We start from the raw sequence: 115,343 nt of genomic DNA, 5'->3' as shown, positions 1-115,343 counted from the left end.
TTGTTTTACCAGAAGATTCTGGTCCGTAAATTTCAATAATTCTTCCTTTCGGATATCCATTTACACCTAATGCAATGTCTACACCTAAAGATCCTGATGAAATGGTTTCTACTTCTTCTACTGCAGAATCTCCCATTTTCATTACAGTTCCTTTACCGTAAGTCTTGTCTAATTTGTCTAATGTTAATTGTAAGGCTTTTAATTTTGCTTCTTTTTCCGTGCTCATAATAATAAATTTTCCGTAAAAATACAGAATTTTTTAATCGGAACAAACATTGTTAATATGTTTTGTGATTTTCTAAAAAATTATAACTTTGCAGCAGAATTCTTCCAATTAGAGTTCCCTTATTTATTTCTGTATCAGACGTGATGAATTCCGTCTTTAACCTTAAAATGTTTATAGCATGCAACTGTATAACACCTTAAGCGCAGAAGAAAGAGCCAAGTTAATTGATCAAGCTGGTCAAAGATTAACGCTTTCTTTTTATGCGTATGCCAAAATTGAAAATCCAACACAATTTAGAAACGACTTATTTCTGAAGTGGAATAAATTAGATGCCTTAGGCCGAATTTATGTCGCTACCGAAGGAATTAATGCGCAAATGTCTGTGCCTGCAGAAAATATTGATGCTTTCAGAGAAACGTTAGAAAAGTACGATTTCATGAAAGGTATTCGTTTGAATATTGCTGTGGAACACGACGATCATTCTTTCTTAAAATTAACCATAAAAGTTAGAAATAAAATTGTTGCTGATGGTTTGAATGATGAAACTTTTGATGTAACGAATAAAGGTGTACATTTAAATGCTAGAGAATTTAATGCTATTTTAGATGATCCAAATACGATTGTAGTGGATTTTAGAAATCATTATGAAAGTGAAGTGGGACATTTTACAGGTGCGATTACACCTGATGTAGAAACGTTTCGTGAAAGTTTGCCGATTATCAATGAGCAATTAAAAGATTTCAAAGAAGATAAAAATTTAGTCATGTATTGCACGGGCGGAATTCGTTGTGAAAAAGCTTCAGCGTATTACAAACATCAAGGTTTTAAAAACGTTTTTCAATTAGAAGGTGGAATTATCAATTATGCCAAACAAATTAAAGAAGAAGGTTTAGAAAGTAAATTCATTGGTAAGAATTTCGTTTTTGATCATCGTTTGGGTGAAAGAATTACAGACGATATTATTTCGCAATGTCACCAATGTGGCGAACCTTGTGATACGCATGTAAACTGTGCGAATGAAGCCTGTCATTTGTTATTTATTCAGTGCGATTCTTGTGCGGAAAAAATGGAAAGTTGTTGTTCTACCACTTGTGTAGAAACGATTTATTTGCCTTTAGAAGAACAAGAAAAACTAAGAAAAGGGGTTAAAAACGGAAATATGATTTTTCAAAAAGGAAAATCACCAGATTTAAAATTCAAACAAAATTCAGAAAGAAATATTTTTGAAGAATTAGCTCAAAAACCGGTAAAAGTTTCAGCGGTTACGCAAATCAGAAAAAGAAAAATTGCCACAGAAAGAAAGTTATACATCGGGAAAGGGCAACATTATTTTTCTAAAGCGCAAGTTGGACAATTTCTAATCGAAAAAGAAGAATTAAAAACAGGCGACACGATTTATATCATCGGACCAACAACAGGAAATCAAAAAATTGAAGTAGGAACGATGTTCGTAAATGGAACAGAAAATACGGTTGCAAAATCGGGTGATAAAGTCACGTTTGTCGTACCATTTAAAATAAGAGAATCGGATAAAATTTATAAAATATAAATCGAAATTCATAAGAAAACCAAACCTGTTGCGTTAATTATGCAGCAGGTTTTTTTTAGTTTTGAATCTTAAATTCTAAACCTACATTACGGATACTTTCGATAGTAATTCGGTTGTCGTCAGAAAAATATTTTCTAATTCGACTTATAAAAACATCCATACTTCTTCCTGAAAAAAAATCGTCATTTCCCCAAACACTTTGTAAAATATCATTACGTTTGATGAGTTGATTTTTGTTTTTCAAAAAAAATAAAATTAAAGCAACTTCTTTTTCTGTAAGTCTTTGAGTATGATTATTTAATTTTAATTCCAATCTATTTGGTTCAAAAATATAATTACCAATCATAATTTCATTCACCGAGATGGTAACTTGATTTTTTTGCGCTCCTCTTTTTAAAATATTGTTTAGTCGCAATACCAATTCATCGGCTTCAAATGGTTTTACGATATAATCGTCGGCACCTAATTGTAATCCTTTTAATTTGTCTTCTTTTAGTTTTCTAGCAGTAAGAAATATAAATGGTGTTTCGGGATTGCTATTAATTATTTTTTCGGCTAGTGTAAATCCGTCCATTTTTGGCATCATAACATCAAAAACACAAATATCAAAAGTTTCTTTTTGAAATAGGGAAAAGGCTTCTTCTCCGTCTTTTGCCCAAGTAATTTGATAATTATATAGTTCAAGATATTGTTTGAGAACATCGGCAAAATCTAAATCGTCTTCGGCAAGTAGTACTTTTTTCATATGTTTAAACAGATGGAAGACTAATATTAAAAACAGCTCCTTTACCTAAATCACTAATTACGGCAACGGTTCCTTTATGTGCTTTTATGATCTGATTTACATAATATAAACCCAAACCTAAGCCTTTTGTGTTGTGAAGATTTCCTTCTTCTACCCGATAGAATTTATCGAAAAGTAGAGAATGGTTGCTTTTAGAAATTCCAATTCCATCATCTTGAATACTAATATTGAATTGATTGTTACTTAATGAAGTTCGAATAATAATAGAATCGCATCCATATTTAACGGCATTTTCTAATACATTTTGAATGGCAGTGGTAAGATGAAATTTATCAAGAAATAAGAATGTTTCTATGGTACAAAATTCAGTTGTAATTGAAATGGATGGATTAGAAATTTTGAAATCATTACTAATTGAATTTAAAAACACTTCAGAATTAATCTTTTCTTTTTGTAATTCTATTTCGTTATCTTCAAGAGAATTGTTTAAAACTTGATCGATTAATTTTTGCAAGCGGTTGTTTTGGCGAGAAATTGTTGCTACTAAATTATTAAAATTATTTTCGTTTTCTCGAATGTCTTTTCTTTCTAATATTTTGGTAGAAATGGCTAAAGTGGCTAAAGGTGTTTTTAACTCGTGTGTAATATTATTGATAAAATCGGTTTTAACATCGCTTACTTTTTTTTGCTTTATTAATGCTTTAAGAGCAATAACAAAAAGGGTAATTAGGGTTAAAATTGAGAGAATTGAAAAGCAGAACAACACGGCCATCCTTTTTAGAATAATAGCTTCCCAATTGGTTATCGATACATATAAAGCGTCTTCGGTAAGTAATTTAAAATCTGAACTCATGGCTTTTCCACTTGTTGTGCCAACATAATTTCGTACCAAAAAAGCATTGTCTAAAGATTCTAAATCACCATATAATTTATTTCCTATTATAGGCTTTTCCGCAAAAATGGTATCTGCTATTTTAGTGTTATTATAAAGCACAAACTTGTTGAGAACAATGGCAAAATCTAGTTTTAAATCGGGAATTTCTTTTTCAAATTTAAGTTGTAATTTATGAGTTAATTCCTTTTTGAATTTATTTTGAAGGATAGAATTCTTAATTCTGTTTCGGGTTTTAGGATCAATAATATAATTCGTAGCTAATTCCCGATATAACAAGTCTTTCTTGTTGAAAATGGTGGAATCGATATCACTATAATCGTTTGTAATGTCAGCAATTTTGGTTTTTACTTCTCCTCTTAATTGGGCTACTTTGTAATCATAAGTAGTTTTAACCAAATAATATTGCATGACTGAAAGCACAATAAGTACTACAACAGAAAACTGAATTAATAAGTTGATCTTCTTCTTCATGGCTTCAAAAATAAGTGATTTTATAGAATAAATAAGACATTAACTCAGCATTAACCTAGCATTAACTTTCATATTCAAATTTTGAAAACATATTTGCACAGATAAAATAAAAGATAATGAAAAATGTACTAAAAGTAATGTTTAGTTTGCTACTTCCAAGTTTTGCATTGGCACAAAATGAAATAGAACAAGATACAATTTCTAAAAAAATAGAAGAAATAGTCATAAAAAATGATAAAAAAATCATCACCAATAAAAATGGAAATTTAAAAATTGATGTAGCCAATTTAATCTTAAAATCGGTTCCTAATGCTATTGATTTACTATCAAAATTACCCAACGTAATTATTGGTACGAATAAAGAAACTATTAGTGTTGTTGGAAAAGGAAATCCATTACTTTATATAGACAATCAAAAAGTGAGTATAAACGATTTAAACACTTTGTCTGTAGATGAAATTAAGAGTATCGAAATTATAAATAATCCATCAGCTAAATATGAAGCAGAAGGTAGAGTTGTGATTTTAATTACAAGGAAATTAAGTAAAAAAGAAGGATTTAAAATCGATATTACAGAAACAACTTCAATCAAAAAAAGATTTAATAATTATTTAGGAATTAATGCAAGTATCAAAAAAAAGAAATTAGAAATCAAAGGTAATTTTAATTACAATCAGTTAAATATTTGGGAAAGGCATGATATAAAATATGAGATTCCAGAGGCAAATATTATTTCAAATTATGATGTTGAAGCTTATACTAAAAGACCTCAGTTTATTTTTGGAAGTGGATTGTTTTACAAAATAAATGAAGATGATTATTTTTCTATCAGTGGAAATGCAAGAATTCAGAAAGATGTTTTTGGTATAAATACAAAAACTTTCAACAAACAAGATAATATAGAAAACACTATTTTAACACAAAGTAACAACGATAACAATCGAGTGTATTCGAATTCCTTTGCAAATTATTCTAAGAAAATAAAATCAATAAATGCCCAATGGTTTTCAGGTTTTCAGTTTTCTAATTTCAATCAAGAAACGGTTACTTTAGTTAAAAACAGATATGATAATAATGAGTTTGAACGAACACAAAATAGAAATCAGAAATTTGATGTTTCAGTTATTTCAGGCAGAACAGATTTAGAAAAAACATTTAAAAATGAAATGAAATTAGAAGTTGGTGGACTATTTCTTTCTGCTGATGCCAAAACAGATTTAGATGTTTTAAGTTTTAATAATATGGCTTCAACACTATCGAAATATAATTTTAAAGAACAAAACATTTCAGGTTACGCTCAAGTTTCTGGTAAAGTCAAAAAACTTCAATACTCGGCAGGTTTTAGAATTGAAAACACCAATATTATTGGAAAATATACAAACGAAAGTTTGCCTTTAATTAAAAAAGAGTACACTAATTTTTTCCCAAAAGCACAACTTGATATTCCTATGGATAGTTCGAAAACGATTACTATAAATTATTCGAAAAGTATAACTAGACCTAATTATTCAGCTACAAATCAAGGAGCTACTTATATCAATCCTTATTTTATTTATGGAAGTAATATCAATTTGGATCCAACTATTAAAGATGAAGTTGCCACTAATTTTCAATACAAGGATAAATCAATCCGTTTGAGTTATTACAAAAATTCAAATCCAGTTTATGGAGATTTTGTGTATGATAATTCTCTAAATATTTTAACTTTTAGTCAGAAGAATTTTGATAAAGAAAGTGGTTTTGTGATAGATTTTACGATTCCTTTTACTTATAAATTTTGGACAGTAAATAACAGTTTGAGTTTTATATTAAATAAAATTGAAGACCATTTAGCCATACAAAACAAATCTAAACCTTATCTGTATTACTATACAAATCATTTGTTTAAATTACCTAAAGAGTATACAGTTTCTACCACGGTTTGGGGATTAACAACACAATATGAAGGTGTTTACGAAAGAAGACAACCCGAATTTATTATGGATTTAGCCATTTCTAAAACATTTTTTAAAAAATGGGATTGTACTTTTGGTTTCAATGATATTTTTAAAAATTTCGTTTACAAAGAAAATTTCACCATAAATAACATTAGCTCGAAGTCAAATTATTTATCAGATACACATGAAATTTCTTTTGGAATTAGATATTCTTTTGGAAGAATAAAAAACTCAGAATTTAGTGAAAAAAACATAAATGAAGATGAGAATAGAATCCGTTAATTATGAATCAACTTCATCAATTTCATTTTTGTCATGAGCTAATTCCTTTTCATTTATTTAAGTAACGGATATCTAAAATACTATTATAAATTATTCCAATATTGACCCAATTCCACAAGAAAACCAAACCTGTTGCGTTAGTATTATGCAACAGGTTTTTTCGTTTGTAAAAACTTCAAAAAGCAAAATTATAAATTAAGGTAAAAAATGCTATCTTTACGCTCAAAACAAACTTTGAAATCGCAACTCAAAAAGTCTTGTTGTAAACAAGTTCAAATAAAAGAATGCGATACCAAATGACATTTGAAAAAGAATAAATCAACATTTGAAAAGTAGTTCCACATAAGGGACGATCAATATATATAATTATGGCATGTACAAGTTGTTCAACTTCCGATGGTGGTGCACCAAAGGGGTGTAAAAATAATGGGACTTGCGGCACCGATAGCTGCAACAAATTAACGGTTTTCGATTGGTTGGCAAATATGACTTTGCCTGGCGGACAAGCGCCTTTCGATTGTGTTGAAGTAAGATTTAAAAACGGAAGAAAAGAATTTTTTAGAAATACCGAAAAACTAACTTTAAGCATTGGCGATGTAGTAGCAACTGAAGCTTCTTCGGGTCACGATGTAGGTTTGGTTTCTTTAACAGGTGAATTAGTTCGTGTTCAAATGAACAAAAAACACGTTAAAGACAACGCGGAAGTTCCTAAAATTTACAGAAAAGCAACACAAAAAGACATCGATATTTGGCATGGCGTAAGAAATAAAGAAGACGCTATTCAGGTTCGAGCTCGTGAAATTGCGATTGCAATAAAATTAGAAATGAAAATTTCTGATATCGAATTTCAAGGTGATGGTTCAAAAGCAACTTTCTATTACACAGCAAATGATCGTGTCGATTTTCGTCAATTGATTAAAGAATATGCGGGTGAATTTAAAATCCGTGTTGAAATGAAACAAGTTGGTTTCCGTCAGGAAGCTGCACGTTTAGGTGGAATTGGTTCTTGCGGACGCGAATTATGTTGTTCTTCTTGGTTAACCGATTTCAGAAGTGTGAATACTTCAGCAGCGCGTTACCAACAATTATCCCTAAATCCTCAAAAATTAGCCGGACAATGTGGGAAACTAAAATGTTGTTTAAATTACGAATTAGATACGTATTTAGACGCACTTAAAGGTTTACCAGATATGGACACTAAATTGCTTACAGATAAAGGAGATGCCTATTGCCAAAAAATAGATATTTTCAAAAATCTAATGTGGTTTTCATATGCGAACGCGCCAGCTCATTGGCACACTATCAAAGCAGATAAAGCTAAAGAAATTGTAGCTTTAAACAAACAAGGGAAAAAAATCGCACAATTAGAAGATTATGTAGAAGAAGTTTCTACTGTCAATATTGAGAAAAAATTCGAGAATGTAGTTGGTCAAGATAGTTTAACACGATTTGATCAACCTAAGAAAAAATCGAACAATAATAATAAAAGAAAAAAGAAACCGTTTAAGAAAAATGAACAATAATTTTTTTAAAATACTACCTTTTGCCTTGCTTTTTACCGTAATTTCTTGCGATAAAAAGCAAGTTTTCGACGAATACAAAGAATTTGATGGCACTTGGAAGAAAAACAAAAAAGCCACTTTCACTTTCGAACAAAAAGACACGACTGCAGTGTACAATTTGTTTTTAAATGTGAGAAATAATAACGAGTATCCGTATGAAAATTTATTTTTAATTGTGTCTTTAAACCAACCCGATGGAAAGGTTTTAGTAGATACTTTAGAGTATAAAATGGCACATCCAGACGGAACTTTAATGGGAACTGGTTTTTCAGATATTAAAGAAAGCAAACTGTGGTATAAAGAAAATTACAGTTTTGAAAAAGCCGGAAAATATACGTTAGAAGTGGAACACGCTGTAAGACAAACTGGAAAAGTACAAGGCGTACAAGATTTAGTTGGAATTACAGATTTAGGATTAAGAATTGAAAAAAGAAAATAAATAGAAGAATATGGCAACTACTAGCACCCAAGTCAATTATTCAGATTACGTAAGAAAATTTTGGAAATTATTCTGCTACACTTTTGGTGGGGTTTTATTATTTTTTCTTTTAGCGTCGTGGGGATTTTTCGGAAAAATGCCTTCGTTTGACGAATTAGAAAATCCAGATACGAATATCGCCACAGAAATTATTTCTTCTGACGGCGTTACTTTAGGAAAATTTTATAAAGAAAACAGAACACCGGTAAAATTTCAAGAATTACCAAAACATTTAGTGGATGCCTTAGTCGCTACTGAAGATGAGCGTTTTTACGAACATTCTGGAGTAGATGCAAAAGGAACTTTGAGAGCGATTTCAAGTTTAGGAAGAAGTGGTGGAGCAAGTACGATTACACAACAATTAGCCAAAAACTTATTTCACGGCGAAGGTTCAAAATTTTTACCTTTTCGTATCATTCAAAAATGTAAAGAATGGATTATTGCTACGAAACTAGAAAGACAATATACCAAACAAGAAATCATAGCCTTATATTTAAACAAAGTAGATTTTGTAAATAGTGCAGTTGGAATTCGTTCGGCTTCAAAAATTTATATGGGTAAAGAACCTAAAGACTTAACTATAGAAGAAAGTGCTCTTTTTGTCGGAATGTTGAAAAACCCAGCATTATTCAATCCAACAAAAGAAAAAAGAAAAGAGAAAGTTTTTAACAGAAGAAATACGGTTTTAGACCAAATGGTGAAAAACAAGTATTTATCGGAAGGAAAAGCAGAACAACTTAAAAAACTTCCATTAAAAATTAATTTCAAACCAGAAAGTCACGCTGAAGGAACAGCTACTTATTTCAGAGAATACTTACGTGAAAGTTTAAAGCCTATCATCAAAGCTATTGAAGAAGAAAAAGGGGAAGAAATTGATTTGTACACGGCTGGTTTAAAAATTTATACGACTGTCGATTCTCGTATGCAACAATATGCAGAAGAAGCAGTTGAAGAACATTTATCTAATTTACAACCAGAATTTAACCGCAGACAAAAAGACAATCCAACCGCTCCGTTTTTAGATATTACTCCTGAAGAAACTCAGAAAATCATGAACTCAGCGATGAAAAATTCAGAGAGATGGCGTATTATGAGCATCAACGGAAAATCAGATGCGGAAATTAAACAATCTTTTGAAGTTCCTGCCAAAATGAAAATCTTCACTTGGAAAGGGGAAAGAGATACTATCATGAAACCTAAAGATTCTATCCTTTATTACAAGCATTTTTTACAAACTGGAATGATGGCTATGGAGCCACAAACAGGTCATGTGAAAGCTTGGGTGGGCGGAATTAATTACAAATATTTCCAATACGATCACGTAGGTCAAGGTGCGCGTCAAGTAGGTTCAACTTTTAAACCATTTGTATACGCAACAGCCATTGACAGATTAGGAAAATCGCCTTGTGATATGATAATGGATGCACCATTTACTATTTTAAAAGGAGATAATAATGACAAAGATTGGTCACCAAACAATTCGGATGGAAAATTCCGTGGATTGGTTTCTATGAAAAAAGCATTAGCGAATTCTATCAACACGGTTTCAGCTCGTTTAATTGACGAAGTAGGCGCGCCTGCAGTTGTGGAAATGGCCAAAAATTTAGGAGTTTCTTCAGATATTCCGAATCGTCCAGCGATTGCATTAGGAGCTGTAGAAATTACCGTGGAAGAAATGGTTGCCGCTTTTAGTACTTTCGCAAATGAAGGCGTGTATATCAAACCACAATTAATTACGAAAATTGAAGATAAAAACGGAGTAGTAATTTACCAAGGTGTAGAAGAATCTCACGATGTCGTAAATAAAGATGTAGCGTATTCTATTATTAAATTAATGGAAGGTGTTACCGAATCAGGTACAGGTTCTCGTTTACGTTGGGCAGCTTCGGCTCCGTCCAACTTCTTAACAGGTGTTCCTTATAATATTAAAGGACCAGTTGCCGGAAAAACAGGAACTTCTCAAAACAATTCAGATGGATGGTTTATTGGAATGGTTCCAAATTTAGCCGCTGGAGTTTGGGTAGGAAATGAAGACCGTTCTGCGCATTTTGAAAGTACGAATATGGGACAAGGCGCTACAACAGCCTTACCAATTTACGGGATTTTTATGCGAAAATGTTTAGCAGATCCAACGCTAAATATTTCACAACAACCATTTAAAAGACCTGCTAACATGTCTATTAAAGTAGATTGTGGACCAGAACCTAAAGCAGTTGTAGATTCTACTGCAGTAGATTCTTTAGCAGTTCCAGTTGATGCACAACCAGATACAGAAGATATAGACGGACTATAATTTATATTATGATTTCAAGAAAAGTAAACAACGTACAAGAAGCGCTTGAAGGAATTCAAGACGGACAAACTATTATGCTAGGAGGTTTCGGACTTTGTGGTATTCCAGAAAATAGTATTGCAGCATTAGTGCAAAAAAATGTAACTGATTTAACTTGTATTTCAAACAATGCAGGTGTAGATGATTTTGGTTTAGGATTACTATTGCAAAAACGTCAAATTAAGAAAATGATTTCTTCTTATGTAGGTGAAAATGCCGAATTCGAACGTCAAATGCTTTCAGGAGAATTAGATGTAGAACTTACACCTCAAGGAACTTTAGCAGAAAAATGTCGTGCCGCTCAAGCCGGAATTCCTGCGTTTTTTACACCAGCTGGTTTCGGAACGGAAGTCGCAGAAGGTAAAGAAACCCGTGAATTTAACGGAAAAATGCATGTAATGGAATTGGCATATAAAGCTGATTTTTCAATCGTAAAAGCATGGAAAGGTGATGAAGCAGGAAATTTGATTTTCAAAGGAACCGCTCGTAATTTTAATGCTTGTATGGCAGGTGCTGCAAAAATCACCATTGCTGAGGTAGAAGAATTAGTACCAGCTGGAACTTTAAATCCAAATGAAATTCACATTCCTGGAATTATGGTCAACCGTATTTTCCAAGGTGAGAAATTCGAAAAAAGAATTGAGCAACGTACAGTAAGACAAAAATAATTAGCCAATTGGTTAATGTGCCTATGAGGCAATATTTAGTTAGTCAATTATTGGCACATTGAATATTGAAAAATTGAAAATTAGAATCGGCACATTGAAAATTGAAAATCGACACATTTAAAAAATGGCATTAGATAAAAATCAAATCGCAAAAAGAATCGCACAAGAAGTAAATGATGGTTACTATGTAAATTTAGGAATCGGAATCCCAACTTTAGTTGCGAATTATGTTCGTACCGATATTTCAGTAGAATTTCAATCAGAAAACGGTGTTTTAGGAATGGGACCTTTTCCTTTTGAAGGAGAAGAAGATGCTGATATCATCAACGCAGGAAAACAAACGATTACCACTTTACCAGGAGCTAGTTTCTTCGATTCAGCTTTTAGTTTCGGAATGATTCGTGCACAAAAAGTAGATTTAACTATTTTAGGTGCGATGGAAGTTTCTGAAAATGGAGATATTGCCAACTGGAAAATTCCAGGAAAAATGGTAAAAGGAATGGGTGGAGCCATGGATTTAGTAGCTTCTGCAGAAAATATTATCGTAGCTATGATGCATGTGAATAAAGCGGGAGAATCTAAAATTCTTAAAAAATGTACCCTTCCATTAACTGGTGTAGGTTGTGTGAAAAAAGTAGTTACAGAGTTAGCGGTTTTAGAAATCACACCAAACGGTTTCAAATTATTAGAACGCGCACCAGGTGTTTCAGTGGAAGATATTATCAAAGCAACAGAAGCAGATTTAATCATTGAAGGTGAAATTCCAGAAATGAGTATCGAATAAGATATTTTTAATTTTATTATTTAAAAGCGACTTTTTTAGTCGCTTTTTTATTTATTTAAAATTAAGGAAAATTCAACAAAAACACAAAAACACTAATAATTCAATAAAAATTTATAAAAAAATTTGTTTTTATAATAATAGTAAATAGTTTTGATTCAACATTCAGCTACTACTGAATTGACTAACTAACCAAAAAACATTAATTATGAAACAAAATTTTAGAAATGTAGGCTTGGCCACATTAACATTGTTTTCGTTTGTTGCTTTTGCCCAAGAGACAGACAAACATGTAAAACAAAAAGAAGTAAACAGTAATGGAATTCCTAGTCTAATTACATTTAATGAGAATTCGAATTTTAAAAGTTCTAATTCTACTCAAATTTTCAAAGATCAATTAGGCCTTAAAGCACATCAATCTCTAAATTCTATTTCAACTGAAATTGACGATTTAGGATATAATCATGAGAAATTTCAATTATTTCACAAAGGTGTTAAAGTAGAATTCGCCACGTATTCTATTCATTCTAAACAAGGAAAAGTCACTTCAATGAGTGGAGAATTTTACAACATTCCGGATGTTTCAAATGCACCACAAATTTCTGCTCAAGATGCTTTTATCATGGCAAAAAATTACACTGGCGCTAAAAGTTACATGTGGGAAAATACTGTTGAAGCAGAAAGTATTAAATACCAAATGCCTGTTGGTGAATTGGTTTTTTTACCAATAATCGATGCTGAAGTCAAAAAACAAGATTTTGATAATGTAAAACTGGCTTATAAGTTTGATATTTATGCCACTAATCCAGTTAGTAGAGGTGATTTGTATATTGATGCTAATACAGGTGAAATTTTATTTTATAACGCAACTATTAAACATTTAGGAGAACACGCGCATGGTGCAAAAACTACAAAAACAGCATTTACTAAGAACATAGAAAAACCTCAAAGCTTTGACTTGTTTAAAAACACGTCTCTAGTTGTTGCCGCAAATGCAGCAACTCGTTATAGTGGAACACAACAAATTCAAACATTATTAAGCGGGTCATCCTATATCTTATCTGATAATACAAGAGGTGGAGGTGCACAAACTTACAATATGAAAAAAGGAACTAATTATTCTACTGCGGTAAATTTTACTGATGTTGATAATAATTGGACAGCTGCAGAATTTAATAATACCAATAAAGATAATGCGGCTTTAGACGCACATTGGGGTGCAGAAATGACGTATGATTATTTTAGTGTTAAACATACTAGAAATAGTTATAACAATGCAGGTGCAAAAATTAACAGTTATGTTCATTATAGCTCAAATTATAATAATGCCTATTGGGATGGTTCAAGAATGACTTATGGAGATGGAAGCGGAACAGGTGGTTTTAACGCATTAACATCTTTAGATGTCGCAGCACATGAAATCGGACATGCTGTTTGTTCTAACACAGCAAATTTAGCCTATCAGAAAGAATCAGGTGCGATGAACGAAGGTTTTTCAGATATCTGGGCAGCTTGTGTGGAATATTTCGCAGCTCCAACCAAACAACCTTGGTTAATTGGTGAAGATATTGAAATGAGATCTGGACATGCAGCACTTCGTTCTATGAGTAATCCAAATGCAGAAGGGCAGCCTGATACTTATGGCGGAACGTATTGGATAAATCCTAATTGTACTCCAACTCAAACCAATGATTATTGTGGTGTACATACTAATTCTGGTGTTATGAACCACTGGTTTTATATTTTATCAATTGGAAAATCGGGTACAAATGATATCGGAAACGCATTTAACGTAACAGGAATTACTATTGATAAAGCGGCAAAAATTGCCTATCGTACAGAAGTTAATTATTTATCTGCTAATTCAACTTTCGCAAATGCTAGAACAGGTTCTATTCAATCTGCAATAGATTTATATGGAGCTGGAACTCCAGAAGTAATTGCAACAACAAACGCATGGTATGCTGTTGGAGTCGGAGCGGCTTATGCAGGTTCAACAGATACTACAGCGCCGTCAACACCAGCAAGTTTAGCAGCATCAGGAACAACAGCATCTTCTACAAATTTAACTTGGACAGCTTCTACAGATAATGTGGCAGTTACAGGTTATAATGTATACAGAGGAACTACTTTATTAGCAACTGTTACAACTACAAATTATGTAGCTTCAGGATTAACGGCTTCTACAGCTTATACTTTTTCTGTAAAAGCAAAAGATGCGGCGAATAATTTATCTGCTTCAAGTAATGTAGTGAATGTAACTACTTTAGCTGGTAGTGCAGTTACTTATTGTGCTTCAACAAGTAGTAGTACAGCAGATGAAAAAATTGCTAGAGTTGTTTTAGGTACAATTAATAATCCTTCAACAGGTACTGCAGGATATGAAAATTTCACAGCTTTATCTACGAATTTAACTAGAGGAACAGCTAATACCATTACAATTACTCCATCGTGGACATCTACTGTTTATAGTGAAGGATATGCCGTATGGATTGATTACAACAAAAACGGATTATTTACAGATGCTGGAGAATTAGTATATTCAAAAGCAACTTCTACAGCAACTACAGCTTCAGGTTCTTTCACAGTTCCAACTACTGCTACTGTTGGATCAACAAGAATGAGAGTTTCAATGAAATATAACGGAATTCCAACTTCATGTGAAACTTTATCTTACGGACAAGTAGAAGATTATTCAGTAAATATTTTAGCTACTGCTACGATTTCAACTCTTGCAGAAAACAATTCTAATGATGCATTAACTATAGTGTCTTTATATCCAAATCCAACAAGAGATATATTAAACATTGAAACAAATAGTGCAACTAAATTAAACTATACAGTTATCAACTATTTAGGACAAGTTGTAAAATCTGGAAGTATTGAAAATAACTCCTTAAATGTTTCTAATTTAAATGCTGGAGTTTATATTTTACAAATAAATGACGGTCAAAAATCGATTACTAAAAAATTCATTAAAGAATAATTTTAAATAAATATTAAATTAAAACGTCTCGAATTTCGGGGCGTTTTTTTATTCCATTAAGTTAAAGTAATTTTGCAAAAAAGATAAGCAATGAGTTTTCCAAAAGTAATTTTAAAAAAAGGTAAAGAAAAATCTATTCAACGTCGTCATCCTTGGGTTTTTAGTGGTGCGGTTTATGCCGTGACACAAGAATTGAATGATGGGGAAATGGTAGATGTAGTCGATTCAGATCACAACCATTTAGGAACAGGATATTTCAGTGATAAAGGAAGTATCGTGGTTCGAATTTTAACCTTCGGAACGGAAGTTTTTTCAGAAACTTTTTGGAAAGACAAATTGCAATCGGCTTGGTATTTACGTACGCAATTATTAGATTTTGAAGTTACGAATGCTTTCCGTGTGATTCATGGAGAAGGAGATGGAATTTCAGGATTAATCATCGATTATTACGATAAAAACTGGGTGATTCAAGCCCATTCAACTGGTGTTTTTCTTCAAATGAAAGAAATTGCTGAAGCGATTCAATCAAATTTCTCAAACCATTGCGATACGATTTATTGCAAAAGTGCCGGAACACTTCCAAATACAGGAACTGATTATTTCTTATTCGGAACTAAAGCCGATACAGTTGCAAGAGAAAACAATATTCTATTTTCAGTAAACTGGGTAGAAGGTCAAAAAACAGGTTTCTTTTTAGACCAACGCGAAAACAGAAAATTATTAGGTGAATTTTCAAAAGGTAAAAAAGTATTAAATACGTTTTGTTACACCGGTGGTTTTTCTATTTATGCGATGAACGCAGGAGCAGAATTAGTAACTTCGGTAGACATTTCTCAAAAAGCTGTTGATTTAGCCGCAAGCAATATGGAATTAAATTTTCCAAAAGCAAATCATACAGCCGTAGCCGATGATGTGTTTAATTTCATGAGAGAACACACGCAACATTACGATGTAATCGTTTTAGACCCACCAGCTTTCGCGAAAAGCATCAAAAGTAAACATACAGCAACTCAAGCGTACAAACGTTTAAATATAGCAGGTTTAAAAGCTTTAGCGCCAAACGGAATTTTATTCACGTTCTCTTGTTCGCAAGTTATCGATGATGTATTATTTTACAACACAGTTGCCGCAGCAGCCATCGAATCAGGAAGAAACATTAGAGTGTTACACAAATTAGGACAAGGTCCAGATCATCCAACCAACATTTACCATCCAGAAGGACATTACTTAAAAGGATTGGTGTTGTTTGTGGAATAAAGTTTCAGTCGCAGTCTCAGTATACAAAAAAGCCCAAAAATAATTTTTGGGCTTTTTTGTATTTATTTTTTAAAACTGAAAACTGAGACTGAAAACTTTTTTAAAGATTCGCAAAGAAATCATTTCCTTTATCATCTGTAATAATAAACGCTGGGAAATCTTTCACTGTAATTTTACGAACGGCTTCCATACCTAATTCTTCAAAATCTACTACTTCTACAGATAAGATATTTTCTTTTGCTAAAATCGCTGCAGGTCCACCAATCGAACCTAAATAAAAGCCACCATATTTATGGCAAGCGTTCATTACGTCTTTGCTTCTGTTTCCTTTGGCTAACATAATCATACTTCCACCAGCCGCTTGGAATTCATCTACATAAACGTCCATTCTTCCTGCTGTTGTTGGTCCGAAACTTCCTGAAGGCATGCCGTCCGGTGTTTTAGCTGGACCCGCATAATAAACCGGATGATTTTTGAAATACTCTGGCATTGGTTGTCCAGCGTCTAATAATTCTTTAATTTTTGCGTGAGCGATATCTCTTGCCACAATCAATGTTCCGTTTAATTTCAAACGTGTTTTGATTGGGTATTTCGATAATTCTGCTAAAATTTCTGCCATTGGTTTGTTTAAATCCACATCAACAGCTGGTTCTAAATGTGGAGCTGTTGCAGGTAAAAACTGACCAGGATTCGTTTCTAATTGCTCTAAGAAAATTCCATCTTTATTGATTTTTCCTTTGATATTTCTATCCGCCGAACAAGAAACTCCCATTCCAACCGGACAAGAAGCGGCGTGACGTGGTAAACGAATCACTCGAACATCATGTGTTAAATATTTTCCACCAAATTGTGCTCCAATTTGACTTTCTTGACAAATTTGTTGTACTCTTTTTTCCCATTCTAAATCGCGAAAAGCTTGACCCGACATGTTTCCAGAAGTTGGTAAATTGTCGTAATATCCCGCTGATGCTTTTTTCACAGTCGCTAAATTCGCTTCCGCAGAAGTTCCACCGATTACTAAAGCTAAATGGTAAGGCGGACAAGCAGCAGTTCCTAAATCCATAATACGCTCACGAACAAATTCTTCTAAAGACTTGTCGTTTAATAACGATTTTGTTTTTTGATATAAGAAGGTTTTGTTAGCTGAACCACCACCTTTTGTTAAAAATAAGAATTCATACGAATTTCCTTTTTTAGCGTAAATATCAATTTGAGCTGGTAAGTTTGAACCTGAATTTTTTTCTTCAAACATCGAAATTGGAACAATTTGCGAATATCTAAGATTTTTATTTTGGTAGGTATTGAAAATTCCTTTCGATAACCATTCCCCATCTTCCACACCTGTGTAAACGTTTTCACCTTTTTTGGCAACTACAATTGCAGTTCCAGTATCTTGGCAAGAAGGTAATTGGCCTTCTACTGCTACAGCAGCATTTTGTAATAAATTATACGCTACAAAACGGTCGTTGTCAGTAGCTTCTGGGTCTTCAATAATATTTCGTAATTTTTGTAAATGTGCCGAACGTAACATGAAAGAAACATCGTCCATAGCTTCTTGCGCTAATAATTCTAAACCTTTTGGATCAACGACTAAGATTTCTCTGTCGCCTAATTGTTCCACTTTTACAAAATCTGAAGTTAATTTTTTGTAGGTTGTATCGTCTTTTAAAATTGGATACGGTTCTTGATATATAAAGTCCATTTGTATGTGTTTTGAAATGTAAAGTTATGAAATATTATTTTTCTAACCTGCAAGGTTTTCAAAACCTTGTAGGTTTTTTTATTCTAGCTTTTGTTTTTCTGATAAAACTTCATTTTTAAAATCGTGACAATAAATAAAGTTATCGATGTCTTCAAATAAACGAATAACTTCATTTCTTAATAAATTAGTTGCTTTATTAGAAAGAATTGTTAGGTAGGAAGAAAAAGTAAAACTTTTATAATCCATATCTAAGTGGTGTTTTGGATTTAAATGAATGTACTGAATGACATTTTTTAAATATTCTTCATTTTCAATTTGAATTCTTTTGAAATGTTTTTCAAACAAACTTCCAGTTCTATTTTGTTGTTTATTGAAAGATTTTGCATAAGCATTAAATAAATTTGATAATGCTTGTGTTACTTCTGTTTCATTATTAATTCGAATTACAAAATGAAAATGATTATCCATTAAACAGTATGCAAATGTTTCAACTTTGTTTTCTAGATATTTCAAATAAAGTTTCAAAAAATATCTTTTATTTTCATCGGAAGTAAAAATAGGTTCTCCATTAATTCCTCTATTGTAAATATGATAAATTTTGTCTTTTTCTAAAATTTCAAGTTTCATTTGGCGTATATTTTTAACCTGCAAGGTTTTTGAAACCTTGTAGGTTTGGTTTGTTTAACATATTTTGTATTATTTGAAATACCTACAAGGTTTTGGAAACCTTGCAGGAAAAGAAACACTATTTCACAAAAAACCAACTCGCCACCAAAATAGCAGAAATTACACAAATTAAATCTACTAAAAGCATCATTCCTAAAGTGTAGCGCGTGTTTTTGATGTTTATACTTCCAAAATAAACGGCAATTACGTAAAATGTTGTTTCAGCACTACATTGGAAAATACAACTTAATCTTCCTGTTAACGAATCTACGCCAAAAGTTTTCATCGAATCAATCATAAAGCCACGGGAACCGCCTGAACTAAAAGGTCGTAACATGGCGACTGGTAAGGAATTCGTAATGTCTTTTGAAACTCCAATGTTTGAAAAAGCGAAGGATAGTCCGTTACTTATAATTTCGAACAAACCGCTATTTCTAAAAAATGAAATGGCTACTAACATTCCCATTACATAAGGGAAAATTTTCACACCTGTAGTCACACCATTTTTCGCACCTTCTACGAAAGTATCGAAAATGGTAGTTTCTTTTTCGATGAATTTTTTTTCGTGAATGAATGAAAATATTAAAGTAAAACCTATGATTCCAATTAACATTAAACCGGATAAATTTCCTGTAAAATAATTTTTACCAATTATATCTAAACCATTGATATACCACATTAAACCTGCTATTGCACCTACAATAATTCCAATGGCTCCTAATAATGTAAAACTTTTGAAGTTTAGTTTTTGTCTAATTCCGACCAATAAAAACGCGGCAATTGTTCCGATGAAAGATGTGATAATACAAGGTAACATCACATCTGCTGGATTGGCCGCATGTTCTGCTGCACGATATCCAATAATTGAAGTTGGAATTAAAGTTAAACCAGCAGCGTGCAAACACATAAACATAATTTGTGCATCGCTGGCTTTGTCTTTATCAGGATTTAATTCTTGTAGACTTTGCATGGCTTTTAATCCGAAAGGCGTGGCGGCCGAATCTAATCCAAGAAAATTGGCTGCAAAATTTAAAGTCATATAGGAAATCGATTCATGATTTTTTGGAATCGAAGGAAAAACTTTTTCAAAAACAGGACTTAGTTTTTTGGCTAATTTTTCCGAAGCTCCAGAAATAATTAGCAATTCCATTAAGCCACAGAAAAAAGCTAAATAGGCAATTAAAGGTAAAATGATTTCGAACAAACTGAATTTACATGTGGGCAATAAACCATCTGATTTTTGTTTGCCACTAAATATTTTTACGGTTTGACTTTTATATACGTAAGTGGTATCGGCATTTAAAGTGTCTCGATTTATAGTAAACGTTTTTTCGTCAGATTTTTGAATACTATCTTGAATAAACTCTGGAATTTCTTTTAAGTATTTTTCAGAAATTAAAATCGGATCATCTTTTTTACCGTTTAAAACAAAATCTACAGAATAACTATTTCCAGCAAATAATCCAATAATTACAAATGCAATTGACGAAATAAAAATCGCTAACCAAAACCTACTTAATACCATCCTTTTTTTTTGTAAATGTAAGATTTTATAAGATAAAAAAAAACCGCCTTGAAATTAATCAAAACGGTCTCTAAATTTTTTATTTAAATTAAAGTACAGGCTGTAAAACTCTATCGATAAGATGGATTATTCCGTTTGATGTATGAATATTTACGGTTTTAATGTTTGATGCGGGTACTGTAAGAGCTGGGTTTTCAAATAATTTCACTGAATTTTTTTCAATTCTAAAAGTTTGAAAAATAGTAGTTGAAGTTCCTAAATTTACTCTTGTTGTCACTGTAGCATCAGTTGTTGCTGCAGTTGGTAAAAATGATGTTGCAGATGATGCTCCGTTATTAATGTTACCAGTAGAAGTACCAATAATCGCAGTTTGAGTAAAAGAGCCAGCGGTAGCTAAATGATAACGCAATATTTTTGTAATATCAGCGGCAGATTTACCATTTAAATAACCACCTGTAGCAAGTGCAGTTGTAAAAGCTGCATTGGTTGGTGCAAATATTTGTGTATTACTCGCAGGTGTTGTTAATTGAGCTAACACAGCAGCTTGTGCAGGATCCGTAACAACAGTTAATAATGTTGATAAATTTGGATTTGCAATTACTGTACTAACAAGTGTAGGTAATTTCATAACAGACTCTACATAATGAATAACTCCGTTACTTGCATTAATATCACCTTTAGTTACTTTTGTTCCTCCGTTTGTTGTTCCTCCGTTAATTACTATTCCACTTGTTTTAGTTACATATGCACTTAATCCAATAGATGTAGAAAGTAAATATGGAGAATATGTTTTGATATATCCGCCATCAGGTAAATCTGAGGCTAAAGTTCCAGTTACTACAAAATGATTCATTAATACTCTTTTTAGTTCCGCTAATTGTGCAGCAGATAATGTTGTAAAATCTGTAGCTTCAACCAATGTTCCAGCAGGAATCAATGTTGATGAATAAGTTGAAAATGAGGCGTTGTTTGGCGCAAATAATGTGTATGAACCTGGATTTGTTGTTAAAGCAAATAATTGAGTTGCTTTTAATGCTTTTACCAAAACAGTATAGTCATTTGTTGAGTTTTTTTCTAAAGTTTCTGCAATTGTTGGATATTTTTCAATTACGTTTTCTGTATCATTTTCGCAAGAGAATGATAATAAAGCTACAGTAACTACTGCAATGGCTTTTGATATTTTATTTATTAGTTTCATATCTAAATAGTTTATTTTATAATATTATTTTCCGAAAGTATATCTTAATGTAAATTGTGCTTGCCAAACATCAAAAGCAGATGAGTTGTTAGAGAAAGTATCTTTTGTTAAAAATCTTTTTCCTGTATCGTCTGTTTGTACCGACATTTGTAAACCTGGAGTGTAGTTGTTTGCAGCACTTGGTGCTTCTCTAACAGAAAGAATTTGTGAATTTGTTACTCTTTTTGAAACTCCCCAATCGTTATTTAATAAGTTGGTAAAGTTTAAGATATCTGCTCTAAATTGAAAAGATTGTTTTTTACCTTTAATTTTCAAGAAGAAATCTTGAGTAACCGAAAGATCTAAACGGTGTAACATTGGTAACTCGTTAGCGTTTCTGTCAACATATTGACCTCTTTTTCCTTTTAAATAAGAATCTTGTTCAATATATTTATTAAAAGCTTCAGCTTGTTGTGCTGCTGTATATAAAACTTGATTTACTCCACCAACGTTTTGTGTAATATCTACGAATCTAAGTTCTGACACATTATTTGGGACGTATAATAAATCGTTACCATTTACACGGTCACCATTAATATCACTTCCATACGTGTACGTAAATGAACCAGCTTGCTCTCCAATATATCCAATATTAAATGATGTTGATCCACCATATTTTTTACCGTAATTTAATTTATAACCTAATAAACCAACAATTCTGTGAGGTGTGTTGTTGTTAGAGTTAGATACATCTAAATTATTGTTTCCTAAAACAGATCTTGCACCTGTCCAAGAACCTGAAGCAATTGAACCTGCAGATAATAAATCTTGTGCGTTAGAATAGGTGTAAGCTACAGAACCCCAAAATCCTTTTTTGTATGGATATTCTAATTTAAATGTTGTAGAATAAAAATATCCTTTATTTGAATTCGATAAAACAATAGCATTTGAAACATTATTGTTTACTCTTGCTCCAGCATCAGTTCCAGAATAGAATGGTCTGGTATCACCACCATTGCTTATGTTTCCAACTGGATCAGCTAAGTTGGCATTATAATAAAAAACTTCGTTAATATTTTTACTATAGATAGCTTCAACAGACCCAATAAAACCAAATGGTAATTTTTGATCTATTGCAATATTTGTTTTCCAAGATTGTGGAAATTTAAAATCATTATCTGTAAAAGCTAAATCAAATGTTGAAGGCAATTGTGGTGTGCTTGGTGTAAAATATTGTCCAGGATTAGCTGTAAAACCATACCCTCCATTTACTAAATCTGCACCACTTACGTCAATAAACCCTGTTAAAACTCCATTATTTCCAATAGCGTTAGATAAGAAAACCAATGGTGGTCTTCCAGTGAAAATTCCCGTTCCACCTCTTACTACAGTTTTTGCGTTTTTATTTACATCTAAATTGAATCCTAATCTTGGTTCAAATAAATATTGAGTATCTGGCATTTTACCAGTATTAAGTTTCTCACCATTTGCAAATGTCATGGCAGTTACTGCTGTGTTTTCTATAGCCGTGTTTTCAAAACTAACTGCTGTAGCTCGAAGACCATAGGTTAATTTTAAGCTGGTTGAAACTTTGTATTCATCTTGAGCATAAACATCAATTTTATTAGATTTTAAAACTTGCATTGGTTCTGCACCACCTGGCAAAGCAGAATATCTGAATTGAAATCTTGATGGTAAATATGTAGATGATGGCGCTCCACCATTAGCAACAGTTTCTGCAACTGCATTATTAAAAGTAGTAAGATCGTCAAAAATATACACTCCATTTGATGCTGGGAAGAAGTTATTGTTAGAAACAAATCTTTCATAATTGGCACCAAATAATAAAGTGTGTTTACCGAAGTTTCCAGTAATATTATTGGTAAAGTGAAGGGTTGAGTAATCTAATAAATTTGATGGTGTAAACGGATCTAAACCAGCAGAAATATAGTTATTTGCACCTTTTTTAATATCAATAGTTGGGAAAAGTCCACCACCTTGTAAATCTCTGTTTTCAAGTTGTTTGTCGAATCCTGCAATAAAATTGTTTGACCATTTTTCAGAAATTTTCCAATCCCATTCTAAAACAGCTGATCTTGTATTATCTTGAATTACATATCCACTATTTTTGTATGACATAGAAAAAACATTCGTTCTTCTGTTACCAAAACCGGCAGAGTTTGAATTTGAAATTAATTCATCTGATCCTGAATCATGATGCACATAACGAGCTGTTAATTTATGATTATCATTAATATTCCAGTCAATTCTTGCTAAAAACTTTTTTGATTCTCTTACTGCATCAAAATTTTCAAAAGGTCCAGTTTCGTAGCCAAATGAGTTTTTTAATAAATTAGATAAATTTACCAAATCTGTATAAGCCGTTTCAGATACTTGTGCACCTCCAATTGGTGAACCTGAAGAAGTCCAAGTTGTTGCTGGACTCGTGTTGTCAATGGTTTCAAAGTTTCCAAAGAAAAACAATTTATCTTTAATAATAGGTGCTCCAATACGTGCTCCCCAAATTTTTTCTTGAAATTGAGAAGGTGTAATTTTCACATTTCCAGCTCTTTCTCCTAAAAATTCTTTTTTATTATTTCTGAAAGAATGATAAACAGAACTTTCAATTTCATTAGTTCCACTTCTAGTTACTGCATTAATTCCAGAACCTGTAAAACCAGATTGTCTTACGTCAAAAGGAGCAATATTTACTTGAAGTTGTTCAATTGCATCTAAAGAAATGGCTGTAGAACCTGTTCTTCCTCCTGCTTGAGTATCAGATCCTAATCCAAATCCGTTATTAAAAACAGAACCATCAATTGTAAAATTGTTTAAACGAGAATCTTGACCACCAAAAGTTCCATTACTACCAGCATTGGCATTATATTTTGTAATACTGTTTATACTTCTTGAGCCAATAATTGGAACACTGTTTATTTCTCTTGTAGAAAACTGTTGACCCGCACCAGTTTTACCTTTATTGTAGGCGTCTTTAGCATTAACGGTTACAATTTTTACTTCTTCAATTGCATTAATAGCACTTTGTAATTGTAAATTAATTACAATTGAATTCCCTAAAGGAGCAAAAACTTCTTCAATGATATACGGATTATAACCCGTATAGTTTACTTTAATAGTGTAAGGACCACCAGGTCTTACAGAATTTGCTGAGTAATTTCCCTTTTCGTCTGTCGTCGAGAAGTATTTTGTTCCAGTAGGAACGTGTTTAATTTCTACTACAGCAGCTGGAAGCGCTTCTCCTGATGTTGATTTTACAGTACCAGCTATTGCTGATTTTGTTACCTGTGAAAATCCGACACCAGAAAGTAATAGAAAAAACCAAAAAACACACTTTTTCATTTTGTTTATTTATAAATTTTCGACAAAATTAGAAAACAAAGAAGCGGCTTAGGTTAAGAGAATGTTAACAAAAATTTATCTTAAATTAATTTACCCAGTAATGAATTTGCTAATTAGCTGACTAGTTGAACTATCGTGATTTTTGACTGTACCACTTTCAATTTCGCTTAAAATAGAGTTGGCTAATTGTTTTCCTAACTCAACTCCCCATTGATCATAACTATAAATGTTCCAAATAATTCCTTGTACAAAAATTTTGTGTTCGTACATGGCAATTAATTTCCCTAAACTTTCTGGAGTTAATTGGTTTATTAAAATAGTGTTTGATGGTTTGTTTCCTGTGAAAACTTTAAACGGAATTAATTTTGAAATTTCTGCTTCGGTTTTTCCTTGTGCTTCAAATTCTGCAAGAACTTCCTCTTTAGATTTCCCTTTTAATAAAGCTTCAGTTTGTGCAAAAAAGTTCGACATTAATTTATTATGATGGTCTTTTTCTCCGTGAAGTGGTTGAATAAACCCAATAAAATCTGTCGGAATTAATTTTGTTCCTTGATGAATTAATTGAAAAAAAGCGTGTTGCGAATTGCTTCCTGGCTCGCCCCAAACAATTGTTCCGGTTTGATAATTTACTGGAAATCCATTTCGTGCAATAGATTTTCCGTTGCTTTCCATATTACTTTGTTGTAAATAGGGTGCTAATTTTTGTAAATATTGTGTGTATGGAATTAAGGCTTCTGTTTCAGCTCCAAAAAAGTTATTGTGCCAAATGCTCAATAAAGCCAATACAACTGGAATATTATTTTCAAAAGATGTGGTTTTAAAATGCGTGTCCATTTTATTTGCACCTTTTAATAATTGATTGAAATTATCGTAACCAACTGCTAAACTAATCGTTAAACCAACGGCGCTCCATAATGAAAAGCGTCCGCCAACCCAATCCCACATTGGAAAAATGTTTTCAGGCGCAATTCCGAAATTTGTTACGTTTTGTAAGTTACTTGAAACAGCCACAAAATGCTTAGATATGTCTTTTTCCGAAGCATTTTGCAAAAACCATTTTTTAATTGTTTCCGAATTGGTTATCGTTTCTTGAGTAGTAAATGTTTTAGAAACAATGACAAATAAAGTGGTTTCTGGATTTATTTTTTTTAAAATTTCTTGAATGTGATCACCATCAACATTAGAAATAAAATGTGTGTTTAACTTATTTTTATAAAATTGAAGTGCCTCCACAACCATTGCCGGACCTAAATCTGAACCGCCAATTCCGATATTTACTACATCTGTAAAATGTTTTCCAGAATAGCCTTTCGCTTCTCCAGAAATTATAGAATTTGTAAAGTCTTTTATTTTGTTTTTTGTAGCAAAAATTTCAGGAATTACGTTTTCGCCTTCAAATAGAATGGTGTCATTTTCGTTGGCACGTAAAGCGGTGTGAAGCACAGCTCTGTCTTCTGTTTCATTAATTTTTTCGCCTGAAAAATATTTTGAAATGGCTTCTTGTAAACCTACTTCATTTGCTAATTCAATTAGTAAACTTAAGGTTTCTTTGGTCCAATTGTTTTTAGAAAAATCTACATAAAAATCGTTCCATTCAATATGGAATGTCGCAGCTCTTTTGGCATCATTTTCAAACAAATCATTTATCGATTGAAACTCAATTTCAGAAAAATGTGTTCTTAATTTTTGCCAAGCATCAGTTTCAGTTGGATTTATCGTATTAAGGCTCATTTTTTACTCTTTAAAAGTTTTTGTGGTGATGTCTTCCAATTCTTTTTTAAGCGGTGCAATTGTAGCCAAATATTTTTCTTTTTGTTTTTTTGTCATGGGTTCCGAAGTAGGTAATTTCAATCGTAATGGATCAACTTGAACTCCATTTTTCCAGAAACGATAACACACGTGCGGACCAGTTGCTAAACCCGTACTTCCCACTTTTCCAATCACTTGACCTTGTGTTACAGATTGTCCTCTGCGAACCAAAATTTTAGACATGTGCAGGTATTGTGTGGCGTATTTTCCGTTGTGTTTTACTTTTACGAAATTTCCATTTCCAGAAGTGTAACCAGTAGCTTCTACAACACCTGAAGCGGTTGTTTTTATTGGCGTTCCATGTGGTGCTGCATAATCAGTTCCGTTGTGGGCTTTCCATGTAAATTGTACCGGGTGAAATCTTCGAGTAGTAAATTTTGAAGTTAATTTAAAGAATGACAAAGGTGCTTTTAAAAACATACTTTTCGCACCTGATGCTTTTTCATCAAAATATTCTGGTTTTTTTTGTTTTTCGTTGATTTTGTATGGAAAAGCGTAGATCTTTTTCCCTTTGTATTCAAAATAGGAAGCTTCCACTTCATCTACACCTAAATATTCACCATTTTCGAAATATTTTTCTTTGATAGTAACGGCAAATTTATCACCTTTTTTAAGTTTGAAAAAGTCAATGGAGTATTTGTAAATTTGTGCTAATTCATTTGCTAAAGAAGCACTAACTCCATTTCTTGAAAGTGTTTCAGATAAGGAACCGTCTAATTCTGCAGCAATAGTTCTTCTTTTAATTACAGTTGGACGTGTTTTAATTTGTACATGAATTGAATCTCTTAAATCAACAACTAAATAACTCGTTTTATCCTGAACATAAACTAAAGCTTTTATGTTTTTTTTATTTTTTTTGTCTGATAAAGTAATGAAAGGTTTACCTGCACGAATGTTTTTTATATTGAAAGAATCTTTAATTTTCTCTGTAATATCAAAGGTTTTTAAACTATCTGGTAACGTATACGCTTCTAAAATAGTGCTAAAAGTATCTCCAGATTGCAAAGTGTCTTCTACCACCGAAAAGTCATTAAAAGTAAACCCATATTTTTTAATTATAGGTTCTTTTTTGACGGTTTTTTCTGCAATTTTTTTGGCGTTTTCTTTATCTTGACAAGAAAACGTTAGTAGTAGTATAAGTGCGTATAGTAAATATTTCAAACTGTTTTTTTTTGGTATTATTCTCCCCAATTTTTTAATTCTTCTTCACTCCAAAGTTCTGGAAAGAAAATTCTTCTTTGGTATTTTGGCAGCATGTATTTTTTCCAATCACTTCCACCAGTTGCTTCATGATTTCCAGGAACACTTTCTATATATTTTTTAGCGGCATTGAAATGACCCATCACCCAAGTGATATTCACTGTTTTGTCGTAATGACGCATGGCAGCAATTAGTTCTGGATTTTTTTGATCGTTTTCAGGTAATTGTTTGAATTTTTTCCAAAGATTCTTGTCACTATAATCTTCCATAAAGCACAAAAATTCTTTTTTGTATTTGCGTTCAAATTCTGTTAACAAATATGATTTTTCACCAGTATAATAATCTTTTCCAGCAGCTTGCCAATACATATGTTCCAAAGTATTTGGATAAGATGCAGCAGTGTCAAATCCAGCTCTGTATCGGATATCAATTAGGTTGATTAAATCTGTTGAAGCGAATTCAATCATTCTATATTGGGCACTTTGAAAGCCACTCGCTGGCGTTAACGTGTTTCTAAATTTTAAATATTGTTCCGGCTCCATTCCGTCTTTCATAATATCAAAAGAAGTAGTAAGCATATCAAAATATCTGCTGATTCTACCTAGTCTTTCTGTGAAAAATTCGGTACTTGGAGCCTCATTATAACAAACTTGCTGCATTTCCCAAAGAATCATTTTGAACAATAATTCATTGACTTGATGGTACATAATAAATACCATTTCGTCTGGTAAAGTGGTGCGTTGAATTTGCAAGTTTAAAAGCGCATCGGTTTGTATGTAATCCCAATAAGTTATTGGTTTAGCCCAAAGCAATCCTTCTAAATGAGTTTCTGTATTTTGATTTATTTTATCAAACTTTTCGTTTAATTGTTCGATTTTTTCTTTAATAGTATCTTGCAAAACAGTTAATTTTTAAAATTTATGGGATGTTTTAATCCTTTATATTGATCGATGTCGGCTTTGATAGATCCAACGGCCAAACTCGCTTTTACTCTGATTGGAATTTTGTTGCTATCGTCTGAAATCCAAACAGTTAAACTTTCTTCTTCCTTAAATACACGACCTGCTTGTACTAAAGGTTTAAAGATCATGCAGTTTATTTTTCCAAATTTAGAGTTTATATTTTCTCTACCAACAAATTTAAGCTTAAATTTTGTAGTTTCATCATCAAAAAACATATCAATTGTGATTGATTCCCCCACATTTAATTTGTCAATTTTAGGATGATTTCTTAAATAATAAAATGATGAAACAATATCTTGTACATTTTCGGGTACACTAAATGTTTTTTCCGTTTTGTTTTTGTAGTCTTTTACTAGAACAGTATTGTTGTTTTGATTGAAGTAACCTTGTTGGTTTTTGGTATAACCACCTTCGTTGATATTTCTAATAAAAACATAAGGTTTGTTTGTTTCTTTGTTAAAGTAGCTTTCGTAGTTGTCTACCACTTTAAACATCATTTTAGTCATACCACTTGTGTAACCTTTGCCTACAACATGGTGCATTTTTTTACCGTTAAGTTCTGCGTCTTTAACTTCTAAAGTAGCATAACCAGCATTGATAAGTCCGTAATGTATTCTTAGTTTAACAAATTCTCCAACAGTATAAGAATCAACTTGAGCAGTATCAAACGAGTTTGATAGTATAAACACAGTAAAAAGTAAAATTATCTTTTTCATTTTATAAGTTTTTCTTAGAAGAATACAATTATTGTTCCAAAGTTACAAAAAACAAAAAACCCAGTCAAAAGATATGACTGAGTTTTTATGTTTTAACCAACCAAAAAACTATAAATTATGAAAACTTATATACAATATGAGTCTACTACCTCTCAATTGCCCTGCAAAGATATGTTAAGGTTTTGTGTTTTATTTAAAGAAAAATCAACTTTAACACTTTTAACAGAATAATATGTAAGAAAAGCGGTTAAAATTTAACAAAACAAAAAAATAATAACTTTTTATTGAGTATTTGACAATGCAGATATTTAACTAATTGTTTAAAAATGATGAAATTTATCAGTTTTTTTACTAATTCTTCCTAAAACGCTTTGAAATAAAAGTGTTTTATAAAAAAAGCAGCTTTTTACAGCTGCTTTAGTTTTTTATAGTGTTCCTCTTTTGGCTTGTTCTCTTTCAATTGACTCAAAAAGCGCTTTGAAATTTCCTGCTCCAAAACCTTTTGCACCCATTCTTTGAATAACTTCGAAGAAAAGAGTTGGTCTGTCTTCAATTGGTTTGGTGAAAATTTGTAACAAATACCCTTCTTCATCCGCATCAATCATGATTCCTAATTTCTGAAGTTCATTAATATCTTCTTTAAATTTAGACATATGATCTTTTAATCTTTCAGGAATAGCATCATAATACGCTTGTGGTGGCGTACTTAAAAATTCAATTCCACGAGAACGCATATCCGCAACAGTTGTAATAATATCGTCAGTTGCAACTGCAATGTGTTGTACACCTTCGCCTTCATAGAAATCTAAATATTCTTCAATTTGAGAACGTTTTTTTCCATTAGCTGGTTCGTTGATAGGGAATTTAATTCTTCCGTTTCCGTTACTCATTACTTTAGACATTAAAGCCGAATATTCCGTAGTAATTTGTTTGTCGTCAAAAGAAAGGAAATTCACAAATCCCATCACGTCTTCAAACCATTTTACAGCTTCATCCATTCTGTTCCATCCTGTATTTCCAACCATATGGTCAATGAATTTTAAACCAACAGGTTCTGGATTGTAATCCGATTTCCATTCACTGTATCCAGGTAAAAAGATTCCGTTATAATTTTTACGTTCTACAAATACAAAAACCGTTTCTCCGTAAGCACCATAGATACCTGCGCGAACTACTTCACCGTTTTCATCACTTTCAACAACTGGTTCAAAATAAGATTTTGCGCCACGTTTTGTAGTTTCTTCATAAGATTTACGAGCGTCTTCTACCCAAAGTGCAATCACTTTAACACCATCTCCATGTTTTTTTACATGTTCTCCAATTGGTGAGTTGCTGTTTAAAGCGGTTGTTAATACCAAACGAATTTTATCTTGTTTTAATACATAAGATGCTCTGTCTTTTACGCCTGTTTCTAATCCAGCATAAGCCAATGATTGAAAACCGAAAGCTGTTTTGTAAAAATGAGCCGCTTGTTTTGCATTTCCAACGTAAAATTCTACGTAGTCTGTTCCTAATAAAGGCAAGAAATCTTGCGCGCCTTCAAATATTTTTTCTAAGCCGTATTCGACTGATTTTAATTCGTTACTCATAATATATATTTTAATGGTAATATGAAAATTACCTAAAGTTGTGATTGTTTAATTATTCTACCCAAGATTTATAGTACTGACCATCGTCTAATCCCATCGCTTCTTCCGTTATCATTAATGGGCGGAACGTGTCAACCATAACGGCTAATTCTAGTGTTTCGGTATGACCAATACTTCTTTCCATGGCTCCTGGTGCTGGTCCGTGTGGAATTCCTTTTGGATGTAAAGTAATGTGACCTTGTTCGATGTTATTTCTACTCATAAAATCACCATCTACATAATACAACACTTCATCAGAATCGATATTACTGTGATTGTATGGCGCAGGAATTGATTTTGGATGATAATCATACAATCTCGGTACGAATGAACATATTACAAAAGTAGACGTTTCAAAAGTTTGATGAATTGGTGGTGGTAAATGAACTCGACCTGTTATTGGTTCGAAATTATGAATTGAAAATCCATATGGGAAATTGTATCCGTCCCAACCGATAACATCAAATGGGTGCGTAGCGTAAACCACTTCATGCATCATTCCTTCTTTTTTGATTTTGATTAAAAAATCACCTTTCTCGTCATAGGTTTCTATTTCGGTTGGTAATTTGAAATCTCTTTCGCAAAATGGAGAATGTTCTAAATGTTGACCTGATTCGTTTTTATATCTTTTTGGCGTATAAAATGGCGCATAAGATTCTACATAAAACAAACGATTTTCTTCAGTATTGAAATCGATTTGATAAATCATTCCACGAGGAATAATAAGATAATCGCCATATTCGAAATCAATATTTCCCATCATTGTTCTGAGTTTCCCAGAACCTTTATGGATAAATATCATTTCGTCTGCATCGGCGTTTTTATAAAAATAAGTACGTAATGATTTTTTTGGTGCGGCTAATCCGATAATACAATCTTTATTGACTAACATGTCTTTACGACTTTCTAAAAAATCGTCAGCTGGTTTTAATTCAAAACCTTTTAGTAATAAAGATTTGATGTTTTTACCGATTGCAATTTTTGGTTCAACAGAGTAAGATTTGGTAATTTCTTTAACTTGTGTTGGTCTGTGAACATGATACAATAATGAAGAATGTCCATTGAATCCTTCTGTACCAAAAAGTTGTTCGTAATATAATCCACCATCAGGTTTTTCAAACTGTACGTGGCGTTTTTGAGGGAAATCTCCTAATTTATGATATATTGGCATTTTCTTTTTTGTTTAAAAGTTGATACTGTTTATGATTTTTAAAGATTAAAATCATAAATTTTAAAAAAAAGAAGCATACTCATTCAGGATTTCTCTTGATGAGGAATTTTAAATAGGCTAATAATCCGTCCCAATTTTTCATATTTATAAAAACTTATTTTTTAGCGGTCAAAAAAGGAATCGCTATTTTAAGTGTTTTGCAATCGCAAAGTTATATAGATGAGCGATTTCATTACACAAATATCGGAAAAATATATTATAAAAAAAAACGACTTCAATTTGAAGTCGTTTTAAATATTATTCTTGTTTATTATTCTTGTTTATTATTCAGTTTCGAATTTCGTTTACCGTATAAGAAATATATTAAAATTCCAATGGATAACCATCCTAAAGATAGTAATTGTGCATCTTTACTTAAGTTAATCATTAGGTATGTATTAATTAAAATACCACAAACGGCAATTACTGGTAAAGCAGGAACTTTAAAAGTACGCTCTAAACCTGGTTGTTTTACTCTTAAAATCCAAACCGCAATACAAACCATAGTAAAAGCAAATAATGTACCAAAACTTGTCATTTCTGCTAATTTACTAATTGGAGTGAAAGCAGCAACTATTGCAATAAAACCTCCTAAAATCATTAAATTGTTTTTTGGAGTTCCAGATATTGGGTTGATTTTAGAGAAAACAGAAGGAATTAATCCGTCTTTAGACATTCCTAAGAAAATTCTAGATTGTCCCATAATCATTACCATTAATACAGAAATTAAACCAACTGTAGCGGCAATTGTGATAATATAACCTGCCCAAGCTTGTCCAGCAATATCAAAAGCATAAGCTACTGGAGCTTTAATAGCTTCAGGATATTTTCCTAGTGGATTGAAGTCTTGGTAACTGATCATACCAGTTAATACTAAAGAAACTAAAATATAAAGTACTGTACAAACTAATAAAGAAGCAATGATTGCAAAAGGAACATCTTTTTTAGGATTGATCGCTTCACCAGCTTGAGTTGATACCGCATCAAAACCAACATAAGCAAAGAAAATTGCAGCAGCTCCTGAAACTACACCACCAACACCATAAGCTTGGTGAGGTTTGTCATCTACCATAATTGTTTGAACATCAGGAATAAATGGTGTCCAATTGTCTACATTAATAAAAAATGCACCTGCAATAATTACAAAAATAACTGCAGAGACTTTTAAAATAACGATGAAGTTATTTGCACTAGCAGCTTTTTCGGTACCTTTTATAAGAAGAGATATTACTAAAAGAACAATAAGAAATGCAGGTAAGTTCATTGAAAACCCTTCACCGGTATAACTTGCTGGGTCAGCTGTTAGCCATTCGGGGAGTTTTATGCCAAACATTTTGAGCATTTTATTAAAATATCCAGACCAAGAAACGGCAACCGTCATCGAACCCATCGCGTATTCTAAGATTAATCCCCAACCAATAATCCAAGCAAAAACTTCACCAATTGTTCCGTAAGCATACGCATACGCAGAACCTTCTACAGGTAAAATTGAAGCAAATTCAGAATAACATAAAGCAGCAAATACACAAGCGATACCTGCAATTACAAATGAAAGCGCTAATGCTGGACCAGCGTGATTATATGCTCCAGTTCCGGTAAGTACAAAAATACCTCCACCAATAATGGCTCCAATTCCAATTGCTGTTAAGCTCCATTTCCCTAGAACTCGCTTTAATTCACTTTTTTTCATATCCGCTTCAAAAGCAGATACTGGTTTAACTCTCCAAATAGACATAAAGTAATAATTTTTTGTTGTGCCAAATATATGATATTTTCACTTAATTAACCAAATCAAAATATTTAATTAAAAAACGAAGCCTAAATTGAACCAAAAAGCAGAGAAATGTGTTTCTGGAGACCAAGTATATTTAATTTCAAATGGACCAATAAGTGTGTCTAATCCATACCCTAATCCAAAACCTGTAAATGAAGGTTTATTTAACCAAGTTTTTGTGGAATTAAATATAAAATTTCCAACAATAGAAGCGTTGTAAGTAAGATTTATATGGTTTTTTCTGTAAAATTCATAATCAACAGTTCCAGTTGCTTTTACATAGGAGTTTCCGCTTAAGTTTAAAAAATCATAACCATAAAAGGAACGAATATTATTCGTGTCTTTAAATCCATTCCCACCTAAAACAAAATCAAAATAAGGTAGAGAAGAATAACCAACTTTAAAACCTCCTTCGTTTTGAATAATTACAGAAAGTTTTTTCAACGGCTCAAAAGCAATTCCCATATCTGCTTTGGCAATTGAAAATTTGCTAAACTTATTTGTGTAATCTGACGAATGAAAATAATAATTAAAATTACTTTTAAAATACCATCCTTTTTTTGGAAAAAATTTATTGTTAAACGTATCGTGATTTAAAAACCCAAAAAAGGACAAATAATTACTGTTTTCAATTGTTTTATTCGCGTTAGGTAAATTTTCGGATTTTAAATTCAAATGTTGCAGCTCTAAACCACCTCCAAGATTAAATTTTCTTAAGAAAACAGTTTGAAGAAATGCTTTATTATTTAAACTAGAATAATCTAAATTTATTTTTTCGAAAGTGTTATTTAAATAATTTTGAATTCCGAAAGAATTATTTACGTTTTTATTGAATTTATTTAAACTTGAAGAAACACCAAAACTAAAATAATAGCCATTATCAATTAAATAGTTGAAATCATATCTAAAATTATCACCTAAAATTAAATCTAAAGAAACCATGTCGTTTTTAGATAATAATTTTTTATGAGTGATGTTTATTAAAGCACCACTTTTATATAGTTCATCATAATGTAAAGCGAATTTTAAAAAAGTGTTCACTCTATTTTCTCTTAAACTAATAAAAACATCTTTTTCGTTAAATTGATATTTTACAGAGCTAAAGTTTTGTGTATTATTTAAATTTTGAATACCATTTTGAAAATCTTCAAAACTAATTTTAGTATTTGGTTTAAAACGTAATTTCCCTAAAACGTAAGCTCGCGTATAATTTTTCAGTTCTGTAAAGCCAATGTTTCCTATATAAATAGAATCTTTTACTGGAGCTAATTCTGGTTTTTTATAGTCGCTATTTTGAAAAACAGTAAGTTCTGTTAAAAATTTTCGAGCTTCATTTTCTCCATTTTCAATAATTTTTTTTCCATTTTCGAAAGATAAAACATTGAAACCTTTAATGTCGGGTTTAATATAAATGTCGGTAAGTTTTCGCTTACTTTCCATTTGTCCTTGTGTGTTGAAATTAGAAATTTGTCCGAAAATAGTAGTGATTCCTTGTAAATCCTTTCTATTTTTTAATTCTTCTTGCACATCTACACCAATAACAAAATCTACACCTAACTCTCTTAGCTTTTCAATTGGATAATTATTGGTTACACCACCATCAACAAGTAACCTTCCTTCAATTTCTATTGGATAAAATATCGTTGGAATGGAACTACTTGCCACTAAAGCTTGTGGAAAAATTCCTTTATCTAAAACTACTTCTTGGCCTGTTTCAATATCAGTTGCCATACAGAAAAACGGAATAGGAAGTTTTTTAAAATCACGTATATTTCTTACGTGATAACTAATTTTAGAAAGGAAATTGAAATTATACAAACCTTTAGAAAGCGCATTTGGCGTTTCTAATTTAAGGTTTTTGAAAGGAAGTACTAAAGCATAAATATCGTCATTTCTTTTATTGATAAGAATTTTGGATTTTCTTGGAATATTATCTTGAACTAAATCGTCAATGGTTAACGTTTTGAAAATAGAATCCAATTGTTTTCCCGTATAACCAGAAGCGTACATTCCACCAATGATGGCGCCCATACTGGTTCCGCCGATGTAATCGATTTTTATTCCTAAGGAATCGATAACTTTCAACACACCAATATGTGCCAATCCTTTCGCGCCACCACCAGAAAGCACCAATCCAATTTTTGGTTTTTTTGAAGTTTCTTGCGCGTTTGAGTTTAAAGGCAAAACGCAAAAGGCAAAAGTGAAAAGGAAGATACAAGAAAACATACCGCTAAAGCAATTTTCTTTTTTCTTTTTGCTTTTTACTTGATTCTTAAACATAGGTTATTCTTTTTTGTAAAAGTCGGTAATTTTTTTCGCTTTTGAAAGTCCAATTATGTCAGAAATTTCTTTTTCTGTGGCTTCTTTTAATCTTTTAACACTTTTGAAGTGAGAAATTAAAGTTACCATTGTTTTTTCACCAATTCCAGGGATGTTATCTATTGACGAAACTAACGATGCTTTACTTCTTTTATCTCTGTGATGCGTGATTCCAAATCGATGCGCTTCGTTTCGTAATTGCTGTATAATTTTTAGTGTTTCACTTTTCTTATCTAAATATAAAGGAATCGGATCATCTGGATAAAACAATTCTTCCAAACGTTTCGCAATTCCAATAATGGCAATTTTTCCACGTAAACCTAAATCTTCCAAACTTTTTAAAGCCGAAGACAATTGTCCTTTTCCACCATCTATAATAATTAGTTGTGGTAACGTTTGGTTTTCGTCAAGCATGCGTTTGTATCTTCTGTAAACGACTTCTTCCATCGAAGCAAAATCATTCGGACCTTCAACGGTTTTGATATTAAAATGGCGATAGTCTTTTTTACTTGCTTTTCCATCTTTAAAAACCACACAAGCCGAAACCGGATTGGTTCCTTGAATGTTCGAATTATCAAAACATTCAATATGTCGTGGTTCCACAGAAAGTCGTAAATCTTTTTGCATTTGCGCCATAATTCGGGTGGTATGACGTTCAGGATCTACAATTTTTATTTGTTTCAGTTGGTCTAAACGATAGTATTTGGCATTGCGTTCCGATAAATTTAAGATTTCTTTTTTATCACCTAATTTTGGAACGGTTACTTTTATAGTTTCACCTAAATCTATTTCAAAAGGTACGATAATTTCTCGAGAGGTTAAAAAGAATCGTTCTCGAATTTCAACAACGGCTAATTCTAGTAATTCTTGATCGGTTTCGTCTAATTTTTTCTTTAATTCTAAAGTATGCGAACGAATAATCGCTCCGTGAGAAATCTGTAAAAAATTCACATACGCCATCGTTTCATCAGAAATAATCGAAAACACATCAATATTGGTGATTTTCGGATTTAAAATCGTCGATTTCGCTTGATAGTTTTCTAAAACTTCAATTTTATCTTTTATTTTTTGTGCTTCTTCAAACTTCATTTCAGAAGCTAAAATTTGCATGTGATTTTTGAAATCTTTTAAACTTTCTTTGAAATTTCCTTTTAAAATTTCTCTAATTGCTGTAATTTGAGTTTGATAATGTTCTTGGGTTTCAAAACCTTCACAACCACCTTTGCAATTTCCAATATGATATTCTAAACACACTTTATATTTTCCCGCACGAATATTGGTTAACGATAAATCGAAATTACAAGTTCGTAACGGATATAATTCTTTGATTAATTCCAATAAGGTGTTTACGGTTTTGAAACTGGTATAAGGACCAAAATATTCCGAACCGTCTTTCACCATTTTTCTTGTAGGGAAAACTCTTGGAAAAGCTTCTTTTTTGATACAAATCCAAGGATAGGTTTTATCATCACGAAGTAAAACATTATATCTAGGTTGTAAGGTTTTAATCAGATTGTTTTCCAATAATAACGCATCGGTTTCTGTTGGAACTACAATGTGTTTAATCGTCACAATCTTTTTTACAAGTACCGAAGTTTTATAATTATCGTGGTTTTTAGTAAAATACGATTGTACGCGTTTTTTTAAATTTTTCGCTTTTCCAACATACAAAATCTTGTTGTCTTTGTCGTAATACTGATACACACCAGGATTATCAGGTAAAGTTTGGATTTGTAGTTCGAGTGGCGTCATTTTTGTGGGCGAAGTCTGTATTTTTTGTTGCGATGGAAATTCTATCACAAAAATAACAAAAAACTATTGATTTAACATGAAGTAATTTTTTATTACATTAGCCAAAAAGTCAAACACGTTATGCATAAGTCAATTACCATTTTTAACGAAACTATTTTACCTGGCGAAAGTAAAACCATCAACATGCAAATTGGAAAATTGCACACGATGACGGATTTGCATATTCCTATAATTGTAAAAAGAAGTAAAAAAGACGGACCAGTTGTTTTATTTAGCGCTGGTTTACATGGTGATGAAATTAACGGGACAGAAATTGTTAGGGAACTTATTGTTCAAAAAATCAACAAACCTAAATGTGGTACAATTATTTGTATTCCAGTAATTAATATTTTTGGTTTTGTAAATCAAACTCGAGAATTTCCTGATGGAAGAGATTTAAACAGAGTTTTCCCTGGAAGTAAAACAGGTTCGTTAGCGAGTCAGTTTGCTTATCATATTGTAAAAGAAATTATACCACATATAGATTATGCTATCGATTTTCACGCTGGTGGCGCCAGAAGATTTAACGCACCACAAATACGTATTGTACCTAATAATAAAGAATTAAAAATATTATCAGATGTTTTTGGAGCGCCTTTTACGTTGTATTCTAATAATATTGCCGGTTCTTTTAGAAATTCATGCGATAAAATGAACGTTCAATTGTTGTTATTTGAAGGAGGAAAATCGGTTGATATTAATGACAAGGTTACCAAAGAAGGTGTTGAAGGCGCTAAAAGATTTTTGCAACATTTGAAAATGTTAAAACCTAAACATCAAATTTCTTCAGCAAATAAAACTATTTATATTGAAAAATCAGATTGGATTAGAGCCAATCATTCTGGTATGTTTCATGGATTAAAACAAATTGGTTGTTATGTGGTAAAAGGCGAATTACTGGCCACAATTTCCGATCCGTTTGGAAAAGTAAGTCATAAATTAAAAGCGCCACATGCAGGTTATTTAATAAATGTAAACGATGCACCAGTGGTTTATAAAGGTGATGCCGTTTTTCATATTTCAACAAATTTAGAAGCATAATCTTCAAAATCCAAACCTAACAATTATCATGTTTTATCTGAAAGTTGTCACTTAGATTTGTCAAAAAAATTTAGGTATGCAGTATTGGAAGAAATTGACTCCGCAACAAAGACAAGATAGAATTGATGAAGCTTTAGTTCAAAATGTGAATTTTGCGACAGATACTTCATTAGGATTTCCCGCTTCTCGTTTAGATAGTAAAGTGTTTTACGAAGAAGCGCCTTTTTTACGAGATGCACCCACAATTAGAGCGTATGTTGCCAATCCAAATAATATTGGTTGTCATACTTTCGGAACTTCAGAAAATGCGTTTTATGGCACACAAGAAATTGAACGTGAAGTTTTAAATGTGTTAGCTGTTGATGTTTTTAAATGTCAACCAAACGAATACGACGGCTACATTTCTCCTGGTGGAACCGAAGCCAACATTCAAGCTATTTGGGTATTTCGAAATTATTTCTTTCATAATTTCAATGCAAAATTGAACGAAATTGCCATTTTAGCTAGTGAAGACACGCATTATTCCATACCAAAAGCCTCTAATTTATTACAAATTGATTGGATTTCAATTCCTGTTGATTTCTATTCGAGAGCCATTCAAAAAGAGAAATTGGAAGCTTTAATTGTGGAAGCGAAAAATAGAGGAGTAAAATATTTTATCGCGGTTTCCAATATGGGAACAACCATGTTTGGTTCCGTAGATAATCCGAATGATTATATCGAAGTTTTAGAAAAACATAATTTAGAATATAAACTGCATATTGACGGCGCTTACGGTGGTTTTGTCTATCCGTTTAGCAATGAAAAATCGGAAATTAATTTTAGTAATCCAAAAATTAGTTCTATTACAATTGACGCACATAAAATGTTACAAGCTCCTTATGGAACAGGCGTTTTTATTTGTAGAAAAGGCTTAATCGAAAATGTATTAACCAAAGAAGCGGAGTACGTAGAAGGCATGGATTTAACTTTATGCGGAAGTCGTTCTGGTGCGAATGCTGTGGCAGTTTGGATGATTCTATTTACGTACGGACCTCATGCTTGGTACGAAAAAATCAGCATTTTAATGATGCGAACACAATTTCTTACCAAAGAATTAGACGCATTAGGAATAGCTTATTACAATTGTCCGTTTATGAATATTGTGACGATTAAAGCTGAATTTGTTCCTGAAAATATCGCAAATAAATTCGGTTTAGTACCACAACAGCACAATGAAAACAACAAATGGTATAAAATTGTTTTGATGGATCACGTAGAAGTCGAACATTTAACTAACTTTATAGACGAAATGAAAACGTCTAAAAATGTTGAAAAAAGAATTACGACAGAAGTATAAAGAATTGCGAAAACAATTATCTGAAAATGAAATTGAAGAATGGTCTTTGCAAATTGCCAATCAACTCATTCGTTTAGATATTTGGCAACATAGCTTCTATCATCTTTTTTTACCTATTGAAAGTCAGAAAGAAGTTAATACCGAATATATTTTGCAAGTTTTAGCTGGAAAAGATAAAAATATTGTGCTTTCCAAAAGTGATTTTTCCACCAGAGAAATGACACATTTTTTATTAACCGATAATACTACCATAAAAAAAAACGAATACGATATTCCAGAACCGATTGATGGTTTAGAAGTACTTGTTTCCAAAATCGATGTGGTCTTTGTGCCGCTTTTAGCTTTTGACGAAAAGGGAAATCGAGTAGGTTACGGAAAAGGTTTTTACGACAAGTTTTTAGCAGCATGTAAGCCAGAAATCTTAAAAATTGGTGTGTCTTTTTTCGAATCAGAAAAGGTGATTTCGGATGTATTAAACACTGATATTCAGTTAGATTTTTGCGTTACTCCAACAAAAGTTTACAATTTTTAATGTTAAACTAAGGTAGGATTCCATATATTTTCTTACATTTGAAATTCTAACAAAAAATCTAAACTATGATTCAATCTATTCATTCTACGTTAGCTTATGCTGTTTTAGCTGTAGTATTAATTGCTGTAATAAATGCTTTTTTAGGACTTTCGTCTAAAAGAAATTTCACAAAAAACGACAGAAGTTTATCTTTAGTGGCATTAATTTTAAGTCACACTCAATTACTGGTTGGTTTGGTTTTATGGGCAACTTCTCCATTAGGAAAAGACGCTATGAGTCAAATGAGTAATTCGGCTATGCGATTAACTGCAGTAGAACATCCACTTGTAAATATTATTGCAATTGTATTAATTACAATAGGTTGGAGTAAACATAAAAAAGAAGAAAGTAGTAATGGAAAATTCAAGAAAATTGGAATTTTTTACGTTTTAGGATTACTATTAATCTTATCAAGAATTCCTTGGTCGAATTGGATGGCATAATTTTTGTCTAAGCAATAAAAACATAAAAAGAAACGGTTATTGTCAATCTGAACTTGATTCAGATTCTGAAATAAATTCAGAATGACAATTTCTGTTCTTTTTTAATCTTATATTACATGAAGATGAAGAAATTTATATACATTTTTCCGCTTTTGGTGGTTTTGTTTTTTCAGAAGGAGAATTTAAAAATGACACCTTCGCAAGAAAAGCCAAAATCAAAAATCACGGATACGATCAAGAAAAAAGATAGTATTGCAAAACCAATTGAAAAATTGGAAATGTATCATAAATCTGCACACGCTTCTTACTATGCAAATAAATTTAATGGCAGGAGAACCGCAAGCGGCATTAGATTTAATAATAATGACATGACTTGCGCACACCGAAAATTACCTTTTGGAACCAAATTAAAAGTTACAGGTGTACGAACCAAAAAAGTGGTTTATGTTACGGTAACAGACCGTGGCCCTTTTCATAAAAACAGACATATTGACTTAACAAAAGCCGCTTTTGATAAAGTCAAACCGGCATCTTACGGCGGGCATATTGAAGTAGATATTGAAGTAGTGAAGAAATAAAAATTAAGTTATGAAAAATATATTTTACTTTTTTATTTTACTTATTAACTTAAATAGTTTTGCTCAAGAAGTAGTTGAGTGTGACTTTGATGCAAATTTATCTATAAATATACTTAAAAATTCTGAAGAAGGAAAAAACACTACTAGTAAATTTGTAAAAGGTGTTTTTGAAAATGAAGTAATCGCTTTTATAAATTTTGATTTTGGTAAAGAATTGGTAGTTAAAATTACTGAAAATTATCCATCTAAGTTTTTTCAGACTTATAAAAATGATGCTTTAAAAGCTGCAAATGGAAAATTAATTAGTGAAGAAATTGTAAATATAAACAATATCGAAATTTTATCTATTAAACTTTCTTTTTCTCTTGATGATGAAAATAAAATAGCTCAACACTATATTTTCGTTTATAAAGACATTGTATATTTGTTACAATTTATGAATAATGAAAATGAATTTGAAAAATTCCTAAATTTTAGAAAAAGTATAATTGATTCAATAAAATTTAAGTAATACCAAAATTATTTTACCATCTGGTAAAGGGCTTATTGCTCAAATACGCATTATAATATTTTTCATCGCCAGTAACTTCTTCTGCTAACCAACTTGGTTTTTCAAACGTTTCATTGGCGTCAGTAAGTTCAATTTCGGCCACAATTAAACCTTTGTTTTCGCCTTCAAAAATATCCACTTCAAATGTGTGGTTTCCTTTTTTGATTAAATATCTCGTTTTATCAATTACGCCCGTTTCGCATAAATTTAGTAACGCTTCGGCTTCATTTAAATCGATTTCTTTTTCCCATTCAAAACGTGTGGTTCCGGTTGCGTCACCTTTGCCTTTAATGGTGATAAATCCTTTGTTATCTTTAATTCTAATTCTTACCGTTCGTTCAGGAGCTGAATTCAAATACCCTTGCGCAATTTTTTGTGTATGGCTTGCTTCCGCGATAAAATCTAACGAGTGGACTAAAAATTTGCGTTCTATTTCTTGCATAATTTTCAAAATATTAAGATTCAAAATTACAATATTTAAACATATAAGTCATATTAGTTTTATGGTTCTTTTTGTTTCAAGTTTCAAATTTCAGATTGGCTGAGGTTCTCGAAGACAATGTTGTTGAAATTTCTGAAAATCTGATAAATTTCAGTTTAAAGAAATATTTTTTTCAGTACTTTGTAAATCTTATGGAAACCATACAACGAAAAATAATTCACATTGATATGGATGCATTTTATGCTTCTGTTGAGCAATTGGACAATCCTGATTTAAAAGGAAAGCCAATTGCTGTGGGTGGAAATGAAATTCGTGGTGTGGTAAGTGCTGCCAGTTATGAAGCAAGAAAGTTTGGTGTACGAAGTGCGATGAGTGGTGCGCAAGCCGCTCGATTATGTCCGGAATTAATTTTTGTGAAAACCAATTTTGAACGGTATAAAGAAGTTTCCCAACAAATTCGAAAAATATTTCATGAATACACAGATTTAGTAGAACCGCTTTCCTTAGATGAAGCGTATTTAGATGTTACCGAAAACAAAAAAGGCAATCCGAGCGCGACATTAATCGCCCAAGAAATTCGACAAAAAATATTTGAAGTGACTGGTTTAACAGCTTCGGCAGGAATTTCTGTCAATAAATTTGTAGCGAAAATCGCGAGTGATTTCAACAAGCCCAACGGACAAAAAACAGTCAATCCGGATGAGGTAGAAGCGTTTATTGAAGTGTTGGATGTGAAAAAATTCTACGGAATTGGGAAAGTCACGGCCGAAAAAATGTATCAATTAGGCATTTATACCGGAACCGATTTAAAAACCAAATCGTTAGAATATCTGGAAAAACACTTTGGAAACAGCGGAAAATCGTACTATAATTTATCTCGAGGGATTAGTTTTAGTCAAGTCAAACCAAATCGAGAAATGAAATCCATTGGCGCAGAACGCACGTTTAATAAAAACTTATCTTCTGAAATTTATATGGAAGAACGTTTAAAAAACATTGCAGAAGAAATTGAACGTCGAATCAAAAAATACAAAATTGCAGGAAAAACAATTACTTTAAAAATTAAATATTCCGACTTTTCACAACAAACGCGAAGTAAAACTTTACAATATTTTATTTCCGATAAAAACCTAATTTTTGAAACCGCTAAAGAATTATTGTATCAAGAAAAACTGAAGAATTCCGTCCGATTACTAGGGATTTCCTTAAACAATTTAAACACACATCAGAAAAAATTTGTGGTGTATCAATTGAAGTTTGAGTTTTAGATTATTGATAAATTTCGTATATTTGTTTTTCAGATTTTTAAAATTATGGATAGTTTACAATTAAATATTAATTTAAGTTTTCAGCAGTTATTAGAAGTTGTAAAACAATTGTCTCCAGCTGAAAAACTTCAACTTAATGATGCTATTTGGGATGAAGCATCTGAAATCCCTGTGGAACATCAAAAAATAGTTTTAGAAAGAAAACAAAAATCTAAAACAGAACCTTCAAGAATGTTAGATTGGGAAGTTGCCATAAAAAAGTTAAAGTCTTAATGCAGAAATTTTCAATTAAAATTGATGTTGAAGCGCTTGAAGATATTCAAAAAACTACGGATTGGTATAATTCCGTTACAAACGGATTAGTAGCCAAGTTTCAAAAACAAGTTATTTCTCAAATTTCAAAATTGAATAAAAACCCTTATTTATTCTCTATTAAGTATGAAAATGTGAGATGTTTTTTAATTTCAAAATTCCCTTTTTTAGTTCATTATAGTGTTAATGAAGATAATTTTGTAATTGAAATTTTAGCAATTTTTCATACAAGCCGAAATCCTCAAGTTTGGTTAGAAAGAAAGAAAAAATAAATTCTCTCCATTGGCAAAAATAAATACATAAAATAGTATAATTTCCTTTACCTTTGCAGATTATAAAGTAAGTAAAAGAACATTTTAAATTTGAAAAACTAAGTTTGTTGAAGAACGAATTTTGAATTTTGAATTTCGAATTTTGAAAAAGGATACATGAAACACATTAGAAATTTTTGCATTATTGCACATATTGATCACGGAAAAAGCACATTAGCCGATAGACTTTTAGGCGCGACTCAAACAGTAACAGCCAGAGAAGAAAAAGCACAACTATTGGATAATATGGATTTGGAACGCGAACGTGGTATTACCATTAAAAGTCACGCGATTCAAATGGAATATACGTACCAAGGTCAGGAATATATCTTAAATTTAATTGACACTCCAGGACACGTAGATTTTTCTTATGAAGTGTCTCGTAGTATTGCCGCTTGTGAAGGTGCTTTACTAATTGTGGATGCCGCGCAAAGTATTCAAGCGCAAACCATTTCTAATTTATATCTAGCTTTAGATAACGATTTGGAAATTATTCCAGTTTTAAATAAAGTAGATTTACCTTCTGCTAATCCGGAAGAAGTTTCAGACGATATTATCGATTTATTAGGTTGTAAATTAGAAGATATTATTCACGCTTCTGGTAAAACAGGTTTTGGTGTGGAAAATATTTTAGCTGCGATTATCGAAAAAATCCCACCACCAAAAGGAATTAAAGACGAACCGTTACAAGCTTTAATTTTCGACTCACATTACAATCCTTTCAGAGGAATTGAAGTAATTTTCCGTGTAGTAAACGGAGAAATTAGAAAAGGTCAGAAAATTAAATTCATGGCCACTGGTAAAGAATATTTTGCCGATGAGGTTGGGACGTTAAAATTAAACCAAGTTCCGAAAGACGTTATTTCAACTGGTGATGTTGGGTATTTAATTTCTGGAATTAAAGAAGCAAAAGAAGTAAAAGTTGGTGATACCGTTACAGACGCTAAAACGCCGACTACAAATATGATTACCGGTTTCGAAGACGTAAAACCAATGGTATTTGCTGGAATTTATCCAGTTGATACCGATGATTATGAAGATTTGCGTTCGTCAATGGAAAAACTACAATTAAACGATGCTTCGTTAGTGTTTTTACCAGAAAGTTCTGCGGCTTTAGGTTTCGGTTTCCGATGTGGATTCTTAGGAATGTTACACATGGAAATTATCCAAGAACGTTTAGAGCGTGAATTTGACATGACAGTTATTACAACTGTACCAAACGTTTCGTACTTGGCTTACACGAAGAAAGAACCAGATGTTAGTTTCGTAATTAACAATCCATCAGATTTACCAGAACCAAGTAAATTAGATAGAGTAGAAGAACCATTTATTAAAGCAACCATCATTACAAAAGCGGATTATGTAGGAAATGTAATGAGTTTATGTATTGAAAAACGTGGTCAAATTACCAATCAAACGTATTTAACTACGGAGCGTGTGGAATTAAATTTCGATATGCCTTTAGCAGAAATTGTATTTGATTTTTATGACAGATTAAAAACAGTTTCAAAAGGTTATGCTTCTTTTGATTATCATCCAATTGGAATGAGACAATCTAAATTAGTAAAATTAGATGTGTTATTAAATGCAGCTTCTGTTGATGCGCTTTCGGCGTTAATTCATGAGGATAATGCGTTTCATATTGGTAAAAAAATGTGTGAAAAACTACGTGAGTTAATCCCACGTCAGCAATTTGATATTCCTATTCAGGCAGCAATTGGAGCTAAAATCATTGCGCGTGAAACGATTAAAGCACTTCGTAAAGATGTAACCGCTAAATGTTATGGAGGGGATATTTCTCGTAAACGTAAACTTTTAGAAAAACAGAAAAAAGGTAAAAAACGTATGCGACTAGTTGGAAACGTTGAAATTCCACAAGAAGCCTTTATGGCAGTGTTAAAACTTAACGATTAGATAATAATTTAACAATAAATATGAGAACTTATTAAAAAAATGTATTTTTTAATAAGTTCTTTTCGTTTTTGGACTTTTTTTTATTATATTTATTTATAGTCTATCAAATATCCCCAAACGATCTCATTATGATAAAAACTTTACAAATATTGCTGCTTTTTTCGGCGGTTTCTTTTTCGCAGACCATAACAGTCGACAACACAACAAATTCTCCGGCAGATTTAGTGAATTTATTGTTGCAAAATTCTTGTGTTGCGGTTTCAAACATTTCCATTTCTTCCAATCAATCAGTTGGTTATTTTAATCAAAACGGTTCTAGTTTTCCAATAAACGAAGGAATAATTATTAGAAATGGTTTAGCAGTAAACACACAAGGTTCCTATACGGGTTTGAATTTAAGCACTACAGCTCCAGGAAGCGGAACGGATGCTTTTTTACAAACTTTAAGTAATAATAGCGGACAAACTGGACCAATTACTGATGTAGCTTTTTTGGAGTTTGATTTTATTCCAATTTCTAATAGTTTTAGCTTTGACTTTTTATTTGCATCCAATGAATATGGTCAATACCAATGTGGTTTTAGTGATGTTTTTGCTTTTGTATTAACGAACTTAAGTACAGGTGTTCCAACTAATTTAGCTGTTATTCCCGGAACAAGTACTCCAGTGACAGTAAAAGATATTAGAAATTCTATATATAATTTTCCAGGACAAAGTTGTCTGTCTTCAAACCCGCTTTATTTTGATGTGTATAATGTTAATAATCCTGGAGCTTCAACTTTAAATATGCGTGGTCATACGGTTGTAATGAATGCATCATCAGCTGTTGTACCAAATGTTCCTTATAAAATTAGATTGGTAATTGGAGATTATAATGATTCAAGTTATGATTCTTCTGTTTTTATTTCTGGAGGAAGTTTTACAACTTCTTTAGATTTAGGACCAGATCAAATAATTTGTACAGGAAACACAGCTATTTTAGACACACAATTAGATAATACTTATACGTATCAATGGTTTCAAGATGGTAATCCAGTTGGAGCAAGCACGCCAACTTTTACAGTAAATACGCCAGGTACTTATACAGTTGAAATTACAAAAGGAACTTGTTTATTAACTGATACAGTAGTTTTTAACAGCTTACCTGTTACAAATCCGATAAATTTACAAACTTGTAATACTGGTGCGGCAAGTTATACTTTCAACTTAACAACAAATAATGAAACGCAATTAGGTATTGATGATACTGTTTATAATTTGTTTTACTATTCATCTATGGCAGATGTTGTTACAAATAGTTTTATAGCAGTTCCTACAAGTTTTTCAACGGCAACTGGACAAACTATTTATGTTAAAATTTTTAATACGGTTACAAACCAGTTTTGTGATGCCGTTTATCAATTTGATTTGTTGATTAACGCAACAGTAAATGCAACACAACCAAATGACGTTCAACTATGTGAAGATTTAAGTGGAACAACTTATTTTTTAGGAGCTTTAGATTCTCAGGTTTTAAACGGACAATCAGGTTATAACGTTTTATATTATACTTTTCAAGCTGATGCAATGGCAGGAAATGGAGCGACAATTCCTTCAATTACTTTTCCAACAGGAACAACAACTGCGACAGTTTGGATTAGAATGCAAGACTCTACTAATTCAGCTTGTTTTGATGTTACAAGTGTAGATATCATTGTAAACCCACTTCCGCCAGTTGATGAATTAGCAGATGTAGTGGAATGTAGTAGTTATGTTTTACCTGTATTAATCAATGGGAATTATTTTACAGGACCTAATGGAACAGGTACGCCATTATTTGCTGGCAATACTATTGATTTAGGCGCAATATATTATATTTATAACGGACTTGATGCTAATGGATGTTTTAACGAATCATCATTTAATGCCTACTTTGTCGATGAATATGAACCAATTTTAGATAATTGTGGCTCATTTACAATTCCAACACCACCATATAACATAGGGGCATTTTATACCGCTGCAGGCGGACCATCAGGAACAGGAACATTAATTCCACAAGGGACAATTTTTAGCAATACAACTCAATCAACAATTGTACAAACTGTTTTTTATTATGCGGAAGTAAATAGTGTTTTTTGTAAAGATGAACAGTTCGACATTAATATTCATCCATTACCATTAATTGATACACTTCCTGATGTAACTTATTGTAATAGTTATACTTTACCTGCACTAACAAACGGAAATTATTTTTCTGGTACGGGAGGAACAGGAACGCCTTATTTCGCTGGAAATACTATTACAACCACACAAACAATGTATATTTACAATAATAATTCTTTTACTGATGTAAACGGAAATCCAGGTGGATGTTCGTTTCAAACAAGTTTTCAAATTAATATCGTAGATACTTCTTTGTTTACAACTGTAAATAGTTGTGTAACTTATACTTTACCCACAATTACTTTCGGAGGCTATTACACAGCTCCAATGGGAGGAGGAACTCCAATTACTAATTTGACTATTACTTCATCACAAACCGTTTATTATTACGCCAATACAACATTATTACCAAACTGTACAGATAATTTAAACTATAACATTATTATTCATCCTTTACCTTTAGTTGATACCATTGCAAGCGGAGTTTATTGTGGTGAGTTTGTTTTACCAGTTTTAACAAACGGAGCTTATTATATGTTGCCAGGCGGACCAAGTGTACCAGGTCAAGTAGCACTTAATGCTGGTAACATTATTGATTTAACCGGTTTGAGTTTAAATCCAGGAACCTATTATGTTTTTAATGGTCCAGATGCAAACAACTGTACAAATGAACAATCTTTTACTATAAGTTTGAATCCTTTTCCACCAGCAGATGGTGTAATTGACAGATTTGTTTGTACGCCTTATTCAGTACCACAACCTGTCAATGGAACTATTTATACTGCTCCTGGAGGACCAACTGGTGGAGGAACTTTGGTACAACCATCAGATGTGTTTAATGTTACAAATACCTTTTATTTATACAATATAGATGCAACTACAGGATGTGAAATAAATAAACTTTTCATAGTTACTTATAGCGGAATTAATTTACCAGACTTTCAAAATGTTCTTGTTTGTGAAGCGCAAAATTATACTTTACCAGCAATTACACATGTGGCACCAACACCAGAAAATTTCACAATTGGTTATTTTTATGATCAAGCAGGAAGTTTACCAGTTACAAATGGTCAAATATTTAATACACCAAACACTACAACAACCATTTGGGTAGTCGCATCAAATGGTGATAGAATTGCTTGTATTTCACAAGATAGTTTTGATATTATTGTTTCTGAAACACCTGTAATTACTCCGATTGTTTTTCTTGCTGAAAAATGCGGAACTTATGTGTTGCCAACTTTACCAACTGTTGGGTATAACATTGGATATTTTACAAGTCCAAATGGAGTTGGACCAATTACCAATTTAAATATTGTAAACAATACGGGTGCGCCAGGTAATCTACCTGCGGTATCTTTAGATTTTACTTATTATGTTTATGCAACGGCTACAAATAATGTAAATTGTAAAGACGAACAAGTTTTTTCTTTTACAGTTCATCCTTTGTTAGATTTGACTTTACAAGATGGGATTATATGCGTGGATCCAATAACAAATATTGCAATTGATACATATACAGTTCATACTGGATTAAATCCTGCCGAGTTTTCTGCAAATTGGTTTTTGAATGGAACTTTAATGGGGACTGGAGTAAGTTATACGGCAACTCAAGCAGGAGTTTACGATGTTGAATTTATAAAACTAACACCAGAAGTAGGTACGAATTGTAATTATAGAAACACTACAGTTACGATAATTGCATCGAGTCCAGCGGTTGCAAGTTTTACTGTGAGTCAAGAATTTGATACAAATAACACTTTTATTACGGTAAATATCACCAATGGATTTGGAAATTACGTCTATCAATTAGAATATCCAGATGGTTCAACAGGCGCATTCCAAACAAGTAATGTGTTTACCAATTTAGAACCAGGTGAATATTTTGTCAATATTTATGACACTTTAGGAAATTGTTCTCCGAGTAGAGTTGGACCTATTTACATCATTAATTATCCAAATTATTTCACACCAAACGGTGATGGTATTCACGAAACTTGGAACATTACAGATTTAGCACAACAACCAAATAGTATTATTTCTATTTTTGATAGATACGGAAAATTATTAAAACAAATTTCTCCTGCAGGAATAGGTTGGGACGGAAAATACAACGGTAAAGACATGCCGTCTTCAGATTATTGGTTCTCCATAGAATATACATCGCAAAGCAATCAGAAAAGCATTTTCAAATCGCATTTTAGTTTGAAAAGATAAATAATGATAGCGTAGATTTTCTTAATCTGCGCTATTTTTTTTTAAATAGATTGTACCATTTCCTGAAACTGAATTACAGATAACGGTTTACTAAACAATTTTTTTACATAGCAATTTTCATTGGCTCTTTTTAAATCGTTAGGATCTAAAGATGAGGAAAGCATAAAAATTAGTGTTTTCTTTTTTAAGTCATCTGGAAGCGCATCATATTGCACAAGAAATTCAAAACCATCCATTTGAGGCATTTTTATATCCAATAAAATGATTAACTGATTATTTGTAGTATAGTTAAATTTATAAAGCCATTCCATTCCTTGCTTTCCATCACTAACTACATTAAATTGAAAATCATTAAAAGTGTTTTTTAGCAATTTTGTGGTAATGAGTTGGTCAATTAAATTGTCTTCTATAAGTAAAAAGGCTACATTAGTTTCCATGATAATTAGGTAAAGTAATTGTAAAAATAGTTCCTTCTTTAATTTTAGAACTTGCTGTAATAGTTCCGCCAAGAACTTGAACGGCTTCCATTGTAATATAAAGTCCTAAGCCTGAACCAATATTATGATTCATGCCAAAAAACATTTCAAAAATTCGAGGTAAAATGTCTTCATTAATTCCGAGTCCATTATCCTCTATCTCAATTTTGAACACATCATTTTCTTTAAAAACTTTTATTTCAATTTTCTTTTCTGATTTTTCAGGATCACTGTATTTAATCGCATTGGAAATCAAATTATTGAAAATTATTTTTAATCGTAAAACATCGCAATATATTTCATCAATTTCTAAATTTTTCTCTATTTTGATGTTTTTTGTGTTATCATTATGAGCATATTGCTGAACAATACTATCAATCAATTGATTTAAGTTTACTGCTTCTAATGTTTTATCTACTCTCTTATTTCGAGAGTAATCAATAATATCCATGATGAACTGATCTTGCCTAGAAATGGTTTGATCCATTAGTTCAAAATAATATTTAACCTGTCCTAAATCTTCCTCTTCTTTTGCAATTTGCACGAGTCCTTTTAGCGACGTTAATGGGGAACGTAAATCGTGGGAAGCACTGTAAACAAATCTGTCTAATTCTTTATTAGCGAGTGTAAGATTATCGTTTTTTAATTCAATTTCTTTTGTTGATTGCAATAATTTTTTCATCATAATAGAAAAGTATATGCCGACACAACTAATGATAATCATAATAAAAAAAACATTAGCAAAAATCAGATAACTTTTCATTTTCGATGAACCGTTTACTATTGCATCTGTAAAATTTCTTTCAATGATGGTGAATTTTTCACTTATAACTTCAATTTTTAGTAATAAAATATTTCTCTCTGCATCCGTTAAAGTTGACGAAACAACTTTTTTATGAACTTCATTTCCAACTTGGGTTAACGTATCAGTAAGCACGTTTGCTTTTCCCCAAATCTCAAAAGCATTGGAAAACAAAGACACGTTTTTAAATTTTTTAAACAACCATATGATATCATCAAGATCTTCTTCTTTATTTCTACCAGCTCTAAGTCCAACTTTTACTAATTCATCATCGGGATTACTATTTAATGTATTTAGCGCCAATTTGTCGCCCTGAATTACCTTTATTTCTCTTAAATAGAAATCCCAATACTTAGTATTATTAGTATGTACATAGTTTGTAAGATAATATACAGCATCTTTTTGAGCTTTGGAATATTGGGATTCGCCAGTCACATACGCTCTTTTAGCGGACAAAATCCGTATAGTAGAAAAATTTAAATAAATTAGTGAAGCGCACGAGAAGAAGATAACACTAAAAAGAAAGTATACACTTGGATATTTTGTAGTATTAGTTTTTTTCTCATTCATAAGCATGTGATAAAAGTTTTTTTTTCATCATTAAACATATGGAATTATCTTTTAAACATTGTAAATTTTGGTTTGTATTCATTCGTTGTTTATGATAATTCTGTAAAAAAATACTACTGGGGATATAATGAACTCTAAAGTGCTACTTTTCAGTTAAATAGCCAATTAAAAAGTCAATTAATTTCTAAATTCAGAAATACACTATTATTCTTTTTTCATAAATTGTAAAATAATCTTTTCTTCAGCTTGAAGGACTTCTTTTTCAATTTTACATTTTGTAATCATCGCTAAACCATTTTTGTTTAATTCAGCTAAGGATTTTCTTTCTATTGTTTTTAAGAGGTGACTTTCCAATTTTCCATTTTCAGTATCTTGTTTTTCCAAATACTTCGTAAGTTGAAACGCAGATAAATTAGCCTTATATTTTTTTTCAAGGACATTTAATTTTTTCTCTACTTTCAATTGTTTGAAATGGTTTTCTTTTCTCATTTCTTCTAAAGCTTTTCCTTTTTGTATCGCTTGCGCTTTTAATAAAGAAGTAGTATCGGCTGATTTGGGAGCATTTTCTTGCAGATAGCGAAACATATCAGCTAATTGTAATACAGCAGAAGTAGGTAACTCTCTTTTGCTGGTTTCATACATCGCTAATTGACTACGAGATACTTTTAACAGTTTCGCCAAATTTTCTTGTGAAATTCCAAACGTATCTCTTATGTTCTCTCTTTTTTTCATAGCTTTTATTTTGTGACAATTTACAATTTTAATTATTATTTGTTACGTTTTTGTCACATTTTTTATCAAACCAAAAATATTGTCACAAATCTGAGACAGATAATTTAAAATATTAAATTCTGTCACGGTTTATTTAATTGAGTTTTTAAATATAATTATGAAAGTTTAGAGAAGGGTTTAGAAGTAATTTATTAGATTTGTTTTAAGAGTAAATAGTAGCACGGATTGCAAATCCGCGCCTTCGGATTTAGATTGTGTAAATCCCGTAGGGATGGTATATTTAGTAATAATGGATTTTAATCCATTTGATGTAAAACAAAAAACCAGCCTAAACATTAGACTGGTTTTTATATTTTAAATAGTTTTTAAACTTACTCTATATCAGAAATTCTTAACGTGTTTACCATTCCTTTGTTGGCAATTGGCATCGAAGCTAGGTTAATAACCATATCGCCTTTTTGAACGTAGTTCATTTCTTTACAGATTTTATTGATGTCATCAATGGTGTCATCTGTACTTGTAAATTTATCGTAGAAGAACGCTCTAACTCCCCAAAGTAAATTCAGTTGCGTTAAAATTCTTTCGTTGGATGTAAATACTAAAATATGAGCATGTGGTCTCCAAGCCGAAATTTGAAAAGCGGTGTAACCACTATTTGTTAAAGTAGTAACGGCTTTAGCATTGATACTATCCGCCATTGAAGCCGCATGGTAACAAATTGATTTTGTAATGTATCTATTGTTCTTTTTTGTTGGCGCAATATGAGGCACATTAATAAGCGGAGAATCTTCTACACTTTCAATAATGCTTGTCATCGTTTCAATCACTTGAACCGGATAATTTCCTACTGAAGTTTCTCCAGAAAGCATTACGGCATCCGCACCATCCATTACCGAGTTGGCAACGTCATTTACTTCCGCTCTGGTTGGCGTTAAACTTATAATCATCGTTTCCATCATTTGAGTGGCAACAATGACTGGAATACGCGCTAATTTCGCTTTCAAAATTAGTTTTTTCTGAATTAACGGTACTTCTTGTGCAGGAACTTCCACTCCTAAATCGCCACGAGCTACCATTAATCCATCGCATGCAATTACAATTTCGTCAATATTTTCAACCGCTTCTGGTTTTTCAATTTTGGCTACAATTGGAATTTTATGTTCGGAATGTTTTGCAATTAAATCTTGTAAATCTTTAATATCTTCTTTGGTTCTAACGAATGAAAGTGCCATCCAATCTACTTTGTTCTCACAAGCGAAAATCGCATCTTTAATATCTTTTACCGTTAATGCTGGTAATGAAACTTTTGTATTAGGTAAGTTGACTCCTTTTTTAGATTTTAATGGTCCACCTTGAATGACTTTACAAACCACTTCATCAATTCTATTGGTTTCTAGCGCTTCGAACATTAGTTTTCCATCGTCTAATAAAATTCTTTCACCCGGATTCACATCTTTTGGAAATTCTTTATAGTTCATATAAACTCTTTCGGCAGTTCCAGCAACATCTTCTGAAGTTTGAAACGTAATAATATCACCTGGATTCACTACAACATCTTCTTTCATCACACCCACACGTAATTTCGGCCCTTGTAAATCGGCTAAAATAGAAGTGGTGTATCCAAACTCTTTGTTTAATTCTCTAATGATGTCTATTTTTTCTTTGACATCTGTGTAATCTGCATGTGAAAAGTTAATTCGGAAAACATTAACTCCAGCGTCAATCATTTGTTTAATTACTTCCTTACTACTGCAAGCTGGCCCTAATGTGGCAACAATTTTTGTTTTTTTATTTGTAAGCATTTTTAAAAAATTAAATTGTTTATCGATTTTAAATTATCTGTATCTACTTTATAAATCGTAGAGACATTTGGTATGGTACTTATGTTTTGTATAATTTCTTCACTTTTGAAATTGGGCTCTACGTTATCTATTTTTAATAAATAATCGGCGGTTTTTAATTCGGGAATCAAATTCATAGTGATGCTATCTTCTTCAAAAAAACCTACATTTTGTTTGTTCGAATTAAAATTGGTTTGATTTTTTATCAGTTCCCAAGTGATATCTTGTTTCAAATCGTCATAACTAAACCTTGAAAATTTTCCAGTTCCGTCATTCGATTTAATGGTAATTTCGTTATCGTTTTTGGCTAATAAAACGTTCAATTTTAAATTGATTAAAAAGCTTAATTTAAAATCTTTTAAATTCGTGTGAATCGCAAGTAACTCAAAATCATTTGATTCAAAATCGTCTAATGTAAGTTTAAGATTCGCCATTCTGTTTTTTAATAATTACAAAGATAGGTTTAAAAAGTAGGATACAGTTGTAAAATAGGTTTCTAAACCATTAAATTTTTAATTCAAACGTTGTAGTTAATAAAAACTTTTATGATTTGTTTTCAATTCTATCTTGCAAAGCAAAAAACGCTCTTTTAGCAGCGGTTTCTTCGGCTTTTTTCTTAGAAGTTGCTCTGGCTTTGCTAATTACTTCATTATCCATTAATAATTTAACACCAAAATGTTTCACGCCTTCTTTGCCGTCATCTTCAAAAACTTCAAATTTAAAATTGATTTTTTCTTTCTGACACCATTCGATAATTAAACTTTTATAGCTGATCACTTTGCCTTCTAATCGAGCAATATCAACATAAGGCTTGATAATTTTTTCATGAATGAACTTTTCGCAAAATGGAAAACCTTTATCTAAATAAATGGCTCCGATGAAAGCTTCGCATAAATTTCCGTGAATATTATCGCCAAAATGAGAAGGATTGACTTTACTTTCGATGAAATCCACCAAATGGAAATCGCGCCCCAATTCATTCAAATGCTCTCTACTCACAATTTTAGAACGCATTTTAGTTAAATAGCCTTCGTCACCAGTTGGTACTTTTTTGTATAAATGTGCGGCAATTACACTACCTAACATCGCATCGCCTAAAAATTCTAAACGTTCATAACTAATTGGGTAACCGTTTTCATCAACTTTATTAGAAGAACGATGTGTAAAAGCGTGTTTGTAAAATTCTTCAGAGTTGGGTTTGAAACCTAGAATTTTGGTTATTTTTCCAAAAAAAACCCCGTCTTGATTAGAAGATGGGGATTTTTTCAATATTTTTTTTAAAATTCTGCGCATGAATTATTCTTCTATTTTTTTGAAAAGCACACAAGCATTGTGTCCACCAAATCCAAAAGTGTTACTCATAGCTACTTTAATTTCTCTTTTTTGAGGAACATTTAAAGTTAAATTTAATGACGGATCGATATTTTCATCAACCGTTGTGTGGTTAATTGTTGGAGGAACAATACTATGTTTCATCGCTAGGATAGAAGCAATAGCTTCAATAGCGCCAGCAGCTCCTAACAAGTGACCTGTCATTGATTTTGTAGAATTGATATTAATGTTTTTAGCGTGAGTTCCAAAAACGTGACTGATTGCTTTTAATTCGGCAACATCACCTAATGGTGTTGACGTTCCGTGTGTGTTAATATGATCAACATCTTCTGGTTTCATTCCTGCATCACGTAATGTATTTTCCATTACTGCAATAACTCCAATTCCTTCTGGATGTGGAGCCGTTAAGTGATACGCATCAGATGACATTCCACCACCACCAACTTCACAATATATTTTTGCACCACGTGCTTTTGCGTGTTCGTATTCTTCAAAAACTAATGCACCAGCACCTTCACCTAAAACAAATCCATCTCTGTTAGCGTCAAATGGTCTTGAAGCCGTTTCAGGAGAATCGTTTCTTGTTGATAAAGCTTGCATTGAGTTAAATCCGCCCATTCCTGCAATCGTTACAGCTGCTTCAGAACCACCAGAAACAATCACATCACACATTCCTAAACGAATGTAGTTGAAAGCGTCAATCATAGCATTTGCTGAAGAAGCACAAGCAGAAACTGTTGTATAGTTTGGACCCATAAAGCCATTTCTCATAGAAATATGAGCTGGAGCAATATCGGCAATCATTTTAGGGATAAAGAAAGGATTGAAACGAGGTGTTCCGTCACCTTTAGCATAACTTAGTACTTCTTCTTGGAACGTTTCTAAACCTCCAATTCCAGCACCCCAAATTACACCCACTCTTTTTTTATCTACATTTGAATCTAAAATCCCAGCATCTGCAATAGCTTGCTCACCAGCTACAATAGCGTATTGAGCAAATTTATCCATACGTCTTGCTTCTTTTCTATCGATAAATTCTTCGATATTGAAGTTTTTGACTTCACAAGCAAATTTTGTTTTATGTTTTTCAGTGTCATAATAAGTAATTGGTGCCGCACCGCTTTTTCCGCTAATTAAGGCATCCCAATATTCTTGAATGTTGTTTCCAATTGGAGTTAAAGCTCCAAGTCCTGTAACTACTACACGTTTTAATTGCATAAATATTTTTTTAGTTATATAGAAAAACCCAATGTATCATATTATAAATATAAACATTGGGTATTACATAAATGTCTTATGTTGAATGATTGTAATACAATCAATGTTTTTACAAATCTAAACAAAGATTTTTAAAAACAGAAACAAAAATAACAACATCCGTATAAAAATAAATTTACACGGATGAATGGTTATTATTTCTTAGCTTCTTCGATGTAAGAAATTGCTTGACCTACAGTAGCAATGTTTTCAGCTTGGTCGTCTGGAATTTGGATATCAAATTCTTTTTCGAATTCCATAATAAGCTCTACAGTGTCCAATGAATCAGCACCTAAATCGTTAGTGAAGCTTGCTTCTGTTACTACTTCGTTTTCGTCAACACCTAATTTGTCCACGATAATCGCTTTTACTCTTGATGCAATGTCTGACATAATTTTTAATTTTTAATTTATTTGTTGGCAAAAATAAAAAACTTTATTTTAAAACAACATTTTTGTTAGTAAATATAACTACGAATTTATAAAAAAAACTTTCAATGGCCTAATTCTCTATACTTTTACTTTAAAAAATATTTTTATTTCTTTTGTTTTTAGTGTCTAAACCTAAAGGAATTTATACTTTTGTGTGAAATTTAGACGATTTATTGTTGTAATAAGTTGAAAAAAAAGAGATTTATCATGAAAAAGATTGTACTTTTTGCTTCTGGCAATGGTTCTAATGCAGAAAACATAATGGCACATTTCGAGAAATCGGGTCAAGGAACTGTAGTCGGTGTGTTCACAAACAATTCACATGCCAAAGTGATTGAAAGAGCAAAAAAGTTTCAAGTTCCAACGTATGTGTTCAACAAAACCGAGCTTTCAGATGATACTGTTTTAAACAACTTACAAGAATTACAACCTGATTTAATTGTTTTAGCAGGTTTCTTATTGAAATTCCCTGTTCATATTATAAATGCCTTTCCGAATAAAGTCATAAATATTCATCCCGCTTTGTTGCCAAATTATGGTGGAAAAGGAATGTATGGTATGAACGTGCACAACGCCGTATTGGAAAAAAAAGAAAAAGAAACCGGCATTACGGTACATTATGTCAATGAACATTTTGATGAAGGCGAATTCATTTTTCAAGCGAATGTAGCTATAGAAAATTGTACAACAGCAGAAGAAATCGCACAAAAAATTCACGAATTAGAAATGGAGCATTTTCCGAAAGTGATAGTAAGATTGTTAGAAGGTTAGATTTTAGACTTCTTAGAAAGTCAAATCCGCTAAATTTTCTTAATTTCAACATCTAACAAATCCAATAAATCTAAAAATCTAATAAATCTAACATGTCCTACCAAGTTCACATATATACAGATGGCGCTGCCAAAGGAAATCCTGGTCCAGGTGGTTATGGTGTGGTGATGGAAATGGTGGGCACGCCATATAAAAAAGAGTTTTTTGAAGGATTTAGACATACGACTAATAACCGAATGGAATTATTAGGCGTAATTGTAGGTTTAGAGAAATTAAAAGCACCGAAAACATCAGTTCTAGTCGTTTCAGATTCTAAATATGTGGTGGATTCTGTAGAGAAAGGTTGGGTTTTTGGTTGGGAGAAAAAATCTTTCAAGGACCGAAAAAACCCCGATTTATGGATGCGATTTTTAAAAATTTACCGTCAACATAATGTGAAATTCGTGTGGATAAAAGGACATAATAATCATCCTCAAAACGAACGTTGTGATGAATTAGCTGTTATGGCATCGCAACAAAAAAATCTAAACATAGATACTTTTTACGAAACCGAAGAACAAAAATTGATGTAAATAGTTCTGAATATAACCAATAAAAAAGACCTGACAAATTCTAAAATCTGTTAGGTCTTTTTTTTAGATACTGAAACAAGTTTTCAGTATGACAAAAATTGATTTATTCTTGTTCTTCCATTAAACTATTCCAACCTCTGGCTTTTAATTCAATTTTGGTGTTGGCACGAGTGACTAAATGCATGCCTTCACTTTCTGCAACCATGTGTCCAATTATTGTAAAGTTTGGATTGTGTTTTATTTTTTCGAAATCTTCCATTTTAATGGTGAAAAGCAATTCGTAATCTTCACCACCGTTTAAAGCAATTGTGGTAATATCTACATTAAATTCTTCGCACACATTAATTAATTGTGGATCAACCGGAATTTTTTCTTCGTATAAATTACAACCTAATTTACTTTGCTTACAAATGTGCATCACTTCAGAGGATAAACCATCCGAAATGTCAATCATTGATGTTGGTTGAACTTCTAATTTTTCTAATAATTCTTTTACGTCATTTCTAGCTTCAGGCTTTAATTGACGTTCTATTAAATACGTATAATCGTCTAAAATAGGTTGGTTATTTGGGTTAACTTGAAATACTTGTTTTTCTCTTTCTAACACTTGTAAGCCCATATATGCTGCGCCTAAATCGCCAGAAACCACTAATAAATCGGTTTGTTGTGCGCCACTTCTGTATGCGATATCTTCTAAATTAGCTTCGCCAATAGCTGTAATACTGATGATTAATCCTTTTTGAGAAGAAGTGGTGTCGCCACCAATTACATCTACATTATAAGTGTTAGCGGCTAAAGTGATTCCAGCAAAAAGTTCTTCCATTGCTTCTAAAGGAAAACGATTAGAAACGGCAACCGAAACAGTAACCTGAGTTGGCACTGCGTTCATTGCACAAATATCAGAAATGTTTGAAACAATAGCTTTGTATCCTAAATGTTTCAATGGCATATAACTTAAATCGAAATGTACGCCTTCGACTAGTAAATCGGTAGAAATAACTACTTTTTTATCTGCAAAATCTAAAACAGCTGCATCGTCACCAATACCTTTAAGCGTGCTTTTTTGATTGATTTTGAAATGTTTGGTTAAATGTTCAATTAATCCGAATTCACCTAAACTAGCAATGCTGGTTCTTTTTTGATCTTTATTTTCTAACATGTAGTTTTCTTTTTTGCAAAGTTATAGCTTTTAGGTGCAACAAAAAAACGAATATTTTCTTAATATGATTTTGTTGAGGTTAACTTTTATATAACACTAACTCCGGTTTCATATAATATTGATACTCTAATTTTGCGCCTGTAAAATATAAAACATTTAAAAATGAATATAGAATTAAGGGAAGATAAAACATGTTTTTGGTGGATGATATCTTTTCAATTACAATTAGGGATATTCTTTTTTTTATTGGTTTGTTTGATGTTAGCTTGTTAAGAATTTGAGTGTGTAGTTTTATAAAGTATGTCAAAGTAGTTGTGTAATTTGAAATACTTGCCAATTTCATTTAAAAAAAACGTTTCTAGTAGTTTGTCGTTATAATTTAAGTGAAAATGAGAGAAAAGGTTGGGATTTCCAGCCTTTTTTATTTGTCTAATTCTTTTAGTTTTTCGAAAATTAAACTCGTTTCATATCCTTTTCGAAGTAGAAAATCGACGAATTTTTTATTTTTCTTTTGTCCTTTTCGTTCTTTGATAGAATCCCAATTTTTTTCTGCAAGTGCATGAAAGTTTTCAAGATATATTTCGTTGGGAAGTTCAAGCAAAGCTAAATCGATGTTTCTTTTAGAAATTTCTCTGAATTTTAATTCTTGAACAATTCTGTTTTTACCCCAACCTTTATAGTTGTGCTTGCCTCTTGCAAAACTTTTTGCAAAACGTTCTTCATCTATATATTTATTTTCGATAAGATGAACGATAACTTTCTCTTTTAATTCTGGAATTAAGGTAAAGTTACGTAATTTTTGCTCTACTTCTTTATGACAACGGTCTTGGTAGGAACAATAAAATTCCATTTTATTAATTACCTCATTTGTAGTAAGTTCAGTGTTTTTAGGGTTTTCCAATTTGTTAACAATTTATTCATGTAAATAATCTACAAAACTACATTTATTATTATAATTTTGTATAAATTTGTCGCCCTTTGTTTAAAAAAGACTAAGGATTTATAAAAAAATAGAAATATAAATATAAATAATTTGTTTGGTAGTTTTTCTTAAAATACTATGCAGGCATAATATTAAACCCCTCAAATGATGAAAAATAATTACGTTACGAAATTAACCTTACTGATTTTTACTTTATTGTGCTCCGTTTTAAGTTGGGGGCAGGCAACATTGCCAGTTTCGAGAACTGTATGGGATTCAACACCAACTGGTTGGACTGATACTCCTTTACTTTCTTATTTATCTACATTTGCTTGTTCTGGTTCAAATGGAGCAAGATTTGACAATAGTGCCCAATTAAAGATAGTGAATTTTGATTCTGCTCCTAATCAATTATCATTTGTAGTTAAATCAAATACTACAGCATCTACATCGGTATTGCTAGTTGAAGAATCTGCTGACGGATTAAGTTACACCTCTGTAATTAGTTTAACTGGAACTGCGGGACTACCAACAACATGTACAACAAGAGGACCGTATACATTAAACTCTACGTCTAGATATGTAAGATGGACTTTCACTAAAGGTTCATCAAATATGACAATGGATGATGTAAATATTACTGTAGCTGCAGGCCCAACTCCAGATATTGTATTAAGTTCAGCAAATCCTGCTGCTCCAGCTGCAAATATTACAGAAGGCTCCTTAAACAATGTGGTTTATGCCTTTAATACGGCTGTTACTACGGCAAATGCAACATTAAATTCGGTAAACTTTACAACTACGGGTACTTATGCTGCTGGTAATATTACTAATTTCAAATTATGGTATTCTACAGATGCTGTTTTTAATAGCGTAACAGATACAAATATAAAAACCATAACAACTGGTTTGGGTACAGGTGCACATCCTTTTTCTACATTATCACAAGTTATAGCAAATGGTGCAACAGGATACTTTTTTATTACAGCTGATTTGCCTTGTCCTTCAACTGCCTTAAATACTTTAGGAATAAATGCCATTACAACTGCCAACTTAACTTTTGCTTCTGGAAATAAATCGGGAACTGCATTTGCAAGTGGTACACAAACTATTCAGGATGATATTCCAACAAATGTTACAGGCGCTGTAACTTCAAGTTGTGTATCTAATGCATCAACAGTGGGATGGTCATTGCCAACCAATTGTTATGATAATATATTGATATTTGCTACAAATAGTTCGTTTACTGCAACTTTACCAACTGGTAATGGTAGTACTTATACAGCAAATACCGTTTTTTCAAGCGGTACAGCTTTTGATGGTGGATTTTGTGTCTATAAAGGTTCAACTTCTACAGTTACTGTAACTGGATTGACGAATGGTGTAAATTACACGTATAAAATTTTTACTCGTAATGGTTCAACTTGGTCAAGTGGTGTTGAAGTTTCATGTATTCCAGTAGGTTCTCTTTATTGTCCTTCAAATGGGAATACTACATTTCAAACTTCTCTAACAAACGTTACTTTAAACACAATAAATAATACTTCAGCGAAACCTTCTGGTTATTCTGATTATACTTCTTCAATTTCAACAAATTTACAACAAGGAGTAACGTATTCATTATCTGCAAGAATTAATACTCATGGGAATTATACCGTTTTAGGTTTTGCTTGGATAGATTTCAACCAAGATGGCGATTTTGTTGATGTTGGTGAAGCTATAGATTTAGGTTCAGCAGTAAATGTAGTAGACGGAATAACTAGTTCTTCTCCTGTAGCAATTACTGTGCCTATTAATGCAGTGCCTGGAGTAACTAGAATGAGAGTTATTGCTACCTATGACGGTGATTCATCTCCATGTTTAACTGGTTTTGATGGTGAAGTTGAAGATTATGCAATTAATATTACAGCTGCGTGTGTACCTACACATTCAGTAGCTTCTTTTGCTCCTACATCTGGTCCTACTGGAACGGATGTTACAATAAATGGTACAGGTTTTACAGCTGGTACAACTGTTACTTTTAATGGAATTGCAGCTACTGTAGTTTTTGTAAACGCAACTCAGATTATAGCAACTGTTCCTGCTGGTTCAACAACTGGTACAATAAAAGTAAATGAAGCGGGTTGTAATTTATATGTTACACCAGTGTTTACTCAGACCAAACAATCTGGTGTGTGTTCTAGTGGAAACAATTTAAACGATTTAATTATTTCTGAAGTATATGATTCTGTTGCGAACAATTCTTGGTATATGGAATTATATAATCCAACTGGAACTGCAATTAATTTAGATGCGGTAGGGGCAAATTATAAATTAATTAGATATGGAGATATTGGAACGACAACTGGTTTAAGAAGTGTTGATATCTCAGGTATAATTCCTCCTGGTGGTGTTTATTTAGCAGATATAGGTTCAGATTCTGCTTGTGGAGCATTAGCTTTTGAATATACAAATAAAGGAAACGGAATTAATGAAAATGACGAAATTAGATTAACTAAAAATGATGTTACAGTTGATATCGTTCATTGTCCAAATGAAAAAGGATATACAATTAGACGAAATGCACTAGCAACAGGTCCTTCTGCTACTTATAATGGAGCTGACTGGACATTATTATTAAATGAAACATGTGCCAATTTAGATATTGTTCCTTTTTCTGCAACAAGTTCATTACCATCAATTAGCGCCAATCCAATTGATGTATCAGCTTGTGGAACATTAGCAAGTTTTGTTGTTAATGCAACAGCTTCTGGAGCAGGAGTTTTAACTTATCAATGGTATTATAATGACAATGTTGCTTCAGGATGGTCAGTTGTAAATGCAGGTTCATTTGCAGGTGTTACTGTAACTGGAAATACAAGTGCAAATTTAAATTTAAATGGAGCAATTGACACTATAAATGGATACCAATTTTATTGTGCGGTAATTCAAAATGGAACTTGTACACTACTTTCAGATGCTGCACAATTAAAAACACAAAGTACTACATGGAATGGATCGGTTTGGTCTAACGGCACACCAACTTTAACGAAATCAGCAATTTTAGACGGAATATATGTAACCGCTACAAACGGTAACTTTAGCTGTTGTAGTTTAACTGTAAACGCAACAAGAACTTTAACCATCTCTTCTGGAGGTTATGTAGAAGTGCAAAATAGCATTACAACAAATGGAACTTTAGATGTTTTAAGTGACGGTTCATTAGTACAAATTAGTGATCTTGCAGTAAATACAGGAAATATTACATATAATAGAACAGCAAATATTAGAAAACAAGATTATGTATATTGGTCATCTCCAGTTGCTGGGTTTAATAATACTGCAATTTCTCCAACAACACCTTTAGGATTTCAATATAAATGGTTGCCAACAACCGCTGGTGTTAATAATTTCGGAAATTGGACTTATGCTAATGAAACAATGGTTTTAGGTAAAGGATATATTGTTAGAGGTCCAAATGCTTTTTCATTAACAGCATTAGCAAATTATACAGCAACATTTACTGGTGTTCCAAATAATGGAGTAGTAACAATTCCAATTAGTAGAGGTGATTATGATGGTGTAAATTATAACACAGGAGTTTCTACAACACCTGGAACAAAAGAAGATGACAATTGGAATTTAGTTGGAAACCCTTATCCGTCTGCTATTCACGCTGTCAATTTCTTAACTTTAAATACGAATATTGCTGGTTTTGTAAATGTTTGGACACATGGTACATTGCCTTCAACAGCAATAGCGGATCCTTTTTATAATAATTATGCTTATAATTATACACCAGGCGATTATATATCTTATAACGCATCAGGAGCTTCAAGTGGTCCAGGTGTGTTTAATGGAAGAATTGCTGGTGGACAAGGATTTTTGGTATCGATGTTACACACTTCTGTAGCTACAACTGAGAATTTAATTTTTAATAATTCATTAAGAAATAGAACTTACAACAATAGCCAATTTTATAAGTCTACTTCAATAAATAAAAACGAGGAAGAATTAGAAAAACACAGAATTTGGTTCGACTTAGTTTCTTCAACTGGAACTAGCACAAGATCATTATTAGGTTATATAGAAGAAGCTACAAACGGAAAAGATAGATTGTTTGACGCTTTTACAAATGAAAAGCAATCATTTAATATTTTTTCATTAATTGATAATGAACTAATGCTAATTCAAGGTAGAGCACTTCCGTTTGATAGTAACGATAAAGTTACTATTGGTGTAAGTATTCCTCAAGACGGATTATATAAAATCGCTTTAAGTTCGGTAGATGGATTGTTTTCAAATGCAAATCAAAATATCTATATAGAAGATAAGTTATTGAACATAATTTATGACATAAGAACTTCACCATATTCATTTATGGCTACCAAAGGAATAACTAAAGATAGATTTGTAATTCGTTTTACAAACGAAACTGCTTTAGCTAATGAAACGTTTGATGCGAATAATGATGTTGTAGTGGTTTCAAATCAAGAATTAAGCGTAGTATCAAGAAATGAAAAAATTGAAAATATTATTGTTTATGATGTTTTAGGGAGAAAATTATTTGAAGGAAAAAACATAAAAGCAACTGATTTTATTTTGCCAATAAACAAAAGAAATGCACCGTTATTAATAGAAATTGGTTTAGAAAACGGAATTAAAGTAAATAAAAAAACAATATATTAATTTTCGATTTTTATATAAAATTTGTTAAAAAGAGTGATTTTATCACTCTTTTTTTTGTTTTTGCGTAAAAATTAACATAAATTTGATAGTTAAACCCCCTAAAGTATTAAATAATGAAAAAAAATTTACTTTTTTTATTTATGTTTTTTATAACATATTCATTTAGTCAAGAAAATAAAAAAATATCTTCTCAAGAAAAAAATAAGATTGTAAGAAAAGATGATGCTGTAAAAGAATTTTCAAATCAATTGAATAAATCAAGAGCATTTCAACCTACAGGCCTTATTAGATGTGCCACTACTGAGCACAATAAAAGTCTTCAAAAAAACAAACTTGCACCTTCTGATGAAGAATTTGAAAATTGGTTAGCGCCTAAAGTGGCTGAAATCAAAAATAAAAGAAACCAAAAAGCTTTACCTTCAACAATTGTTATTCCAGTTGTAATTCACATTGTACATAATGGTGATGCTGTTGGAACAGGTGAAAACATTTCTTTAGCTCAAGCACTTTCTCAAATCCGAGTATTTAATGAAGATTTTGGTAAATTAGCCGGTACTCCAGGTGATGGAGCTGGTGTGGATACAAGTATTCAATTCTGTTTGGCTCAAGTTGACCCAAATGGTGTTGCGACTAATGGAGTAGTAAGACATAATTTAGGTATAGCTGCTTTAGGTTCTGCGCAGGTAGAAGCAGCAAAAGCTAGTACAATATGGGATCCAACGAAGTATTTAAACATGTGGACTTTCAATTTTGGAGGTGACTTAGCAGGTATTTTAGGGTATGCACAATTTCCTACAGGTTCTGGACTTCCAGGTATGCCTTCAGGGGAGTGTTTTGACGATTCTGGAAGCGGTGCTTCAACAGATGGTGTAGTCTGTGCTTATACAACTTGGGGTTCAAGTTCTTATGCAGCTGGATCTTATGGCGCACCATATGATAAAGGAAGAACAATGACTCATGAAGTAGGTCACATGTTTGGTTTACGCCATATTTGGGGTGATGATGCTTGTCCAGCTTCAGGAGGTAACGTCTATACAAATGAAGATTTCTGTGCAGATACTCCAGCAGCAGCAGCAGCAAATTTTGGTTGCCCTGCAGGTACAAATTCTTGTGCTGCCATTGCAGGAAACGACATGATTCAGAACTATATGGATTACACCGACGATACGTGTATGAGTATTTTTACTCAAGATCAAAAAGATAGAATGCTTGCCGTTTTAATGAATTCTCCAAGAAGAGATGATTTACTAGTTTCTACGGTTTGTTCAGCTGTAGTAACACCAAACATTCAATTTAAAAGACAAGATTGTGATTTTAGACCAGTAAATAGTGTCCTAGAAGGTAGTGCTTGTGCTGGATTTACAGAATTCACAATAGTTTTAGATATAGACAAAGCGCCTTCAGCTAATGCAACTGTTACTTTTGCTGTTGATGGAACTTCTACTGCAAATGCTGCTGACGTACAAATTATGACTCCTACAGTAACATTTCCTGCTGGTTCAACAGCAGATCAAAATTTAGTTGTTAGAGTTTTACATGATGGAGTAGTAGAAGCAGATGAAAATTTAGTTATTTCATTTACGGTAAATGCAAATGGTGGTGATGCATTAGCAAATGCAAACGGAAATACATTTGAATTAACAATTCTTAATGATGATTCAGCTCCAATTCTAACTCAAAGTTATAATCTTATAGATGAAAATTTTGATGATTTATCAGGTTGGTTAGTTTTAGATGGTGACGGCGACACAAGAAACTGGAGTTCATTAACTGGTTTAGACGGTTATGGAACAGCTCCGAATACATTTATTGGAGGAATAGGTTATTCAGAGAAAAGAATTGGTTATTTTGGTGGTGCGACAAGTACAGCCAATCCAAATAATTATTTAATTAGTCCACAAATTGTAATTCCTAATGCAACAACAACGCTTAGTTTGTCATACATAGTTGGTGCTTACGATAATGGCGGTCCAACTAGAAATGCGGGTAATTTTAGCGTGTATTTTACAACAAGTATTGCTAATGAAGCAGCTATTCTTGCTGGAACTTTAATACAATCAAATTTGGTATTGAATGAAGGTACATCGCAATTGATTACACATAACTTAATGACTACGCCTAATTTAATGGGACAAACAGGTTATTTGGTTTTCAGACATAATAATCTTTCGGGTACAAATATTGGATTATTATTGTTAGATTCTGTTAAAATAGCAGTAGTAAAAAACACACTTGTTCAAACGGAAATAAATACACCAACTAGATACGATGCTGTATTGAATTCTTCAGGAAATATGTATGGATATGATGACACTACTAGTAGTATTATTGCAGGGATTACAAACAATACATCAACAAATTATGGCTGTACTTCAATTGAAGTAGATAGAAGTCAAACTTCTGTTGGTGCTGGTTCAGCTTCATTTATTGATACGAATGCAGCGAATAGAATAATGCCAAAAACATATTACGTTACAACGGCTAGCGATACAGCATCAGGTAATTATACGGTTACTTTATATTGTACTGCAGCTGAAGTTACGGCTTGGGAAGCTGCTACAGGAAAATCAAGAACAGCTTTGCAAATTATCAAAGTAATCAACAATCCGATTTCAACAATCAACGCTTCTAATTATACCAATTATTTAATTGAAGAAAAACCAGCTACAATTGGCGCATTTGGTACAGGTGTAACTTTTACAGCTACATTCAATACAAATATGTCTGGTGGTTATGCAATCGGACCAAAAACAGGAATTGTTTGTGGAGATTTAACATCAACTTGGAACGGAACAGCATGGTCTAACGGAGTACCAGGAAAAGTAACTGCGGTAACTTTTGCAGGAAATTATAATTCAACTGCCGATTTAGATGCTTGTTCAGTAACAGTTAATACTGGAGTAAATGTAACGTTTAATGCAGGACATACTTTAATTTCTGGTAATGCAGTTACAGTTAGTGGAACTGGTACATTAACTATAAACAATAATGCCGCATTAAGACAAATAAATGCGGTAGCCAATTCAGGAAATATTATTGTTAGAAGAAATTCTACAGGAATGGTTAAATTGGACTATACAGCTTGGTCTTCTCCAGTTTCTGGACAACAATTACAAGCATTTTCTCCAAGTACATTGCCAAACAGATTTTATCAATATTTATTTACTGGTACTACAACTCCAACTGCTTATCAATCGGTTGTTGCAACTACAAATTTCCAAGCTGGAAAAGGATACATGATCAGAGCAGCAGACAACTGGCCGCTTACATCAACTGTATTTAACGGACAGTTTTCAGGCGTGCCAACAAACGGGGATGTTCCTCAAGCAATCGGAATTGGCTATAATTTATTAGGTAATCCTTATGCGTCACCTATTTCAGCAAATTTATTCTTAGGAGCAAATACCTCTATTTCAACATTGTATTTCTGGACTCATACAGCTCCTGCTGCAGGAGGTGTTTATCCAGTAAATAATTATGCTTCTTATACAACTTTAGGAGGAACGGCATCTGCAGCTGGTGGAGCAACTCCAAACGGAACCATCCAAACAGGTCAAGGTTTCTTCGTAAGAGCAACAGCGGCTGGAAATGCTAATTTCAGTAATGCACAACGTGTTAACGCATCAGTAAGTACTCAATTTTACAGAACTTCTGAAAATATTGCAACTACTTCAGAAGAAGAAAAACACAGAATTTGGTTAAACTTAAATGATGCAACAAATAACTATAACCAAATTTTAGTAGGTTATGTTAATGGTGCTACTAACGGAATTGACAACGGAATTGATGGTGAAGTTTTAGATAAAGATAACACGATGTTATATAATCTAATTAACGATTCTGAATATGTAATTCAAGGTAAAGGTTTACCATTTGCTAATACAGATGAAATTGCATTAGGATTAAAAGCAACAACAGCAGGAACGTACACTATTTCATTAGAAAATGTAGATGGATTATTTACTTCTCAAAATGTATATGTAAAAGACAATGTAACGAATACTATCCACGATATCAAACAAACTCCATATGCATTTACAACTTCTGAAGGTGTATTTAATGACAGGTTTAAAGTTGTATTTAACAACGTAGTTTTAGTTAATCCTGCATTTATTTCAGAAGAAGGTGTTGTGGTGTTTACTCAAAATGAAGAATTAAAAATAAATGCTTCGCATGAAATGGCAAAAGTGGAAGTTTATGATGTTCTTGGAAGAATCATTTATAATAACAAAAATGTAAATGATAAAGTACTAAACATTTCATCAATTGCTAACAGAAACCAAGCGTTATTAGTCAAAATTACTTTCACTACTGGTCAATCAGTTACCAAAAAAGTAATTAAATAAATACAAGAAAATAAATTTTAAATCTCGATTCTGATATTTTTCGGAATCGAGATTTTTTGTTTTAACACTTTGTCGGTGTTTTTTGTCGTTTATCCGTTTTTTTTATATACTTTTGATAATAGTTTAACCCCCAAACTATTAAAAAATGAAAAAAAACTTACTTTTTTTGTTTGTGATTTTAGGCTCTTTTGCTACGGCACAAAATAAAACAAACATTTGGACGGAAAATAATTCTGTAAAAAAGGACGAGTCCTTAAAAATAATTAAACCTATACTTCCAAAAAAATTCAAAGTATTTGAATTTAACTATGATGAGTTCGTTAAGCAATTAACAAGCGTGCCACAGAGAGATTCTTTTTTAGGTGAATCTAATGTTATAATAACAATTCCAAATCCTAACGGAACTATTGAACAATATAGAATTTTAGAAGCTTCAACTTTTGAACCTGAATTGCAAGCTAAATACCCAGAAATTCGTTCATTTACTGGTCAAGGAGTTGATAATCCTTCAAACACTCTTAGGTTTTCGGTTTCGCCTTATAATGGAATTAGTGCAATAATTCGTTCGACATCTGAAGAAACGACATTCATTATTGATCCTTATACAAGTGATTATAAAAATTTTATTGTTTACGATAAAAAATATTCTGGAGCAAATCCAGATTTTAAATGTACAACAGAAGAAACTTCAATTAGAGAATTTGGTCCAACTTTAAAAAAAGGGGAAAATCAAATTTTAAATAATGCTGATGACGGAACTTTAAGAAGATTTAGATTGGCTTTATCTTGTACAGGAGAATATGCCGTTTACCATGGTGGCACACTTGCCGCTGTGAATGCTGCTTTTAATGCAACAATGACTCGTGTAAATGGAATTTTCGAAATGGATTTCAATACAACTATGGTTATTGTAGCCACAAATAATAATGTGATTTACTTAAACGCTGGAACCGATCCGTATTCAACTTCTGGAAATTATAATTCTGAAGTTCAAGCAACAATTACTGCTCAAATTGGAGCAGCTAATTATGATATTGGACATTTAGTTGCAGCCAATGGAAATAATGGAAATGCAGGTTGTATTGGTTGTATTTGTGGTACTGGAAGTAGTACAGCAAAAGGAAGCGGTTTTACAACTTGCGTAACACCAATAGGTGATAATTTTGATATTGATTTTGTTGCTCACGAAATGGGACATCAATATGGAGGTAATCATACATTTACCTTTAGTACAGAAAATAATTCAGTAAATGTAGAACCAGGTTCTGGGATTACAGTTATGGGATATGCTGGAATTACTGGTGCAACAGATGATGCTCCACACTCAGTTGTATTTTTTCATGCCGCTTCAATTCAACAAATTACTAATAATATTAAAACAAAAGCTTGTCAAGTTAATGTTGCAACAGGTAATGCAATTCCAGTACCCGTTGCAGTAGCAACAAAAACATTGCCAAAAGGAACGGCTTTTAAACTTATAGGAACAGCAACAGATGCAAATGCTTCTAATTTGCTTTCGTACTGTTGGGAGCAAATTGATGATGCACCCACAGTTGGTACTACAGCAGCAACTTACCCTTCAGTAACTGCAAGTGTAGTGAACTTTAGATCGTTTATGCCTAAAGCTACTGGAGTAAGAATGATTCCTAATTTAGCAGATCACCTTGCGAATGGTTTAACAGGTAATAGATGGGAAGTAGTTCCTGAACCAACAGCTGCAAATAGAGTAGTGAACTTTAGAATGACAGTAAGAGATAACAGACCAGGTGGTGGTGCAAATGAGAGTGTAAATACAGCAGTTACTTTTGCATTTGATAAAGGCCCATTTACAGTAAGTACTCAAAATGCAGGAGGAATAAGTTATGCACAAGGTTCTGTGCAAACAGTAAGTTGGTTAGTTAATGGTACGAATACGATGACTGGAGCAGCTAATGTAAATATTAAATTATCAACAGATGGAGGTCTTACATTTCCAATTACATTATTAGCAAGTACTCCAAATGACGGAACTCAAACAGTAACAATACCAAGTTTATTGGCTACAAAATGTAGGATTTTAATTGAGCCAACAGGAAATGATTTTTATGCCATTAACACACACAACTTTGCAATTGGTTATGTAGTAAATGAAGTGTGTACAAATTATACCGTTACGCCAAACTTTACAATTCCAGAATCTGAAGTAACGGTAGATGTGCCAATAACAATAAATGATAATTATGAAATTAGTGATGTTAATGTTACTACTTCAATAACTCATACAAGAAGAAGTCAACTTCGCGTTACTTTAAGAAAAGCTTCTCAAAGTCTTTATGAGGAAAGATTCTTATTTAAAGGCGGATCTTGTGGAACAGCTATCGCAAATTTAAACGGAACATTTGATGATGAATCTGTAAATGCGGCAGGATGTGGTGCTACAAATAATTTTGGAAGTATGAAGTCATATGATCCAATTACTTCTTTTGATGGATTAAATAGTAATGGTGTTTGGTATTTAGGTATCAGGGATGCAACCGTTGATGCTAACGATGGAACATTAAATAGTTTTACAATAAATATTTGTAGATATGATTATACTTTAATTGGAGGACCTTGTGGAACTGTTACAACAACTTGGAATGGTACAGCTTGGTCTAATGGTGTGCCTACAAATAGTGTAGCGGCAAATTTTACAGGAAATTATACTTCTTCAGGTAATTTAGATGCTTGTTCCGTAACAATTGCAACGGGTGTTACAGTAACATTTAATGCAGGTCACACGTTTATTGTTGGTGATGCAGTAACTGTAAACGGAACAGGAAGTTTAATAATAAATAATAATGCAGCATTACGTCAAACAGGAGATAAAACAAATGTTGGGAATATTATTGTAAGACGTGATAGCGCTCCAATGGTAAGATTAGATTATACGGCTTGGTCTTCACCAGTTTCTGGACAACAATTACAAGCTTTTTCACCAAATACTTTAGCGACTCGTTTTTACCAATATTTATATACTGGTACAACAACTCCTACAGCTTATCAAGTTGTAACACCAACTACTAACTTTTTGTCTGGTAAAGGATACATGATTAGAGCTGCTAATAACTGGCCGGTTACTGCAACAGCATTTAATGGGCAATTTACAGGAATTCCTAACAATGGATATTATACGCAAAATATTGGAAAAGGGTATAATTTATTAGGAAATCCTTATGCTTCACCAGTAGATGCTTCAAAATTTTTAACAGATAACTCTACTTTAGTTGGTGCATTATATTTTTGGACGCACACGGCTCCTGCAAGTGGTGGGGTTTATCCAATAAATAATTTTGCATCGTATACAACTTTAGGAGGAACTGCGTCTGCCGCTGGCGGTGCAGTACCAAATGGAACCATTCAAACAGGTCAAGGTTTTTATATTTATGCCTTTGATTCGGGTTCAGCAAGTTTTAAAAACGCGCAACGTGTTAACGCTTCTGTTTCTACTCAATTTTTTAAAAATTCTGAAAATGCGGATACAACTTCTGAATCAGAAAAACATAGAATTTGGTTAAACTTAAATGATACAGAAAATAATTATAACCAAATATTAGTAGGTTATGTTAATGGCGCAACAAACGGGTTTGATAATACCATTGATGGAGAAGTTTTAGATAAAAACAATACAATGTTATATAATCTAATTAACGATTCAGAATATGTAATTCAAGGTAAAGGTTTGCCATTTGCTAATACAGACGAAATTGCTTTAGGATTAAAAGCTACAACAGCAGGAACATATAATATTTCATTAGAAAATGTAGATGGATTATTTACAGCACAAAACGTATATGTAAAAGATAATGTAACTAACATTATTCACGACATCAAACAAGCTCCTTACACATTTGCAACTTCAGAAGGAGTGTATAATAATAGATTTAAAGTTGTGTTTACAAATGCAGCTTTAGGAAATGATTCCTCTTTTTCAGATGGAAGTGTAGTTGTATTTACTCAAAACGAAGAATTAAAAATTAATGCGTCACAACAAATAGCTACTGTTAAAGTTTATGATGTTTTAGGAAGAACTATTTACAGCAATTCAAATGTAAATGATAAAGTACTAAACATTTCATCAATTGCTAACAGAAACCAAGCGTTATTAGTCAAAATTACTTTCACTACTGGTCAAACAGTTACTAAAAAAGTAATTAAATAAGTACAAGAAATTAAATTTTAAATCTCGATTCTGATATTTTTCGGAATCGAGATTTTTTTTATACTTAAAATTATCATAACAATTTTCAAACTTCAAAGGGAATAACTATCTTTGCCGCTTATTTAAAAAGAAGAAAATGAGTAAATTGGTAATTGTAGGAACTGTAGCTTTTGATGCTATTGAAACACCTTTTGGAAAAACAGATAAAATTTTAGGTGGAGCGGCAACGTATATTGGTTTGTCAGCCTCTTTTTTTAATGTGGATTCAGCAATTGTATCTGTAGTAGGTGAAGATTTCCCACAAGAACATTTAGATTTATTAACAGAAAGAAATATAAACATCGAAGGAATTGAAATCGTAAAAGGTGGAAAAACTTTCTTTTGGAGTGGAAAATACCATAACGATATGAATTCTCGTGATACGTTAGCGACTGAGTTAAACGTATTAGCAGATTTTAATCCTGTGGTTCCACAGGCATATAAAGATGCTGCAGTTGTGATGTTAGGTAACTTACACCCAATTGTACAATCTTCAGTATTAGATCAAATGACTACAAAACCAAAATTAGTAGTTTTAGATACAATGAACTTTTGGATGGATTGTGCTTTACCAGAATTATTAGAGGTAATCAAACGTGTAGACGTAATTACAATTAATGATGAAGAAGCACGTCAATTATCTGGAGAATATTCTTTAGTGAAAGCAGCTGCAAAAATCCACACAATGGGTCCAAAATATGTAGTAATTAAAAAAGGAGAACACGGAGCATTAATTTTCCATAACAAAGATGTTTTCTTCGCACCAGCGTTACCATTAGAAGAAGTATTTGATCCAACAGGAGCAGGAGATACTTTCGCAGGTGGTTTCTCAGGATACATTGCACAAACGGAAGATGTTTCTTTCGAAAGCATGAAAAACGCGATTATTCATGGTTCAAATTTAGCTTCATTCTGTGTAGAAAAATTCGGAACAGAAAGAATGGTAGATTTAAACAAAGAAGACGTTTATGCACGTTTACAACAATTTAAGTCATTAACACAATTTGACATCAAATTATAAGCACAAAATATGCCTCGAATTTTCGGGGCATTTTTAATACAACTAATAAATAATACAACACAACAACAACTATGAGCGACGCTATTAAACACGAATGTGGAATTGCATTACTTAGATTATTAAAACCATTAGAATACTATAAAGAAAAATATGGTACGGCTTTTTACGGTGTAGAAAAAATGTACCTTTTAATGGAAAAACAACACAATCGCGGACAAGATGGTGCAGGTTTTGCCAGCATCAAATTAGATGTGAAACCAGGACAACGATACATCAGTAGAATCCGTTCGAATCAAGCACAACCGATTCAAGATATTTTCGGACAAATTAATTCAAGAATTTCTACCGAATTAGCGAATAATCCTTCGTACCAAAATAATGTAGCCTTACAAAAAGAACACATTCCTTATGTAGGCGAATTGTTTTTAGGTCACGTTCGTTATGGTACTTTCGGAAAAAATAGCATAGAAAGTGTTCATCCCTTTTTACGTCAGAATAACTGGATGCACAGAAATTTATTAGTGGCAGGAAACTTCAACATGACAAATGTTAAAGAGTTGTTTCAAGATTTAGTAGATGTGGGTCAACATCCAAAACTAATGGCAGATACAGTAACTGTTATGGAAAAAATTGGTCATTTCTTAGATGATGAAATTACCGATTTATACATGGATTGTAAAAACGAAGGCCTTTCAAAACAAGATGCTTCACCAGTAATTGCAGAAAGATTAAACATCGGAAGAATTTTAAGAAGAGCTTCTAAAAATTTCGATGGTGGTTATGCCATGGCCGGACTTTTAGGTCACGGTGATGCTTTTGTAGTTAGAGATCCAAACGGAATTCGTCCAGCATATTATTATCAAGATGATGAAATTGTAGTTGTCGCTTCAGAAAGACCAGTTATTCAAACGGTATTTAATGTAGCTTTTGATGATGTGAAAGAATTAGAAGCTGGAGATGCCATCATCGTTAAGAAAAACGGAAACGTTCAATTCGAAAACATCAGAGAAGCTGGTGAGAAAAAAGCGTGTTCATTCGAAAGAATTTACTTTTCTCGCGGAAGCGATGCTGAAATCTATAAAGAAAGAAAATTGCTTGGAAAATACGTTTTCCCAAGTGTGTTGAAAGAAATTGATAACGATATTCATAATTCGGTATTTTCTTTTATTCCGAATACAGCAGAAACTTCTTTTTACGGAATGGCAGAAGCCGCTCAAAAACATTTAGATGAGCAAAAAGTAAAAGACATTATCGCACAAAAAGATACGTTAGACGAAAAAGGCCTAAACGCAATTCTCGAAGAAAAAGTGCGTACCGAAAAAATCGCTATTAAAGATGTAAAACTTCGTACGTTTATTACAGAAGATAGTAGCCGAGATGAAATGGTAGCACACGTTTACGACATCACTTACGGAGTAGTAAAACCAACAGATAATTTAGTTATTATTGACGATAGTATTGTTCGTGGAACCACTTTAAAACAAAGTATTATTAAGATTTTAGACCGATTAAATCCTAAGAAAATTGTAGTTGTTTCTTCTGCACCACAAATTAGATATCCTGATTGTTACGGAATTGATATGAGTACAATGGAAGGGTTTATTGCTTTCAGAGCTACTTTAGAGTTGTTAAAAGACACGAATCAATATCATATAGTTGATGAGGTTTACAAAAAATGTAAAGCACAACAAGGCTTAAAAGATACAGAAGTTATCAATCACGTAAAAGAAATTTACGCACCATTTACAGACGAACAAATTTCCGATAAAATGGCAGAAATGTTAACTTCAAAAGAAGTGAAAGCAGAAGTGAAAATAATTTTCCAAAAAGTAGAAGATTTACACAAAGCGTGTCCGAAAAACTTAGGGGATTGGTATTTCACAGGAAATTATCCAACTCCAGGAGGAAATAGAGTGGTAAATACGGCATTTATCAATTTTTATGAAGGAAACGGTCAACGTGCATATTAATAAAAAGTGCATTTCAACGGGAATATTTACTTTATAACAAATATTTTATTCTACTCTAATAACTTATTCTACTTTTATATCACCAGAAAATTAGTAGGTTAAGTTTTATGGTAGATTTGGGGCAAAAAGGGTGAAACGAAAGTTTCACCTTTTTTATTTTGCACCTATTTCATCTTTATAATTAAATCTCTTTTTCATTACTTTTTGTTGTTGAATTTACTAAATTCGCTTTAGCAATAACATTAAATTCCTCAAAATGGAAAACACACTTCAAAACACCTATAATTTTATTTTCGAAGAAGCTTTATTAAATGAAATTTCTGAAGTTTCTAAAATTCATGATTTCAAAGAAGGTGATATTATTATTGATTTTGGTGAAAATATTAAAAGCATGCCGTTAATTTTAACTGGTGCGATTAAAATTTTGCGTGAAGATTTTGATGAAGGCGAATTACTATTATATTTCATCGAAAAAGGAGATACGTGTGCGATGTCCATGCAATGTTGTTTAGGAAATGCCAAAAGTGAAATCCGCGCTATTGCCGAAACAGACGGACAATTGATTTTAATTCCAGTAGCCAAAATGAACGAATGGTTAGGAAAATATGCCACTTGGCGCAATTTCGTATTCAACAGCTACAACAACCGATTGAAAGAAATGCTAACCACCATCGACCATTTAGCGTTCATGAATATGGACGAAAGATTATTAAATTATTTGTTAGAAAAATCGAAAATCAATCATACCAAACAAATACATAATACACACCAAGAAATAGCTTACGATTTAAATACGTCAAGAGTAGTGATTTCTCGAATTTTAAAAGCCTTAGAAAACAAAGGAAAAATTAAATTGAACAGAGCATATATTGAGTTGTTGTAAATCATAAAAAAAAAATGAAATATAAAATTCTATTATTAGCCTTCTTTTTTTCAATAGATTCTTTTTCGCAAGATTTGTGCAAAACAGATATTATGAATGGAGAAAAGTTGCTTCAAACTAATGAAGTTGAAAATTTTTCAAAGTACGATTTTTCCGAATTATGGTTACAAACAGACAATAATTTAGTGTACGGAATCCTTGGTGATGATTTTCAAAGGATACAAATAAAGTTAATTTCTATTTCGAAAAACATAAACAATCAGAACGAATATTTTGTTTACGGAAAATCGAAAGTAAAAGAAAATATTTGTGAGTTCGTTGGAAAAATTACAATTCTGAAAATTCAAGAATCGAAAAGGGAACATTTTGGAGTAGATGACGAATTTAAAAATTCAGGTATAAAAACACAAGGTTTGTTAACCGCTAAATATGAGTTCTTCGAAAATAAATTACAATCTCATTCTGGTTATTTTACTGGAAGTTTGGAAACGAAATGGTTTTTAGATAAAGATGATAAAATACAATACGACAATATAAATATCCATTCTGATGGTTATTTCAACAATGCATTTGTGGGAAGTTGGAAAATGTACCATTCTATAATCGAAAAAAAATGCCATTGGGGCGATTATAGAGTTCCAAGCGTTGAATGTGGTTTTGATATTGGTGCTGCAGAATTCAATATTGCTGAAAAATATCATAAAAAAGGTTGGTTAGATAGTATTGAAACTAAAAAAAGAGAAACTATTAAAAACTGGTGGGAATAAGTATTTCATAAATTAGTATAATCTTAAATTTCGTTGTTGTAGAAATTAAAAAATATAAATGAACTATTCTAAAGAAATTAATTCAGAAGGTTTCGCAATTATAGAAGCTATATATTCCGATTCTGAAGTTGAAAAAATCATTTCTGAAATCGAAAAAGTAACGCAGGCTAAAACCGATAATGCTACATTTAGAAAGTCAGATGATTTATTCGCTATTCGACAATTTCACAAAGAAATTCCAGAAACATTACCTCATGTTTTCAACAATAATTTGTTAGAATTTATCAAAACGAATTTTGGAGAAAACTATTTCATTACGAAATCCATTTATTTTGATAAACCTGAAAAATCAAATTGGTTTGTTTCCTATCATCAAGATTTAACCATTTCAGTTAACAAAAAAATAGACGTTAAACACTTTGAAAATTGGACCGTAAAGCAAAATCAATTTGCCGTACAACCTCCGAAAGAAATATTAGAAAATAATTTCACTATTAGAATTCATCTCGACAGAACCACAAAAGACAACGGTGCATTAAAAGTTTTAAATGCCTCTCATAAAAAAGGAATTTCTAGAGTGGAAAACATCAAACTTAATGAAGAAATAGAAACTATTTGCGAAGTAGAAAAAGGCGGAATTATGATTATGAAACCATTACTATTTCATGCTTCAAATAAAACTACAAATAACGAAAGAAGAAGAGTAATTCATATCGAATTTAGTAATCAAATTTTACCAAATGAATTAGAATGGAGTGAAAAAGCTTATTTTAACTAACATTTTCCCACTCAAAACAAAAAATCCCACCTCTGTAACATTTGTAACTGTATAACGTTTCGGATGCGTATAAATTTGCTTCATAATTAATCAGATTATGAACAAAATGAAACAACCGATTTTTATAACCACTTTATTATTCTCCGTTTTTGGATTGGCGCAAGACACGCTGACTATTTCAAAAAACGATATTTCTAAGAAAATCTCAGAAAATAATTTACAAGTGAAAATTGCTGAAAAAAACTTTCAGTCGGCAAAAGCAGATTACAACCAATCGAAATCCGTTTTCTTACCGAATATTAATGTGTCACACACTGGAATTTCAACTACCAATCCATTAATGGCTTTTGGTTCGAAATTAAATCAGGAAATTTTAACAGCTTCCGATTTCAATCCCGCTTTATTAAACGATCCTGCCAAAACGCAAAATTTTGCTACGAAATTCGAAATTCAACAACCCCTTATTAATATAGATGGTTTTTACGGAAGACAAGCCGCTAAAGCCAAAATGGAAGCGTTCCAACTACAAACCGAACGCACCAAAGAATACTTAGAATTAGAAGTTTCGAAAGCCTACATGCAATTGCAATTGGCGTACAAAGCAGTTAACGTTTTAGAAAAAGCGAACACCACAGGAAAAGCCAATTTGAAATTAGTCGAAAATTATTTCAAACAAGGTATGTTACAAAAAACAGATTTACTAAATGTGCAAGTTCGAGTAAATGAAATTGCCAATCAATTACAATATGCGAAAAGTAACGTGCAAAACGCCTCAGATTATTTAGGGTTTTTATTAAACGAAGACACGCAAGGAAAAATCTATAAGCCTTCAGAAGCTTTAGAAAACACCATTTCAATTGAAGAAATAAATACTTCTTTATCTGAAAACAGAAAAGACATTCAAGCGATGACGAAATCTTCGGAAGCATATGCAAAAATGTTACAATCTTCAAAAATGACATTCTTACCGAGATTAAATGCTTTCGGAAGCTATGAAATGTACGATAAAAACATCCTAGGAACTTCGGCAAAAGGGTATTTAGTAGGTGCACAATTATCTTGGAATGTTTTCGATGGGTATAAGTCTATCGGAAAATTCGAAAAAGCAAAAGCGGAATCTCAAAAAGCAGATGCGGAAAAAGACCAATACACGAAGCAAAGTCAATTGGAATTAAACAAAACCAATCGCCAATTAAAAGACGCAGAAAATAAAGTGAATTTATCAAAATTAGCTTTCGAACAATCGCAAGAAGCGTACAGAATTCGTCAAAACAGATTCGCACAAGGTTTAGAAAAAACAACCGATTTATTGCAATCTGAAACCCAAATGATTCAAAAAGAATTAGAACAATTGCAAGCGGTTTTCGAATATAATTTTACCAAACAGTATTTACAGTTTTTAACGAAATAGAGTATTAAGATATTAGTATCAAGAAGTAAGACTTAAAAAAAATAATTATGAAAAAAAATATAGCCATCTTAACCCTTTCCACTTTAGTATTTCTTTCATGTGGAAAAGAAACAAAAGAAGTAACTAACAACGAACCAGCAATTAAAGTGGAAGTAAATGGTTTAGCGACAAACAACTCAGAATTCATCACCGCTAGTGGAAAAACAGAAGCGGAAAGTAGTGCCAATTTAAGCACAAGAATGATGGGTTACGTAACTAAAGTTCACGTAAAAACAGGTCAGAAAGTTGCGGCCGGACAATTATTAGTCAGCATCAATAGTACCGATTTACAAGCTAAAAAAGCACAAGTGGACGCCTCAATTTTACAAGCAACAGCTGCGTACAATAATGCGAAAAAAGACTACGATCGTTTTGTGAATTTATTTGCACAACAAAGTGCGTCTCAAAAAGAATTAGACGATATGACTTCTCGTTATGAAATGGCAAAAGCAAGTTTAGCGGGTGCAAAACAAATGCGAAATGAAGTTATGGCGCAGTTTTCTTATTCGAATATTACCGCTCCATTTTCTGGAGAAGTTACCAATACTTTCATCAAAGAAGGTGACATGGCAAACCCAGGAATGCCATTAGTTAGTATAGAAGGAGTTTCTAGAATGCAAGTAACGGCAATGGTTTCTGAAGGTGATATTTCTCAAATTAAAAACGGAATGCCTGTGAAAATTATGGTGAAATCGTTAAGCAAAGAAGTGTCAGGTAAAGTTTCAGAAGTAAGTGGTTCAGCCAAAAACACAGGCGGACAATATTTAGTAAAAGTTACATTGAATACCAACGACAAAACCATTTTATCTGGAATGTTCGTCAATGTTCAATTTCCAATCGCTAATCAACCCAAAACAGAAACTACTGTAAAAACAGATAAAGTAATGGTTCCAGAAAGTGCTTTAGTAAAACAAGGACAACTAACAGGAATTTATACAATAACTAACGGAAAAACAGCCATTTTAAGATGGATTAGAACTGGAAAAACTTTCGGAAACCAAGTAGAAGTTTTATCAGGTTTAACCGCTAATGAGCAATATATTGTTTCGGCTGAAGGGAAATTGTATAACGGTGCCAATGTTCAATTAGCCAATTAGTCAATTCTTCAATTCGCCTAATTCTTACGTTTCAAAAATTGGCACATTGACATATTGAAAATTGACAAATAAATTGAACATCGAAACATTGTTTCATTAAAAAATTAAAATCATGCAAGAAGGTATATCAGGTAAAATTGCCCATTTTTTCATCCACTCTAAATTAACGATTTTGTTAATGGTTGGTTTGATGATTATTGGGGTATATAGTTCGTTCTTAATTCCTCGTGAAGAAGAACCACAAATCGCTATTCCCATGGCGGATGTTATGATTGGCTATCCAGGCGCAAGTCCGGCAGAAATAGAAAGTCGTGTTATCAAGCCACTAGAAAAAGTATTGTCTAACATCAAAGGTGTAGAACATTTACATAGTATGGCGATGAACGGTCAAGCGATGATAATTGTACAGTTTTATGTAGGTGAAGATTCAGAACGCTCGTATGTGAAATTGTACGATGAGTTAATGAAAAACGAAAATATTTTCCCAAAAGGCGTATACAAACCCATGGTTAAAACACGTTCAATTGACGATGTTCCGATGTTGGGTGTAACGCTTTGGAGCGAAAAATTAAACGATTTCGAAATTCGTCAAATTGCGGAAGAAGTGACTTCGGAAATTGAAAAAGTAAAAGATGTTGCCATTACCAAAGAAATTGGTGGAAGAACACGTGAACTAAAAGTTGTTTTAGATAAAGATAAAATGGCGGAAAACGGCGTGGATGCTTTAGGAATTATGCAAATGATTCAAGCGAATAACGGCAGTTCACAATCGGGAAGTTTTGTAAATAACGACAAAGAGTATTTACTAACTACAGGAGAATTTTTATCGACTTCAGAAGACGTAGAAAATTTAGTTGTGGGTGTGAATGCGAATATGCCAGTGTATTTAAAACAAGTGGCTGCTGTTCAAGACGGACCAGCAACACCAAAAAGCTATGTGTCTTTCGGTTATGGAAAAACAAATGAAAAGTATGCGAAAAACAAATCGGAATATCCAGCGGTTACTATTTCTGTAGGAAAAGTAAAAGGTGCGGATGCGATGAAAATTTCGGATAAAATCATCGAGAAAATCGAAACCTTAAAAAAGACGTTAATCACAGATGATGTTCATGTAGAAATTTCTAGAAATTACGGAGAAACCGCTTCTGATAAAGTGGGTGAATTATTAATGCACTTAGGTGTGGCGATAATCGCAGTAACGCTTTTAGTCATGCTAGCGATGGGTTGGCGCGGTGGTTTAGTGGTTTTCTTTTCAGTGCCCTTAACATTTGCCTTAACGTTGTTTGCTTATTATATGTTGGGGTACACGTTAAACAGAATTACGCTTTTCGCTCTAGTTTTTGTGGTGGGAATTGTGGTGGATGACAGTATTATCATCGCCGAAAACATGCACCGACATTTTAAAATGAAGCGCTTACCGTTCAAACAAGCTGCGATTTATGCAATTAACGAAGTAGGAAACCCAACCATTTTAGCCACATTTACAGTAATAGCAGCTATTTTACCAATGGCTTTCGTATCAGGAATGATGGGACCTTACATGAGTCCGATGCCAATTGGTGCTTCCATTGCGATGTTATTGTCGTTGTTTGTGGCTTTAACGGTTACGCCTTATTTAGGGTATCATTTATTACACGAAAAAGAAGAACAAGAACACAAAGCGGAACAAGGTTTAGAAACGTCTTGGATTTACAGATTGTACAATAAAATTGAACGTCCGTTTTTAGAAAATTCTACGAAACGTAGAGTGATGTTAGGAATTACGGTGGTTTTATTAGCAGGTTCTGTCTTGATGTTTTTTACGAAATCGGTTTTAGTAAAAATGTTGCCTTTCGATAATAAAAACGAATTCCAAGTGGTTATCGATATGCCAGAAGGAACCACATTAGAAAGAACAGCAGCCGTGACACAAGAAATCGCTCAGTATTTAACAACGGTTCCAGAAGTTGTGAATTATCAAAATTATATTGGAACGTCTGCGCCAATTACGTTTAACGGATTAGTTCGTCATTACGATTTACGTGGTGGAAGCAATATGGCCGATATTCAAGTCAACTTATTACACAAAGAAGATAGAGATTTACAAAGTCACGATATCGCGAAAGTCGTTCGTCCAGAAGTACAAAAAATTGCTAAAAAATATGGTGCGAATGTCAAAATTATTGAAGTGCCACCAGGACCACCAGTTCTTTCAACATTAGTTGCAGAAATTTATGGACCCGATTACAAACAACAAATTGAAGTCGCCAATCAAGTAAAAGGAATTTTAGAAAAAACGACAGATATTGTGGATATTGATTGGTATGTAGAAGACAATCAAACGGAATATAAATTGGAAGTCGACAAAGAAAAAGCGATGTTGAATGGAATAGCTCCGCAACAAATTGTTGGAAATTTAACGTATTTGTTAAAAGAATATCCAATATCAAATTTGTACGATGAAGATTCGAATAACAGCGTTGGAATAGTACTTTCTTTAGATGACAAAGACAAAACTTCGCTTCAAGACATTCAGAATTTAAAAATCAAAGGTAGTCAAGGCAATGTAGTTCCGGTTTCTGATTTGGTAAAAGTAAAAGAAGATGTTTTACAAAAAACAATCTACAGAAAAGACCAAAAACGCGTGGTTTATGTAACAGCTGATATGGCGGGAGATTTAGAAAGTCCGGTATATGCGATTTTAGGAATGAACGAAGAATTGCAAAAAATGAAATTACCTGCTGGTTATAAAGTCAACGAATTGTACATGGAACAACCTTCAGACGAAAGTGATTTCACTGTAAAATGGGATGGAGAATGGCAAATTACTTTAGAAGTGTTCCGCGATTTAGGAATTGCATTCGGAGTAGTAATTGTAATTATTTATATGCTGATTGTAGGTTGGTTCCAAAACTTTAAAACGCCAATTGTCATGATGATGGCTATTCCACTTTCATTAGTAGGAATTGTTTTCGGACACTGGTTGCTAGATGCTTATTTCACGGCAACTTCTTTCATTGGAATGATTGCTTTAGCAGGAGTGATGGTGCGAAATTCTGTTTTACTTATCGATTTTATTGAAATTCGACTAAACGAAGGCGTTCCATTAAAACAAGCCATTATTGAAGCTGGAGCGGTAAGAACTACGCCAATTTTACTAACAACAGGTGCAGTTGTAATTGGAGCTTTAATTATTTTATTTGATCCAATTTTCCAAGGATTAGCCATTTCATTAGTATTTGGAGCTATCGTTTCTACCGTATTAACTTTAATTGTGGTGCCCATTATTTATTACATCACGGAAAGAAAAAAATGGGAGAAAAAGCGTGTTGAGGAATAAACACGTTGTCCAAATTCAAAACAAACGTAAAATTTAACCTGCAAGGTTTTTCCAACCTTGTAGGTTTCTAAATAAACAAATTATGAAAAACAGAATCATCAGAGCCATCGCAGGAAGTTTTGTACTAATTAGTATTTTACTTTCCATTTATGTCAACCCAAATTGGTTATGGTTCACAGCTTTTGTGGGTGCTAATTTATTACAATCTTCCATCACAAAATGGTGTTTAATGGAAGATATTTTAGTCAAATTAAGCGTAAAAGATTAAACAAAAAGCCGTTCTGATTCATTTGAGAACGGCTTTTAATTTTAAGTAAAACAATTCTAATCATAGTAACAATTGTTACAATGCCTCATTTAATATCTACTTAAATTTGTACTTTAGCTTAAGTTTTAGATAATTTGAAATAACCTGTTTTATATGGAAATAATTGGTTTTATATTAAGTATTTTAATAGGCATTTCTCTTGGTCTTATTGGCAGTGGAGGCTCCATACTTACGATTCCAATTTTGGTATATGTATTTCATGTTTCTCCAAGTGATTCTACTACGTATTCTCTTTTTGTTGTTGGCGTTTCTGCATTGGCAGGAAGTATTAACGGTGCCAAACACAAATTACTCGATTATAAAACAGCCTTATATTTTGGTTTGCCAAGTGTGATTTCTGTTTTTTTGATGCGCAAATTTATAGTGCCGTTATTGCCAAATGAACTTCTAACTATTTCAAATTTTACACTTACAACAGATTTACTAATTATGTTAGTGTTTTCTGTATTGATGATTTTGGCTTCTTTTTCCATGATTCAAAAAAGAAAAATGACAGAAAATGATAGTTCGAAAATCAATCACAACAACTTAATTTTTAAAGGTCTTTTTGTTGGATTATTAACTGGTTTTGTTGGAGTTGGTGGTGGGTTTTTAATCATACCAGCTTTACTGTTTACGGCAAAATTGCCTATGAAAAAGGCCGTAGCCACTTCTTTAATTATCATTGTTTTTAATTCTTTAATAGGATTTTTAGGTAGTATAACTTCAACAAAAATAGATTGGAATTTCTTATTGCTTTTCACCGCATTTGCTGTAATTGGAATTTTTATAGGCATGTATTTAAGTAAAAAAATAACAAACGAAAAATTAAAACCACTTTTTGGATGGTTTGTACTACTAACTGGAATTTATATCATTATAAAAGAAGTAATAATTTAAACTATACTTATGTTAGAACTTATTAAGCAACCTTGGCATTGGGCTGTGGCGGGCACATTAATCGGATTAATTGTGCCAACATTATTATTGATTGGTAATAAAAAATTAGGTGTTTCTTCTTCCATGCGACACCTTTGCGCTATTTGTATTCCTAAAAACATTCCCTTTTTTAAATACGATTGGAAAAAAGAAATTTGGAATCTTTTTTTTGTGGTAGGAATTTTATTAGGAGGTTTCATTGCTGCACAATTCTTAACGAATCCAAACGAAATCGTAATTACTGAAACCACTAAAGAAATTTTAGCAGAATACGGAATTACTGATTTTAGTCAATCGATGCCAATACAAATATTTTCAGTAGAAAACATATTCACATTAAGAGGATTTTTCTTTTTTGTGGTTGGAGGTTTTCTAGTAGGATTTGGTTCACGATATGCTGGTGGTTGCACAAGCGGACATTCTATAATGGGTTTAGCAACCTTTCAATTACCTTCGCTTATTGCAACGTGTTGTTTTATGATTGGTGGGTTTTTTACGGCGAATGTTATATTGCCAATAATCTTTAAATTTATCTAAAATGAAAAACTTAAAATATTTAATAGTTGGAATTTTATTCGGAATTATCTTCGTTAAAGCCGAAATTTTTAGTTGGTTTCGCATTCAAGAAATGTTTCATTTGCAATCTTTCTTTATGTATGGAATAATTGGAACAGCCGTTATTGTTGCGATGTTATCTATTTTTATTATTAAAAAATTTAATATCAAAACCTTTTCAGGTGATGATATTGTTTTTGAAGAAAAAGAAAGCAACAAAGGTCAAATTTATGGTGGATTAATTTTTGGAATTGGTTGGGCCATTACAGGTTCTTGTCCAGGAGCATTATATGCACAAATAGGCGCTGGCTTTTTAGTGGTTGGTGTAGTTTATTTGAGTGTTGTTTTTGGTGTATGGTGCTACGGTTACTTTAAAAATAAATTACCACATTAATAACAAAAAAGCCGTTTTGATTAGTTTCAGAACGGCTTTGTGTTTGTTTAACTAAATGTTTTTTCAAACAGTTATTCTCTAAATCTTACCATCATTTTTCTTACATAGTTTATACCATCAGTATCCGTAATTCGAACCAGGTAAATTCCTTTAAATTCGATTGGTAAATTCATTCTGATTTCATCTAAAGCGTCAAAATATGCTGTCATTACAGTTAATCCTTGAAGGGTTATGATTTCTGCTTTTGTGATTTTTTTAGTTGTAAACTCTTCTCCTTTTTGATGTTGTAATCCCAAAAATGCGACATCATTTACTGGATTTGGATATAATGTTACAACAACAAAATCTGCTTCTTTTTCTTTAGATTGAATGGTGTTTAAAACCGTATTGGTAACTAAAGGCAAGTACGTATCAAATTGTATCGTAGCTTTGTTTTCAATTTTAGTTTCTGCTGCTATCCCTGATATAGGTTTTACAACAAAAGTAAAATAGCCTTGGCTTTTTGTAGCATCTTCAGAAGTTGGAGGTAAATACACATCATTTAAAATAAATGTAATTTTTTGACCAACAATTTCTATACTATGGTTTTCATGACTTGAAGCTACAAGTTTAAATGTGCTACTATCTATTTCTCTTGGTAATTCATCCACAATGATTACTTTTTGTGCTGGAAAATTCCCAATGTTTTCAAATCTAATTGTATATGTCAATTCTTGGTTAGGTAATATATAACCTTCTTCGCCATACCCTTTTGGAGAAACTAAAATATCGTTTGGATCGATAGCACCGTAAACAAGATATTTTTGAGTTATGCTATTATTAGACAGATCACAATCTGAATTTGCAGAATTTATATCACATTTAAATGTAAGTTCATTCCCAATTTGAACAGCCGAAGTATGACTTGTTGTAAAGTTAATAGTTTTGTTTTCAAAAGCGTTTAAAGCACTTATTTGCCAAGTATATCTTAAGAAGTTTTCTCCGTTTTCTGAAAACGATTCTTGTTGAAAAATAGTTTCACTTGAATTCTGAATACTTACAGTAGAAGGTACGATAAAACTCACAACTGCATTAGAAATTCCATTTCTTGACTGATTTGAAGCTACAATTCTAAACTGATTATTTGTAAAGCTTTTTCGAATTGCTGTTCCGCCCATGTTTATTTTTAAATCTGCATTTGAGCAAATGGTAGAAGCTGCAATAGTTATGGTGTCAGTACTACTGTAATTTACTAAATTATAACTCATAGGAACAGTACTTTCTTGTAAACCATTTTCTGCTAAAACTTTAATTTGAGCATTATTTTGATCAGTGTAAAATGTAAAAACACCATTGTTATTCGAAAATGTTTTCGTTTCTGTTGGCATGATACTTAGAGCTGCTCTTGAAATAATTGGCTCTTCTGTTTGTTTTTGTCCATCAGAATTTACATCAAAATAAACCACTCCAGTTACTTTTGTTTGTTGAGGTTCTGTAATTTGAAGAATTTGATTTGCCGTTACATTTGTTAAAGTCTGAATAATTCCACTTGGCCATGTTACTGTTATAGTGTCAATCACAGCTGTATTTTTTAATCCAAAATGTTGCGTATAACTGCTTTGTCCTCCAAAACCACTTTGACTATTAACTTCTCTAAATTGATTACTTTCCGTTGTAGAAACTTTAATTTTAGCACCAATAGCAGATCCATTACTTACAGTTGAAATCAAATTAACTTGTAACCAATTATTCGTATTTCCATTGTTTTTAAAAATGTAATTTTTTTGATTGGAATGAGTAGCTACAGCTAAATCTAAATCACCATCATGATCAAAATCAGACCAAGAATGTCCAAATGACAATCCGAAATTATACGTAATGGCTTCTTCTCTGTTTTCTGAAAAATTTCCAGCTCCATCATTTAGATATAAAAATTTTCTAATTCTATCGTTAGTAACAAATAAATCTAAATCGCCATCATTATCAATATCTGCAAAACTACAACCATGAGAACTAGCGCCTTGATTAATAATTGAATTCGTAATTTTTTCAAAAGTTCCATCCCCTAAATTTTTATAGAAAAAATTAGTTGAACTGTTTGAATTGGCTACAAACAAATCTAAATCACCATCATTATCCACATCTCCCCAGCAACTTCCCACAGATTTTCCACCTTCTTGATTTATAATAATATTTGATTTTGAAAAGGTGCCATTTCCATCATTGTGAAATAATGAATTTTTATTTCCAGATCCGTTAGGTACAAATAAATCTAAGAATCCATCTTGATCATAATCTGCCCAAGTTGGACCTAAAGAAGAATTGGCTTCTAAAGGAATAACTTCTGAAACTACTTTAGAGAAATTTCCATCTGAAGTATTTTTGTGTAATTCATTATATTTTGTTGGAAAATAATTACACATAAACACATCTATTTTGTTGTCATGATCATAATCTGCAAAAGCACCACCATGGTAATAGGAAATATCTTGAGTAAATGATTTTGAATTATCAGCCACTAAGTTTCCATTGTCATTTCGATAGAATTTATTTGTATTTCTACCATTGTTTAAAACTAATAAGTCTTCATCACCATCATTGTCTACATCTGCCCAAGTATTTGTCATAGAAACACCATCTTCTGGCATCACTTGTCCAGCTGTAAACCCACCAATTTGATTATTCATGAATATTTTATTAGGTGCTGTTGTACCCATGTCCGTAACATAAATATCATCCCAACCATCATTATTTATGTCTATCCAACTAATAGTCCATGAATTACTTGATAAAGAATTAAATACTGGATCTTCTAATTTTGAAAACATTAAATTAGACGTGTTAGTAGTTTGTACCGTTACTGATTTTGCAATAACAGATTGTTGGATTTCACCATCAATTCTCCCTGTAACTTTAATTTCGACTGTAGAATTTAAGGTTGAACCTATTAATTCACCATTATTCGCACCTACTGTACCTACAACTTTTGTTTGAACTTCATAACTCGAATTGGCTGTTAAAGTTGGTAAATTATTAAATTCTACTTTTATTTTATCATTAGATTCTGTTATGGTTCCTAAAGTAAAGGATTGATCTGGATATATTAGTTTAGATTCTACCGCTTTTAAACCATCTTGAATAATTACTTCAATTGCTGGTGTAACAATATCAGCAGTTGTATTTATTTGTGAAACTACTACAGCTTGTTGCGCTGGAATTAAGGCACTATTATTTATGGTACAAGTTTGTTTAAAAGAATGTCCTAAAGAACTTCCAGTGTAACACATCCAGTTGTCGTTAAAGTTGCTATTTAACACTGAAATGTTTTGATCACTTGTAATAAGTAAGTAAGGTTTTTCTGGTCCTACATTCGTACCAGTCCCATTATAAAACGCCTTCCATTCTGCTAAACTTATCGTGCAATCTGCATATTTTTCTGGTAAGATGGTAAATGTTTTTGAAAACTTTGTTCCATTAGTATACGCATCTTTCACTGTAACTGTTGCGCCTGTTTTAGAAAATAAATATAAGTGAGAAAACGCGCCGCCATACTTTAATCCTGTTAAAGGATTTGTAACATTTACTTCATTTCCTGGAGGTGGAACATAAGTTAGAAAATTTTTACCTGCTGTAGTACCGCTTTCTGAGGAAACCATCGTGGCCATATCTGAAGTACCAGGAGAACCTGTTTCAAACCAATTTCCTTCAAAAACCGAGACTTTTTTACCCGCAGAACAAGTTACTCGAAATACGTTTGGATAGGATACATTACCATTAGATTTTCCTACCCAATCACCAGCAACTAATCTGTTTAATGTTAAAGTTTTTACGGCCACCCAACTTCCATTTACAAATCGATCTAATTGAACAGTATTGGTATTGTCCCAACTTACGATTCTAATTTCTTGTTCACCTGCTGCTTGATAGGGAACAGCAAAGTACATTAAATCTCCTGAAGAACTTCCATTTGAGGTAGGTACATAACCTCCACCATCTCTTTCATTTCCAAAAAGAGATCCATATTGAACAGTAACTGGTTTATTTGAAATGATCACATAGGTTTCTCCAGAAATCATAACATTTCTACCTTCAGTGGAACTATAAATTAAATCTTGACCAATATTTAAGGTTTTAGAAAATACTTTTACTGGCTTTTCAAAATTCACATCTGTAAATCCAGTATTTGTTTTTGCTTGTGTTGAAATTTTGTAGAAATCTACCACAGTATTATTTTCATAAGCAAAAACATTAACATCTCTGTTTGAAGAAGTAATCATTGGTGCATAGATGATAAATTTTTGTCCGATGGAACTTTTGTCTACACTAGGAACCCAATCATGTTGCCAATCACTGTTAGTACTTTGAGAAGCATAAACCAATTGATTAGATTTTATGATAAAGTAATCACCATCCCATTTTAAAACACCTCCTGAAGCATATCGAGCATCGTCATTTATACCATTATCTTTAATGTATAAAATATAACTTTGTCCAGCATTTAAAATACCTGTTTTAGAATCATCCGTGTCGCCATCAGCGCCATCGTCAATAATTTGGAATTCCGTGTTATCGGAAATAGCAGTTACGATTAAACATACGTTTCTTTGAACAGCATCTGCATTAGGAGCTACATAGATTTGAAAATAAGTAGAAGGTTCACCTGTTGCATAAGCATTACCTATTCCGAAATATAAAACAATTAAGAGTACTATTTTTTTCATGATATTGAAATTTAGTGTTTTAATCTTGATACAAATCCTGTACCCAAACATAAGCCATTGAAAATCAATAGTTTAACTTTTTTTGTTTTGTATTTTTTTCTGTTTTTTGGAAAAATTGTTTATTTTTTGGAAAAAGTAAACCACACTTTTTCTCTAATTTTTATTTGATGAATGTCATAAAAAAAACCGTACTGAATCATTTCAGAACGGCTTTTGAATTTTACTTAAAACCAGCTTACACCACTTTTAAAATATAATAATTCTTTTTTCCTTTTTGTAATAAAACGAAGGTGTTGGCAATTAAAACGTTCGTAGAAATTACGTATTCTTCTGTCACTTTTACTTTGTTGACAGAAACCGCATTTTCTTTTAATGCTCTTCTGGTTTCGTTTCCTGAAGATAAAAATCCTGATTTTACAAAGGCATCTACAATTGGGTAACCTGCTTCAATTTCTGCTAGAGAAACTTCTGCTTGGTCTAAACTTTGGAAAACATCCGCTAACGTTTTTAAATCTAATAGTTTTAAATCGTCCACCGTTGGTTTGAAGAACGCTTGAGAAGCAAAAACCGCTTTTTCGTGTTCTTCTGCACCGTGAATCATTACGGTTAATTCTTCCGCTAATTTTTTCTGTAAGACACGTAAATGAGGAGCTTCAGCATGTTCTGCTAATAAGGCATCAATCGTAGCTTTATCTAAGAACGTGAAAATTTTAATGTATTTTTCTGCATCAACATCTGTTGTATTAAACCAAAATTGGTAAAATTCGTATGGAGATGTTTTATCCGCATCCAACCAAATGTTTCCTTTTTCCGATTTCCCGAATTTAGAACCATCCGCTTTTGTAATTAATGGGCAAGTCATTGCGAAAGCTTTTCCTTCCGTTTCAGAATCTACGTTCATTCTACGGATTAATTCTGTTCCAGTCGTGATATTTCCCCATTGATCACTTCCTCCCATTTGCAATTTACAATTGTGGTATTTGTGTAAATGGTAAAAATCGTATCCTTGAATTAATTGGTAGGTGAACTCTGTAAAACTCATTCCTTCGCCTTCACCAGACAAACGTTTTTTTACAGAATCTTTACTCATCATGTAGTTTACCGTAATACGTTTTCCCACTTCACGAACAAAATCAATGAATGAAAAATCTTTCATCCAATCGTAATTGTTCACTAAAACTGGTGCTTGCGCATCGGTAGCATTGAAATCTAAAAAGCGAGATAAAACCCCTTTAATTCCTTCTACATTATGATTTAAAGTGGCTTCGTCTAATAAATTTCTTTCGTTTGATTTTCCTGATGGATCACCAATCATTCCTGTTGCACCGCCGACTAAAGCAAACGGCTTATGTCCGAATTTACGCAAGTGCATCAATAAAATAATCGGCACTAAACTTCCAATATGTAACGAATCTGAAGTTGGGTCAAAACCAATATAAACTACTGTTGGTTCTTTTAAAAGTTGCTCTTCTGTTCCTGGCATGGCATCATGAACTAAGCCTCTCCATTGTAATTCTTCGATTAAATTTTTCATTTATTTTTTCAAATATATTTTAAATATTAAACACAAATTTCACAGATTATCACGAATTAATTAGTGTAAATTTTTGATAATCTGTGTTAAATAGTATCTCAAAAAAGTTTATTTTTCTTCAACCACAGCGTCTGGGTCGTCATCATTTTCTAAAATATCTATTCTTGGTTCTTTCAATTCTTGTTCGTTAGCTAAACTTCTGTTTAAAGATAAAACCAAACTCGGTAATAAAATTAAATTGGTTAACATTCCAAATAATAACGTGATGGAAACTAAACCTCCTAAGGCAACTGTTCCACCGAAATCCGATAAAGTAAATACTGAAAATCCAAACAATAATACGAAGGAAGTATAAAACATACTTGGACCTTCTTCATTTAATGTTGCGAAAATTGATTTTCTTATTTTCCAGTTATTTCGAACTAATTCTTGTCGGTATTGCGCTAAGAATCGAATCGTATCGTCTACGGAAAGTCCGAACGCAATTCCGAAAACCAAAATAGTTGATGGCTTAATTGGAATGCCTAAATAACCCATTAATCCAGCTGTTGCTAACAACGGTAATAAATTCGGAATCAATGCCACAAAAATCATTTTCACTGATCGGAATAAGAAAAAGATTAAAGCTCCCGTTAATGCCAAAGCAAAAAGTAGCGATTCAATTAAATTTTCTAATAAATAACTCGTTCCTTTTTGGAATAATAAAGCTTTTCCTGTAATGGTAACTGTAAAGCGTTCTTTCGGGAATAATTTATTGATTCGGTCTTGTAATTTTTCTTCTACTTTCACCATTTCATCCGTGCTGACTTCTCTCATAAAAGTCGAGATTCTAGCATATTGCCCAGTAGAATCTACATAACTTTTTAGTGGATTATTTTTGCTGTCTTTCGACGAATTTTTCAAATAAGGTAAAATAAAAGCTTGTTCTTGCGAATCTGGTAAATCGTAAAAAGCTGGATTTCCGTTATAATACGCTTGTTTCGAAAATTTCACCAAATTGACAATAGAAACCGGTTTAGAAAGTTCTGGAATCGCTTCAATTTCGGATTGCAACTCGTCCATTTTTTTCAAAGTTGAAATTTTCATCACGCCTTTTTTACGTTTCGTGTCAATTAAAATTTCTACAGGTAAAACGCCTTTAAATTCCTTTTCAAAGAAACGAATGTCTTCAAAAAACGGAGTGCTTTTTGGCATGTCTTCTAAAATACTTCCAGAAATATTGATTTTATAAATTCCAATAATTCCAATAACTAAAATTCCAACAGCAACTCCATACACTCTTACATTGTGGTATTTTACTTGGTCGATAATCCAGTTTTTGAAGTTGACTAAATAACCGCGTTCCAAATGTTCCAAATGTTTCGCTTTTGGAATCGGCATAAAACTGAAGAAAATCGGAATTACGAATAAACTCAACGCAAAAAGCGCCATGATGTTTATCGAAGTTACGATACCAAATTCTTGCAATAATTTATTGTCGGTAATAATGAATGTAGCAAAACCAACAGCTGTTGTAACATTCGTTATAAAAGTTGCGGTTCCAACTTTCGTTAAAACACGTTGTAAACCTTTTGCTCTGTTTCCATGCGCACGCGTTTCTTGATGGTATTTATTGGTTAAGAAAATACAATTCGGAATTCCAATAATGACGATTAACGAAGGAACTAAAGCGGTTAAAACGGTAATTTCATATCGTAATAATCCTAAAAATCCGAAAGACCACATCACACCAATCATCACCACAAAAAGTGCCATCATGGTCGTACGAAACGAACGGAAAAAGAAATAGAAAAGCAACGAAGTAACTAATAAAGTCGCGCCAATAAATAAGCCAATTTCGCTAATAATCGCTTTGGCATTCATGGTTCTAATATAAGGCATTCCCGAAACTTTTATGTCCGTTTTGGCCGTTTTCTTAAACTCTTCTATAGCTGGAATTAGTTTGTTTAAAACGAATTCTTTTCTTTCTGGTTTGTTTACTATGTCTTTTTTCAGATAAATCACACTTCTAACTACACCACTTTTTTTATTGAACAATAGGCTTTCGTAAAAAGGCATTTTGTTTAATAAATCTTGTTTTTTCGCATTCAAATAAGCAGCATCAGCCACTTTATTTTGATCTATGAAAGGTTTGGTTTGAAAGGTTTTTAAGGAATCGTTTTTAACTAAATCTAAAATTTCATTAAATGACAAAACACCATCGACTTCTTTGTTTTTAGCAATAGAAGCCATCATGTTATTCCAAGCTTTAAACGTTTCTGGTTTAAAAACATCTGAACTTTTAACCGCAAAAATGATGACATTACCTTCTTCACCAAATTTCTTTAAAAAATCAGTGTAAGCAATATTGTCTTTATGGTCGTTGGGTAATAAATTGGCTTCGGTTTGAGTAAAACGGATGTATTTCCATTGCGTCGCCATAAAAATGGTGAATAACGCAATAAACAAAAGAACCCAATGTCTATTTCTTAAAAGCTTACTTGCTACAAAATTCCAAAAATTGGTGTTTAACCACTTCGTCATCATATAAATTTAGGCTGCAAAGGTAAGAATTATGGCGAATTATATACCTAATTTGACTTAAAAGATAGGAATTATATAAATATTTTTAACCAAATAAGTTAAGTGAGTTTTGTTTTTTGGAAAGTTGGAAAGTTGTTTTTGAAGTTCACTATTGGCTTTATTTAAATCCCCAAATTCAACGAAAACGACAATTTTATAGCAATATTTTGGTCGAATTTCGGCAATTGATACGGGCCATATCTGTAATAGATTGACAATCCAAAGCCGTTGTAAATGTTTTGTAGTTCAAATCCACTTTCAAAAAATCCTTTATCCATCGTTTTAAATTCAATACCTTTATGGTTTACTGGATGTGAAAAATCACCATAAGCAACTTTACTTCCCAAAACTAAAGTAGGTTTGATGCTTTTTGAAATTTGCAATTTATTGAAATGATGTTTCAATTGAAAAAGGGAATATCTGTCCGAATAAAATTCATTAAAATACATGGTTTCAAATGAAGTTTTATTCGCAAAAGTAATTCGACTTAAAATAGCTTCTCGATCTAAATTATTTGGTGAAACGCTATACAAATGCGAAAGTGGCGCGTTGCCTAAACTCACACCAGCTTGCAATAAAAATGAAGTTTTTTGACCTGATAAATGTTTCTTCTCTTGATAAATTCTAGCATCAATTTTTGTGAATTCGATGTTATCGCTAAGAAAATTCGGAATGGCGTGCGACATTTGTAAAATCACTTTCGGATATCCTTTTTCAACTTCCATAATTTCCTGTGGTGCTTGTAAAAAAGTACTATTTGGCGACCATTCTAAACTTAAAGTTGCTAAAGTTAAGTTGTAAATGTGATAGGATTTACTCGGTGTAATATATTCGTAATCGAACAAAGGATTTATTCGCGAACGATTTATTTTTAGTGTTGTTTCTACTTTAGATATAAATTTCGAAGCGAAAGTTAATTCATAAGATTGATGGTTATAAAACGTAGAAATATTAAAAGGTCTCGGATCTAAAAGTTTAAAACGTTTGTTGTCTGCCAAAAGCGTCAAGTCGGCAAATTCTGTTAGATCATTTGTAACTGAACCAGAAATCCAAGAATCCGTATTTTTAGAAACTCGAAACGAACTCCCAATTTGACCTTTAAATTTACCGTCTTTTGTACCATACGCACCATAACCAAACAATTTATAATGAGACGATAGTCGGTCGTTAGTAGACAAACCAATACCTAATCGAAATCCTTCGTAATTATTAAATTTAAACAAATCTCTAGCACGAACATCTACAATTCCAAATGGGATTTGTCCGTTAATCAATTTTTTTCCAAAATAAATTTTCCTTTCAATTTTGGTTGCCGTGACCAAACTATCTAAGGTTTGATAGGTGTTTTGCGAACGAGTATCTAAAGTATCATTGGCAATAGTATTAAAAAAAACGGTATTGGGTTTTGTAGCACTTTTGTCAATATGAATTTGATAATGTTGTCTTTTTGGTTTTTCGGTGAAGTTATAATCGGTAAAATTTCGGTTAATTTTCACATACAAATCATTTGAATAATCGTACTTTTTAGATGAAGTACTTGTCATTTCTTCAAACTGAACGGTTTCTCCCAGAAAATCAATATTGTGTTTGCCTTTTCCTTTAGTCACTAATAAACTTTGCGAAACCGGAAACCACGATTTCCCATTATTAAACCAACCAAAAATTGTTTCGGTTTTTACATTGATAATGCTGTTGATAAGAAAAGTGCTTTTGGTTATAGAAAATGTTTTTAAATCGACAGTTAGTGAACCTTTTATTGGGGTTTTAAAGATGTTTTTTTTCGATTCAAATTGCAATACGATTTCTTTGCCTTTTGGAGTGGTAATCGTATCCGTAATTTCAAATTTGTATTTGCGTGAACCTTCTGTAGTGAATGGGTTTTGGAATGTAAATTGTAAAATTTTTAGATATTTTTTACTCAAATCAAAAGGTATAAATTCTTGTCCTAATAATTCGTAAACGGGTTGTTTTAAACCCGCCATTTTCAGCCCAATAATAGTTTCTTTTTTCTTGCCTTTTACGATAGAAATGGTTGAAACTTTTTCGGTTTGATACACATGTTGTTTGGTAATGATTTTCTTGAATTTATAACTAGAAGAATCAATTCCATATTTCGTTTTTTTCTTGTTTTTGAAAACGGTATCAATACTTGCAGAAATAGAATCGGGATGTGCAGAAACAATTGCTTTTTCGTAAAAAGAATAACTAAAATCAGTTGCTTTTAAATTGTTGTTATTTTGAATTCTAATGATATTGCCGACTAATTTTTGGGTGTTTTCATCCTGCTTTATAGTATTCTTCTGAGCCATCGCCTCAAAAGCACATAAAAACAAAATCCAAAACAATATCCTCATTTAGTAGTAAATTAGAAGCAAATATACAGATAATAAAAAAGCGTCCAATTATACTTGAACGCTTTAATTTTATATTTATGAAATTATTTCGCTTCGTTGAAACGTTTTGTCACTTCATCCCAGTTAATTACATTGAAAAAAGCTTCTACGTAATCTGGTCTTCTGTTTTGGTAGTTTAAGTAATACGCGTGTTCCCAAACGTCTAAACCTAAAATTGGCGCTCCACCACAACCAATTCCTGGCATTAATGGATTGTCTTGGTTTGCTGAAGAACAAACTTCCACTTTTCCACCTTTTTGTACACAAAGCCAAGCCCATCCTGAACCAAAACGTGTTGCAGCAGCTTTAGCAAATTCCGCTTTAAAAGCATCAAATGTTCCGTATGCAGCGTCAATAGCAGCAGCTAATTCACCTGTTGGTAAACCACCACCGTTTGGAGACATTACTGTCCAAAATAAATTGTGGTTAAAAAAACCACCACCGTTATTTCTAACTGGCATGTTGTTCATATCTAAATTAGCCATAATCGCTTCAATAGATTTTCCTTCTAAATCTGTTCCAGCAATGGCAGCATTTAAATTTGTTGTATAAGCATTATGATGTTTTGTATGGTGAATTTCCATAGTTCTCGCATCAATATGTGGTTCTAATGCATCATATGCATAAGGTAATTGCGGTAATTCAAAAGCCATGATATATATTTTTAAATGATTAATTATAATTTTCAAATTTATAACTTTAACTTTGAAAATAAAATTTTTGCGTCTTAATACTTTCATAAAGAAATCTAATTTATGGCATTTCAACTCTATAACGCTTCAGCTGGTTCTGGAAAAACATACACGTTAACAAAAGAATATTTGAAAATTTTGTTAGTCGCACCTGCTAATGATGCCTATAAAAAAATTCTAGCGATTACGTTTACAAACAAAGCCGTAGAGGAAATGAAAAGCCGAATTGTAGAAAGTTTAATCGCTTTTACAGAAGAGGAAGTTTCGGAAAAAACTGCCGATTTCATACAAGAAATTGCTTCCGAAATCAAGCTGGATGTGCATTCTATCAAATTAAAATCTAGAAAAATATTAAAGAATTTAATTCATAATTATGCCGCTTTTGATATTTCAACTATCGATAAATTTACACATCGAATCATCAGAACGTTTACACACGATTTAAATTTACCTACAAATTTTGATGTCACACTTGACACAGATGAATTATTAAAAAATGCCATTGATGTAGTCGTTGCGAAAGCGGGTGAAGATGAGCAACTGACTAATATTTTAATCAATTTCGCTAAAAATAAAACCGACGACGATAAAAGTTGGGATGTGACTTTAGATTTATACGAAGTTTCGAAACTGATTTTAAACGAAGAACATTTTTTCAATTTCGGAAAATTAAGTGATAAATCGGTGGAGGATTTTACAAAAATTGCCGAGAAAATTAAACTGAAAATTGAAAGCAATAAATCAAAAATAAAAGAGAATTCTAAAAAGATTTTAGACGATTTTACCACAAATAATTTAACTAAAGATGATTTTGATCGCGGTACTTTTTACAATCATATTGTGAATTTGTTTCACGAAAAAGCAACGGATTACGATTTTGTAAACGCCAGAGAAATAACCGTTCCAAAAAAATCAAATAATTTAGAAGTTGTGGAAAGTTTTGCTTCTTCTTGGAAACAAAAATTAACGATTATTTACAGCGCTCAAAATGAAAATGCGTTGTTCGATTTGATCATCAAAAACATGATTCCGTTATCGTTAATCAATGTAATTTATCAAGAATACAAGCAATTACAAGAAGACCAAAACGTGTTGTCGATTTCCGATTTCAATACCATAATTCACAACGAAATTAAAGACCAACCAGCGCCATTTATTTACGAACGTTTGGGCGACAGATACCGTCATTATTTTATTGACGAATTTCAAGATACGTCACAATTGCAATGGGAAAATTTTGTTCCATTAATTGATAATGCTTTGGCGAGTGAAGATTTAGATGGTACAAAAGGTTCATTAATGATTGTGGGTGATCCGAAGCAATCTATTTACCGTTGGCGTGGTGGAAAAGCGGAACAATTTATCGATTTAAGTAACGACGAAAATCCGTTTTCTAACAAAGACAAATGCGTTAAAAATCTACCAAAAAATTACAGAAGTTATTCGGAAGTTATCGATTTTAACAACCAATTTTTCCAGTTTCTTTCTGGTGAATTTACGAATGAAGCCTATCAAAAATTATATCAAGAAACGGCCAATCAGGAAGTCAATTCGAAAAAAGGCGGATTCGTCTCCGTAAGTTTTTTAAATGACGATATTGAGATTAACGATGAAATTGCCGATGATGAAAATATCACCGAAAAAGACAAACAATATTTATCGAAAACTTTAGAAATTATTCAAAATTCTATTGCGAACGGATTTGAATATTCTGACATTGTTTTGTTAACAAGAAAAACCAGAAATGGTGTTTTGTTGGCGAATTTCTTAACCGAAAATAACATTCCCATTATTTCATCTGAAACGTTGTTGATTCAGAATGCTTCGGAAGTAAAATTCATTATCAATTTCTTAGAATATTTGGATAGTGCGAACAATCAAGAATCGAAAATAAATTGGTTGTATTATGTGGCGAAAGAAAAGGTTTCAAAACCAGAAATTCATCAGTTTATTTCGGAAACAAAAGATTTGTCGGAAACAAATTTAGAAAAATATTTAGCCGATTTTAATTGTGCGATTTCTTTCGAAAATTGTAGAAAAAAATCGTTGTACGAAGCGGTTGAAAATATCGTTCATGTCTTTTTAAAAGATAAAACTACGATTTCTTATGTGCAATATTTCTTGGATTTGGTTTTGGAACGAAACGTAAAATATCAAACCAGTATTGCCGATTTTTTAGAATATTGGAAAAAAACCGGATTCAAACAAAGTATTCCCTCGCCAGAAGGTGAAAAAGCGATCCGAATTATGACCATTCATAAATCGAAAGGTCTGGAATTTCCTGTCGTAATTTATCCGTTTGCCGATGACAGTTTAAATCCGAGAAGCAACAATATTTGGATTCCAATGGAAGACGAAAGTGTGGATATGCCGCAAGCTTTGGTGAAAAACACGAAAGTTTTAGAAAAGTATAACGACACCACCAACGAAATTTATCAAACCAAATCGCAAGAAGAAATTTTAGACACGATTAATGTTTTATACGTAGCATTAACGCGTGCCGAAGAACAGTTACACATAATTAGTAGTTATAAAGTCACTGCAAAAGGCGAGATTTCAACTTCAAAAACATTAGCCACGTATTTCATCAATTTCTTGGAACAAAAAGCCAATTTTTCTATCGAACAAAAAGAATATGTTTTCGGTAATTCGGAACGAAAATCGCAACCAAAATTATTCTCTAAAAACAAAGCTGAAATTCATGCGGTTGCCAATGCATTAGATTTTTCTTCGATTAAAATTGCGAAAAAAGAAGCCTTAATGTGGGGAACGTTACAGCAAGATGCGATTGAATTCGGAAATATTTTACACCAGATTTTATCGTACATTATTACTAAAAACGACTTGCAATTCGCCTTAACAAAAAGTTTGGAAGAAGGTTTAATTCAACATTCACAGAAAGTTATCTTCGAAGAAAAGATCAATCAAATTATCAATCATTCTGAATTGGAAGATTTCTTTAATCCGAATTATACTGTTTTTACCGAACACAATATTATTTCACCAAATGAAATTAATTTAAAACCAGACAGATTGGTAATTCATAATAATGAGGCTTTCCTAATAGATTATAAAACAGGTTTACCCGAAGAAAAACATAAAAATCAAATTGAAAACTATGCACGTGTCATTGAAAAAATGAATCTAAAAGTGAGTAAAAAAGTATTACTATATATAGGAGAAGAATTAAAAATTATACATTTGTAAAAAAAAATACAACTAACGATACCATATTATGTACGGAAAAATTCAAGAGCATTTGCAAAACGAGTTAAATGCGATTCAACAAAACGGATTATATAAAAAAGAAAGAATTATTACTTCGCCACAAGGTGCAGAAATAATTGTAAATGGTGAAACGGTTTTAAATTTCTGTGCGAACAATTATTTAGGATTGTCTTCTCATCCAGAAGTGGTACAAGCAGCAAAAGACGCTTTGGATTCTCACGGATTCGGAATGTCGTCGGTGCGTTTCATTTGCGGAACTCAAGATATTCATAAACAGTTAGAAGCTGAGATTGCAGATTTCTACGGAACTGAAGATACGATTTTATATGCCGCAGCTTTCGATGCGAATGGTGGTGTTTTCGAACCTTTATTAGGAGAAGAAGATTGTATTATTTCGGATAGTTTAAATCATGCTTCAATTATTGATGGAGTGCGTTTGTGTAAAGCAGCGCGTTACCGTTATGAAAATTCTAACATGGAACAATTAGAAGAACAATTGATTAAAGCTACAGAAGCAGGACATCGTTTCAAACTAATTGTAACAGATGGTGTTTTCTCTATGGACGGATTAGTAGCGCCTTTAGATAAAATTTGCGATTTAGCAGATAAATATGATGCCTTAGTGATGGTAGACGAATGTCACGCTGCTGGTTTTATAGGTGCAACTGGTAAAGGAACTATGGAAGCGAAAGGAGTAATGGGTCGTGTAGATATTATCACAGGAACATTAGGAAAAGCTTTAGGTGGTGCGATGGGTGGTTATACAACCGCTAAAAAAGAAGTCATTGAAATTTTACGTCAACGTTCTCGTCCGTATTTATTTTCGAATTCTTTATCTCCAGCCATTGTTGGTGCTTCATTAAAAGTATTCGAATTATTGAAAAAAGACAATTCTTTGAGAGATAAATTAGAATGGAATACGAATTATTTCAAAGAAGGAATGAGAAAAGCTGGTTTAGATTTCATTGATGGCGATTCGGCAATTGTACCGGTAATGTTATACGATGCGAAATTGTCACAAGTGATGGCTGATGAATTATTAAAATTAGGAATTTATGTAATTGGGTTCTTTTTCCCGGTTGTTCCGAAAGAAAAGGCAAGAATTAGAGTCCAATTGTCTGCTGCTCACACAAAAGAACATTTGGATAAAGCCATTGAATCCTTTACTATTGTTGGGAAAAAACTAAGTATTATTCAGTAAATTAGCATTAATTAACTTTTAATTAGGAAAAAAAGCACAAAAGTTTTGTGAATTACAAAAAACATATTACTTTTGTTCGTATTATAACGCATTGTAATTAAATTAAATAAAAAGTATGAAACATCTTAACAAACTATTTGCTGGGGCGTTATTATTAGCTGGATTCGCAGCTAATGCTCAAGACAGCACAAACCCATGGGCAGTATCTTTCGGAGTTAACGCAGTTGACACAAAGATAAGCATGAAAGGAAATGACCACCTTAGATTTGAAGAATTGTACAATCCATCAGGAAACTGGAATATTGTACCTTCAGTTTCTTATGTAAATGTTGCTAGAAATGTTGGAGGAAACTTCAGTTTTGGTTTAACAGGATCATTCAACAAAATTACTAGATGGGTAGAACACGATGAAGGTACTGAAAACACTCACGTTGTAGGAAATCCTGGTGATTTAAATTATTACGGAGTTGATGGAGCAATTACTTACAGCTTCAAAAGCTTATTAAAGTCAAAATGGTTTGACCCAAGTTTACACTTAGGTGGAGGATACACTTTCTTCGGAGATGCTTCTGCTGGTTCTGTAAATGGAGGATGGGGATTAAACTTATGGTTTGCTAAAAATGTAGCATTAACTTTAGGTTCTACATTAAAATATGGTTTCGACGATACAAGATTACCTAACAATGATGTACCAACTCATATTTTCCACCAAGCTGGTTTAAAATTCCAATTCGGTGCTAAAGATAGAGATGATGATGGTATTATCGATGCTGAAGACGCTTGTCCAGATGTTGCTGGTTTAGCTGCTTTCCAAGGTTGTCCTGACACTGATGGAGACGGAATTCAAGATTCAGCTGATGCTTGTCCTGAAGAAGCTGGTACTCCAGAAATGAATGGTTGTCCTGACCAAGACGGTGACGGTGTTGCTGATAAAGATGATGCATGTATTGATGTAGCAGGTTTACCAGTATTAAACGGATGTCCTGATGCTGACGGTGACGGTGTTGCTGATCAAAATGACAAATGTCCTACTATCGCTGGTCCTAAAGATAACGCTGGTTGTCCATGGCCTGATACAGATGGTGACAAAGTTTTAGACAAAGATGACAAATGTCCTACTGTTGCTGGAACTGTTGCTAACAACGGATGTCCTGAAGTATCTGAAGATACAATGAAAAAATTAAATGACTATGCTAAAACTATCTTATTTGATACTGCAAAAGCATCGTTCCAAAAACAAACTTTCCCAGTATTACAAGCTATGGTTGCTATCTTAAAAGAGTACCCAACTGCTAAGTTTGCTTTAGAAGGTCACACTGATGCTGATGGTAAAGATGCAATGAACTTGCAATTATCTAAAGATAGAGCTGCTGCTGTAAGAACTTACTTAATTGAAAATGGTATTGCTGCTGACAGATTAACTTCTGAAGGTTACGGAGAAACTAAACCAGTTGCTTCTAACAAAACTAAAGCTGGTAAAGCTCAAAACAGAAGAGTAGAAGTTAAATTAGTAAAATAATTTTTCTCTAATAATATTTAAAAAAGGTCTCAATTTATTGAGGCCTTTTTTTTATCTTTATTGCCATGGATGCATCTTTTTTATCTAAACTGGCAAAAGAATTATTAACCAATAATTCTACAACACTATACAATACAAACATCGTTTTGCCCAATAAAAGAGCAAAACTTTTTTTAATTGAAGAATTAAAAAAACAATCTGCAGAAACTTTTTTAGCACCTCAAATCATTAGTATTGAATCCTTAATTGAAGATATTGCACAGTTAAGGGCTTTAGATAATATTGAACTTTTATTTGAGTTTTATATCGTTTATTTAGATATTACAGAGAAATCCAAACAACAAGATTTTGAAAAATTTTCGGGTTGGGCAGTTACTTTACTTCAAGACTTCAATGAAATTGACCGCTACTTAGTCAATCAAAATGAAATATTTTCTTATTTATTAGATATTGAACGCATCAAACATTGGACACCAAACATTAATAACCAAACCAAATTGGTGGAAAATCATTTAGAATTCTGGAAATTATTACCTGATTATTACGAAAAATTCACACAACATCTTTTAAATAAAAAAGTAGGTTATCAAGGTTTACTTTACAGAAAGTCTGCGGAAAATATTATTGATTTCACAAAGAATATTGAAATTAAAACCTTTGTTTTTGCCGGTTTTAATGCTTTGAATAATGCCGAAGAAACCATAATTAAATATTTATTAGAAAATAAAAAAGCTACTGTTTATTGGGACATCGACGCCGTTTTCTTAAAAGATGAATTTCATGATGCCGGTTTGTTTTTACGAAGAATTAAAAATTCGTGGAAACACTTTGAAACGAATCCATTTAATTGGATCATGAACGAGTTTTCCAATGAAAAAAATATTGAAGTAATTGGAACACCAAAATCTATCGGACAAGCTAAAATTGCTGGAAAAATCATTGAAAAAATAGCATTAGAAAATCCTTCTTTGCAAAACACGGCTGTGGTGTTAAGTGAAGAAAATATCTTAATTCCATTGTTGAATTCTTTACCGGTTGAGGTGGAAAATTTAAACATCACCATGGGTTATCCAAGTAAAAATAACCCAGCGCAAATACTAATTTACAAGTTATTCAATTTACATTTAAACGCACAAAATAGAAACAAAAAGCAAAGTGTTTTCTATTATAAAGAAGTGTTAGAAATCCTAAATAATCCTTTAGTGGTTTCTAGTGTGAATGCGAATGAAGTGGTTAAAATCATAAAAAACTCGAATTTAACTTTCATTACAAGTAACCGATTAGCAGACTTATTTTCGAAATATAACTTGCAAGAAAACCAATTGGTTTCTCTTTTATTTTTTGATTGGAATACTTCTGTAGAAGAAATTCTAGAAAAATTAAAAGCGATTCTAATTTACATAAAGGAACATTTAAGTAATCAAAACGAGCAAGATAAAGTTACGAAAGCATTTGTATTTTCGATTTATAACATCGTTATAAAAATTACGAATTACTACGAAACTTATCATAATATTGAAAATTTAGAAATCCTTTTTTCAATTTATAAACAAGTTATCGATCAAGCACAAGTTTCTTTTGAAGGGGAACCGTTACAAGGTTTACAAATTATGGGAATTTTGGAAAGTCGTGTTTTAGATTTTGAAAATGTAATTATTACTTCTCTTAATGAAGGAAAATTACCAGGCGGAAAATCGAATAATTCATTTATTCCACATGATGTAAAATTGGAAAAAGGCTTGCCAACGTACAAAGAACGTGATGCCATTTTTACCTATCACTTTTACCGTTTGTTGCAACGTGCGAAAAATATTTACTTATTGTACAACACGCATTCGGAAGGAATTGATGCGGGTGAAAAAAGTCGTTTCATCACCCAATTGGAGATTGAACATTTACCGAATCATAATTTCAAAAAAGTGTTTTATAACGCCATAAAACCGGATACGATTTACCAACCCATGGAGATTTTAAAAACGCAACCGATTTTAGACCGTCTAAAAGAAATTGCGACAATAAAAGGATTTTCACCATCTGCTTTGACTAATTATTTACGAAATCCAATTCAGTTTTATTACCAACGAATTTTAGGTGTTCGTGAAAATGAAGAAGTGGAAGAAAATGTAGCAGCAAATACTTTAGGAACGATTATTCATGAGGTTCTAGAAAAAATGTATCAACCTTTTGAAGGAACAAGCACGCAAATTAAAACGTCAGATATTCATGTGATGATTCAGAATATTGAAGTGTTTACCTTAGAAAAATTTGTGGAAGTGTATAAAGAAGGTGAAATCAAAAAAGGGAAAAATTTAATTGCTTTTGAAGTCGCCAAACGTAATATTTATAACTTCTTACTTCAGGAAAAACAAAACATTGAAAACGGTGACGAACTTTTTATTTTGTCTTTAGAGAAAGAGCATTCTGCCGAAATTGTACATCCAAATTTACCATTCCCAATACGAATTGCTGGAAAAGTAGATAGAATTGAATTGCGAAATAATACCATTCGAATCATCGATTATAAAACTGGAAAAGTAGAAGCGAACAAATTAAAAATCAACACTTTTGAAGGTTTAACACTAGATCTAGCTAATGATAAAATCATACAATTGTTGTGTTACGCTTTGATGTTTCAGAATGATCCAATAAAACAAAATTATAATGTAGAAGTTGGAATTTTTTCTTTTAAAAATATGAAAGGTGGATTTTTACCTTTTACATTTAAAATAGGAAGTGGAAAAAACGCGATTAATGAAACGATTATTACGCAAGAATTCTTAGATAATTTTACGGAAGAATTGGTGATTTTAATTCAAGAAATTTTAAATCCATTGATTTCGTTTAAAGAAATAATTAAATAGTTTTAGCCACGAATTCTCGAATTTCTAATTTTGTTTGTAAAGATTCGTATCGACAAAGTAGATAATTATTCGAATAAAAAGTAATAATATTTAAGATTCATTCGGCAATTCGTGGCCAAAAATAAAAATATATAATTTGCGAGCTTCACGAAAACCTTTGCGTTCCTTGCGGTTAAGATTTCAAAAACCCAACCATAACTTTTTCCAATTCGGCTTGATTTTCGAGGTGACTCATATGTCCGTCGTTGAAAGTTATTAGTTTGACATTGGTGCCTTCAATTTGTTCTAAATTATCTTCGTAATTTAAAACAGGATCTTTTTTTCCTAAGATTAGCATGATAGGATAAGGAGCAAAATGCAACAATACTTCACGGTCTTTTCGCAGTTTCATGCCTTCTTGAGCGGCTATAATTCCTTGCAAAGGTGTTTGTAAAGCTTCATTTCTTACCCATTCAATTTGTTCAATTAGTTTTTCTCGGTTTTCTTCCGAAAATAGATTCGCAATACTCATTCGAACAGCTGCTACATAATTTTGTTTTACTGCTTTGATGGCACGAGTTCTATTTGTAATACGTTCGTCGCTATCCGCACGAGAAGTAGAATTTAATAACACCAAACCTTTCATGAATTCTGGATATAATTCAGCGAAAGCCAAAGCCACATAACCACCCATAGAATGCCCAACAAAAACCGCTTTTCTTATTTTTAATTCCGATAAAACTTGGTGAACGGCATCCGCCATATCTTCCATTGTGTGGACATAACCTAAAGAATCCGTTTGACCGTGACCCAATAAATCAATACAAATCACACGATTTTTCTGTGCTACAACCGGCGCCAAATAGTTCCACATCGTACTGTTTTCCAAAAAACCGTGCAATAAAACTACCGCAGTGCCTTTTCCTGCATCAGTATAAGAAATTTTCGTGTTTTTGTAGTTGGTGTGTTTGTAATTGTTCAAAATTCGTTGTTCGTTGTTCGTTGTTCGTTGTTCGTTGTTCGTTGTTCGTTGTTCGTTGTTCGTTGTTCGTTGTTGAAAACTTAATCCTGCAAAAATATAGTTTCTTTAATTAATAATGTAAATTTGAGAAAAGGATTTTTTAGATTTATGAATAGACTTGTTATTATAGGAAACGGTTTTGATTTGGCTCATGGTTTGCCAACTAGTTATAGAGATTTTATTGATGATTATTGGGCTAATTTAAAAAACTCTGAACATTCTGATAATTTTTTGTGTTTTGAAAATTTACCAAATTATGTAACTTTTGAAGATTGTAAAAATCTAGAAGAAATTTCAAAATCTATAAATTTGTGCGATTCAAATGTTATGTTTTCTGATGCTGAAATTTATACAGAATTTGGTAATAATTTTATGACTGGATCATATCCAAGACAACATATACTTATATACAAAAACACGTTTTTTAAGTTTGTTAATAAAAAAAAAGATATTAATAAGTGGGTTGATATTGAAAATGAATATTACAGACAATTAAAGAAAATTGTAAATTCAAAATGCTCAGATGTTTTAAAAACAGAAGAATTTTGGCAGAAAGAGCAATTAAAACAAGTTGAAAATTTGAATAAAGAGTTTGAACAAATTAAGAATTTATTGGAAAAATATTTAAATGACTCAGTTGAAACAAGTTATGATTTTTATGACAATGATAATAATTGGGCAAAATTTTATGAAATTTTAAAGCCAATTTCAATTTATAATAATGAAGTAAATTTAATAGAAGAATTTAATGATGTAGAAGATAGAGTTGAAATCAAAAACTTAATTAATATTCAAAAAGTAAATCCTGATAAACTCATAAAAAGCACATTATGTTTAAATTTTAATTATACAACAACAGTTAATAAATATTTAGAAAACTTAAAAAAAGGTGAAATTAATATTGATAATATTCATATCCACGGAGAATTATTAAAAGAAAAAAATCAAATAAATTTTGGATTTGGAGATGAAATGGATAATGATTACAAAGTTATTGAGAATATTAATGATAATGAATATTTAAGAAATTTTAAATCTTTCCAATATTTGCAAAATAATAATTATGATAATTTATTAAGATATGTTGATAGTGATAAATTTCAGGTTTTAATTTTAGGACATTCTTGTGGGTTGTCTGATAGAACGTTGTTAAATACTATTTTCGAGCATGATAATTGTCGATCTATTAAAGTTTTTTATCATCAAAAGGACGATGGAACTGATATTTATACAGAAATTGTTCAAAATATTTCTCGTCATTTTAATAAGAAAAAACTAATGAGAGAAAAAATTGTCAACAAAACACTTTGTAAACCATTACCACAAATTCAATTACCTAAAAAAGAAAAATAATCAAAACAAACATATATTCCAAAATACTCACCGAGATGCTTTCAGCATGACAAGTTAGTAGGTAAAATTGAAAAAAATCTCAATAAAATAACTGTCATTCTGAACTTGTTTCAGAATCTCGTAATGAGCGAAGAAGCTGAAACGAGTTCAGCTTGACAAGTAAGAACAAAAAAAAACGGCTCACTTTCGCAAACCGTTTAACCTTAAACTTGAAACTTGAAACAAATTTAAAGTTTAGCTATTCATTATCGATTCGATTTCATCTGCTTCAATTGGAATGTTTTTCATTAAGTTGAAAGGTTCTCCTTTTGGTTGAATCACCACATCGTCTTCTAAACGAATACCAAAACCTTCTGCTGGAATATAAATTCCTGGTTCCACAGTGAAAACCATATTCGCTTGCATTGGCTCATGTAATAAACCGTAATCGTGCGTGTCTAAACCTAAATGGTGCGACGTTCCGTGCATGAAATATTTTTTATATGCTGGCCAATCCGGATTTTCATTTTGAATATCAGCTTTAGTAATTAAACCTAAACCTAATAATTCTGAAGTCATAATTTTACCAACTTCTACGTGGTATTGTTTCCATAACGTTCCTGGTAACAACATTTTTGTCGCTTCGTTTTTTACATTTAAAACGGCGTTATAAACTGCTTTTTGTCTGTCTGTAAATTTTCCAGAAACTGGAATCATACGTGTTAAATCTGAAGAATAGTTTGCGTATTCTGCACCAACATCTAACAAAATTAAATCGCCAGCCTGACAAACTTGGTTGTTCTCTATATAATGTAACACATTCGCATTATTTCCTGATGCAATAATTGGTGTGTAAGCAAATCCTTTTGAACGATTGCGTAAAAATTCGTGCGCTAATTCCGCTTCAATTTCATATTCTGTTACGCCAGGTTTTACGAAGTTTAATAATCTTCGCACTCCTTTTTCTGTAATATTACAAGCGTTCTGAATTAAATCTAACTCAATTTGGTCTTTTACCGAACGCAAACGCTGTAAAATAGGATTCGATTTTTCGACTTTATGCGCAGGATATTCGTTTTTCCACCATTTGATAAAACGGTCTTCACGTGTTTCTGTTTCTACTGAAGCTCTGTAATGTTCGTTGGTGTTAATGTACATCGTGTCGGCATACATCATTACTTCTTTTAATACTTTATGGAAATCTTGTAACCAATATACCGATTTGATTCCGGCAACTTCAAAAGCTCTTTCTTTAGTTAGTTTTTCACCTTCCCAAATCGCAATATGTTCGTTCGTTTCTTTTAAAAACAAAATTTCTTTCAAATGCTCATAAGGTGCATCTGGAAATAATAATAAAATACTTTCTTCTTGGTCAACACCAGATAAAAAGAAAATATCTCTATGTTGCGCAAATGGCAAAGTACTATCTGCAGAAACTGGATAAATATCGTTCGAATTAAAAACAGCAACTCCGTTTGGCTTCATTTTCGCCATAAAGTTTTTACGATTCTTAATAAAAAGTTCTCGGTTAATTGGTAAATATTTCATTTTAACTAATTTTAAATTTTATCAAAATTAAGTAATACGAAATAAATAATAGTAGCCAAATGGCGTTATTTTATATTTTTTCGAATTCTACTCATGTGTCGAGACGAAATTCCTAAGAAAGAAGATAAATAATGTAGTGGGACTTCGTTTAATAACTTTGGTTCGTTTTTTAGTAGTTTTTTATAACGTTCTTCTGGAGTTAACGTCAATAAATCGATACGATAATCGTCAATTAAACAAATTTGTTTTTCGATTAACGTGTAATAAAAATCATGAAAGGTTTTGTTCTCTTGTAATAATTTCTGAAAAGAATCTTGATCAATCACCCACAATTTACATTCATGAATCGATTTTACAAATTTTCGAGAAGGCACATCTAATAAAAAACTTTTTAACGAAGAAGTAAAGGAATTTTTTAAAGCTAAATAGGTGGTTTTTTCTTCATCATCTACCAATAAAGCATGTTGTAAAATACCTTCTTCAATGAAACAAAAGTATTTACAAACTTCATTTTCTTTCACTAAAAACTCATTTTTCTTTAAAGTTAATGGTGTAAAAAACGATTTAAATTCTTCAAATAAAGTACTATTCATGTGATTTTGATGTTATAAATTCAAAAATAATAACTTTCAAATGAATAGGTATCCAATTATTCTTTTAATTTTGAAGAAAATCAGTTTTAATTTTTATCAGTTATGAAAAAAATAGTTTTAATAGTTACGACTTTTTTTTGTGGGGTTCTAAACGCTCAAGAAAAAGCACCTTATAAAATATACGATAGAGTGGGTCAAGAAATAAGTTACAACAAAATGCTATCCCTAACCAACAAAAGTGATGTGGTTTTATTTGGCGAAATGCATGACAATTCTATCATTCATTGGTTGCAATTAGAACTAACCAAAGATTTAGCTCAAAAAAAGAATTTGGTTTTAGGTGCCGAAATGTTTGAAGCGGATAATCAAGACGAATTAAACGATTATTTATCTGGAAAAATCAATCAAAAACAGTTAGATACTACGGCGCGTTTATGGAAAAATTATCGTACCGATTATAAACCTTTAGTAGAATTCGCAAAAGAGAAAAAATTTAATTTTATCGCTACCAATATTCCAAGAAAATTTGCCAGTTTAGTATACAAGAAAAGTTTTGTAGCATTAGATTCTTTGTCAACAGAACAAAAATCGTGGATTGCGCCACTTCCAATTGCTTACGATGCTGAATTACCAGGGTATAAAGCGATGTTAGATATGGGTGACGGACATTCAAATGAAAATTTACCAAAAGCACAAGCCGCTAAAGATGCAACAATGGCTTACTTTATTTGCAAAAATTTAAAACCCGAAACTACATTTATACATTATAACGGTACGTATCATTCAGATAATTTTGAAGGTATAAATTGGTATTTGAAAAAATATGTTCCAAAAGTAAAAATTGTCACGATTGCAACAGTGGAACAAGATGATATTCTACGTTTTGAAAAAGAAAATCAAAATAAAGCCGATATAATAATTGTGGTAGATAAAGATGTCACAAAAACACATTAATATGAAAAAAATAGCATTCTCAGTTTTATTCTTATCCTGTCTTTTTGGATTTGCACAACAAAACGATTTTCAAGCAGTAAAATTTCAAAATATCGGACCCACAATTATGAGTGGTCGTGTGGTAGATTTGGCGGTTAACACAAACAACCCAACAGAATTTTATGCCGCTTATGCAACTGGCGGATTGTGGCACACAAATAATAACGGAACTAGTTTTGAATCGGTTATGGATAACGCACCAACGCAAAATATAGGTTGTGTAGCGGTCGATTGGAAATCGGGTTTAATTTTGGTTGGAACTGGTGAAGTGAATTCTTCTCGTTCGTCTTATGCTGGAATTGGTGTTTTGAAATCAACTGATAAAGGAAAAACATGGACAAATATTGGTTTACCAGATAGTCATCATATTTCTAAAATTTGGGTCAACCCGAATGATAATAACGAAATTGTCGTAGGTGTTTTAGGTCATCTGTATTCGAAAAATGAAGAACGCGGTGTTTTTAAAACTAC

General features: G+C 32.1%; 80 protein-coding genes (2 of these 80 cut by a window edge). 44 read left to right on the top strand and 36 right to left on the bottom strand.

Going from position 1 to position 115,343, the window contains the following annotated elements; translation table 11 throughout:
- A protein-coding gene (gene recA, locus G6N05_RS10575) for a recombinase RecA (RefSeq protein ID WP_166128428.1) crosses the window boundary here: on the bottom strand, positions 1–226 show its beginning. The gene continues 779 nt to the left of window position 1, outside the view; 226 of the gene's 1,005 nt are visible here — the first part of the coding sequence; its start codon is at positions 224–226; its stop codon lies beyond the left edge, outside the window.
- Positions 227–404: 178 nt separating this feature from the next.
- On the opposite strand from recA, the gene trhO reads away from it, so the two are divergent.
- On the top strand, positions 405–1,775 hold the full coding sequence (gene trhO / locus G6N05_RS10570) for an oxygen-dependent tRNA uridine(34) hydroxylase TrhO (protein ID WP_166128425.1): 1,371 nt from the start codon (positions 405–407) through the stop codon (positions 1,773–1,775).
- A 55-nt stretch (positions 1,776–1,830) separates the two neighbouring features.
- On the opposite strand, the gene G6N05_RS10565 is transcribed toward trhO, so the two are convergent.
- Both G6N05_RS10565 and G6N05_RS10560 read right to left on the bottom strand, forming a co-directional pair.
- Positions 1,831–2,520 (bottom strand): response regulator transcription factor, encoded by a 690-nt coding sequence (locus G6N05_RS10565; RefSeq protein WP_166128421.1) that lies wholly within the window; start codon positions 2,518–2,520, stop codon positions 1,831–1,833.
- Between the two features lie 4 nt (positions 2,521–2,524).
- A complete protein-coding gene (locus G6N05_RS10560; RefSeq protein ID WP_166128418.1) occupies positions 2,525–3,886 on the bottom strand; it encodes a sensor histidine kinase in 1,362 nt (453 codons plus the stop codon).
- 116 nt (positions 3,887–4,002) lie between these two features.
- Between G6N05_RS10560 and G6N05_RS10555 the strand changes: the two genes are divergently transcribed.
- The 8 genes from G6N05_RS10555 (at position 4,003) to G6N05_RS10520 (ending at position 16,169) form a co-directional block, all read left to right on the top strand.
- Complete coding sequence (locus G6N05_RS10555; RefSeq protein WP_166128413.1) at positions 4,003–6,105, top strand: outer membrane beta-barrel family protein; 2,103 nt, start codon at positions 4,003–4,005, stop codon at positions 6,103–6,105.
- Positions 6,106–6,473: 368 nt separating this feature from the next.
- Positions 6,474–7,628, top strand: a complete 1,155-nt coding sequence (locus G6N05_RS10550; protein WP_166128409.1) for a PSP1 domain-containing protein — start codon at positions 6,474–6,476, stop codon at positions 7,626–7,628.
- The gene (locus G6N05_RS10545) at positions 7,618–8,106 is read left to right on the top strand and encodes a gliding motility lipoprotein GldH (RefSeq protein WP_166128405.1); all 489 of its coding nucleotides are present in this window, start codon (positions 7,618–7,620) and stop codon (positions 8,104–8,106) included. The genes G6N05_RS10550 and G6N05_RS10545 overlap by 11 nt, the downstream gene beginning before the upstream one ends.
- A 10-nt stretch (positions 8,107–8,116) precedes the next feature.
- The gene (locus G6N05_RS10540) at positions 8,117–10,438 is read left to right on the top strand and encodes a penicillin-binding protein 1A (protein WP_166128400.1); all 2,322 of its coding nucleotides are present in this window, start codon (positions 8,117–8,119) and stop codon (positions 10,436–10,438) included.
- Positions 10,439–10,446: 8 nt separating this feature from the next.
- The gene (locus G6N05_RS10535; RefSeq protein WP_166128396.1) at positions 10,447–11,145 is read left to right on the top strand and encodes a CoA transferase subunit A; all 699 of its coding nucleotides are present in this window, start codon (positions 10,447–10,449) and stop codon (positions 11,143–11,145) included.
- A gap of 124 nt (positions 11,146–11,269) precedes the next feature.
- A complete protein-coding gene (locus G6N05_RS10530; protein ID WP_166128393.1) occupies positions 11,270–11,929 on the top strand; it encodes a CoA transferase subunit B in 660 nt (219 codons plus the stop codon).
- Between the two features lie 205 nt (positions 11,930–12,134).
- Positions 12,135–14,912 carry a M4 family metallopeptidase gene (locus G6N05_RS10525; protein WP_166128390.1) on the top strand — a complete coding sequence of 926 codons (2,778 nt, stop codon included), beginning with the start codon at positions 12,135–12,137 and terminating at the stop codon, positions 14,910–14,912.
- A 90-nt stretch (positions 14,913–15,002) separates the two neighbouring features.
- Positions 15,003–16,169, top strand: coding sequence for a class I SAM-dependent rRNA methyltransferase (locus tag G6N05_RS10520; RefSeq protein WP_166128387.1), 1,167 nt, complete (start codon positions 15,003–15,005; stop codon positions 16,167–16,169).
- A 100-nt stretch (positions 16,170–16,269) separates the two neighbouring features.
- Here the strand turns inward: G6N05_RS10520 and G6N05_RS10515 are convergent, their stop codons facing one another.
- From G6N05_RS10515 to uvrC, 14 genes are all read right to left on the bottom strand, one after another.
- Positions 16,270–17,871 (bottom strand): fumarate hydratase, encoded by a 1,602-nt coding sequence (locus G6N05_RS10515; protein ID WP_166128384.1) that lies wholly within the window; start codon positions 17,869–17,871, stop codon positions 16,270–16,272.
- Between the two features lie 78 nt (positions 17,872–17,949).
- Complete coding sequence (locus G6N05_RS10510; RefSeq protein WP_166128380.1) at positions 17,950–18,498, bottom strand: transposase; 549 nt, start codon at positions 18,496–18,498, stop codon at positions 17,950–17,952.
- A 118-nt stretch (positions 18,499–18,616) separates the two neighbouring features.
- Entirely contained in the window at positions 18,617–20,062 is a 1,446-nt protein-coding gene (locus G6N05_RS10505; protein ID WP_166128377.1) for a nucleoside recognition domain-containing protein, read from the bottom strand.
- A gap of 88 nt (positions 20,063–20,150) precedes the next feature.
- Positions 20,151–21,260: a fasciclin domain-containing protein gene (locus tag G6N05_RS10500; RefSeq protein ID WP_166128374.1), complete on the bottom strand. Its 1,110-nt coding sequence runs from the start codon at positions 21,258–21,260 to the stop codon at positions 20,151–20,153.
- Between the two features lie 24 nt (positions 21,261–21,284).
- Positions 21,285–24,599, bottom strand: a complete 3,315-nt coding sequence (locus tag G6N05_RS10495) for a TonB-dependent receptor (protein ID WP_166128369.1) — start codon at positions 24,597–24,599, stop codon at positions 21,285–21,287.
- A 90-nt stretch (positions 24,600–24,689) separates the two neighbouring features.
- Positions 24,690–26,330, bottom strand: a complete 1,641-nt coding sequence (pgi, locus tag G6N05_RS10490) for a glucose-6-phosphate isomerase (protein WP_166128366.1) — start codon at positions 26,328–26,330, stop codon at positions 24,690–24,692.
- 3 nt (positions 26,331–26,333) lie between these two features.
- Positions 26,334–27,569: a M23 family metallopeptidase gene (locus G6N05_RS10485; protein ID WP_166128361.1), complete on the bottom strand. Its 1,236-nt coding sequence runs from the start codon at positions 27,567–27,569 to the stop codon at positions 26,334–26,336.
- A 17-nt stretch (positions 27,570–27,586) separates the two neighbouring features.
- A complete protein-coding gene (locus G6N05_RS10480; RefSeq protein ID WP_166128357.1) occupies positions 27,587–28,507 on the bottom strand; it encodes a tryptophan 2,3-dioxygenase family protein in 921 nt (306 codons plus the stop codon).
- A 5-nt stretch (positions 28,508–28,512) separates the two neighbouring features.
- On the bottom strand, positions 28,513–29,286 hold the full coding sequence (locus G6N05_RS10475; protein ID WP_166128353.1) for a DUF3108 domain-containing protein: 774 nt from the start codon (positions 29,284–29,286) through the stop codon (positions 28,513–28,515).
- Positions 29,287–29,711: 425 nt separating this feature from the next.
- The gene (hppD, locus tag G6N05_RS10470) at positions 29,712–30,875 is read right to left on the bottom strand and encodes a 4-hydroxyphenylpyruvate dioxygenase (RefSeq protein ID WP_166128350.1); all 1,164 of its coding nucleotides are present in this window, start codon (positions 30,873–30,875) and stop codon (positions 29,712–29,714) included.
- 52 nt (positions 30,876–30,927) lie between these two features.
- On the bottom strand, positions 30,928–32,085 hold the full coding sequence (locus tag G6N05_RS10465; RefSeq protein WP_166128345.1) for a homogentisate 1,2-dioxygenase: 1,158 nt from the start codon (positions 32,083–32,085) through the stop codon (positions 30,928–30,930).
- Positions 32,086–32,395: 310 nt separating this feature from the next.
- Positions 32,396–33,859, bottom strand: a complete 1,464-nt coding sequence (locus G6N05_RS10460) for an APC family permease (RefSeq protein WP_166128341.1) — start codon at positions 33,857–33,859, stop codon at positions 32,396–32,398.
- 69 nt (positions 33,860–33,928) lie between these two features.
- Positions 33,929–36,178 (bottom strand): patatin-like phospholipase family protein, encoded by a 2,250-nt coding sequence (locus G6N05_RS10455; protein ID WP_225875159.1) that lies wholly within the window; start codon positions 36,176–36,178, stop codon positions 33,929–33,931.
- Positions 36,179–36,181: 3 nt separating this feature from the next.
- Positions 36,182–37,969 carry an excinuclease ABC subunit UvrC gene (gene uvrC / locus G6N05_RS10450; RefSeq protein ID WP_166128338.1) on the bottom strand — a complete coding sequence of 596 codons (1,788 nt, stop codon included), beginning with the start codon at positions 37,967–37,969 and terminating at the stop codon, positions 36,182–36,184.
- A gap of 120 nt (positions 37,970–38,089) precedes the next feature.
- Between uvrC and G6N05_RS10445 the strand changes: the two genes are divergently transcribed.
- The 6 genes from G6N05_RS10445 to G6N05_RS10420 all read left to right on the top strand — a co-directional run bounded on the left by G6N05_RS10445 (position 38,090) and on the right by G6N05_RS10420 (position 42,491).
- On the top strand, positions 38,090–39,049 hold the full coding sequence (locus G6N05_RS10445; protein WP_225875158.1) for a succinylglutamate desuccinylase/aspartoacylase family protein: 960 nt from the start codon (positions 38,090–38,092) through the stop codon (positions 39,047–39,049).
- 76 nt (positions 39,050–39,125) lie between these two features.
- Entirely contained in the window at positions 39,126–40,388 is a 1,263-nt protein-coding gene (locus G6N05_RS10440; protein ID WP_166128334.1) for a pyridoxal-dependent decarboxylase, read from the top strand.
- Positions 40,357–40,920 (top strand): 5-formyltetrahydrofolate cyclo-ligase, encoded by a 564-nt coding sequence (locus G6N05_RS10435; protein ID WP_166128330.1) that lies wholly within the window; start codon positions 40,357–40,359, stop codon positions 40,918–40,920. The genes G6N05_RS10440 and G6N05_RS10435 overlap by 32 nt, the downstream gene beginning before the upstream one ends.
- 65 nt (positions 40,921–40,985) lie before the next feature.
- A complete protein-coding gene (locus tag G6N05_RS10430; RefSeq protein WP_166128327.1) occupies positions 40,986–41,402 on the top strand; it encodes a hypothetical protein in 417 nt (138 codons plus the stop codon).
- A gap of 122 nt (positions 41,403–41,524) precedes the next feature.
- The gene (locus G6N05_RS10425; RefSeq protein ID WP_225875157.1) at positions 41,525–41,980 is read left to right on the top strand and encodes a septal ring lytic transglycosylase RlpA family protein; all 456 of its coding nucleotides are present in this window, start codon (positions 41,525–41,527) and stop codon (positions 41,978–41,980) included.
- 10 nt (positions 41,981–41,990) lie between these two features.
- Entirely contained in the window at positions 41,991–42,491 is a 501-nt protein-coding gene (locus tag G6N05_RS10420) for a hypothetical protein (RefSeq protein ID WP_166128323.1), read from the top strand.
- 13 nt (positions 42,492–42,504) lie between these two features.
- Here the strand turns inward: G6N05_RS10420 and G6N05_RS10415 are convergent, their stop codons facing one another.
- On the bottom strand, positions 42,505–42,972 hold the full coding sequence (locus G6N05_RS10415) for a CYTH domain-containing protein (protein WP_166128319.1): 468 nt from the start codon (positions 42,970–42,972) through the stop codon (positions 42,505–42,507).
- 191 nt (positions 42,973–43,163) lie between these two features.
- Here G6N05_RS10415 and dinB point away from each other — a divergent pair, with 191 nt between their 5' ends.
- From dinB to G6N05_RS10390, 5 genes are all read left to right on the top strand, one after another.
- Entirely contained in the window at positions 43,164–44,240 is a 1,077-nt protein-coding gene (gene dinB / locus G6N05_RS10410) for a DNA polymerase IV (RefSeq protein ID WP_166128315.1), read from the top strand.
- Between the two features lie 45 nt (positions 44,241–44,285).
- The gene (locus G6N05_RS10405) at positions 44,286–44,513 is read left to right on the top strand and encodes an addiction module protein (protein ID WP_166128312.1); all 228 of its coding nucleotides are present in this window, start codon (positions 44,286–44,288) and stop codon (positions 44,511–44,513) included.
- Positions 44,513–44,824: a type II toxin-antitoxin system RelE/ParE family toxin gene (locus G6N05_RS10400; RefSeq protein WP_166128309.1), complete on the top strand. Its 312-nt coding sequence runs from the start codon at positions 44,513–44,515 to the stop codon at positions 44,822–44,824. Before G6N05_RS10405 ends, G6N05_RS10400 begins: the two co-directional genes overlap by 1 nt.
- Positions 44,825–44,980: 156 nt before the next feature.
- Entirely contained in the window at positions 44,981–46,777 is a 1,797-nt protein-coding gene (lepA, locus tag G6N05_RS10395; protein ID WP_166128305.1) for a translation elongation factor 4, read from the top strand.
- 128 nt (positions 46,778–46,905) lie between these two features.
- Complete coding sequence (locus tag G6N05_RS10390; RefSeq protein ID WP_166128302.1) at positions 46,906–51,138, top strand: choice-of-anchor L domain-containing protein; 4,233 nt, start codon at positions 46,906–46,908, stop codon at positions 51,136–51,138.
- Positions 51,139–51,179: 41 nt separating this feature from the next.
- Here G6N05_RS10390 and G6N05_RS10385 read toward each other — a convergent pair whose 3' ends face one another.
- The 8 genes from G6N05_RS10385 to G6N05_RS10350 all read right to left on the bottom strand — a co-directional run bounded on the left by G6N05_RS10385 (position 51,180) and on the right by G6N05_RS10350 (position 58,540).
- Positions 51,180–51,575, bottom strand: a complete 396-nt coding sequence (locus G6N05_RS10385; protein ID WP_166128299.1) for a response regulator — start codon at positions 51,573–51,575, stop codon at positions 51,180–51,182.
- Entirely contained in the window at positions 51,565–52,851 is a 1,287-nt protein-coding gene (locus G6N05_RS15770; RefSeq protein WP_166128294.1) for a sensor histidine kinase, read from the bottom strand. Before G6N05_RS15770 ends, G6N05_RS10385 begins: the two co-directional genes overlap by 11 nt.
- 339 nt (positions 52,852–53,190) lie before the next feature.
- Positions 53,191–53,718, bottom strand: coding sequence for a helix-turn-helix domain-containing protein (locus tag G6N05_RS10375; protein WP_166128291.1), 528 nt, complete (start codon positions 53,716–53,718; stop codon positions 53,191–53,193).
- A gap of 371 nt (positions 53,719–54,089) precedes the next feature.
- On the bottom strand, positions 54,090–55,520 hold the full coding sequence (gene pyk / locus G6N05_RS10370) for a pyruvate kinase (RefSeq protein ID WP_166128287.1): 1,431 nt from the start codon (positions 55,518–55,520) through the stop codon (positions 54,090–54,092).
- A gap of 2 nt (positions 55,521–55,522) precedes the next feature.
- Positions 55,523–55,993, bottom strand: coding sequence for an IPExxxVDY family protein (locus G6N05_RS10365; protein ID WP_166128282.1), 471 nt, complete (start codon positions 55,991–55,993; stop codon positions 55,523–55,525).
- A 109-nt stretch (positions 55,994–56,102) separates the two neighbouring features.
- Positions 56,103–56,852 (bottom strand): ribonuclease III, encoded by a 750-nt coding sequence (gene rnc / locus G6N05_RS10360; RefSeq protein ID WP_166128278.1) that lies wholly within the window; start codon positions 56,850–56,852, stop codon positions 56,103–56,105.
- A gap of 3 nt (positions 56,853–56,855) precedes the next feature.
- On the bottom strand, positions 56,856–58,109 hold the full coding sequence (gene fabF, locus G6N05_RS10355; protein WP_166128273.1) for a beta-ketoacyl-ACP synthase II: 1,254 nt from the start codon (positions 58,107–58,109) through the stop codon (positions 56,856–56,858).
- Positions 58,110–58,303: 194 nt separating this feature from the next.
- On the bottom strand, positions 58,304–58,540 hold the full coding sequence (locus tag G6N05_RS10350; protein WP_007137004.1) for an acyl carrier protein: 237 nt from the start codon (positions 58,538–58,540) through the stop codon (positions 58,304–58,306).
- Positions 58,541–58,786: 246 nt separating this feature from the next.
- Between G6N05_RS10350 and purN the strand changes: the two genes are divergently transcribed.
- Both purN and rnhA read left to right on the top strand, forming a co-directional pair.
- Positions 58,787–59,350: a phosphoribosylglycinamide formyltransferase gene (gene purN / locus G6N05_RS10345; protein WP_166128268.1), complete on the top strand. Its 564-nt coding sequence runs from the start codon at positions 58,787–58,789 to the stop codon at positions 59,348–59,350.
- A gap of 92 nt (positions 59,351–59,442) precedes the next feature.
- The gene (gene rnhA / locus G6N05_RS10340; RefSeq protein WP_166128265.1) at positions 59,443–59,922 is read left to right on the top strand and encodes a ribonuclease HI; all 480 of its coding nucleotides are present in this window, start codon (positions 59,443–59,445) and stop codon (positions 59,920–59,922) included.
- A 103-nt stretch (positions 59,923–60,025) separates the two neighbouring features.
- Here the strand turns inward: rnhA and thiL are convergent, their stop codons facing one another.
- Positions 60,026–61,081, bottom strand: coding sequence for a thiamine-phosphate kinase (thiL, locus tag G6N05_RS10335; RefSeq protein ID WP_166128262.1), 1,056 nt, complete (start codon positions 61,079–61,081; stop codon positions 60,026–60,028).
- A gap of 421 nt (positions 61,082–61,502) precedes the next feature.
- Positions 61,503–61,982, bottom strand: coding sequence for a regulatory protein RecX (locus G6N05_RS10330; RefSeq protein ID WP_317167482.1), 480 nt, complete (start codon positions 61,980–61,982; stop codon positions 61,503–61,505).
- Positions 61,983–62,171: 189 nt separating this feature from the next.
- Between G6N05_RS10330 and G6N05_RS10325 the strand changes: the two genes are divergently transcribed.
- From G6N05_RS10325 to G6N05_RS10255, 15 genes are all read left to right on the top strand, one after another.
- The gene (locus G6N05_RS10325) at positions 62,172–66,671 is read left to right on the top strand and encodes a GEVED domain-containing protein (protein WP_166128259.1); all 4,500 of its coding nucleotides are present in this window, start codon (positions 62,172–62,174) and stop codon (positions 66,669–66,671) included.
- 113 nt (positions 66,672–66,784) lie between these two features.
- On the top strand, positions 66,785–71,017 hold the full coding sequence (locus G6N05_RS10320; RefSeq protein ID WP_166128256.1) for a T9SS sorting signal type C domain-containing protein: 4,233 nt from the start codon (positions 66,785–66,787) through the stop codon (positions 71,015–71,017).
- 145 nt (positions 71,018–71,162) lie between these two features.
- Complete coding sequence (locus tag G6N05_RS10315; RefSeq protein WP_166128253.1) at positions 71,163–75,197, top strand: reprolysin-like metallopeptidase; 4,035 nt, start codon at positions 71,163–71,165, stop codon at positions 75,195–75,197.
- 136 nt (positions 75,198–75,333) lie between these two features.
- On the top strand, positions 75,334–76,257 hold the full coding sequence (locus G6N05_RS10310; RefSeq protein WP_166128250.1) for a PfkB family carbohydrate kinase: 924 nt from the start codon (positions 75,334–75,336) through the stop codon (positions 76,255–76,257).
- A gap of 71 nt (positions 76,258–76,328) precedes the next feature.
- Positions 76,329–78,227: an amidophosphoribosyltransferase gene (locus tag G6N05_RS10305; RefSeq protein ID WP_166128246.1), complete on the top strand. Its 1,899-nt coding sequence runs from the start codon at positions 76,329–76,331 to the stop codon at positions 78,225–78,227.
- A 256-nt stretch (positions 78,228–78,483) separates the two neighbouring features.
- Positions 78,484–79,110, top strand: coding sequence for a Crp/Fnr family transcriptional regulator (locus G6N05_RS10300; protein ID WP_166128242.1), 627 nt, complete (start codon positions 78,484–78,486; stop codon positions 79,108–79,110).
- A gap of 14 nt (positions 79,111–79,124) precedes the next feature.
- Positions 79,125–79,877 carry a hypothetical protein gene (locus tag G6N05_RS10295; RefSeq protein WP_225875156.1) on the top strand — a complete coding sequence of 251 codons (753 nt, stop codon included), beginning with the start codon at positions 79,125–79,127 and terminating at the stop codon, positions 79,875–79,877.
- A gap of 58 nt (positions 79,878–79,935) precedes the next feature.
- On the top strand, positions 79,936–80,655 hold the full coding sequence (locus G6N05_RS10290; protein ID WP_166128238.1) for a phytanoyl-CoA dioxygenase family protein: 720 nt from the start codon (positions 79,936–79,938) through the stop codon (positions 80,653–80,655).
- 106 nt (positions 80,656–80,761) lie between these two features.
- Positions 80,762–82,066 (top strand): TolC family protein, encoded by a 1,305-nt coding sequence (locus tag G6N05_RS10285; RefSeq protein ID WP_166128867.1) that lies wholly within the window; start codon positions 80,762–80,764, stop codon positions 82,064–82,066.
- Positions 82,067–82,113: 47 nt separating this feature from the next.
- Positions 82,114–83,202 (top strand): efflux RND transporter periplasmic adaptor subunit, encoded by a 1,089-nt coding sequence (locus tag G6N05_RS10280; RefSeq protein WP_166128235.1) that lies wholly within the window; start codon positions 82,114–82,116, stop codon positions 83,200–83,202.
- Between the two features lie 112 nt (positions 83,203–83,314).
- Positions 83,315–86,521: an efflux RND transporter permease subunit gene (locus G6N05_RS10275; protein ID WP_166128230.1), complete on the top strand. Its 3,207-nt coding sequence runs from the start codon at positions 83,315–83,317 to the stop codon at positions 86,519–86,521.
- A gap of 82 nt (positions 86,522–86,603) precedes the next feature.
- Complete coding sequence (locus tag G6N05_RS10270; protein WP_166128227.1) at positions 86,604–86,789, top strand: YgaP family membrane protein; 186 nt, start codon at positions 86,604–86,606, stop codon at positions 86,787–86,789.
- A 153-nt stretch (positions 86,790–86,942) separates the two neighbouring features.
- Positions 86,943–87,728, top strand: a complete 786-nt coding sequence (locus tag G6N05_RS10265; RefSeq protein ID WP_166128224.1) for a sulfite exporter TauE/SafE family protein — start codon at positions 86,943–86,945, stop codon at positions 87,726–87,728.
- A gap of 9 nt (positions 87,729–87,737) precedes the next feature.
- The gene (locus tag G6N05_RS10260; RefSeq protein WP_166128220.1) at positions 87,738–88,304 is read left to right on the top strand and encodes a YeeE/YedE family protein; all 567 of its coding nucleotides are present in this window, start codon (positions 87,738–87,740) and stop codon (positions 88,302–88,304) included.
- A 1-nt stretch (position 88,305) separates the two neighbouring features.
- On the top strand, positions 88,306–88,716 hold the full coding sequence (locus tag G6N05_RS10255; RefSeq protein WP_166128215.1) for a YeeE/YedE thiosulfate transporter family protein: 411 nt from the start codon (positions 88,306–88,308) through the stop codon (positions 88,714–88,716).
- Between the two features lie 71 nt (positions 88,717–88,787).
- Here the strand turns inward: G6N05_RS10255 and G6N05_RS10250 are convergent, their stop codons facing one another.
- From G6N05_RS10250 to G6N05_RS10230, 5 genes are all read right to left on the bottom strand, one after another.
- The gene (locus G6N05_RS10250) at positions 88,788–93,416 is read right to left on the bottom strand and encodes an FG-GAP-like repeat-containing protein (protein WP_166128211.1); all 4,629 of its coding nucleotides are present in this window, start codon (positions 93,414–93,416) and stop codon (positions 88,788–88,790) included.
- A 235-nt stretch (positions 93,417–93,651) separates the two neighbouring features.
- A complete protein-coding gene (gene tyrS, locus G6N05_RS10245; RefSeq protein WP_166128207.1) occupies positions 93,652–94,950 on the bottom strand; it encodes a tyrosine--tRNA ligase in 1,299 nt (432 codons plus the stop codon).
- Positions 94,951–95,058: 108 nt separating this feature from the next.
- Complete coding sequence (locus G6N05_RS10240; RefSeq protein WP_166128203.1) at positions 95,059–97,473, bottom strand: efflux RND transporter permease subunit; 2,415 nt, start codon at positions 97,471–97,473, stop codon at positions 95,059–95,061.
- A 161-nt stretch (positions 97,474–97,634) separates the two neighbouring features.
- Positions 97,635–99,866 carry a DUF5686 family protein gene (locus G6N05_RS10235; RefSeq protein ID WP_166128200.1) on the bottom strand — a complete coding sequence of 744 codons (2,232 nt, stop codon included), beginning with the start codon at positions 99,864–99,866 and terminating at the stop codon, positions 97,635–97,637.
- 83 nt (positions 99,867–99,949) lie between these two features.
- Positions 99,950–100,558: a superoxide dismutase gene (locus tag G6N05_RS10230; protein ID WP_166128196.1), complete on the bottom strand. Its 609-nt coding sequence runs from the start codon at positions 100,556–100,558 to the stop codon at positions 99,950–99,952.
- 102 nt (positions 100,559–100,660) lie between these two features.
- On the opposite strand from G6N05_RS10230, the gene G6N05_RS10225 reads away from it, so the two are divergent.
- The 4 genes from G6N05_RS10225 to G6N05_RS10210 all read left to right on the top strand — a co-directional run bounded on the left by G6N05_RS10225 (position 100,661) and on the right by G6N05_RS10210 (position 109,406).
- Complete coding sequence (locus G6N05_RS10225) at positions 100,661–103,804, top strand: UvrD-helicase domain-containing protein (RefSeq protein WP_205729757.1); 3,144 nt, start codon at positions 100,661–100,663, stop codon at positions 103,802–103,804.
- Positions 103,805–103,832: 28 nt separating this feature from the next.
- Complete coding sequence (gene kbl, locus G6N05_RS10220) at positions 103,833–105,026, top strand: glycine C-acetyltransferase (RefSeq protein WP_166128193.1); 1,194 nt, start codon at positions 103,833–103,835, stop codon at positions 105,024–105,026.
- A 115-nt stretch (positions 105,027–105,141) separates the two neighbouring features.
- A complete protein-coding gene (locus tag G6N05_RS10215; protein ID WP_166128188.1) occupies positions 105,142–106,545 on the top strand; it encodes an OmpA family protein in 1,404 nt (467 codons plus the stop codon).
- A 65-nt stretch (positions 106,546–106,610) separates the two neighbouring features.
- Positions 106,611–109,406 carry a PD-(D/E)XK nuclease family protein gene (locus G6N05_RS10210; protein WP_166128184.1) on the top strand — a complete coding sequence of 932 codons (2,796 nt, stop codon included), beginning with the start codon at positions 106,611–106,613 and terminating at the stop codon, positions 109,404–109,406.
- A gap of 172 nt (positions 109,407–109,578) precedes the next feature.
- Here G6N05_RS10210 and G6N05_RS10205 read toward each other — a convergent pair whose 3' ends face one another.
- Positions 109,579–110,370 (bottom strand): alpha/beta fold hydrolase, encoded by a 792-nt coding sequence (locus G6N05_RS10205; RefSeq protein WP_394351473.1) that lies wholly within the window; start codon positions 110,368–110,370, stop codon positions 109,579–109,581.
- A gap of 144 nt (positions 110,371–110,514) precedes the next feature.
- Here G6N05_RS10205 and G6N05_RS10200 point away from each other — a divergent pair, with 144 nt between their 5' ends.
- A complete protein-coding gene (locus tag G6N05_RS10200) occupies positions 110,515–111,759 on the top strand; it encodes an AbiH family protein (protein WP_166128178.1) in 1,245 nt (414 codons plus the stop codon).
- A gap of 234 nt (positions 111,760–111,993) precedes the next feature.
- On the opposite strand, the gene G6N05_RS10195 is transcribed toward G6N05_RS10200, so the two are convergent.
- Both G6N05_RS10195 and G6N05_RS10190 read right to left on the bottom strand, forming a co-directional pair.
- Positions 111,994–113,286, bottom strand: coding sequence for an aminopeptidase P family protein (locus G6N05_RS10195; protein WP_166128175.1), 1,293 nt, complete (start codon positions 113,284–113,286; stop codon positions 111,994–111,996).
- Positions 113,287–113,351: 65 nt separating this feature from the next.
- The gene (locus G6N05_RS10190; protein WP_166128173.1) at positions 113,352–113,879 is read right to left on the bottom strand and encodes a Crp/Fnr family transcriptional regulator; all 528 of its coding nucleotides are present in this window, start codon (positions 113,877–113,879) and stop codon (positions 113,352–113,354) included.
- Positions 113,880–113,981: 102 nt separating this feature from the next.
- On the opposite strand from G6N05_RS10190, the gene G6N05_RS10185 reads away from it, so the two are divergent.
- Both G6N05_RS10185 and G6N05_RS10180 read left to right on the top strand, forming a co-directional pair.
- On the top strand, positions 113,982–114,833 hold the full coding sequence (locus tag G6N05_RS10185; RefSeq protein ID WP_166128170.1) for a ChaN family lipoprotein: 852 nt from the start codon (positions 113,982–113,984) through the stop codon (positions 114,831–114,833).
- A gap of 1 nt (position 114,834) precedes the next feature.
- On the top strand, positions 114,835–115,343 hold the beginning of the coding sequence (locus G6N05_RS10180) for a WD40/YVTN/BNR-like repeat-containing protein (RefSeq protein ID WP_166128166.1). The gene runs 2,101 nt beyond the window's last position; 509 of the gene's 2,610 nt are visible here — the first part of the coding sequence; the start codon lies at positions 114,835–114,837; its stop codon lies beyond the right edge, outside the window.

Origin of the sequence: Flavobacterium bernardetii (assembly GCF_011305415.1) — a bacterium.
Classification (GTDB): Bacteria; Bacteroidota; Bacteroidia; order Flavobacteriales; family Flavobacteriaceae; genus Flavobacterium; species Flavobacterium bernardetii.
This window is presented reverse-complemented; position numbering and strand designations above follow the sequence as displayed.

What these genes read in the sequence shown, in the direction of transcription:
- G6N05_RS10280 (WP_166128235.1), top strand. Translation starts at nt 82,114, where the DNA reads ATGAAAAAAAATATAGCCATCTTAACCCTTTCCACTTTAGTATTTCTT.
- lepA (WP_166128305.1), top strand. Translation starts at nt 44,981, where the DNA reads ATGAAACACATTAGAAATTTTTGCATTATTGCACATATTGATCACGGA.
- G6N05_RS10535 (WP_166128396.1), top strand. Translation starts at nt 10,447, where the DNA reads ATGATTTCAAGAAAAGTAAACAACGTACAAGAAGCGCTTGAAGGAATT.
- G6N05_RS10415 (WP_166128319.1), bottom strand. Translation starts at nt 42,972, where the DNA reads ATGCAAGAAATAGAACGCAAATTTTTAGTCCACTCGTTAGATTTTATC.
- G6N05_RS10505 (WP_166128377.1), bottom strand. Translation starts at nt 20,062, where the DNA reads ATGGTATTAAGTAGGTTTTGGTTAGCGATTTTTATTTCGTCAATTGCA.
- uvrC (WP_166128338.1), bottom strand. Translation starts at nt 37,969, where the DNA reads ATGACGCCACTCGAACTACAAATCCAAACTTTACCTGATAATCCTGGT.
- G6N05_RS10420 (WP_166128323.1), top strand. Translation starts at nt 41,991, where the DNA reads ATGAAAAATATATTTTACTTTTTTATTTTACTTATTAACTTAAATAGT.
- trhO (WP_166128425.1), top strand. Translation starts at nt 405, where the DNA reads ATGCAACTGTATAACACCTTAAGCGCAGAAGAAAGAGCCAAGTTAATT.
- G6N05_RS10460 (WP_166128341.1), bottom strand. Translation starts at nt 33,859, where the DNA reads ATGTCTATTTGGAGAGTTAAACCAGTATCTGCTTTTGAAGCGGATATG.
- G6N05_RS10475 (WP_166128353.1), bottom strand. Translation starts at nt 29,286, where the DNA reads ATGAAAAAGATAATTTTACTTTTTACTGTGTTTATACTATCAAACTCG.
- G6N05_RS10325 (WP_166128259.1), top strand. Translation starts at nt 62,172, where the DNA reads ATGAAAAATAATTACGTTACGAAATTAACCTTACTGATTTTTACTTTA.
- G6N05_RS10290 (WP_166128238.1), top strand. Translation starts at nt 79,936, where the DNA reads ATGAACTATTCTAAAGAAATTAATTCAGAAGGTTTCGCAATTATAGAA.
- G6N05_RS10195 (WP_166128175.1), bottom strand. Translation starts at nt 113,286, where the DNA reads ATGAAATATTTACCAATTAACCGAGAACTTTTTATTAAGAATCGTAAA.
- G6N05_RS10390 (WP_166128302.1), top strand. Translation starts at nt 46,906, where the DNA reads ATGATAAAAACTTTACAAATATTGCTGCTTTTTTCGGCGGTTTCTTTT.
- G6N05_RS10350 (WP_007137004.1), bottom strand. Translation starts at nt 58,540, where the DNA reads ATGTCAGACATTGCATCAAGAGTAAAAGCGATTATCGTGGACAAATTA.
- G6N05_RS10265 (WP_166128224.1), top strand. Translation starts at nt 86,943, where the DNA reads ATGGAAATAATTGGTTTTATATTAAGTATTTTAATAGGCATTTCTCTT.
- G6N05_RS10520 (WP_166128387.1), top strand. Translation starts at nt 15,003, where the DNA reads ATGAGTTTTCCAAAAGTAATTTTAAAAAAAGGTAAAGAAAAATCTATT.
- G6N05_RS10230 (WP_166128196.1), bottom strand. Translation starts at nt 100,558, where the DNA reads ATGGCTTTTGAATTACCGCAATTACCTTATGCATATGATGCATTAGAA.
- G6N05_RS10300 (WP_166128242.1), top strand. Translation starts at nt 78,484, where the DNA reads ATGGAAAACACACTTCAAAACACCTATAATTTTATTTTCGAAGAAGCT.
- kbl (WP_166128193.1), top strand. Translation starts at nt 103,833, where the DNA reads ATGTACGGAAAAATTCAAGAGCATTTGCAAAACGAGTTAAATGCGATT.
- G6N05_RS10555 (WP_166128413.1), top strand. Translation starts at nt 4,003, where the DNA reads ATGAAAAATGTACTAAAAGTAATGTTTAGTTTGCTACTTCCAAGTTTT.
- G6N05_RS10315 (WP_166128253.1), top strand. Translation starts at nt 71,163, where the DNA reads ATGAAAAAAAACTTACTTTTTTTGTTTGTGATTTTAGGCTCTTTTGCT.
- G6N05_RS10545 (WP_166128405.1), top strand. Translation starts at nt 7,618, where the DNA reads ATGAACAATAATTTTTTTAAAATACTACCTTTTGCCTTGCTTTTTACC.
- G6N05_RS10295 (WP_225875156.1), top strand. Translation starts at nt 79,125, where the DNA reads ATGAAATATAAAATTCTATTATTAGCCTTCTTTTTTTCAATAGATTCT.
- G6N05_RS10385 (WP_166128299.1), bottom strand. Translation starts at nt 51,575, where the DNA reads ATGGAAACTAATGTAGCCTTTTTACTTATAGAAGACAATTTAATTGAC.
- G6N05_RS10515 (WP_166128384.1), bottom strand. Translation starts at nt 17,871, where the DNA reads ATGGACTTTATATATCAAGAACCGTATCCAATTTTAAAAGACGATACA.
- G6N05_RS10375 (WP_166128291.1), bottom strand. Translation starts at nt 53,718, where the DNA reads ATGAAAAAAAGAGAGAACATAAGAGATACGTTTGGAATTTCACAAGAA.
- G6N05_RS10275 (WP_166128230.1), top strand. Translation starts at nt 83,315, where the DNA reads ATGCAAGAAGGTATATCAGGTAAAATTGCCCATTTTTTCATCCACTCT.
- G6N05_RS10565 (WP_166128421.1), bottom strand. Translation starts at nt 2,520, where the DNA reads ATGAAAAAAGTACTACTTGCCGAAGACGATTTAGATTTTGCCGATGTT.
- G6N05_RS10435 (WP_166128330.1), top strand. Translation starts at nt 40,357, where the DNA reads ATGTTGAAAAAAGAATTACGACAGAAGTATAAAGAATTGCGAAAACAA.
- G6N05_RS10260 (WP_166128220.1), top strand. Translation starts at nt 87,738, where the DNA reads ATGTTAGAACTTATTAAGCAACCTTGGCATTGGGCTGTGGCGGGCACA.
- G6N05_RS10540 (WP_166128400.1), top strand. Translation starts at nt 8,117, where the DNA reads ATGGCAACTACTAGCACCCAAGTCAATTATTCAGATTACGTAAGAAAA.
- G6N05_RS10550 (WP_166128409.1), top strand. Translation starts at nt 6,474, where the DNA reads ATGGCATGTACAAGTTGTTCAACTTCCGATGGTGGTGCACCAAAGGGG.
- G6N05_RS10455 (WP_225875159.1), bottom strand. Translation starts at nt 36,178, where the DNA reads ATGTTTAAGAATCAAGTAAAAAGCAAAAAGAAAAAAGAAAATTGCTTT.
- hppD (WP_166128350.1), bottom strand. Translation starts at nt 30,875, where the DNA reads ATGAGTAACGAATTAAAATCAGTCGAATACGGCTTAGAAAAAATATTT.
- pyk (WP_166128287.1), bottom strand. Translation starts at nt 55,520, where the DNA reads ATGCTTACAAATAAAAAAACAAAAATTGTTGCCACATTAGGGCCAGCT.
- G6N05_RS10320 (WP_166128256.1), top strand. Translation starts at nt 66,785, where the DNA reads ATGAAAAAAAATTTACTTTTTTTATTTATGTTTTTTATAACATATTCA.
- G6N05_RS10500 (WP_166128374.1), bottom strand. Translation starts at nt 21,260, where the DNA reads ATGAAACTAATAAATAAAATATCAAAAGCCATTGCAGTAGTTACTGTA.
- G6N05_RS10425 (WP_225875157.1), top strand. Translation starts at nt 41,525, where the DNA reads ATGAAGAAATTTATATACATTTTTCCGCTTTTGGTGGTTTTGTTTTTT.
- rnhA (WP_166128265.1), top strand. Translation starts at nt 59,443, where the DNA reads ATGTCCTACCAAGTTCACATATATACAGATGGCGCTGCCAAAGGAAAT.
- tyrS (WP_166128207.1), bottom strand. Translation starts at nt 94,950, where the DNA reads ATGAAAAATTTAATCGAAGAATTACAATGGAGAGGCTTAGTTCATGAT.
- rnc (WP_166128278.1), bottom strand. Translation starts at nt 56,852, where the DNA reads ATGCGCAGAATTTTAAAAAAAATATTGAAAAAATCCCCATCTTCTAAT.
- G6N05_RS10560 (WP_166128418.1), bottom strand. Translation starts at nt 3,886, where the DNA reads ATGAAGAAGAAGATCAACTTATTAATTCAGTTTTCTGTTGTAGTACTT.
- G6N05_RS10240 (WP_166128203.1), bottom strand. Translation starts at nt 97,473, where the DNA reads ATGACGAAGTGGTTAAACACCAATTTTTGGAATTTTGTAGCAAGTAAG.
- G6N05_RS10270 (WP_166128227.1), top strand. Translation starts at nt 86,604, where the DNA reads ATGAAAAACAGAATCATCAGAGCCATCGCAGGAAGTTTTGTACTAATT.
- G6N05_RS10400 (WP_166128309.1), top strand. Translation starts at nt 44,513, where the DNA reads ATGCAGAAATTTTCAATTAAAATTGATGTTGAAGCGCTTGAAGATATT.
- thiL (WP_166128262.1), bottom strand. Translation starts at nt 61,081, where the DNA reads ATGTTAGAAAATAAAGATCAAAAAAGAACCAGCATTGCTAGTTTAGGT.
- G6N05_RS10510 (WP_166128380.1), bottom strand. Translation starts at nt 18,498, where the DNA reads ATGAAACTTGAAATTTTAGAAAAAGACAAAATTTATCATATTTACAAT.
- G6N05_RS10530 (WP_166128393.1), top strand. Translation starts at nt 11,270, where the DNA reads ATGGCATTAGATAAAAATCAAATCGCAAAAAGAATCGCACAAGAAGTA.
- G6N05_RS10255 (WP_166128215.1), top strand. Translation starts at nt 88,306, where the DNA reads ATGAAAAACTTAAAATATTTAATAGTTGGAATTTTATTCGGAATTATC.
- fabF (WP_166128273.1), bottom strand. Translation starts at nt 58,109, where the DNA reads ATGCAATTAAAACGTGTAGTAGTTACAGGACTTGGAGCTTTAACTCCA.
- G6N05_RS10310 (WP_166128250.1), top strand. Translation starts at nt 75,334, where the DNA reads ATGAGTAAATTGGTAATTGTAGGAACTGTAGCTTTTGATGCTATTGAA.
- G6N05_RS10305 (WP_166128246.1), top strand. Translation starts at nt 76,329, where the DNA reads ATGAGCGACGCTATTAAACACGAATGTGGAATTGCATTACTTAGATTA.
- G6N05_RS10185 (WP_166128170.1), top strand. Translation starts at nt 113,982, where the DNA reads ATGAAAAAAATAGTTTTAATAGTTACGACTTTTTTTTGTGGGGTTCTA.
- purN (WP_166128268.1), top strand. Translation starts at nt 58,787, where the DNA reads ATGAAAAAGATTGTACTTTTTGCTTCTGGCAATGGTTCTAATGCAGAA.
- pgi (WP_166128366.1), bottom strand. Translation starts at nt 26,330, where the DNA reads ATGAGCCTTAATACGATAAATCCAACTGAAACTGATGCTTGGCAAAAA.
- G6N05_RS10365 (WP_166128282.1), bottom strand. Translation starts at nt 55,993, where the DNA reads ATGGCGAATCTTAAACTTACATTAGACGATTTTGAATCAAATGATTTT.
- G6N05_RS10235 (WP_166128200.1), bottom strand. Translation starts at nt 99,866, where the DNA reads ATGAGGATATTGTTTTGGATTTTGTTTTTATGTGCTTTTGAGGCGATG.
- G6N05_RS10465 (WP_166128345.1), bottom strand. Translation starts at nt 32,085, where the DNA reads ATGCCAATATATCATAAATTAGGAGATTTCCCTCAAAAACGCCACGTA.
- G6N05_RS10215 (WP_166128188.1), top strand. Translation starts at nt 105,142, where the DNA reads ATGAAACATCTTAACAAACTATTTGCTGGGGCGTTATTATTAGCTGGA.
- G6N05_RS10210 (WP_166128184.1), top strand. Translation starts at nt 106,611, where the DNA reads ATGGATGCATCTTTTTTATCTAAACTGGCAAAAGAATTATTAACCAAT.
- G6N05_RS10525 (WP_166128390.1), top strand. Translation starts at nt 12,135, where the DNA reads ATGAAACAAAATTTTAGAAATGTAGGCTTGGCCACATTAACATTGTTT.
- G6N05_RS10445 (WP_225875158.1), top strand. Translation starts at nt 38,090, where the DNA reads ATGCATAAGTCAATTACCATTTTTAACGAAACTATTTTACCTGGCGAA.
- G6N05_RS10285 (WP_166128867.1), top strand. Translation starts at nt 80,762, where the DNA reads ATGAAACAACCGATTTTTATAACCACTTTATTATTCTCCGTTTTTGGA.
- G6N05_RS10190 (WP_166128173.1), bottom strand. Translation starts at nt 113,879, where the DNA reads ATGAATAGTACTTTATTTGAAGAATTTAAATCGTTTTTTACACCATTA.
- dinB (WP_166128315.1), top strand. Translation starts at nt 43,164, where the DNA reads ATGGAAACCATACAACGAAAAATAATTCACATTGATATGGATGCATTT.
- G6N05_RS10430 (WP_166128327.1), top strand. Translation starts at nt 40,986, where the DNA reads ATGATTCAATCTATTCATTCTACGTTAGCTTATGCTGTTTTAGCTGTA.
- G6N05_RS10250 (WP_166128211.1), bottom strand. Translation starts at nt 93,416, where the DNA reads ATGAAAAAAATAGTACTCTTAATTGTTTTATATTTCGGAATAGGTAAT.
- G6N05_RS10200 (WP_166128178.1), top strand. Translation starts at nt 110,515, where the DNA reads ATGAATAGACTTGTTATTATAGGAAACGGTTTTGATTTGGCTCATGGT.
- G6N05_RS10225 (WP_205729757.1), top strand. Translation starts at nt 100,661, where the DNA reads ATGGCATTTCAACTCTATAACGCTTCAGCTGGTTCTGGAAAAACATAC.
- G6N05_RS10440 (WP_166128334.1), top strand. Translation starts at nt 39,126, where the DNA reads ATGCAGTATTGGAAGAAATTGACTCCGCAACAAAGACAAGATAGAATT.
- G6N05_RS10405 (WP_166128312.1), top strand. Translation starts at nt 44,286, where the DNA reads ATGGATAGTTTACAATTAAATATTAATTTAAGTTTTCAGCAGTTATTA.
- G6N05_RS10495 (WP_166128369.1), bottom strand. Translation starts at nt 24,599, where the DNA reads ATGAAAAAGTGTGTTTTTTGGTTTTTTCTATTACTTTCTGGTGTCGGA.